109 protein-coding genes, 9 tRNA genes, 1 other RNA gene and 2 pseudogenes (1 of these 121 cut by a window edge) are annotated in these 115,343 nt (G+C 42.3%); 98 read left to right on the top strand and 23 right to left on the bottom strand.

Translation table 11 applies throughout. The annotated features are described in order from the left end of the window. Nucleotide 1: 1 nt before the first annotated feature. The 8 genes from HMPREF9186_RS07030 (at nt 2) to HMPREF9186_RS07065 (ending at nt 687) form a co-directional block, all read left to right on the top strand. Nucleotides 2-91, top strand: a tRNA-Ser gene (locus HMPREF9186_RS07030). Nucleotides 92-100: 9 nt separating this feature from the next. Then, nucleotides 101-174: transfer RNA gene (locus HMPREF9186_RS07035), tRNA-Met, on the top strand. Nucleotides 175-178: 4 nt separating this feature from the next. Next, nucleotides 179-251, top strand: a tRNA-Phe gene (locus HMPREF9186_RS07040). A gap of 15 nt (nt 252-266) precedes the next feature. Next, a tRNA-Tyr gene (locus tag HMPREF9186_RS07045) sits at nt 267-347 on the top strand. Between the two features lie 6 nt (nt 348-353). Next, nucleotides 354-424, top strand: a tRNA-Trp gene (locus HMPREF9186_RS07050). Nucleotides 425-436: 12 nt separating this feature from the next. Then, nucleotides 437-509, top strand: a tRNA-His gene (locus tag HMPREF9186_RS07055). Between the two features lie 13 nt (nt 510-522). Beyond that, nucleotides 523-594, top strand: a tRNA-Gln gene (locus HMPREF9186_RS07060). Nucleotides 595-603: 9 nt separating this feature from the next. Next, nucleotides 604-687: transfer RNA gene (locus tag HMPREF9186_RS07065), tRNA-Leu, on the top strand. Between the two features lie 85 nt (nt 688-772). On the opposite strand, the gene HMPREF9186_RS07070 is transcribed toward HMPREF9186_RS07065, so the two are convergent. From HMPREF9186_RS07070 to HMPREF9186_RS07090, 5 genes are read right to left on the bottom strand one after another with little or no spacing between them, the layout of a single operon-like run. Continuing rightward, nucleotides 773-1,906: a tyrosine-type recombinase/integrase gene (locus HMPREF9186_RS07070; RefSeq protein ID WP_009732034.1), complete on the bottom strand. Its 1,134-nt coding sequence runs from the start codon at nt 1,904-1,906 to the stop codon at nt 773-775. A gap of 3 nt (nt 1,907-1,909) precedes the next feature. After that, a complete protein-coding gene (locus HMPREF9186_RS07075) occupies nt 1,910-2,104 on the bottom strand; it encodes a DUF3173 domain-containing protein (protein WP_000598356.1) in 195 nt (64 codons plus the stop codon). A 59-nt stretch (nt 2,105-2,163) separates the two neighbouring features. Next, entirely contained in the window at nt 2,164-2,550 is a 387-nt protein-coding gene (locus HMPREF9186_RS07080) for a hypothetical protein (RefSeq protein ID WP_009732035.1), read from the bottom strand. Between the two features lie 2 nt (nt 2,551-2,552). Next, the gene (locus HMPREF9186_RS07085) at nt 2,553-3,749 is read right to left on the bottom strand and encodes a replication initiation factor domain-containing protein (RefSeq protein ID WP_009732036.1); all 1,197 of its coding nucleotides are present in this window, start codon (nt 3,747-3,749) and stop codon (nt 2,553-2,555) included. A gap of 40 nt (nt 3,750-3,789) precedes the next feature. Next, nucleotides 3,790-4,263, bottom strand: coding sequence for a hypothetical protein (locus HMPREF9186_RS07090; protein WP_009732037.1), 474 nt, complete (start codon nt 4,261-4,263; stop codon nt 3,790-3,792). 319 nt (nt 4,264-4,582) lie between these two features. Between HMPREF9186_RS07090 and HMPREF9186_RS07095 the strand changes: the two genes are divergently transcribed. Further along, nucleotides 4,583-5,029: a helix-turn-helix transcriptional regulator gene (locus tag HMPREF9186_RS07095; protein ID WP_000287814.1), complete on the top strand. Its 447-nt coding sequence runs from the start codon at nt 4,583-4,585 to the stop codon at nt 5,027-5,029. A 163-nt stretch (nt 5,030-5,192) separates the two neighbouring features. Here the strand turns inward: HMPREF9186_RS07095 and HMPREF9186_RS07100 are convergent, their stop codons facing one another. Continuing rightward, nucleotides 5,193-5,519 carry a DMT family transporter gene (locus tag HMPREF9186_RS07100; RefSeq protein ID WP_009732038.1) on the bottom strand — a complete coding sequence of 109 codons (327 nt, stop codon included), beginning with the start codon at nt 5,517-5,519 and terminating at the stop codon, nt 5,193-5,195. A 172-nt stretch (nt 5,520-5,691) separates the two neighbouring features. Between HMPREF9186_RS07100 and HMPREF9186_RS07105 the strand changes: the two genes are divergently transcribed. The 6 genes from HMPREF9186_RS07105 (at nt 5,692) to HMPREF9186_RS07130 (ending at nt 10,545) form a co-directional block, all read left to right on the top strand. Then, complete coding sequence (locus HMPREF9186_RS07105) at nt 5,692-6,090, top strand: hypothetical protein (protein WP_009732039.1); 399 nt, start codon at nt 5,692-5,694, stop codon at nt 6,088-6,090. 310 nt (nt 6,091-6,400) lie between these two features. Next, nucleotides 6,401-6,838: a zinc-dependent MarR family transcriptional regulator gene (locus HMPREF9186_RS07110; RefSeq protein WP_003004547.1), complete on the top strand. Its 438-nt coding sequence runs from the start codon at nt 6,401-6,403 to the stop codon at nt 6,836-6,838. A 1-nt stretch (nt 6,839) separates the two neighbouring features. Next, complete coding sequence (locus tag HMPREF9186_RS07115) at nt 6,840-7,544, top strand: metal ABC transporter ATP-binding protein (RefSeq protein ID WP_003009673.1); 705 nt, start codon at nt 6,840-6,842, stop codon at nt 7,542-7,544. Then, nucleotides 7,537-8,340 (top strand): metal ABC transporter permease, encoded by an 804-nt coding sequence (locus HMPREF9186_RS07120; protein ID WP_009732040.1) that lies wholly within the window; start codon nt 7,537-7,539, stop codon nt 8,338-8,340. The genes HMPREF9186_RS07115 and HMPREF9186_RS07120 overlap by 8 nt, the downstream gene beginning before the upstream one ends. Before the next feature lie 2 nt (nt 8,341-8,342). Next, the gene (locus HMPREF9186_RS07125; protein ID WP_009732041.1) at nt 8,343-9,848 is read left to right on the top strand and encodes a zinc ABC transporter substrate-binding protein AdcA; all 1,506 of its coding nucleotides are present in this window, start codon (nt 8,343-8,345) and stop codon (nt 9,846-9,848) included. Nucleotides 9,849-9,987: 139 nt separating this feature from the next. Next, nucleotides 9,988-10,545 carry a DUF6287 domain-containing protein gene (locus HMPREF9186_RS07130; RefSeq protein WP_009732042.1) on the top strand — a complete coding sequence of 186 codons (558 nt, stop codon included), beginning with the start codon at nt 9,988-9,990 and terminating at the stop codon, nt 10,543-10,545. A gap of 34 nt (nt 10,546-10,579) precedes the next feature. Here HMPREF9186_RS07130 and HMPREF9186_RS07135 read toward each other — a convergent pair whose 3' ends face one another. Further along, nucleotides 10,580-12,655 (bottom strand): GH92 family glycosyl hydrolase, encoded by a 2,076-nt coding sequence (locus tag HMPREF9186_RS07135; protein ID WP_009732043.1) that lies wholly within the window; start codon nt 12,653-12,655, stop codon nt 10,580-10,582. A gap of 215 nt (nt 12,656-12,870) precedes the next feature. On the opposite strand from HMPREF9186_RS07135, the gene HMPREF9186_RS07140 reads away from it, so the two are divergent. The 10 genes from HMPREF9186_RS07140 to HMPREF9186_RS07185 all read left to right on the top strand — a co-directional run bounded on the left by HMPREF9186_RS07140 (nt 12,871) and on the right by HMPREF9186_RS07185 (nt 27,101). After that, complete coding sequence (locus HMPREF9186_RS07140; RefSeq protein ID WP_009732044.1) at nt 12,871-14,151, top strand: glycoside hydrolase family 125 protein; 1,281 nt, start codon at nt 12,871-12,873, stop codon at nt 14,149-14,151. A gap of 70 nt (nt 14,152-14,221) precedes the next feature. Further along, a complete protein-coding gene (locus HMPREF9186_RS07145) occupies nt 14,222-16,867 on the top strand; it encodes an alpha-mannosidase (protein ID WP_009732045.1) in 2,646 nt (881 codons plus the stop codon). Between the two features lie 83 nt (nt 16,868-16,950). Continuing rightward, complete coding sequence (locus HMPREF9186_RS07150) at nt 16,951-17,820, top strand: ROK family protein (RefSeq protein WP_009732046.1); 870 nt, start codon at nt 16,951-16,953, stop codon at nt 17,818-17,820. Further along, nucleotides 17,814-19,694, top strand: coding sequence for a beta-N-acetylhexosaminidase (locus HMPREF9186_RS07155; protein WP_009732047.1), 1,881 nt, complete (start codon nt 17,814-17,816; stop codon nt 19,692-19,694). Before HMPREF9186_RS07150 ends, HMPREF9186_RS07155 begins: the two co-directional genes overlap by 7 nt. Before the next feature lie 225 nt (nt 19,695-19,919). Next, nucleotides 19,920-20,849, top strand: coding sequence for an ABC transporter permease (locus tag HMPREF9186_RS07160; protein WP_009732048.1), 930 nt, complete (start codon nt 19,920-19,922; stop codon nt 20,847-20,849). A gap of 13 nt (nt 20,850-20,862) precedes the next feature. Then, the gene (locus HMPREF9186_RS07165) at nt 20,863-21,795 is read left to right on the top strand and encodes a carbohydrate ABC transporter permease (RefSeq protein ID WP_009732049.1); all 933 of its coding nucleotides are present in this window, start codon (nt 20,863-20,865) and stop codon (nt 21,793-21,795) included. Nucleotides 21,796-21,873: 78 nt separating this feature from the next. Further along, nucleotides 21,874-23,355 carry an ABC transporter substrate-binding protein gene (locus tag HMPREF9186_RS07170; RefSeq protein WP_009732050.1) on the top strand — a complete coding sequence of 494 codons (1,482 nt, stop codon included), beginning with the start codon at nt 21,874-21,876 and terminating at the stop codon, nt 23,353-23,355. 170 nt (nt 23,356-23,525) lie between these two features. Continuing rightward, nucleotides 23,526-24,137, top strand: coding sequence for a YesL family protein (locus HMPREF9186_RS07175; protein ID WP_009732051.1), 612 nt, complete (start codon nt 23,526-23,528; stop codon nt 24,135-24,137). 2 nt (nt 24,138-24,139) lie between these two features. Continuing rightward, nucleotides 24,140-25,786, top strand: coding sequence for a sensor histidine kinase (locus HMPREF9186_RS07180; protein WP_009732052.1), 1,647 nt, complete (start codon nt 24,140-24,142; stop codon nt 25,784-25,786). A gap of 10 nt (nt 25,787-25,796) precedes the next feature. Beyond that, a complete protein-coding gene (locus HMPREF9186_RS07185; RefSeq protein WP_009732053.1) occupies nt 25,797-27,101 on the top strand; it encodes a response regulator transcription factor in 1,305 nt (434 codons plus the stop codon). Nucleotides 27,102-27,431: 330 nt separating this feature from the next. Here the strand turns inward: HMPREF9186_RS07185 and HMPREF9186_RS07190 are convergent, their stop codons facing one another. Next, entirely contained in the window at nt 27,432-28,286 is an 855-nt protein-coding gene (locus tag HMPREF9186_RS07190) for a putative RNA methyltransferase (protein ID WP_009732054.1), read from the bottom strand. A 37-nt stretch (nt 28,287-28,323) separates the two neighbouring features. On the opposite strand from HMPREF9186_RS07190, the pseudogene HMPREF9186_RS11690 reads away from it, so the two are divergent. The 5 genes and pseudogenes from HMPREF9186_RS11690 to HMPREF9186_RS07215 all read left to right on the top strand — a co-directional run. Beyond that, a pseudogene (locus HMPREF9186_RS11690) lies at nt 28,324-28,431 on the top strand (winged helix-turn-helix transcriptional regulator); the annotation flags it as partial. A gap of 125 nt (nt 28,432-28,556) precedes the next feature. Then, nucleotides 28,557-29,423: an ABC transporter ATP-binding protein gene (locus HMPREF9186_RS07200; protein WP_009732055.1), complete on the top strand. Its 867-nt coding sequence runs from the start codon at nt 28,557-28,559 to the stop codon at nt 29,421-29,423. Continuing rightward, the gene (locus HMPREF9186_RS07205) at nt 29,423-30,265 is read left to right on the top strand and encodes an ABC transporter permease (RefSeq protein WP_009732056.1); all 843 of its coding nucleotides are present in this window, start codon (nt 29,423-29,425) and stop codon (nt 30,263-30,265) included. Before HMPREF9186_RS07200 ends, HMPREF9186_RS07205 begins: the two co-directional genes overlap by 1 nt. An 18-nt stretch (nt 30,266-30,283) precedes the next feature. Beyond that, a complete protein-coding gene (locus HMPREF9186_RS07210; protein ID WP_009732057.1) occupies nt 30,284-30,739 on the top strand; it encodes a LytTR family DNA-binding domain-containing protein in 456 nt (151 codons plus the stop codon). 9 nt (nt 30,740-30,748) lie between these two features. Then, nucleotides 30,749-31,162: a DUF3021 domain-containing protein gene (locus HMPREF9186_RS07215; protein ID WP_009732058.1), complete on the top strand. Its 414-nt coding sequence runs from the start codon at nt 30,749-30,751 to the stop codon at nt 31,160-31,162. A gap of 62 nt (nt 31,163-31,224) precedes the next feature. Here the strand turns inward: HMPREF9186_RS07215 and tyrS are convergent, their stop codons facing one another. Continuing rightward, nucleotides 31,225-32,481: a tyrosine--tRNA ligase gene (gene tyrS / locus HMPREF9186_RS07220; protein WP_003004779.1), complete on the bottom strand. Its 1,257-nt coding sequence runs from the start codon at nt 32,479-32,481 to the stop codon at nt 31,225-31,227. Nucleotides 32,482-32,663: 182 nt separating this feature from the next. Here tyrS and pbp1b point away from each other — a divergent pair, with 182 nt between their 5' ends. From pbp1b to HMPREF9186_RS11560, 23 genes are all read left to right on the top strand, one after another. Further along, entirely contained in the window at nt 32,664-35,105 is a 2,442-nt protein-coding gene (pbp1b, locus tag HMPREF9186_RS07225) for a penicillin-binding protein PBP1B (RefSeq protein ID WP_009732059.1), read from the top strand. 350 nt (nt 35,106-35,455) lie between these two features. Next, the gene (gene rpoB, locus HMPREF9186_RS07230; RefSeq protein ID WP_009732060.1) at nt 35,456-39,025 is read left to right on the top strand and encodes a DNA-directed RNA polymerase subunit beta; all 3,570 of its coding nucleotides are present in this window, start codon (nt 35,456-35,458) and stop codon (nt 39,023-39,025) included. A 160-nt stretch (nt 39,026-39,185) separates the two neighbouring features. Next, nucleotides 39,186-42,839 carry a DNA-directed RNA polymerase subunit beta' gene (gene rpoC, locus HMPREF9186_RS07235; RefSeq protein WP_009732061.1) on the top strand — a complete coding sequence of 1,218 codons (3,654 nt, stop codon included), beginning with the start codon at nt 39,186-39,188 and terminating at the stop codon, nt 42,837-42,839. Between the two features lie 321 nt (nt 42,840-43,160). Beyond that, nucleotides 43,161-44,315, top strand: a complete 1,155-nt coding sequence (gene wecB, locus HMPREF9186_RS07240) for a non-hydrolyzing UDP-N-acetylglucosamine 2-epimerase (RefSeq protein ID WP_009732062.1) — start codon at nt 43,161-43,163, stop codon at nt 44,313-44,315. After that, on the top strand, nt 44,316-45,104 hold the full coding sequence (locus HMPREF9186_RS07245; protein ID WP_009732063.1) for a hypothetical protein: 789 nt from the start codon (nt 44,316-44,318) through the stop codon (nt 45,102-45,104). Between the two features lie 142 nt (nt 45,105-45,246). Further along, entirely contained in the window at nt 45,247-46,557 is a 1,311-nt protein-coding gene (locus HMPREF9186_RS07250) for a glycosyltransferase family 2 protein (RefSeq protein WP_009732065.1), read from the top strand. A gap of 8 nt (nt 46,558-46,565) precedes the next feature. Continuing rightward, nucleotides 46,566-47,669, top strand: coding sequence for a glycosyl hydrolase family 8 (locus HMPREF9186_RS07255; protein ID WP_009732066.1), 1,104 nt, complete (start codon nt 46,566-46,568; stop codon nt 47,667-47,669). Between the two features lie 225 nt (nt 47,670-47,894). After that, nucleotides 47,895-48,287, top strand: a complete 393-nt coding sequence (locus HMPREF9186_RS07260; RefSeq protein ID WP_051035314.1) for a DUF1033 family protein — start codon at nt 47,895-47,897, stop codon at nt 48,285-48,287. 87 nt (nt 48,288-48,374) lie between these two features. Continuing rightward, the gene (gene comGA / locus HMPREF9186_RS07265; RefSeq protein ID WP_009732068.1) at nt 48,375-49,316 is read left to right on the top strand and encodes a competence type IV pilus ATPase ComGA; all 942 of its coding nucleotides are present in this window, start codon (nt 48,375-48,377) and stop codon (nt 49,314-49,316) included. Continuing rightward, nucleotides 49,249-50,280 carry a competence type IV pilus assembly protein ComGB gene (comGB, locus tag HMPREF9186_RS07270; protein WP_232198443.1) on the top strand — a complete coding sequence of 344 codons (1,032 nt, stop codon included), beginning with the start codon at nt 49,249-49,251 and terminating at the stop codon, nt 50,278-50,280. The genes comGA and comGB overlap by 68 nt, the downstream gene beginning before the upstream one ends. Continuing rightward, nucleotides 50,277-50,594 carry a competence type IV pilus major pilin ComGC gene (gene comGC, locus HMPREF9186_RS07275; protein WP_009732070.1) on the top strand — a complete coding sequence of 106 codons (318 nt, stop codon included), beginning with the start codon at nt 50,277-50,279 and terminating at the stop codon, nt 50,592-50,594. Before comGB ends, comGC begins: the two co-directional genes overlap by 4 nt. Beyond that, on the top strand, nt 50,584-50,988 hold the full coding sequence (comGD, locus tag HMPREF9186_RS07280) for a competence type IV pilus minor pilin ComGD (protein ID WP_037614176.1): 405 nt from the start codon (nt 50,584-50,586) through the stop codon (nt 50,986-50,988). Before comGC ends, comGD begins: the two co-directional genes overlap by 11 nt. Beyond that, on the top strand, nt 50,954-51,241 hold the full coding sequence (gene comGE / locus HMPREF9186_RS07285) for a competence type IV pilus minor pilin ComGE (RefSeq protein ID WP_009732072.1): 288 nt from the start codon (nt 50,954-50,956) through the stop codon (nt 51,239-51,241). Before comGD ends, comGE begins: the two co-directional genes overlap by 35 nt. After that, nucleotides 51,231-51,683 (top strand): competence type IV pilus minor pilin ComGF, encoded by a 453-nt coding sequence (gene comGF, locus HMPREF9186_RS07290; protein ID WP_009732073.1) that lies wholly within the window; start codon nt 51,231-51,233, stop codon nt 51,681-51,683. The genes comGE and comGF overlap by 11 nt, the downstream gene beginning before the upstream one ends. Then, on the top strand, nt 51,649-52,107 hold the full coding sequence (gene comGG / locus HMPREF9186_RS07295; protein WP_009732074.1) for a competence type IV pilus minor pilin ComGG: 459 nt from the start codon (nt 51,649-51,651) through the stop codon (nt 52,105-52,107). Before comGF ends, comGG begins: the two co-directional genes overlap by 35 nt. A gap of 30 nt (nt 52,108-52,137) precedes the next feature. Then, nucleotides 52,138-53,091 carry a class I SAM-dependent methyltransferase gene (locus HMPREF9186_RS07300; RefSeq protein ID WP_009732075.1) on the top strand — a complete coding sequence of 318 codons (954 nt, stop codon included), beginning with the start codon at nt 52,138-52,140 and terminating at the stop codon, nt 53,089-53,091. A 51-nt stretch (nt 53,092-53,142) separates the two neighbouring features. Beyond that, entirely contained in the window at nt 53,143-54,336 is a 1,194-nt protein-coding gene (locus HMPREF9186_RS07305; RefSeq protein ID WP_009732076.1) for an acetate kinase, read from the top strand. 68 nt (nt 54,337-54,404) lie between these two features. Continuing rightward, the gene (locus tag HMPREF9186_RS07310; RefSeq protein ID WP_009732077.1) at nt 54,405-55,136 is read left to right on the top strand and encodes a CPBP family intramembrane glutamic endopeptidase; all 732 of its coding nucleotides are present in this window, start codon (nt 54,405-54,407) and stop codon (nt 55,134-55,136) included. A gap of 167 nt (nt 55,137-55,303) precedes the next feature. Continuing rightward, nucleotides 55,304-56,263: a dihydropteroate synthase gene (gene folP / locus HMPREF9186_RS07315; protein ID WP_009732078.1), complete on the top strand. Its 960-nt coding sequence runs from the start codon at nt 55,304-55,306 to the stop codon at nt 56,261-56,263. Beyond that, complete coding sequence (locus HMPREF9186_RS07320; protein WP_009732079.1) at nt 56,264-57,574, top strand: bifunctional folylpolyglutamate synthase/dihydrofolate synthase; 1,311 nt, start codon at nt 56,264-56,266, stop codon at nt 57,572-57,574. A gap of 8 nt (nt 57,575-57,582) precedes the next feature. Beyond that, nucleotides 57,583-58,137, top strand: coding sequence for a GTP cyclohydrolase I FolE (folE, locus tag HMPREF9186_RS07325; RefSeq protein ID WP_009732080.1), 555 nt, complete (start codon nt 57,583-57,585; stop codon nt 58,135-58,137). A 25-nt stretch (nt 58,138-58,162) separates the two neighbouring features. Next, the gene (gene folK, locus HMPREF9186_RS07330; protein ID WP_009732081.1) at nt 58,163-58,987 is read left to right on the top strand and encodes a 2-amino-4-hydroxy-6-hydroxymethyldihydropteridine diphosphokinase; all 825 of its coding nucleotides are present in this window, start codon (nt 58,163-58,165) and stop codon (nt 58,985-58,987) included. Between the two features lie 85 nt (nt 58,988-59,072). After that, nucleotides 59,073-59,228, top strand: coding sequence for a hypothetical protein (locus HMPREF9186_RS11560; RefSeq protein ID WP_009732082.1), 156 nt, complete (start codon nt 59,073-59,075; stop codon nt 59,226-59,228). Between the two features lie 109 nt (nt 59,229-59,337). Here HMPREF9186_RS11560 and HMPREF9186_RS07335 read toward each other — a convergent pair whose 3' ends face one another. Then, nucleotides 59,338-60,822: a DUF1846 domain-containing protein gene (locus HMPREF9186_RS07335; RefSeq protein WP_009732083.1), complete on the bottom strand. Its 1,485-nt coding sequence runs from the start codon at nt 60,820-60,822 to the stop codon at nt 59,338-59,340. Nucleotides 60,823-61,066: 244 nt separating this feature from the next. Beyond that, on the bottom strand, nt 61,067-62,131 hold the full coding sequence (pepA, locus tag HMPREF9186_RS07345; protein WP_009732084.1) for a glutamyl aminopeptidase: 1,065 nt from the start codon (nt 62,129-62,131) through the stop codon (nt 61,067-61,069). Between the two features lie 143 nt (nt 62,132-62,274). On the opposite strand from pepA, the gene HMPREF9186_RS07350 reads away from it, so the two are divergent. The 22 genes from HMPREF9186_RS07350 (at nt 62,275) to HMPREF9186_RS07455 (ending at nt 80,888) form a co-directional block, all read left to right on the top strand. Beyond that, nucleotides 62,275-62,565: a DUF4651 domain-containing protein gene (locus HMPREF9186_RS07350; protein WP_037614134.1), complete on the top strand. Its 291-nt coding sequence runs from the start codon at nt 62,275-62,277 to the stop codon at nt 62,563-62,565. Beyond that, the gene (locus HMPREF9186_RS07355; protein WP_009732086.1) at nt 62,562-62,879 is read left to right on the top strand and encodes a thioredoxin family protein; all 318 of its coding nucleotides are present in this window, start codon (nt 62,562-62,564) and stop codon (nt 62,877-62,879) included. Before HMPREF9186_RS07350 ends, HMPREF9186_RS07355 begins: the two co-directional genes overlap by 4 nt. A gap of 9 nt (nt 62,880-62,888) precedes the next feature. After that, nucleotides 62,889-63,515: a YtpR family tRNA-binding protein gene (ytpR, locus tag HMPREF9186_RS07360; protein ID WP_009732087.1), complete on the top strand. Its 627-nt coding sequence runs from the start codon at nt 62,889-62,891 to the stop codon at nt 63,513-63,515. A 102-nt stretch (nt 63,516-63,617) separates the two neighbouring features. Further along, nucleotides 63,618-64,013, top strand: coding sequence for a single-stranded DNA-binding protein (locus tag HMPREF9186_RS07365; protein WP_003004675.1), 396 nt, complete (start codon nt 63,618-63,620; stop codon nt 64,011-64,013). A 187-nt stretch (nt 64,014-64,200) separates the two neighbouring features. Further along, nucleotides 64,201-65,184, top strand: coding sequence for a substrate-binding domain-containing protein (locus HMPREF9186_RS07370; protein WP_009732088.1), 984 nt, complete (start codon nt 64,201-64,203; stop codon nt 65,182-65,184). Continuing rightward, complete coding sequence (locus HMPREF9186_RS07375) at nt 65,184-66,500, top strand: sensor histidine kinase (protein ID WP_037614137.1); 1,317 nt, start codon at nt 65,184-65,186, stop codon at nt 66,498-66,500. The genes HMPREF9186_RS07370 and HMPREF9186_RS07375 overlap by 1 nt, the downstream gene beginning before the upstream one ends. Before the next feature lie 5 nt (nt 66,501-66,505). Further along, on the top strand, nt 66,506-67,189 hold the full coding sequence (locus tag HMPREF9186_RS07380) for a response regulator transcription factor (protein WP_037614177.1): 684 nt from the start codon (nt 66,506-66,508) through the stop codon (nt 67,187-67,189). Then, nucleotides 67,186-68,484, top strand: a complete 1,299-nt coding sequence (locus tag HMPREF9186_RS07385) for an ABC transporter substrate-binding protein (RefSeq protein WP_009732090.1) — start codon at nt 67,186-67,188, stop codon at nt 68,482-68,484. The genes HMPREF9186_RS07380 and HMPREF9186_RS07385 overlap by 4 nt, the downstream gene beginning before the upstream one ends. 140 nt (nt 68,485-68,624) lie before the next feature. Further along, a complete protein-coding gene (locus HMPREF9186_RS07390; RefSeq protein ID WP_009732091.1) occupies nt 68,625-69,062 on the top strand; it encodes a PTS sugar transporter subunit IIA in 438 nt (145 codons plus the stop codon). Between the two features lie 14 nt (nt 69,063-69,076). Then, nucleotides 69,077-69,571, top strand: coding sequence for a PTS system mannose/fructose/N-acetylgalactosamine-transporter subunit IIB (locus HMPREF9186_RS07395; protein WP_000261775.1), 495 nt, complete (start codon nt 69,077-69,079; stop codon nt 69,569-69,571). A gap of 56 nt (nt 69,572-69,627) precedes the next feature. Further along, the gene (locus HMPREF9186_RS07400) at nt 69,628-70,470 is read left to right on the top strand and encodes a PTS mannose/fructose/sorbose/N-acetylgalactosamine transporter subunit IIC (RefSeq protein ID WP_009732092.1); all 843 of its coding nucleotides are present in this window, start codon (nt 69,628-69,630) and stop codon (nt 70,468-70,470) included. Then, nucleotides 70,454-71,308 carry a PTS system mannose/fructose/sorbose family transporter subunit IID gene (locus HMPREF9186_RS07405; protein ID WP_037614179.1) on the top strand — a complete coding sequence of 285 codons (855 nt, stop codon included), beginning with the start codon at nt 70,454-70,456 and terminating at the stop codon, nt 71,306-71,308. The genes HMPREF9186_RS07400 and HMPREF9186_RS07405 overlap by 17 nt, the downstream gene beginning before the upstream one ends. 101 nt (nt 71,309-71,409) lie before the next feature. Continuing rightward, on the top strand, nt 71,410-71,703 hold the full coding sequence (locus HMPREF9186_RS07410) for a hypothetical protein (protein ID WP_003004348.1): 294 nt from the start codon (nt 71,410-71,412) through the stop codon (nt 71,701-71,703). Between the two features lie 129 nt (nt 71,704-71,832). After that, on the top strand, nt 71,833-72,114 hold the full coding sequence (groES, locus tag HMPREF9186_RS07415; protein WP_009732094.1) for a co-chaperone GroES: 282 nt from the start codon (nt 71,833-71,835) through the stop codon (nt 72,112-72,114). An 18-nt stretch (nt 72,115-72,132) separates the two neighbouring features. Continuing rightward, nucleotides 72,133-73,758, top strand: coding sequence for a chaperonin GroEL (gene groL / locus HMPREF9186_RS07420; protein ID WP_009732095.1), 1,626 nt, complete (start codon nt 72,133-72,135; stop codon nt 73,756-73,758). A gap of 809 nt (nt 73,759-74,567) precedes the next feature. Beyond that, a complete protein-coding gene (locus HMPREF9186_RS07425) occupies nt 74,568-75,302 on the top strand; it encodes a response regulator transcription factor (RefSeq protein WP_009732096.1) in 735 nt (244 codons plus the stop codon). A 13-nt stretch (nt 75,303-75,315) separates the two neighbouring features. Further along, entirely contained in the window at nt 75,316-76,620 is a 1,305-nt protein-coding gene (locus tag HMPREF9186_RS07430) for a sensor histidine kinase (protein WP_009732097.1), read from the top strand. A 347-nt stretch (nt 76,621-76,967) separates the two neighbouring features. Next, on the top strand, nt 76,968-77,648 hold the full coding sequence (locus HMPREF9186_RS07435; protein ID WP_009732098.1) for an ABC transporter ATP-binding protein: 681 nt from the start codon (nt 76,968-76,970) through the stop codon (nt 77,646-77,648). Then, on the top strand, nt 77,645-78,352 hold the full coding sequence (locus HMPREF9186_RS07440) for a hypothetical protein (protein WP_009732099.1): 708 nt from the start codon (nt 77,645-77,647) through the stop codon (nt 78,350-78,352). Before HMPREF9186_RS07435 ends, HMPREF9186_RS07440 begins: the two co-directional genes overlap by 4 nt. A gap of 449 nt (nt 78,353-78,801) precedes the next feature. Next, entirely contained in the window at nt 78,802-79,287 is a 486-nt protein-coding gene (locus HMPREF9186_RS07445) for an immunity protein YezG family protein (protein ID WP_009732100.1), read from the top strand. Nucleotides 79,288-79,412: 125 nt separating this feature from the next. Continuing rightward, on the top strand, nt 79,413-79,952 hold the full coding sequence (locus tag HMPREF9186_RS07450) for a T6SS immunity protein Tdi1 domain-containing protein (protein WP_009732101.1): 540 nt from the start codon (nt 79,413-79,415) through the stop codon (nt 79,950-79,952). A gap of 591 nt (nt 79,953-80,543) precedes the next feature. Beyond that, a complete protein-coding gene (locus HMPREF9186_RS07455; RefSeq protein ID WP_004250751.1) occupies nt 80,544-80,888 on the top strand; it encodes a lipopolysaccharide assembly protein LapA domain-containing protein in 345 nt (114 codons plus the stop codon). Nucleotides 80,889-81,589: 701 nt separating this feature from the next. On the opposite strand, the gene HMPREF9186_RS07460 is transcribed toward HMPREF9186_RS07455, so the two are convergent. Beyond that, complete coding sequence (locus HMPREF9186_RS07460) at nt 81,590-82,105, bottom strand: DUF308 domain-containing protein (RefSeq protein ID WP_009732102.1); 516 nt, start codon at nt 82,103-82,105, stop codon at nt 81,590-81,592. A 218-nt stretch (nt 82,106-82,323) separates the two neighbouring features. Beyond that, nucleotides 82,324-82,836, bottom strand: coding sequence for a helix-turn-helix domain-containing protein (locus HMPREF9186_RS07465; protein ID WP_003013606.1), 513 nt, complete (start codon nt 82,834-82,836; stop codon nt 82,324-82,326). A gap of 439 nt (nt 82,837-83,275) precedes the next feature. Here HMPREF9186_RS07465 and HMPREF9186_RS07475 point away from each other — a divergent pair, with 439 nt between their 5' ends. The 3 genes from HMPREF9186_RS07475 to HMPREF9186_RS07485 are packed head-to-tail and all read left to right on the top strand — an operon-like array spanning nt 83,276 to nt 85,594. Next, nucleotides 83,276-84,253 carry a hypothetical protein gene (locus tag HMPREF9186_RS07475; protein WP_009732103.1) on the top strand — a complete coding sequence of 326 codons (978 nt, stop codon included), beginning with the start codon at nt 83,276-83,278 and terminating at the stop codon, nt 84,251-84,253. An 11-nt stretch (nt 84,254-84,264) separates the two neighbouring features. Then, a complete protein-coding gene (locus HMPREF9186_RS07480) occupies nt 84,265-84,453 on the top strand; it encodes a DUF3173 domain-containing protein (RefSeq protein WP_000369785.1) in 189 nt (62 codons plus the stop codon). A gap of 1 nt (nt 84,454) precedes the next feature. Then, a complete protein-coding gene (locus HMPREF9186_RS07485; protein ID WP_002911106.1) occupies nt 84,455-85,594 on the top strand; it encodes a site-specific integrase in 1,140 nt (379 codons plus the stop codon). An 86-nt stretch (nt 85,595-85,680) separates the two neighbouring features. Here the strand turns inward: HMPREF9186_RS07485 and HMPREF9186_RS07490 are convergent. The 3 genes from HMPREF9186_RS07490 to HMPREF9186_RS07495 form a co-directional block, all read right to left on the bottom strand. Further along, nucleotides 85,681-85,753, bottom strand: a tRNA-Lys gene (locus HMPREF9186_RS07490). A 5-nt stretch (nt 85,754-85,758) separates the two neighbouring features. After that, nucleotides 85,759-85,951, bottom strand: a non-coding RNA gene (gene ssrS / locus HMPREF9186_RS11205) — 6S RNA. Between the two features lie 66 nt (nt 85,952-86,017). Beyond that, nucleotides 86,018-87,289: a replication-associated recombination protein A gene (locus HMPREF9186_RS07495; RefSeq protein WP_009732104.1), complete on the bottom strand. Its 1,272-nt coding sequence runs from the start codon at nt 87,287-87,289 to the stop codon at nt 86,018-86,020. A 114-nt stretch (nt 87,290-87,403) separates the two neighbouring features. Between HMPREF9186_RS07495 and HMPREF9186_RS07500 the strand changes: the two genes are divergently transcribed. The 6 genes and pseudogenes from HMPREF9186_RS07500 (at nt 87,404) to HMPREF9186_RS07525 (ending at nt 91,264) form a co-directional block, all read left to right on the top strand. Next, nucleotides 87,404-87,874 (top strand): DUF3013 family protein, encoded by a 471-nt coding sequence (locus tag HMPREF9186_RS07500; protein WP_009732105.1) that lies wholly within the window; start codon nt 87,404-87,406, stop codon nt 87,872-87,874. 55 nt (nt 87,875-87,929) lie between these two features. Further along, nucleotides 87,930-88,472, top strand: a complete 543-nt coding sequence (locus tag HMPREF9186_RS07505; protein ID WP_009732106.1) for a hypothetical protein — start codon at nt 87,930-87,932, stop codon at nt 88,470-88,472. Between the two features lie 49 nt (nt 88,473-88,521). Continuing rightward, nucleotides 88,522-88,956, top strand: coding sequence for an NUDIX hydrolase (locus tag HMPREF9186_RS07510; RefSeq protein WP_009732107.1), 435 nt, complete (start codon nt 88,522-88,524; stop codon nt 88,954-88,956). Beyond that, nucleotides 88,953-89,425: pseudogene (locus HMPREF9186_RS07515) on the top strand (GNAT family N-acetyltransferase). The gene HMPREF9186_RS07510 and the pseudogene HMPREF9186_RS07515 overlap by 4 nt, the downstream one beginning before the upstream one ends. Before the next feature lie 137 nt (nt 89,426-89,562). After that, nucleotides 89,563-90,513, top strand: coding sequence for a 50S ribosomal protein L11 methyltransferase (gene prmA, locus HMPREF9186_RS07520; protein WP_156801320.1), 951 nt, complete (start codon nt 89,563-89,565; stop codon nt 90,511-90,513). Between the two features lies 1 nt (nt 90,514). Further along, a complete protein-coding gene (locus HMPREF9186_RS07525) occupies nt 90,515-91,264 on the top strand; it encodes a 16S rRNA (uracil(1498)-N(3))-methyltransferase (RefSeq protein WP_009732110.1) in 750 nt (249 codons plus the stop codon). 41 nt (nt 91,265-91,305) lie between these two features. On the opposite strand, the gene HMPREF9186_RS07530 is transcribed toward HMPREF9186_RS07525, so the two are convergent. Continuing rightward, a complete protein-coding gene (locus HMPREF9186_RS07530) occupies nt 91,306-93,768 on the bottom strand; it encodes a bifunctional 2',3'-cyclic-nucleotide 2'-phosphodiesterase/3'-nucleotidase (RefSeq protein ID WP_009732111.1) in 2,463 nt (820 codons plus the stop codon). A gap of 165 nt (nt 93,769-93,933) precedes the next feature. Between HMPREF9186_RS07530 and HMPREF9186_RS07535 the strand changes: the two genes are divergently transcribed. The 7 genes from HMPREF9186_RS07535 to dtd all read left to right on the top strand — a co-directional run bounded on the left by HMPREF9186_RS07535 (nt 93,934) and on the right by dtd (nt 100,025). Beyond that, nucleotides 93,934-94,326 (top strand): DUF1310 family protein, encoded by a 393-nt coding sequence (locus HMPREF9186_RS07535; RefSeq protein ID WP_009732112.1) that lies wholly within the window; start codon nt 93,934-93,936, stop codon nt 94,324-94,326. 196 nt (nt 94,327-94,522) lie between these two features. After that, nucleotides 94,523-94,924, top strand: a complete 402-nt coding sequence (locus HMPREF9186_RS07540) for a DUF1310 family protein (protein WP_009732113.1) — start codon at nt 94,523-94,525, stop codon at nt 94,922-94,924. Further along, a complete protein-coding gene (locus HMPREF9186_RS07545) occupies nt 94,918-96,234 on the top strand; it encodes a hypothetical protein (protein WP_009732114.1) in 1,317 nt (438 codons plus the stop codon). Before HMPREF9186_RS07540 ends, HMPREF9186_RS07545 begins: the two co-directional genes overlap by 7 nt. A 3-nt stretch (nt 96,235-96,237) precedes the next feature. Beyond that, complete coding sequence (locus tag HMPREF9186_RS07550) at nt 96,238-96,627, top strand: hypothetical protein (RefSeq protein WP_009732115.1); 390 nt, start codon at nt 96,238-96,240, stop codon at nt 96,625-96,627. Further along, complete coding sequence (locus tag HMPREF9186_RS07555; RefSeq protein ID WP_009732116.1) at nt 96,614-96,907, top strand: hypothetical protein; 294 nt, start codon at nt 96,614-96,616, stop codon at nt 96,905-96,907. The genes HMPREF9186_RS07550 and HMPREF9186_RS07555 overlap by 14 nt, the downstream gene beginning before the upstream one ends. 83 nt (nt 96,908-96,990) lie before the next feature. Beyond that, nucleotides 96,991-99,210: a RelA/SpoT family protein gene (locus HMPREF9186_RS07560; protein ID WP_009732117.1), complete on the top strand. Its 2,220-nt coding sequence runs from the start codon at nt 96,991-96,993 to the stop codon at nt 99,208-99,210. A 371-nt stretch (nt 99,211-99,581) separates the two neighbouring features. Next, nucleotides 99,582-100,025 carry a D-aminoacyl-tRNA deacylase gene (dtd, locus tag HMPREF9186_RS07565; protein ID WP_009732118.1) on the top strand — a complete coding sequence of 148 codons (444 nt, stop codon included), beginning with the start codon at nt 99,582-99,584 and terminating at the stop codon, nt 100,023-100,025. A 21-nt stretch (nt 100,026-100,046) separates the two neighbouring features. Here the strand turns inward: dtd and HMPREF9186_RS07570 are convergent, their stop codons facing one another. Further along, complete coding sequence (locus HMPREF9186_RS07570; protein ID WP_009732119.1) at nt 100,047-100,700, bottom strand: metal-dependent transcriptional regulator; 654 nt, start codon at nt 100,698-100,700, stop codon at nt 100,047-100,049. A gap of 124 nt (nt 100,701-100,824) precedes the next feature. Here HMPREF9186_RS07570 and HMPREF9186_RS07575 point away from each other — a divergent pair, with 124 nt between their 5' ends. Further along, the gene (locus HMPREF9186_RS07575) at nt 100,825-101,850 is read left to right on the top strand and encodes a DUF3114 domain-containing protein (protein ID WP_009732120.1); all 1,026 of its coding nucleotides are present in this window, start codon (nt 100,825-100,827) and stop codon (nt 101,848-101,850) included. Between the two features lie 33 nt (nt 101,851-101,883). Here the strand turns inward: HMPREF9186_RS07575 and tpx are convergent, their stop codons facing one another. From tpx to HMPREF9186_RS07595, 4 genes are all read right to left on the bottom strand, one after another. Beyond that, a complete protein-coding gene (gene tpx / locus HMPREF9186_RS07580; RefSeq protein ID WP_009732121.1) occupies nt 101,884-102,378 on the bottom strand; it encodes a thiol peroxidase in 495 nt (164 codons plus the stop codon). An 89-nt stretch (nt 102,379-102,467) separates the two neighbouring features. Next, nucleotides 102,468-103,400 carry a metal ABC transporter substrate-binding protein gene (locus tag HMPREF9186_RS07585; RefSeq protein WP_009732122.1) on the bottom strand — a complete coding sequence of 311 codons (933 nt, stop codon included), beginning with the start codon at nt 103,398-103,400 and terminating at the stop codon, nt 102,468-102,470. A 24-nt stretch (nt 103,401-103,424) separates the two neighbouring features. After that, nucleotides 103,425-104,264 carry a metal ABC transporter permease gene (locus tag HMPREF9186_RS07590; protein ID WP_009732123.1) on the bottom strand — a complete coding sequence of 280 codons (840 nt, stop codon included), beginning with the start codon at nt 104,262-104,264 and terminating at the stop codon, nt 103,425-103,427. Beyond that, nucleotides 104,261-104,983, bottom strand: coding sequence for a metal ABC transporter ATP-binding protein (locus HMPREF9186_RS07595; protein WP_009732124.1), 723 nt, complete (start codon nt 104,981-104,983; stop codon nt 104,261-104,263). The genes HMPREF9186_RS07590 and HMPREF9186_RS07595 overlap by 4 nt, the downstream gene beginning before the upstream one ends. A 148-nt stretch (nt 104,984-105,131) precedes the next feature. Between HMPREF9186_RS07595 and HMPREF9186_RS07600 the strand changes: the two genes are divergently transcribed. Beyond that, the gene (locus HMPREF9186_RS07600) at nt 105,132-107,027 is read left to right on the top strand and encodes a M13 family metallopeptidase (protein WP_009732125.1); all 1,896 of its coding nucleotides are present in this window, start codon (nt 105,132-105,134) and stop codon (nt 107,025-107,027) included. Nucleotides 107,028-107,165: 138 nt separating this feature from the next. Here the strand turns inward: HMPREF9186_RS07600 and HMPREF9186_RS07605 are convergent, their stop codons facing one another. Next, complete coding sequence (locus tag HMPREF9186_RS07605) at nt 107,166-108,488, bottom strand: DUF1958 domain-containing protein (RefSeq protein WP_037614140.1); 1,323 nt, start codon at nt 108,486-108,488, stop codon at nt 107,166-107,168. A 164-nt stretch (nt 108,489-108,652) separates the two neighbouring features. Here HMPREF9186_RS07605 and HMPREF9186_RS07610 point away from each other — a divergent pair, with 164 nt between their 5' ends. From HMPREF9186_RS07610 to HMPREF9186_RS07630, 5 genes are all read left to right on the top strand, one after another. After that, nucleotides 108,653-110,629 (top strand): peptide ABC transporter substrate-binding protein, encoded by a 1,977-nt coding sequence (locus HMPREF9186_RS07610; RefSeq protein ID WP_009732127.1) that lies wholly within the window; start codon nt 108,653-108,655, stop codon nt 110,627-110,629. A 123-nt stretch (nt 110,630-110,752) separates the two neighbouring features. Then, nucleotides 110,753-113,254 carry a leucine--tRNA ligase gene (gene leuS, locus HMPREF9186_RS07615; RefSeq protein WP_009732128.1) on the top strand — a complete coding sequence of 834 codons (2,502 nt, stop codon included), beginning with the start codon at nt 110,753-110,755 and terminating at the stop codon, nt 113,252-113,254. 194 nt (nt 113,255-113,448) lie between these two features. Then, nucleotides 113,449-114,120: a DUF4352 domain-containing protein gene (locus tag HMPREF9186_RS07620; protein ID WP_009732129.1), complete on the top strand. Its 672-nt coding sequence runs from the start codon at nt 113,449-113,451 to the stop codon at nt 114,118-114,120. A 332-nt stretch (nt 114,121-114,452) separates the two neighbouring features. Next, nucleotides 114,453-114,902, top strand: coding sequence for a MarR family winged helix-turn-helix transcriptional regulator (locus HMPREF9186_RS07625; RefSeq protein ID WP_009732130.1), 450 nt, complete (start codon nt 114,453-114,455; stop codon nt 114,900-114,902). 18 nt (nt 114,903-114,920) lie between these two features. Continuing rightward, nucleotides 114,921-115,343, top strand: the 5' portion of a protein-coding gene (locus HMPREF9186_RS07630) for an SDR family oxidoreductase (protein ID WP_009732131.1). 432 nt of this gene lie beyond the right edge of the window; 423 of the gene's 855 nt are visible here — the first part of the coding sequence; the start codon lies at nt 114,921-114,923; its stop codon lies off the right edge, out of view.

A 115,343-nucleotide genomic window follows, 5' to 3' on the forward strand; every position in this document is an offset into this window, starting at 1 on the left:
TGGAGGATTACCCAAGTCCGGCTGAAGGGAACGGTCTTGAAAACCGTCAGGCGTGTAAAAGCGTGCGTGGGTTCGAATCCCACATCCTCCTTAATATTAACGCGGGATGGAGCAGCTCGGTAGCTCGTCGGGCTCATAACCCGAAGGTCGTAGGTTCAAATCCTGCTCCCGCAATATTGGCTCGGTAGCTCAGTTGGTAGAGCAATGGATTGAAGCTCCATGTGTCGGCGGTTCGATTCCGTCTCGCGCCATTTCTTATATTACACGGAAGGGTAGCGAAGAGGCTAAACGCGGCGGACTGTAAATCCGCTCCTTCGGGTTCGGGGGTTCGAATCCCTCCCCTTCCATCCTCTACGGGCATAGTTTAAAGGTAGAACTAAGGTCTCCAAAACCTTCAGTGTGGGTTCAATTCCTACTGCCCGTGTTTAATAGTATGGCGGGTGTGGTGAAGTGGTTAACACACCAGATTGTGGCTCTGGCATGCGTGGGTTCGATCCCCATCACTCGCCTATTTTATATTATTGGGGTATAGCCAAGCGGTAAGGCAAGGGACTTTGACTCCCTCATGCGTTGGTTCGAATCCAGCTACCCCAGTTACTATTTGCCGGCGTGGCGGAATTGGCAGACGCGCTGGACTCAAAATCCAGTGTCCGCAAGGACGTGCCGGTTCGACCCCGGCCGCCGGTATAGTATTAAAGACAAGGTTTTCGGACCTTGTCTTTTTCTTTTATTTGTTGAATTTGTAACGCTGAGTTACTTAAAATTACTAGTTTTATAACAAATCATCTAATTTATCCGCTAATTTTTGTTGCTTGCTTGGATACAAATGAGAGTATGTATCTATTGTTGTAGTTATAGAAGCATGTCCTAATCTTTCTTTTACGACAAGATAATCTTCTCCTTGGTTTATTAGTAGGGAAGCATGTGAATGCCTGAAGTCATGAATTCTTATTTTTTTTAAAGAACTATCTCTTTGTAATATTTTTTTATATTGTTTTTCGATTGAATCCTTAGTTATCGTAATCGGGCTATTTTGAAATATCTGTAGATCATCTAGGTTGGTTGTAAATTCTTTTAATCTTTCATGCTGTGTTTGCCTCCATTCTTCTAGTGTCTCCACTAGTTTGGTGTTCATGATGATTCTTCGGGTTCCAGCTTTTGTCTTTGTACTACTAATGTGTTCTTCACCTTTTTTAACGTATATTGATTTACTTACATGGATTGTATTTGTAGAAAACTCTATGTCCTTCCACGTTAGAGCAAGAGCTTCTCCGAGTCTTAGACCAGTAAAAAATAGAACTGTGAATAGTAATTTTATATTGTATTCATCGTTGCTAAATAGTGTTAAGAAATGCTTAAATTCTTTTACTGTCCAGAAATTTAATTTTACTTTTTCTATGGGTAATTTTTTCAGTAATCCTACGGGATGTTCCTTGTAAAATCCCTTTCTTAATCCAACATCCAGAATTTTCTTTAGTAAAATTATAATTTTATTAATAGTGTTTGGACTTAGCTTCTTTTCTGAGTTTTGAGTATTTTTATCTCTTAGATGTTCTCTGAATTGATAGATATCTTCATAAGTTAATTTAGCTACATCATCAACTTTTTCAAAATAGTTTTTTATATGCCTGTTATAGTTGTTTTCTTGTGTATCTATATAGCTTTGTTTTCTGTTGTTTATTCTATCCTCTTCTTTTAAGAGATCATAAAGGATATCAATTGATATTTTTGAGTTGAAACTTTTTTCTTTAAGTTCGACACTTCGTAAGTATTGTTCGGCCTCCAATGCTTCTTTTTTAGTTTTGAATCCTTTTCTTACAATTCTACGTTGTTTTAGAGATATTGGATTTATACCATTGGAAACATCAACAATCCAAGTTCCGTCTCTACTTTTACGTAAAGCCATAAGCTACGCTTCTTTCTGGAGTTCAATTCCTAATAGTTCTTCTGCGACACTGGCTGGAATTGTACCAATCCTTTTGTTATCGTAGATGTTAAAACCACGATTCACTAATAGTAATTTGCCGGTATGGATAATCTTTCTTGCAGTTCCTGGAGCAAATCCAAGTTCGATAAGGTCATCTTTTGTTACAGTTTTAATCATGTGATCTCCTTTTCTAATTAGATTAAGTAAGGGGAGGATTAACTCCCCTTGTCTGATATTTATTTTTGTTTTACATCTACTAAATGGATAGCATCTGCCTTGTAATACATTGTCGAACTAATCATAGTAGCTTGTAAATTGTCAAATGTAACTGGTACTTCATCCATTGCTTGGATATAGTCATTATCAACCAAGGCATCTGGATTGTCTACTGAGACTTGGGTTGATTTCTTTTTGAATTGTCCATCCTTAATTGTTACATTGTATTTCCAACCAATGATTCTATCGGTATTAAAACGTCTTTCGCTACCATCTCGGTTTTTGATAATTTCTCCGTTTGCATCTGCTCGGACTTCCGTTTCAAATTTTGGAATAACTTCATCCAATTCAAATTTTGTTCCAATGTTATTAAAATTCCAGTCATTTTGTGAAAGCATTTTTGCCATAATTAATTTCTCCTTTTGATATTTTCTTTGATTGTGGGGATCAAATCCTCTCTTTTAAAGAGAATTGCCCTTTCTATTAATCCACTTGCTAAATCTGGTGGATATTCCATATTGTTGAGTGCGAGATAGTTAGATTTCTCATACTCATGCAGTAAGTTATTGTCGTATAGAAATTTATACGCTTTTAGAATAGCTCCAGAACCTTTATAGGTAAACCATTCTAATTTTTGTTCTAGTTCTGTTTTTGGTTTTGAAATAATGATAGAGACAGGTTTTGAGTGACCTAAAAACTTTTCCCAAGATCTCAAGGGTTTTGAGAAGTGACTATCACTATAGAACCTCACTTTTTCTTTGAGATATCCCTTGGTAAAGTTGAGAAGATCTATTTCTGAATGCAACCATTCTTGAATGAAGTAGTGAGCTTTTTCTTTCCTAAGTTCTAACTCAGTTCTTATCCAATTTTCTATATACCGCTTGCTGATACCGAGCTTCTCAGCTCGTTCTAAGCGTTTATCGTAAATTCTAAGTCTTTCATCATCATTGGGTTTTCTCAAATATAAGGTCTGGCCGATTGTTTCATCTCCGTAGGTATTGTAGTAGGTACTTTTTCCATATATAAAGCGTTTCTTCTGACAAATCTTTAGAAGCTGATTAGGAGTGAAATAGGGTGTTTCATTAAAATCATCTATTGCAATATCAATTCGTCTTACTGAAAATTGATTGTAATTGTAGTAGAGGTTGTTCAGAAACTGTCTTTCGGACAGACTATTTGGATCTAATACCATATCTCTATAGAACTCGAGTGCCTGTCCTGACATGACAAGCATGTAGGACGACTCTTTCGCTCCATAGTAGATACGGATATTTCCATAATGAAGCTGGCTATCATAGTTATAGTATTTAAGGCTCCCTATATTCTCAATAAATAGGTCATAGTCAAGAAATAGAATGTCTTCGATTATTTCTCTTGGCGAAAATTCAGTCTTGTCAAACTGAATTTGAATCCAGTCAAATACAGAACGTAAATGTTCATTTTTTGCCATAGATTTTGATTCAACTTTTTGCCTAATTTTGCCACCCTTAAAATCTGCGAAACCCTTGGCAATACTGAATTCTTTCGATGGTACACCTAACTTGCAGAGGGTGGTGTTACTACACACCCTATCGGTCAAAAATGGTCCGTCCGCATCTACGCTCATTTTCGGCTTTCTGCCTCATGGCTCAGCCGAAAACTCGCTATTAGCCGAACCTATTTTTTGACCTCTTGTTAACAAACCCTAGTAAGCCGGTTTGCATCGACTCTTCAATATCTTGGATTTTCTTTTTTAGGTTGGAATTCTCAATTTTTATCAGTCGCATTTCTCGCTTAAATTCCTTTTTTAAGGCGCTCAGTTCATCGTAGAGCTCATCTATTACTTGGTTTAGGGATTCATGTTCATTGTCTGCTAGACTCCCAAATACGGCTTGTATAGCCTCTTTTAGACCTATTTCAAGTTTTAGTTTAGCTAACTTTTGAAATTGTCTAAGGTCTTCGTCTGTAAAATCATAGGCAACTGTATAACTTAATTGATGAGTTCTGGGATTTCTACTGATAGGAACTTTAATTTTCTTAAATTCCTTGCCACTTATCTCTTTAATCAGTTGAATCCAATTTTTAAGAGTAGAGGTAGAGTTTAGGCCAGAAATTTGATTGACTAACTCTTTATTGGTCATCTTTTTGTGAAACCTCCGAAATTTTCTTGTGCAACTGAAGAGTTTTCTGTGGTATAATTGTTACATAATATGTTTTGATCTTGGAACGAACGGCACATTTGTTTCAAGATTTTTTATTTTGTCGAATCCTACCTCCTTTATTAAAATTTTTTAAATCGACTACTAGTTACATACGCTTTTACCTCCTTTTATGCTATAATATTCTCAATGGAATATTCAATCTCAAAATAAATATTCCTTATGGAATAATTCTATTTTATACCGTTTAGAATATTTTGTCAAGCTAAAATATACGAATAAGAATATCTATAGGAGAATTATGTATACAGAGGATTATAAATTTTCAGAGAGGTTAAAAACTCTCAGAAAATCAAAAAAGTTAACTCAAGTACAAATATCGGAATTAATTGGAGTTCAACAAGGGACATATTCTCGGTGGGAGAATGGAACGTTAGAACCAGGATTAGAATTCGTTGTGAAATTAGCAAATATCTTTGGGACTACTACAGATTATTTGCTGGGACAAAAACCTTATTCAATTATCAGTAGTTTACCTCTAGAACAATTAGATCTTACCAATATTGCAAACTTTTCAAAGGATGAGTTTGATATTTTGAAACATTCAATAGCAGTTTCGGTGGCAAGAAATAAAATAAAGGCAACAGAACTAAAAGATAGAGTTATAGAAAAAAATCAGTTGTCAGAAAAAGATGCAGAACTTTTGAATAAGATTTTTGAAGAAGTTAAAACTTATTGGGAAAATTAGGAGGACGCTAGTCTTCAAAATTCCCTCCCAAAATGTGTCCAAAATATTGACAGAATTCTAGCTTTTCATTATAGTTCTTATGGAACTTTTTTTCTACAACAAAATAGGCTCCATAATATCCATAGGGGATTTACCCACTACAAATAGTATAGAGCCGGTTTTATTAATGTCCTGCATTTCCTAATAAGTTAACCATGACAACACCAATGATAATCAAAATTAAACCGATAATGCTATAAACATTTAGTGTTTCTTTGAAAATCATTACTGCGATAGAGGCTGTCAAAACTAAACCGACAGCTGACCATGTTGCATAAGCTATTCCTAAAGGAATTTTTTGCATTGCTAGTGAGAGGAAATAGAAACAAACGCCATAGCTAAGTAGGGCAGAAACGGTTGGAATAGGCTTTGTAAAACCGTCTGATAATTTCAAAAGGTTAGTTCCCAATATCTCTCCTACAATGGCGATAAAAAGATAAAAGTATGACATGTCTTTAACCTCCTATATGTCATGTTTTTGCTCTAAGAGCTATTATAGCTATCCGTTTTTTATAAATCTTGGCACAAGTCATGAGAATTTGTAGTAAAACTGTGGCAGACACTTTTTCAGAACCAATAGCTGATAAGTTTAGTATATCATAAGATAAATTTTAAAAAAAGTCTTGATTTATTTCAATGTCTTGCGTGGTCTCGATTTTACTGGTAAAATTACTTTTAAGAACTTTAAAAAAGAGGTTTCTATATTTGACAAAACAATGACTTGTTGTCCCGAATGTGGGCATCCTTTGGAGAAAAAATTTTTAAAAGATGAGGGAGATATTCCTTATTGTTCACAATGTGCGAGTTTTCGTTTTCCAGTCTTTAATACAGCAATTAGTGCGATTTTATTTAATGAAAAACATGATAAGATTCTCTTGATTAAGCAATATGACATGGCTGAGCATATTTTGCTAGCTGGTTATGTGTCTAATGATATTCACAACCAATTTCTACAATCATTAAAGGCAATTAATTTAGCCTCTCTTATTACGGATATGGGTAATAAAATTGCACAAAACTAGTCCAAAACTCTTTTTAATAAGGAGTATACTTTCTAGCATTTTATAGTTACTAAAAAGTATCTAAACTTTGGAAGTGATACTAAGTTTTAAAAAATATTATGGAAAAAAAGCTTATAAAATCAATATTTCTGAGATTTAAAACTAATAATATTAGACTCAAAATCCAGTGTCCGCAAGGACGTGCCGGTTCGACCCCGGCCGCCGGTATAGATTATAAAGGAGTTTTACTCCTTTTTTTGTTTTATTTTTTTCTTTTTTGTGATATAATTAACCGGTAAAGTTTCTTTTGGTGAATTAGAAGGAGTTAATTTTGTCTGAAGTTGCAAATAAAATCGATCGATTTTTAAATTCTATTTTATTGTTATCTGAAAATCAGCATGAGATTTTAGTTGGTTCTTGTACAAGTGGTGTTTCATTAACCAACACTCAGGAACATATTTTGATGCTGGTTGCTGATGAAGCTCTAACAAATTCTGTCTTAGCTAAGAAATTGAATGTTAGTCAGGCGGCTATCACGAAGGCTGTGAAGCCATTATTAAGTCAAGGGATGCTAGAGACTTATCGAGATGAGAATGATGCTCGGGTTCTTTATTATCGCTTAACTGAGATTGGTAAGCCGATTGCATTAGAGCATCAGCACCACCATCAGCATACCCTTCACACTTATGAGGATGTTTTGTCGAAGTTTACTAAGAATGAGCAGGGGGTCATTTCGCGGTTTTTAGATTTATTGGAAGAGGAGTTATAGTTTGAGGTATATTACGGTTTCAAATTTATCGTTCTATTATGATCGAGAACCGGTTCTGGAAGGGATCAATTACTACTTAGACAGTGGAGAGTTTGTTACGCTGACTGGTGAGAATGGGGCTGCTAAGTCAACCTTGATTAAGGCTAGTCTTGGCATTCTACAGCCCAAGGTCGGGACAGTTGAGATTTCAAAGACAAATGTAAAGGGAAAGAAGTTAAGGATTGCTTATTTGCCACAACAGATTGCTAGTTTTAATGCAGGATTTCCCAGTACGGTCTATGAATTTGTGAAGTCAGGTCGGTATCCTCGTAAAGGCTGGTTTCGAAAGTTGAATGAGCACGATGAAAAGCATATTCTAAAGAGTTTAGAATCTGTTGGGATGCTGGAGTTCAAGGATAGGGCGATTGGTTCTTTGTCTGGTGGTCAGAAACAACGGGCTGTCATTGCTCGGATGTTTGCTTCAGATCCGGATATCTTTGTTTTAGATGAACCGACAACAGGGATGGATGCGACGACAAAGAGTGATTTTTATGAGTTGATGCATCACAGTGCGCATCACCATCAAAAATCTGTTTTGATGATTACGCATGATCCTGAAGAGGTTAACCAGTTTGCGGATCGGAATATTCATTTGGTTCGCGACCAGAGCTCTCCTTGGAGATGTTTTAACGTCCATGATATAGAAGGGGAGGGTGACCATGCTTGATTTATTCCAGTATGATTTTATGCAGCGAGCCTTGTTGGCTATGGTTGCCATGAGTCTTTTTTCTCCTGTATTAGGGATTTTCTTGATTTTAAGACGGCAGAGTCTTATGAGTGATACGCTAAGTCACGTCTCTCTTGCGGGTGTCGCTTTTGGGCTTTTCCTTGGGATCTCTCCAACGCTCTCGACCATGATCATTGTCATTATTGCTGCGGTTTTTCTTGAGTATTTGCGGACCTTATTTAAGGATTTTATGGAGATCGGGACGGCAATTTTAATGTCCACTGGTCTTGCCCTAGCTTTGGTACTGATGCATGGTGGTGGGAAGAGCTCCATGAGCTTGGATCAGTATTTGTTTGGTTCTACCCTAACCATTACGGATGAACAGGTGATTGCCTTGTTTGTGATTGCTTTCGTTGTATTAGTGCTGACGGCCTTATTCTTGCGGCCTATGTATATTTTGACCTTTGATGAAGATACGGCCTTTGTGGATGGGCTTCCGGTCCGGACCATGTCCATCTTATTTAATGTGGTAACGGGGGTTGCTATCGCCTTGATGATTCCTGCAGCAGGTTCTTTATTGGTTTCAACCATCATGGTCTTACCGGCTAGTATTGCGCTGAAATTAGGGAAGAACTTCCGTGGGGTCATGTTGATTGCGGTCATTATTGGCTTTATCGGGATGTTTAGTGGGTTGATTTTGTCTTATATTGCAGATACACCAGCAAGTGCCAGCATCACGCTTTTATTTGTGGCCTTGTTCTTGCTTGTGAATCTTGGATCACGTTTGAGGAAGTAAATATGAAATTTAAAAAAATAGGTTTAATGTTGTTGGTGGCTTTTGCTCTTATCTTAACTGCTTGTGGCAAAAGTCAGAGTCAAAATGGAAAATTAAAAGTGATGACCACTTTTTATCCTGTTTATGATTTTACAAAAAATATTGTCGGAGATGAAGGAACGGTAGACCTGCTCATTGGAGCGGGATCAGAGCCTCATGAATATGAATTGTCTGCTAAGGGACGGGCTATGATTCAAGATTCGGATGTTTTCGTCTATGAGAATGAAAACATGGAAACGTGGGTTCCAAATCTTTTGAAATCAATGAAGGATAAGAAAACCAAAGTGATCGATGCCACCAAGGGCATGGTCTTGCTTCCTGGATTGGAAGAGGAACATGAACACGAAGGGGGCGAAGAACACCATCATGAATATGATCCTCACCTTTGGCTCTCTCCACATCGTGCCATGAAGATGGTAGAGTCGATTCGCGATCAGTTGGTCGCAGCTTATCCAGATAAGAAAAAGACGTTTGAGAAAAATGCGCAAGCTTATTTGAAGAAGTTACAGGCTTTGGATCAAGCTTATCAGGATGGCTTGAAAGATGCTAAGCAAAAGAATTTTGTGACCCAACACGCGGCTTTCCGTTACTTGGCCTTGGATTATGGCTTAAACCAAGTGGCTATTTCAGGGATTTCACCTGATAGCGAACCTTCTGCTGCACGATTGCGTGAATTGACAGAGTATATCAAGAAAAATGAGATCAAGGTGATTTACTTTGAGGAAAATGCTTCTAAGTCCTTGGCGAAAACCTTGTCTTCTGAAGCTGGTGTTGAGTTGGCTGTCTTAAATCCTTTGGAAAGCCTGACGGATCAAGAAATGAAAGATGGCGAAGACTACGTGTCTGTTATGAAGGAGAATCTGAAGGCACTAGAGAAAACCACATCCCAAGCTGGTAAGGATATTCAACCGGAACATGAGGAAGATTCTAAGACGGTTCAAAAAGGCTATTTCGAGGATAACCAAGTGAAGGATCGTAGCTTGGCAAATTACGCGGGTGATTGGCAATCGGTTTATCCATACTTACAAGATGGAACTTTGGATCAGGTCTTTGATTATAAGGCAAAACTAAACCCAACCATGACTGCTGCTGAGTATAAGGAATATTATACCAAGGGTTACCAAACAGATATTGATCGGATTAAGATTGATAAGGATTCAATGGAGTTTTATCAAAAAGGATCTTCTAAGAAATATACCTATAAATACGTAGGTAAGCACATCTTGACTTATAAGAAGGGGAATCGTGGTGTTCGGTATCTCTTTGAAGCCAAGGAGAGCGATGCGGGAGACTTCAAATATGTTCAATTTAGTGACCATGAAATTACTCCGGTAAAGGCAGCTCACTTCCACATTTTCCATGGAGGAAAGAGTCAAGAAGCGCTTTATGATGAGTTAGAAAATTGGCCAACTTATTATCCTTCGAACTTATCTGGTTTAGAAGTGGCACAGGAAATGCTGGCTCATTAAAAGTTGTATCAAAAGAGAGACTAGGACTGATTATCCCGGTCTCTTTTTGATTAAAAATGGGGAGTGAAGCTTGTCAAATGCATGAAAATACGTTACAATGAAAGGGCTTTAAACTAAAAAAATGTATGGGGAATTTTAAATGAAAAAAGTTGGTGCAATTCTTGTGAGTCTTCTTAGCGTGGTCTTATTGGCGGCTTGTTCGCAGCAAGGTGCGAGCAAGAAATCAACCACTTCTTCTAGTCAAACGAATGCCTCTTCTGAAGTAAAAAAGACGGATGCTTCTAGTTCAGAAGTGAAAGACAAAGAAGAAAAAGAAGAGAAAAAAGAAGTGAAGAAAATGGATCTTGAGGCTATTGCCAATGGAGATTACAGTAGTATTGCTGGTGTCTGGCAAGATGATAAAGGAAACAAGTTAGTCTTTAATGACAAAGGTTTGGTCTCACAAGAGTTAGAGGGCTATGGAGCTTCTTTGACAGATTATGGAACAGCATCTGAAGGCATTTATGGTGGTCGTGATGGTGGCTTCTTGTTGGAGTATATCCCTGCGGGAGTAACCATTGGTGATCAGGTCGATGATCAAGGGCAAGTTGTTTTTAAGGATACATCCGATGCCTCTAAGAACCGCTTGTGGTCTGGTGTTGGAATCGCTAGTTTTGGGGAACAAGGATCGATCTACTATCATGTAGGAGATGAATAATAGAAAAAAGTCGTCTGCTTTCAGACGACTTTTTTTATGGATGTGGGGGGAGCCAAGAAAGATCGAACTGAAGCAGCTGGGCTTCAAGGAGATCTTGGTGGGAAATCTCTTGCTGCGCTTTGCCATCTAATCGGGCTTTTTGGATAAAATAGGCACCTGTAGTATGGGAGTTAGCGCAAATTTTGAGCTCATGGTTTGGAAGATGGAGAAGAACTTCTTTAAAGAGAGGGAGCCCTAGATCATAGATTGGTTTTCCTGGGCAGGTTGGGTAGAGTCCAAGGACCGACCAGATGTACCAAGCAGATAGGCTACCGTTGTCCTCATCACCTGGATAGGCTTGGAAATCTTGATGGAAAGCTTGGGATCGGATCTGGTGGATAAGGAGATTGGTATATTCGGGGTGAAGGCTGTGGCGGAAGAGGTAGGGAATGTGAAAACTGGGTTGATTGGAGATGGCGATCTGCCCAAATGGGGCTTGGGCCATCTCACTCATTTCGTGGATTTCATAGCCATATCCTCTTACGTCAAATTGAGGTTTTTGATTGGCTAAATCCAGTAGTCGTTGGGTGAAGGCTTTTTTACCGCCCATTAGCTCTATCAGGCCAGAGAGGTCGTGTAAGGCTCCAAAAGTAGCCTGGGTTGCAGAGCATTCTGCATAATCTCCTCCCCAGCTGGTAGGAGAGAAGGGCTCTTTAAAGTTTCCATTGGTGGATCGCGCTCTCATGAAACCCGTTTGGGCATCGTACAATGTTCGGTAGGAGAGGCTGGAAGCAGCATACTGAGCGGCTGTTTCTGCATGCCCCAATTGCTTGGCGACGGTGGCAATGCAAAAATCACTATAAGCATAATCGAGGCTGTGGCTAACACTTTCGTGAAAATCTTCAGGTAGGTAGCCAAGTCCTTTGTAGGTTTTATTGCCATGGCGACCAAAATGTTGCGTGGGATCCGTTTTTTGGGCTGTCTGGAGCATGGCTGTGAGCATGTTTTCATGTAGGTCTGGTGCGATCCCTTTTGTGACAGCATCTGCAAAGACTCCATCAATGAGAGTGCCTGGCATCATCCCTCGTTCATCTGGAGCCAACCATTTTGGTAGAAAACCGGTATCCTGGTACGTGTTTAAAAATCCTTCGAGAAAGTGACGGTAGTAATCGGGGTAGACAAGACTAAAGAGCGGAAAAGACGTTCGAAAGAGGTCCCAAAAACCGACATTCGTATAAGCTTTTCCTGATTTGATTTCATTATGGGCGATATCTAGGTGCCAGTCATTCCCCTTGGTATCTGTTTCATAAAAGGTTTGAGGAAAAAGGAGGAGTCGGTACAGGCAATGGTCGAAAAAGGCTTGATCACACCCTCCGTTATCTTTCACTTCAATTCGTTTTAGTAGCTGATTCCATTGATCGGCTGCTTCTTTTTTAGCTTCCTCTAGGGAAAGGTTGGGAAGATGGCTGTGAGCCATGTCTTGGGACAGATAAGAACTTCCTAATTGGACGGTCACTTCCTTGCTAGCAAAGGTGAGAAAAAGATCTTGATCGATGTGAGTGACGTTCTCGATCGGCTGGCTAAATTGCCACTGGAGATAGAAAGAGTAGGAAGTATCTGCTGTATGGGCCTGATCCAGAATGCGGAAGTGGCAGGTTTGGTCTGTAAGGGTCAAGTTCTCTAGTTCATTTGCTGCATGAAAGCAGAGAGTCAATTTTTCTGGTGCTTGAAAGCGCAGGACAGCCCCGTAGCGGCTTGGTACCAGCTCGCTTTGAATCTGATAACGTTCCGAAAAAATACGGAGGTAGTGGGGCTGGAAAACGGCTTCTTTCATCGAATAACTGCTTTGACGCCGGAAGAGGTCGGAACTTGTAACTTCTCCTGTGATGGGAGTGATAAGGCACCAAGCGTAGTCTCCTATCCAAGGACTAGGCTGGTGGGTGAGACGAAAACCCTGAAAAATAGGGAGATTGGGGTTGAAAAACCAAGCTCCTTGTTCGTGTGTCGTCTGGGGAAGGAAGTAATTCATTCCAAAAGGGACTCCGGTATAAGGGAGGGTGTTTCCGTGCGAATAGTGGGGATGATTATCACTTCCCCAGCGGGTATCGATGGTCTGGCAAGTTGTGTGCATCTTGTCTCCTTTTTCTTCATCAACCTTAAATGGTCTGTGTTTTTCTTTGAACACGCAGTGGTATTTTCTTCATTGTATCAAAGCGTTGTCAAATATGATAGCGTTTTTATCAAATGGAAAATTTTGTAGAAAAAGGGCTATAGTTTGCGTATGTATTTCCCATCTGAAATCTTTTATACTGAATAGGAAAGAATCGATACGTGTGAGGAAAATAAATGACCTATTCAAAAGAAATCGTTAGAGAATGGTTGGATCAAGTAGCAGAACGTGCTAAGGATTATCCTGAATGGGTGGATGTCTTTGAGCGTTGCTATACAGATACTTTAGACAATACAGTTGAAATCTTAGAAGATGGCTCAACTTTTGTGTTGACAGGGGACATCCCAGCTATGTGGCTTCGGGACTCGACTGCTCAGCTTAGACCATACCTTCATGTGGCAAAAAGAGATCCTCGTTTGCGCCAGACCATTGCTGGTTTGGTTAAACGCCAGATGACTTTGATTCTCAAGGATCCCTATGCCAATTCTTTTAATATTGAGGAAAACTGGAAGGGTCACCACAAAACAGACCATACAGATCTCAATGGCTGGATTTGGGAACGCAAGTATGAAGTGGATTCGCTTTGCTATCCCTTGCAGTTAGCTTATCTTCTGTGGAAAGAAACTGGTGAGACTAGCCAGTTTGATGAAACTTTTGTTACGGCGACCAAGGAGATCCTTCATCTCTGGACGGTGGAGCAAGATCACAATAACTCACCATACCGTTTCGTCCGTGATACCGATCGTAAGGAAGACACTTTGGTTAATGATGGTTTTGGACCTGACTTTGCCGTGACAGGAATGACCTGGTCAGCCTTTCGTCCAAGTGATGACTGCTGTCAGTATAGCTACTTGATTCCATCCAATATGTTTGCAGTCGTTGTCTTAGGTTATGTCCAAGAAATCTTTGCAGAATTAAATCCAGCTGATGGTGAGAGTATCATTGCTGATGCCAAACGATTGAAAGTGGAGATTCAAGAAGGAATCGAAAATTACGCCTACACGACTAATAGCAAGGGCGAGAAGGTTTATGCCTTTGAAGTGGATGGTCTAGGAAATGCTAGCGTCATGGATGACCCTAACGTACCAAGTTTGTTAGCTGCTCCCTATTTGGGTTACTGTGATGTCAACGATGAAGTCTACCAAGCTACTCGTCGCACCATTTTGAGCCCTGAAAATCCTTACTTCTATGAAGGGAAGTACGCAAGTGGGCTGGGAAGTTCCCATACCTTTTATCGCTATATTTGGCCGATTGCTTTATCCATCCAAGGATTGACAACGACGGATAAGGCAGAGAAGAAATTCTTGCTCGATCAGTTGGTTGCCTGCGATGGAGGAACGGGTGTCATGCACGAAAGTTTCCACGTGGACGATCCAACTAAATACTCGCGTGAATGGTTCTCATGGGCCAACATGATGTTCTGCGAGTTGGTCTTGGATTACTTGGATATTCGCTAATGAGCTATCGCTCGACAGATTCTGGGAAAGAATCACAAATATATTTTTAAGTTAGAATGAGGTTTTACTCATGGAAAATGTTGTTGTACATATTATTTCTCACAGCCACTGGGATCGTGAGTGGTATCTACCTTTTGAAAGTCACCGCATGCAATTGGTGGAACTCTTTGACAATCTGTTTGATCTTTTTGAAAATGATCCTGAGTTCAAGAGCTTCCACCTAGATGGACAAACCATTGTTCTCGATGACTATTTAGAAATTCGCCCTGAAAACCGTGACAAGGTGCAGCGTTATATCGACGAAGGCAAACTCAAGATCGGACCATTCTATATCTTGCAGGATGATTACTTGATCTCCAGTGAAGCCAACGTCCGCAATACCTTGATTGGACAGGCTGAATGCGCTAAATGGGGCAAATCTACTCAAATTGGTTACTTCCCAGATACCTTTGGAAATATGGGACAAGCTCCTCAAATCCTTCAAAAATCAGGTATTCACGTAGCAGCCTTTGGTCGTGGAGTCAAACCAATCGGATTTGACAACCAAGTCCTCGAAGATGAGCAGTTTACCTCTCAATTTTCTGAAATGTACTGGCAAGGGGCGGATGGTAGTCGTGTGCTGGGCATTCTCTTTGCCAACTGGTACAGTAATGGGAATGAAATTCCGGTGGATAAAGACGAAGCTTTGGCTTTCTGGAAACAAAAATTGGCAGATGTTCGTGACTATGCCTCAACCAACCAATGGTTGATGATGAATGGTTGTGACCACCAACCGATTCAACGAAATTTGAGTGAAGCTATTCGCGTGGCCAATGAACTTTTCCCTGATGTGACCTTTATTCATAGCTCTTTTGATGACTATGTGCAAGCAGTGGAAAGTGCCCTTCCTGAGCAATTATCAACAGTTACAGGAGAATTGACCAGTCAGGAAACCGATGGTTGGTACACACTTGCCAATACCTCTTCTTCACGCGTTTATCTTAAACAAGCCTTTCAAGAAAATAGCAACTTACTCGAGCAAGTGGTGGAACCTTTGACCATCATCACTGGTGGACATAACCACAAGGATCAATTGACCTATGCCTGGAAGACGCTCTTACAAAATGCGCCACACGATAGTATTTGTGGATGTAGCGTGGATGATGTTCACCGTGAAATGGAAGTTCGTTTCGCTAAGGTCAATCAAGTCGGAAACTTTGTCAAGACCAACCTCCTCAATGAATGGAAAGAGAAACTCGCGACTCAAAAAGCCCAGAGCGAGCATCTCTTTACGGTTATGAACACTGGCTTGCATGATAAGGTGGATACCGTCAGCACGATTGTCGATGTTGCGGTTTGTCCATTTAAGGAATTGCACCCGACAGAAGGCTTCAAGAAAATGGCCGCTTTGACCTTGCCAGACTATCATGTGGAGGAATTAGATGGGCATCTTGTAGAAGCGAAGATTGAAGATTTGGGAGCAAGTTTTGGCTATACCTTGCCTAAGGATAAATTCCGTCAACCTTATATCGCCCGTCAAGTGCGCGTGACGGTTCCAGTTCACCTAGCGCCTCTTTCTTGGACCACCTTCCAGCTTCTGGAAGGAAAAGCTTCCTATCATGATGGGATTTACCAAAATGGGGTTCTCGATACGCCGTTTGTAACCCTCAGTATTGATGATGGCTTGACCCTTTACGACAAGACGACCAATGAGGCTTATGAGAACTTCCTTGGCTTCGAAGACCGTGGTGATATTGGCAATGAATACATTTACTTCCAACCAAAAGGAACGGAACCAATCTATGCGGAGCTGAAAAACCATGAGGTCTTGGAAAATAATGCTCGCTATGCCAGAGTCTTGCTCAAACATAACTTGACCATCCCGATCAGCGCAGATGAACAATTGGATGCGGAACAAAGAGGCATTATCGAGTTTATGAACCGCAAGGCAAGTCGCTCAGAAGAGCTGACAACCATCCCGCTAGAAACGGAAATGACGGTCTTTGTGGATGACCCACAAATTCGCTTCAAGACGCGCTTTACCAATACTGCTAAGGATCACCGCATCCGTCTTTTGGTCAAAACTCACAACACACGTCCAAGCAATGACTCGGAAAGCATCTATGAAGTTGTGACAAGACCAAATAAACCAGCAGCTTCTTGGGAAAATCCTGAAAATCCACAACACCAACAAGCCTTTGTCAGCTTGTATGATGATGTTAAAGGAGTGACAGTATCCAATAAAGGATTGCACGAGTATGAAATTCTTGGAGATGACACCATGGCTGTAACCCTTCTTCGTGCTTCAGGCGAACTCGGTGACTGGGGTTACTTCCCAACGCCGGAAGCTCAGTGCTTGCGTGATATCGAAGTTGAATTTGCAGTAGAATGCCACCAAGCAGGAGAACGCTTCTCAGCTTTTCGTCGTGCCAAAGCCTTCCAGGTGCCATTTACAGCTCTTCAAGTTGAAAAACAAGAGGGTAGCGTTGCAGCAACGGGTAGCCTCTTTAACCATCCGGCACTGAACTTGCCACAAGTCTGCCCAACAGCCTTTAAGGTGGCTGAGAATGAAGAAGGTTATGTCCTTCGTTACTACAACATGAGTCAAGAAAATATCCATGTGTCTGAAAAACAACAAACTATTCTTGACTTGCTGGAACGCCCATACCCAGTCCATTCAGGACTATTAGCACCACAAGAAATTCGTACAGAATTGATTCAAAAAGAAGAAATTTAATTTCAAAAAGTAAACATAAACAGAAAGGAGGAGCGAAAAAGTAAGAACCAACTGCTGATTCGCTCCTTTTGCAGGTGAAAGCAATGACCATTGCAACGATTGATATCGGAGGGACTGGCATTAAGTTTGCTAGTCTAACTCCTGATGGAAAGATTTTAGATAAGACCAGCACCCCAACTCCAGAAACTATAGAAGATTTATTGGCTTGGTTGGACCAACGCTTGTCAGAACAGGACTATCGTGGGATTGCTATGAGTGTTCCAGGAGCGGTCAATCAAGAAACAGGTGTGATTGAGGGGATTAGTGCCATTCCTTATATCCATGGTTTTTCTTGGTATGAGGCCCTTGCTCATCACCAGCTACCTGTCCATCTAGAAAATGATGCCAACTGTGTTGGACTTAGTGAACTGCTAGTTCATCCTGAGATTGAAAATGCAGCCTGTGTTGTCATTGGCACAGGGATTGGTGGGGCCATGATTATCAATGGCAAAATTCACCGTGGTCGCCATGGCTTGGGTGGAGAGTTTGGTTACATGACAACTATCGAACCAGCAGAAAAACTCAATAACTGGTCACAACTAGCTTCTACAGGAAACATGGTTCGTTATGTGATTGAAAAATCAGGTCAGTCAGACTGGGATGGCCGTAAGGTTTATCAAGAGGCTGCAGCAGGCAATGCCCTTTGCCAAGAAGCCATTGAGCGGATGAATCGTAATCTAGCTCAAGGACTACTCAATATTCAGTACCTGATCGACCCTGATGTCATTAGCCTAGGTGGTTCTATCAGTCAGAACCCAGATTTTATCAAAGGGGTGCAAAAAGCGGTAGACGTCTTTGAGGAAAGATATGAAGAGTATACAATTGCGCCAGTGATCCAAGCTTGCACCTATCAGGCAGATGCCAATCTCTACGGTGCCCTCGTCAACTGGTTACAGGAGGAAAACCAATGGTAACTTTTACAGGACTTAGTCCCAAACAAGCCCAAGCTATCGAAGCATTAAAACATCACATCTCCCTACCAGATGTAGAAGTGGCGGTTGCTCAGTCTGACCAAGCTTCTATCTCTATCAAGGGTGAGGGTGGAGAATATCAATTGACTTATCGCAAACCTCACCAACTCTATCGCGCCTTGTCTGTTCTCGCAACAGCTTTAGAAGAAGGTGATAAGGTGGAGATTGAGGAGCAAGCAGCCTATGAAGATTTAGCCTATATGGCGGACTGTTCCCGTAATGCGGTTCTAAATGTCGCATCTGCCAAGCAGATGATTGAAGTCTTGGTTCTCATGGGTTATTCAACCTTTGAGCTCTACATGGAAGACACCTATCAAATCGAGGGGCAACCTTACTTTGGTTATTTCCGTGGAGCTTATGCTGCTGAAGAGTTACAGGAAATTGAAGCCTATGCCCAGCAGTTTGACATGACTTTTGTTCCTTGTATCCAGACATTAGCCCACTTGTCGGCCTTTGTCAAATGGGGGGTCAAAGAAGTCCAGCAACTTCGTGATGTAGAGGACATTCTCCTCATCGGCGAAGAAAAAGTTTACGACCTAATCGACGGCATGTTTGCTACTTTGTCTAAACTACAAACACGCAAGGTCAATATCGGCATGGACGAAGCTCACTTGGTTGGTTTGGGACGCTACCTCATCTTAAATGGTGTTGTGGACCGTAGCCTCCTCATGTGCCAACATTTGGAGCGCGTGCTGGATATTGCAGACAAGTATGGTTTCCACTGCCAGATGTGGAGCGATATGTTCTTCAAACTCATGTCAGCAGATGGCCAGTACGACCGTGATGTCGAAATTCCAGAAGAAACTCGTGTTTATCTTGACCGTCTCAAAGACCGTGTGACCTTGGTTTACTGGGATTATTATCAGGATAGCGAAGAAAAATACAACCGTAACTTCGGCAACCACCACAAGATTAGCCAGGATATTGCCTTTGCAGGTGGTGCTTGGAAGTGGATTGGTTTCACACCGCACAACCATTTCAGCCGTCTCATCGCAGTCGAAGCTAACAAAGCCTGCCGTGCTAATAACATTAAAGAAGTCATTGTGACGGGTTGGGGAGATAATGGTGGTGAAACAGCTCAGTTTTCGATCCTGCCAAGCTTGCAAATCTGGGCAGAACTCAGCTACTGCAATGATTTAGACCGTTTGTCTGCTCACTTCAAGACCAATACCGGTTTATCGGTTGAGGACTTTATGCAGCTGGATTTGGCCAACCTTTTACCAGATATACCAGGAAATCTAAGTGGTATCAATCCCAACCGCTATGTCTTTTATCAGGATGTTCTCTGCCCAATCCTTGACAAGCACATGACACCTGAACAGGACAAACCTCACTTTGCCCAGGCAGCTGAGACTCTTTCTGACATTAAAGAAAAAGCTGGAGTCTACGCTTATCTTTTCGAAACTCAGGCCCAGTTGAATGCTATTTTAAGTGGCAAGGTTGATGTGGGACGACGTATCCGTCAAGCCTATCAAGCAGATGATAAAGACAGCTTGAAACAAATCGCCAGAGAAGAATTGCCAAAATTCAGAAGCCAGATTGAAACCTTCCACAAGCTCTTTAGCCAGCAATGGTTGAAAGAAAACAAAGTCTTTGGTTTGGATACAGTAGATATCCGTATGGGTGGGCTCTTGCAACGAATCAAGCGAGCAGAAGGCCGTATGGAGGACTATCTAGCTGGTTCCATCTCACGGATTGATGAGTTGGAAGTAGACATCTTGCCATTCAACGATTTCTACGGAGATCAGGATTTCGCAGCCACAACGGCTAATCAATGGCATACTATTGCGACAGCTTCGACTATTTATACGACCTAAAAAATGCCAAGTTGGATGATAGAAGTCTCATCCACGGTCGATAGGAGTAGAAGAGGAGCTGTGTTTACGATCGCCCTTTTCTACTCCTTTTTTAAAGCTATGTCATAAATTTGTAGAATTTTTTCTATAATTAGGAGTTTGAAAATCGAAAGGGGCTATCTTATAATAAGTGATGTAAACGCTATCAATGCATAAACACGCTCAAGACTCAAAGGGGGGAGTTAGATGAAAAAGTTTGTGAGAACTATGAGAGAAAATTTCATTTTTCTTTTAATGGTCTTACCTGGTGCAGCGTGGTTAATCTTATTCTTCTATATCCCGGTTTTTGGGAATATCGTAGCATTTAAGGACTATCATATCACAGGAGAAGGCTTCGTAGACAGTGTCATGAAGAGTAAGTGGGTTGGTTTTGACAACTTCAAGTTCCTCTTTAGTTCCAAAGATGCCTACATTATTACAAGAAACACGGTATTGTACAACTTAGGATTTATCTTCCTAGGATTGATTGTTTCCGTTGGGATCGCCATCATCTTTAGTGAGTTGAGATCAAAAAGAGTGGTAAAGGTGCTTCAAACCTCCATGCTCTTCCCATATTTCCTATCATGGGTTATCATCAGCTTCTTCACCGATGCCTTCCTAAATGTAGACAAAGGATTGGTCAACCACATCTTAACTTCATTTGGCATGAAAGCCATCAATTTCTACTCGGAATTGTGGATCTGGCCAGCGCTTCTCCTCTTCCTAGGGATATGGAAAGGCTTTGGTTATAGCAGTGTCATGTACTATGCGACCATCATGGGAATCGATCCAACCTTCTATGAAGCAGCGACCGTGGATGGTGCCTCTAAGTGGCAACGCATTCGCAACATCACCATTCCTCAGTTGTCTTCCTTGATTACAGTCTTGACCATTCTTGCAGTCGGAAATATCTTCCGCGCAGACTTCGGTCTTTTCTACCAAATCCCACACAATGCTGGAGCACTCTATAGTGTGACCAACGTTATAGATGTCTATGTCTACAACGGTTTGACCAAGTCAGGGGATATCGGGATGACTGCGGCAGCAGGGCTTTACCAATCAGTTGTCGGTCTGGTTCTTGTGTTAATCTCAAATATCATTGCCCGTCGCATTGATAAGAATGCTGCTCTCTTCTAGAAAGGAGGATCGTATGAAAAAATCAACCATTCAAAAAGAAAAAATTGATAATGTCGGGATCCATTCTTTCAGTAAGAAGAGCAACTTTTTCTTCACTTTATTGTTGACCCTAGTCGGCTTGACCTGTGTGCTTCCCTTCATCTTTGTTGTCATGATCTCTTTTACAGATGAACAAAGTTTGGCAGTCCATGGTTTCCAATTCTGGCCAGCAAAATTTGGATTTGACGGCTACCTTTTCTTGGTACAGTTTAAAGAAAAAATCTTGCAAGCCCTCTTCATTACCTTGTTTGTGACCATTGTGGGTACAGCATGTAATGTCTTTATCACAACAACCTATGCTTATGCGATCTCACGGACGACCTTTAAATACCGCAAGTTTTTTACCGTATTTTCACTCCTTAGCATGCTCTTTAGTGCAGGGTTGGTACCAAGCTACATTGTTACCACTCAACTCTTGCAGTTAGGTGATACCATCGGGGCTTTGATTATCCCAATGTTGCTCAGCCCATTTAACATCATCTTGATGCGGACCTTCTTTAAACGGACCATTCCGGAAGCCATTCTGGAATCTGCTCGGATCGATGGGGCAAGTGAAACACGGATCTTCTTCCAAATCTGCTTACCATTGTCTCTCCCAGGGATTGCAACCATTAGTCTCTTTACCGCTTTGGGATTCTGGAACGACTGGTTCAACGCCCTTCTCTATATTAAGAGTGACAACCTTTACCCATTGCAATACCTCTTGATGCAAATCCAAAACAATATGGATTACATCGCTAAAAACGTCGGGGTATCCGGCCAATTGGCAGGAGCTGTACAATCCATCCCACGGGAAACAGGACGTATGGCCATGGTGGTTGTGGCGACTGTGCCAATCGCCATTCTCTATCCATTCTTCCAACGCTACTTTGTAAAAGGCTTAACCATCGGTGGTGTGAAAGAATAGGAAAACAATCGAAAATCAACATGATTTTCAACTCATAACTTAGTCTATAAAGAAAATAACATAAAGGAGATTTTTCTTATGAAAAATTGGAAAAAATACGCGTTAGCATCTGCTAGTGTCATTGCTCTTGGAGCTACTCTTGCTGCTTGTGGGAACCTTACAGGGAACAACAAGAAATCAGCAACAACAGAAGATGGTAAACCAATCATCAAGATGTACCAAATCGGTGACAAACCAGATAACTTGGATACCTTGTTAGAAAATGCCAACAAGATCATTGAAAAGAAAGTTGGCGCTAAATTAGATATCCAATACCTTGGTTGGGGTGACTACGCACAAAAAATGAACGTCATCATCTCATCTGGTGAAAACTATGATATTGCCTTTGCCAATAACTACGTGATCAATGCTCAAAAAGGTGCTTACGCTGACTTGACAGAGTTGTACAAGAAAGAAGGAAAAGACCTTTATAAAGCGCTTGACCCAGCTTATATCAAAGGAAACACTGTAAACGGCAAGATCTATGCTGTTCCAGTAGCAGCCAACGTTGCATCTTCTCAAAACTTTGCCTTCAACGGACCACTTGTTGAAAAATATGGTATCGACATCTCAAACGTGAAAGACTATGCTTCTCTTGAACCAGTCTTGAAAGCCATTAAAGAAAAAGATCCAAACGTTGTTCCATTTGCAATGAACAAGAGTTACGGTGGACCTTCAGATGACTTCGACTATGTGGCTGTTGATGGACTTCCATTCGTTGTTGACTTGAAAGGTGACACTACGAAGATCGTGGACCGTTACACAATCCCTCGTTATGTAGAAAACTTGAAGACTCTTCACAAATACTACGAAGCAGGATACATTCCAAAAGACGTAGCAACAAGCGATACTGGTTATGACCTTTCTCAAGATACTTGGTTGGTTCGTGAAGAAACAGTAGGGCCAGCTGACTACGGTAACAGCTTGCTTACTCGTGTAGCAAACCGTAAGATTGATATCAAACCATTTACTGAACTTTACAAGAAGAACAACACCACTCAAGTAGCTAACTTTGTTATCTCAAACAACTCTAAGAACAAAGAAAAAGCGATGGAAGTGTTGAACCTCTTGAATACAAACCCAGAACTCTTGAATGGTCTTGTGTACGGACCAGAAGGCAAGAACTGGGAAAAAGTTGACGGTAAAGAAAACCGTGTGAAAGTCTTGGATGGCTACAACGGAAACACTCACATGTCTGGATGGAACACAGGTAACAACTGGATTCTTTACATCAACGAAAATGTAACGGATGAACAAATTGCACAATCTAAGAAAGACTTGGAAACTGCAAAAGAATCTCCAGCATTAGGTTTCATCTTTAACACAGATAATGTGAAATCAGAAATCACTGCTCTTACAAATACTTTGAACCAATTCGCAGGTGCGATCAATACTGGTACTGTGGATCCTGAAGTAGAAGTTCCTAAGATGCTTGAAAAATTGAAATCAGAAGGTGCTTACCAAAAAGTGCTTGACGAAATGCAAAAACAATACGACGAATACCTTGCTTCTAAAAAATAAGAAACAGGTCGTGTAAAAAGGCTTTGGAGGGATCTCCAGAGTCTTTTTGTTTCCTTATGAAAATGAATCATGTAAATGAAAATTAAAATGTTAGAGTACCATTGTAAGTGTGTGAAAACGTTTTATAGTTATGATATAATAGAATGACGAATAGGAAAAGAGGTTGAACGATGGGGAAAATGATCGAGCTCATATTTACGAGAGTCTACGTTGCCATGCTGGTAACAGGGATTTTTTGGATCTTGACGATTTGTGGAGGAGTCCTTTTTGGAGTGGGACCAGCCGGTGCTACTGTCATGAGCCTCTATGCGGAAAATGGCATGACCTACAAAGACTACCATTGGTCACGCGCTTGGGAACTCTTCAAAGAAAATTTTGTACCAGCCAATCAAGTCTTTTACTCCTTTTTCGCTGTTGAAGGAGTGCTAATCTATGGCATGTATCTCATGATCCAGATTCCTCACTTGAATTTCTTCCAAATTTTGGTTCTCTTGTTTAATCTGGTTTTCCTTTTGGTTGCGCCTCTAGCTTACGCCGTTTATTTGAAATTGCAAGTTCATTTCGATCTCTCTTATGTCAATAGTATTAAGCTCAGTTTGATCGGAATGTTGTTAGACATTCGTCCGATTCTCAAGCTGATTCTTGGAACAGCCTTACTGGGGGTTATCAGTTACTATATGCCCGCCCTTCTCTTTTTTGTCTTGATCGGCGTCTGGCATTTCTTTGTCAATGATATCTTTGATCCTGTTTATCAAAGTATTCACGAAAAATTGGTACCCTAACGATGAAAAAAATCTGGTTAAGTACGCTTTTAAAATTCTATGCCTATGTTATGGTAGTCATTTTGACCATTATGGGTCTGGTCGTAGCAGGGATCTCTTGGAAAAACCAACAAGCGGAAGCTGATCGGATCGCCCAACGGGTCTTGACAGAAGTCGTGACGGATCTTGAGACCTCTTACCAACGGGTTACCCAAGAAGGGCGTAGTCTTGTTGAAAATCCTGCAAAATTAGAAGGACTTTATCGCTATTTTACCTTGTCACCATCGGAGTATGAGACCTGGCGGCTGAATGCCCAATTCCCTTCTTATATCCAATTGTCCCTACATAAGAATATTGATAGCCTCTATTTGAGCAATAAAAATATCGAGGGGATCGATATCACCTTGTCTGACTACAAGACAGTTTTTGTCTCTACGCGGCAATCCAAAGGTGGCAAACAGGTCTCGGCAGATCATTACCAGGCTCCTGCGACCGCCATCCCTGTTCCTTTGACAGATCCGACCACGGGTGCGGGAATTGGGATTGCTTATTTGACTTTGGACCAAGAAATATTGACAGCAGCGATTGACAATGCCAGAGGCGATCTTCCGATCGCTGTACGGATCTTCACTCCCTTTGGGAAAGAGATGTACCATGAAGGGGATAAGGAGCAATCAAAAGATGTTAAATGGCAAACCCGTAGCACGATCTATGGCTACAAGGTGGATGTAGCTGTTTCTGAAAGTTATCTGGTCAAGAAGGGTCTAGCTAACTTGACCACTTTTCTCTCCATTGCTTTCCTGATTTTCTTGATCCTTTACTTGTTATTAGGTCAGATTTTCAAAAATTACCGGCGTCAAGTCCTCGATTTGGTCGATACCATGAATCTGATCAGTCAAGGCGATAGTGAACGACGGATTGATACCTCGACCAAGGACCAAGAACTGCTGGTTATTGGTAATATGATCAATACCATGTTAGACAATATGGATAAGAATATTCGGGATATCTACCAGCTGCAGCTCAGCCAAAAAGATGCCAATATGCGGGCACTACAAGCCCAGATCAATCCCCACTTCATGTACAATACACTGGAATTTATCCGCATGTATGCCGTCATGCAAGAGCAAGAAGAGTTGGGTGATATTATTTATGAGTTTAGTAGTCTCTTGCGCAATAATATCTCAGATGAGCGAGTGACGACAGTTGACAATGAGCTCGAATTTTGTCGCAAATACAGCTACCTCTGTATGGTGCGTTATCCAAAATCGATTGCCTATGGCTTTAAGATCGATCCAGGCTTGGAAAAGATGAAGATTCCAAAATTCACCATCCAGCCTTTGGTTGAGAACTATTTTGCACATGGAGTGGACCACAAACGCAAGGACAATGTGATTAGTGTCAAAGTCTTGCAAGGAGAAGGGCAAGTCATGATCCTGGTTAGTGATAATGGGCGTGGGATGGAAGAAGAACAGCTAGAAAGCATTCAAGAGATACTAGCCAATCGCAATCCACGCTCAGAAATCGAAGAAAAGAGTGGGCGGCAGTCCATCGGAATTGTCAATGTCCATGAACGCATGCTACTCTATTTTGGAGATCGCTACCATATCCAAGTCTTCTCCCAACCTCACCATGGAGTGACCTATACGATAACCATTCAAGATGAATAAAGGAGACAGAATGTACAAAGTCTTATTAGTAGACGATGAGTATATGATTACAGAAGGGTTAAAAAAATTAATCCCCTTTGACCACTGGAATATGGAAGTGGTCGCAACTGCTGAAGATGCAGACCAGGCCCTTGATTATGTGCGAGAACATCCGGTGGATGTGGTGATCACGGATGTCAATATGCCTGGAAAGACCGGACTTCAGATGATTGCTGAGATGAAGGATTTGATCCCAGATGCTGCTTTTATCATTATGTCAGGCTATCAGGATTTTGAATACGTCAAGACAGCCCTCAATTTGCGCGTAGCAGACTACCTGCTCAAACCTGTCAATAAGGTGGAAATGGGCAATATCCTGGAAAAAATTCGGGAACAAATCCAGCAACCAAGCCAAGAGTTGGCCAACCGTTTGATTCACGATGATATCTCTGAGGAAGAGTTTTGTCAGTATATCGCAGGCCGGAACTCACTGTGGATTGGAGTCGCTAAGGAGAAAAAAGGCTTTATCAGCTCGTCTTATCAAGTTCTTGGGCAAAATCTTCAACTCTTTATCTCGGATCAAGAAGAAGAAGCCATGATTCAGAAGGTCTTTGAGCCTCCTTATAAGGAGCACTTTCATCAATTTAAGGACCTCGTAGAGCGGAGCCTCTTTTATGGGGCGACCCCTCTCAATCAAGATGAAGAAGTCTTCCATTACTACGAGCCGGCCTATCGGGTGATCATGCAAGGAAATATCCAGCAGATCTTAGAAGAACTGGACTGGTTGGAAAAAATGATTCTTGAGAAGACACCTAAGGTTTCGCTGACCAAGCAGCTCTTTATCCAATTTTTGATGGATGTCTTTCATTTGTTTGAATACCTGCAAGGAGATGATTTGGCTGATGTGGTCAAGAAAGTCCAAGAAGCTGCTACCTTTAGCGAGATGCTTAGCTTCATCCAGGAAGAGTTGTCCCGTTTCTTATCCCACTATCGGATGAACGAAAATGTAGCGAGTGTCCTCCAAGTGATTAGCCGTGATTACCAAAAAGAGCTGTCACTCAAAGACATCAGTCGTGAACTCTTTATCAATCCAGTCTATTTAGGACAATTGATTAAACGCGAAACCAACGCAACTTTCGCAGAACTCCTAAACAAACAGCGGATCAAGGCTGCCCAGCAGCTCCTCTTATCGAGCAATGACAGTATTGAGGATATCTGCTACAAGGTCGGCTACAGTAATGTTGGCTATTTCTACAAGGTTTTCCGTAAACTCTGTGGAAAATCTCCTAAAACCTATCGTTTACAAGTTATGATAGAGCATACAGAAGATGAGTAAAAGGCTGAGACGATTTGTCTCAGCCTTTTAATTGAAGACAAAGTCTTCTTAAAAACTTTCCTTAGGTGAGTACGGACGTTAGGTGAAATTGTCCAGTGGATGATTTCAGCAATCCAGGAAGTTCCATGACTAATTATTGAACCTAAGGTTTCAATAATTCCGAGTACTTGAAACAAATGTGTTTCAGGTAATTTTTCACGGCGGAAAGTTCAGTAGATGATTGGATAATTCTAACGAATGAAGTTTTTTAGGATTTGATTAGATTTATAAAGATGTATCCTCCTAGAATCTAATGATTCTGCATCAAATACCCTATTTTGACTTTATCCGCTACGTCCTTTGTGTCTTGATTTTCCCAACCAGAAGCTTAGCTTCGATGGTGATTTCTGTGAGTTGGGTCCAATCGATTTTTTCTTGGTCTACGTGAAATAGAAGGGGGGTCATGGCGAGGAGCGCTTGGCGTTCTTCAGGAGTTAAATTCTTGGTGAGGCTGATCGTTTCGGATGAGAGGATCTGGCAGTGGTCTTCAAAGTGCTCCAAAATTTCCTGGTTGGAGTAGGATTGCTTGGTCAATTGATCTTGGGCCAACTGACGAATTTCTTTCAGATGAGAAGAGGTTGGGACGACCTTAATGATCACCCCTTCATCCTTTAAGACACGCTCAAATTCAGCGTAATTAGCTGGGGAGAAGATGTCCAAAATGACCTCCATACTTTTGAATTGAATGGGTAAATGAGCCAAGTCTCCTACAAACCAATTGACCTTCCAGTTAGCGTCACTCTTGGCAGCTAGTTGCACAGATTCCTTGGAAAGATCGAATGCATAGAAAGTAGCTTCGGGATAAGCCTCTTGTAGTTTACGGGAGTAATAGCCTTCCCCACATCCGATATCTAAAATCTTAGCATCACTGGTCGGAATTTTTTGTCCGATCGCTGTTAGAATCGGCTCATAAAAACCTGCTTCTAAGATCAGCTGGCGATTCTGGAAATTTTCTTTGTCATAGTCCTTCGATTGTTTGATCTGGGGAGCTAGGTTGACATAGCCAAATTTCGCTAAATCAAAAGAATGGCCCTTGGGACATTTAAAACTGGTCCCCGCAAGTTCTAGGTCCAATTGACAGATGGGACAGGCAAAAGCAGTGGCTGTTTGAAATCGTTGTAATTTTGGTTTAATCGGTGTATTCATATTAGTAGTGTAACAAAAGAGCTTCTAGATAGCAACCGATGCTCTAATAGAGCACCATACAGAATATGAGCTGACAGAAAAAGGCAAATCACTGATGCCGATTTTAAAGGACTTGAATCAATGGGGAAAAGAATGGCTGCAATAAATTTTCTTCTTCTTTTTGTCTCTTTCATCTTGCCACTCATCTCTTCATTTTGACCACTTATCCCCAAAAGTCGTTTTTTAAGTGGCTTTTTTGCTAGACTGATACTGTCAAAAAGGAGAGAGAACATGATATTACAAGCTAAAAACATCAGTAAACGGTATGGAAATCATCTAGTGGTTGATCATATTCACCTACAGTTTGAAAAGGGAACGTTTAATGCGATTCTAGGACCAAATGGGGCGGGGAAATCAACGACGATTTCTATGTTGATCGGTTTGAAACAACCAACGCAAGGCGAAATAATCTATGAACCCGGTACTAAAATTGGTGTGGTCTTCCAAACCAGTGTTTTAGATGAGATGCTGACGGTTAGGGAAAATCTGACCATTCGTGCCAGACAGTATAAAGGACTAAAACCAAATCGTGTGTCTGATCTTATTGATCGACTAGGGCTATCAGCTTTTCAAAAGCAGAAATATGGGACACTTTCAGGTGGCCAAAAGCGTCGGGTTGACATTGCGCGTGCTCTACTGCATGGTCCAGATCTTCTGTTCTTAGATGAGCCAACGACAGGTTTAGACATTCAAACTCGGAAGTCTATTTGGGATTTGCTCTATCAATTGCAGAGAGAAGAGGGAATGACCGTTGTATTGACCACGCATTATCTTGACGAAGCAGATGAAGCTGATCAAATTTATATTGTAGATCATGGGAAAGTGATTGCTCAAGGATCGGCACTAGATATTAAGAGCCAGTATGCTACTAATATCTTAAAGATTCGTTTCAAGGAGAGACAGCAGATAGAAAGTCTCAAATCTTCGGGAATGTCAGTAGAGCAACAAAGTCAATTGGAGTATGTTCTTCAACCCGAGAGTGAAAGGGAAGCCATTGATTACTTGGCGCAAGTTAGAGATAATCTAGCCCATTTTGAGTTTCGTCCAGGGACCATGGATGATGCCTTTATTGCACTTACAGGAAGGGAGGTCCGCTAATGCTAGCCTTACTAAAACGAAATTTTTTATTGTATTTTAGGAATCGTTCAGGAGTTTTCTTCTCCCTGTTGGGAGCCTTGATTTCCTTTGTTCTCTATATTATTTTTCTTCAAAAAAATCTAACAGATGCTTGGGCTCAGCTACCTAATAGTGGTCCTGTGTTAAATAATTGGTTAATGAGTGGGACGCTGGCTGTGACAGGGATTACGACAAGTCTGGCTGCCCTGACTCAGCTAGTAAAGGATCGTGAACATCAAGTAGATCAGGATCTTTATTTATCGGATCAAGGGAAGTGGCGGTTAGCATTTTCGTATCTAACGAGCGCAATCATCATCTCTTTTTTCATGCAAGTCCTAATGTATGTACTGATGTGTGGCTATTTTAGAGAAGTTCCAACCCTTTCTCTATTACCTGAGGTGCTCCTCATCATGCTGCTTAGTAGCCTGCTTTCTAGTTTAGTGAATGCCATTTTTGTTTATTTTTTCCAATCCGTAGACAGTTTGGGGAAGTTTGCGACCATAGTGGGTACAGCTTCTGGTTTTTTGGTAGGGACTTATGTACCTTTAGGTGTTTTACCTGATTTTGCACAACTACTAATGAAATGTACTCCAGCAACTTATATTGCTGCACTTTATCGACAAGTCCTCATGAAAGAAGCAGTGAGCGAAACCTTTAAGGGGCGAGATGATCTTCTTCGAGAATTTCAAGAAAAAATGGGTGTTCAGCTCAAATGGCAAGCTTTATTGACAAAGGAACAAACATACCTTATAGTGTTAGGAGGTATTCTTCTAGCTTTGGGGATTTGGATTTCCTTGGCAAAAAGATCGAGTAAAAGAAAGTAAGTGAGAATTGGAGTAGGAATGAAGATTCGTTTTGAGGAAAAACAAGATATCCCAGAAAACGACCCCTGTGTGGTCATTCAAGCCAAGCATTTATCTGATCAAGCACGAGAGGTGATGGACTATCTCGAACAATTTTCGACAGTGAATCAAGTAGTGATCCCTATCAAAACAGATGATCATTTGATCATGGTGAAAATTGATGACATTATTCTAGCCGAGATTGATAAGAATCAGCTAACCATTTATACGACAGACAAAACGTTCACCGTCAGAGATACTTTGACAAATTTTCAACATCGGATTAATCGTCGTAATTTTTTACAGATATCCCGCCACGCGGTGATGAATATCGACCATTTGGAATCGCTATCGGATAGTTTTTCAGGCAATATGATGGCTAAACTGACACGCGGAGTAAAATCAAGTGTCAGTCGGAAATATGTCAAATCCTTGATGGATTATTTAGGGGTATAGGAGAAAGTGATGAAACGAGTTATAGCTTATTTTGTATCTGGTATGAGGACAGGATCCTTCTTTTATTTGTGTTTGGTGTTATTATCCCATGTCTACACCAACATCGTATATCCTGCCGTGAATGTACGCAACATCTTAGCGATCTTTTTAATGAGTGGAACAATGGGAGTCTTGACGTTCATTCTTGAGGAAGAAGAGTTTTTGACCTATAGTTTACGTGTGGCTTTGCATTTAGTTGTGACAGCTGCCATCTTAGCATTGACCTACTTATTTTTTGGCTGGGGGGCAGCCTTACGGAGTCCGATTCCTTGGTTGATCTTTCTAGCAATATACGGCCTGATCTGGCTGTACCAGATTTGGCAACTCCATAAAAAAACTCAACGAATCAACCAAGCTTTGTTGCATCGCAGAAAAGGGAAATAGTCTCAGAAAAAAGTGTATAAGAAAACCACGAAGTTCATATGAAACTTCGTGGTTTTACTTTCTTAATAAGTCAAAACAAAGTATTTTTTCTTACCGCGACGGATAACGGTCAATTCATTTTCTAATTTATCGCTATCGCTCAAGACATAGTCAAGGTCTTGGATGCGTTCGCCATTGACGTAGATAGCTCCATTTTGAACATCTTCGCGGGCTTGGCGTTTAGAATTTACCACACCAGCTGTGACCAAGAGTTCAACAATGTTGAGGTTGTCTTCTGCTTGGACCTGGTAGTTTGGCACACCACGAAGGCCTTGTTTGAGTTCTTTGACAGAAAGGTTTTTGATGTTTCCTGCAAAGAGTTGTTCTGTGATGTTGAGGGCTTCCTTGTAGGCTTCTTCGCCGTGGACAAGGGTAACCACTTCACGCGCCAAGATCTTTTGAGCCAAGCGTTCGTGTGGCGCCGCTTCAAACTGTTTGCGGATCTCTTCAATCTCATCAAGTGACAAGAAAGTGAAGATTTTCAAGAAGCGCACAGCATCCGCATCCATCACATTCATCCAGAATTGGTACATTTCGTATGGAGATGTTTTGTCTGCATTGAGCCAGACGGCGTTTCCTTCTGATTTTCCGAATTTCTTACCAGTTGCATCTGTGATCAAAGGCACAGTCATAACATGACCAGTTTTATCCGCTTTACGGCGCATCAACTCAGTACCGGCTGTCATGTTTCCCCATTGGTCAGATCCACCGATTTGAAGAGTTACATTGTGTTCTTGGTTGAGGACGTAGAAGTCATAGCCCTGCATGATTTGGTAGGCAAACTCTGTGTAAGAAATCCCTGTCTCAATCCGTTTTTTAACAGATTCTTTACTCATCATAGCATTGACCGTAAAGTATTTTCCGACATCACGAAGGAAGTCAATAAAGCTAATGCTTCCGAACCAATCGTAGTTGTTGACCATTTCGGCTTTGTTGTCACCATTTTCAAAATCGAGGAAACGAGACAATTGCCCTTGAATGGAGCGAACCCATTCTTGTACAGTTTCTTTTGTTTGGAGACTACGTTCAGCATCTTTGAAGGACGGATCACCAATGAGACCAGTCGCACCGCCAACGAGCGCATAAGGTTTGTGGCCTGCTAATTGAAGGCGACGGCTCGTCAAGATGGCAACCAAGTGACCAAGGTGAAGGCTGTCAGCAGTTGGATCATAACCAGTATAATAAGAAACCTGACCTTCTTCCAGTGCTTTGCGCAAGGCTTCTTCATCCGTCGTTTGAAATACCAAACCACGCTCTTTTAGCTCATCAAAAATGTGCATGTGTCTTTTCTCCTTTATAAGTTTATTCATTTCTCTATTCTACCATAAACCATGGAAATGGCAATGCTTTCCAGTATTTTCTTAGGCTTCCTCAAAAACAATTGGCGACGAATTCCACGCTCTTGTGATTGAAATCAAGGTGCCTAATCTGCTATAATATAGGGAACAAGGAGAAAGAATCAGTGAATCAATTAAAAGAGAAGCTGCAAGATTTTTGGAAGAAAGTCCAGAAATTCTTTGCAAACATGAATACAGATACTCCGAAGAAGGAAAAAGATGAAGAGAGCAGATGGTCTGTTGGAGATATTTTTGCGACCTTTTTACGGACCCTCAAACTCCTGTGGGATGTGATGATTGCCCTGTTGATTTGTCTCTTCTTATTTGGTGCAGGGATCGGGATTGGCTATGCAGCGAGTCTCTTTAGTAATGTCAAAGTTCCAAAGACAGAGGAGTTGGTCCAACAGGTCCGCAATGTAAGCAGGGTTTCAAAACTGACCTATTCTGATAAGAGCCTGATTGCTGAAGTAGATAGTGATTTGATCCGGATTCCCGTCACTGGAGATGCCATTTCAGATAATGTCAAAAAGGCTGTAATTGCAACCGAAGATGAGAATTTTGAAAGTCACAAGGGGGTTGTGCCCAAAGCAGTTCTGCGGGCAACGCTTGGATCGGTAGCCGGTGTGGGTTCCTCTAGTGGAGGATCAACCCTAACCCAACAGTTGATCAAACAGCAAGTTGTCGGAGATGCTCCAACCTTTACACGTAAGGCGACAGAAATTGTCGATGCTCTGGCCTTGGAGCGGGGGATGGATAAGAATGAAATCCTCACCACTTACCTAAATGTCTCACCTTTTGGACGGAACAATCGGGGACAAAATATTGCAGGTGTCGAAGCAGCAGCCCAAGGGATCTTTGGGGTTTCTGCAAAAGATTTGACCATTCCGCAAGCGGCCTTTATCGCTGGGTTGCCACAGAGTCCAATTGTCTATTCTCCTTACGCGGCAGATGGTAGTTTAAAGAGCAAGGAGAACCTCGAGTTAGGTTTGGCGCGTGCCAAAGACGTCTTGTTCAATATGTACCGGACAGGAGTTTTGTCGAAAAAAGACTACGAGTCCTACGTTCAGTATGATTTAACCAAAGATTTCATTGCCCCTGATGGCATCGAGAAAACACCTCATGATTATCTCTATTTCCAGGCCATGCAAGAGGCCAAAGAGGCCATGTATGATTACTTGATCAAGCGGGACAATGTGACCAAGCAAGACTTGAAAAATAATGAAACCGTCAAAGCCTATCAAGAATTGGCTGAAAACGAGTTGCGTGAAGGTGGCTATACCATTCAAACAACCATTAACAAACCGGTTCACAATGCGATGCAGGCAGCAGTAGCAAATTTTGGAAGCGTCTTGGATGATGGAACGGGTCTTGTAGAAGTCGGTAATGTCCTCATGGACAATCGCACGGGCGCGATTTTAGGCTTTATTGGTGGACGTAATTTTGATGGCAACCAAAACAACCATGCTTTTGACACAGAGCGATCACCTGGATCGACGATTAAACCATTATTGGCCTATGGGATTGCCATCGACCAAGGTTTGATGGGAAGCAATAGCATCCTATCAAACTATCCAACCAATTTCTCTAGTGGTGAGCCGATCATGCACGTGGATAGTCGAGGAACGGCTATGATGGACCTCCGTGAGGCTCTAAATACCTCTTGGAATATCCCTGCTTACTGGACCTACCAGGCCCTTCGTGAACAGGGCGTAGATGTTCCTTCCTACATGAAGAAGATGGGTTATGATATTTCGGAATACGGAATTGAGAGTCTACCGATGGGGGGAGGAATTGAGGTCACGGTTGCCCAACATACCAATGGTTTCCAAACCATTGCCAATAATGGGAACTACCTCAAGCGCTACATGGTAGAGCAAATTATCGATCGTGATGGAGATGTGGTCTACAAGCATGAAGCAGATCCTGTTCGTGTTTACTCTCCAGCAACAGCAACTATCCTGCAGGATCTCTTGCGTGGGGTGATTACGTCAGGTGCCACAACGACCTTTAAGTCACGGATTAGCCAAGTCAACCCAACGCTAGCAGGAGCTGACTGGATTGGGAAAACAGGGACCACCAACTCAAACGGGGATATGTGGTTGATGTTGTCCACTCCAAATGTTTCTTTAGGAGGTTGGATCGGCCATGACAACAATGCTTCCATGCAAACCTTGACAGGCTACAACAACAATGCCCAATACATGGCGCAGTTAGCCAATGCAATCTACCAAGCAGATCCAAGTCTCTTTGGGATTCAGGATAAATTTACTCTCGATAAGAGTGTGATCCGTTCTGAAGTGCTCAAATCGACCGGTGAAAGACCGGGCCGCGTCAATGTCAATGGCCGAGATATCGATCTGAGTGGTCAAACGGTGACCAGTCTGTGGGCCAAAAATGGAGCCCCTACCACTCAATACCGCTTTGCCATCGGGGGATCGGATAGCGATTATCAAAGCGCTTGGGCAGCGATTCTAGGCAATGCAGGTGGCAATCAAAGCAACAATAAGAACAATACGACGACCAATAGTTCCAATCGAAGCAACTCAAATCGAGGCAATCAACGGTAATCGCATCCAGTAGAAAACCTGGCCAAAGCCTTGATTTTTGAAGGGAAATACGGTATAATAGGTGTAACTAATTTGTCGTGTGCTTTATTTGAAATATTGTCCAAATAAGAGCTTACAGCAGTTAAATCTTACTTGAATAAGTCGATTTAGCTGCTCTTTTTGTGTCTATTTTTTAGAAAAAACCTAGTTTGTTACACAAACTTAATTTTTCTAAAAATTACAAAAACGGCAAATGAGGTGAAGAGACAGCTCTTCACGTGATGCAAGTCACACAAATGTAGTTAAAACCGGATAGGTGGTGAAAGTCATTTTACCTAGCTATCCTAGTATGGAAAAAGGAGCTAAAAACTTTGGCAGGACATGACGTTCAATACGGGAAACATCGGACCCGTCGTAGTTTTTCAAGAATCAAAGAGGTTCTTGATTTACCAAACTTGATTGAAATCCAGACAGACTCATTCAAAGATTTCTTGGATCATGGCTTGAAGGAAGTATTTGAAGATGTGCTTCCCATCTCAAACTTCACGGATACAATGGAATTGGAATTTGTGGGCTATGAAATCCGCGAACCGAAGTATTCGCTTGAAGAAGCCCGCATCCACGATGCCAGCTACTCAGCACCAATCTTTGTGACCTTCCGTTTGGTCAACAAAGAAACAGGTGAAATCAAGACACAAGAAGTCTTCTTTGGCGATTTCCCAATCATGACTGAAATGGGAACCTTCATCATCAATGGTGGAGAGCGGATCATCGTATCTCAGCTCGTCCGTTCACCAGGTGTCTACTTCAATGATAAGGTGGATAAGAACGGTAAGGTCGGTTATGGATCAACGGTTATCCCCAACCGTGGAGCTTGGTTAGAGTTAGAAACAGACTCAAAAGACATTGCTTACACGCGCATCGACCGTACGCGTAAAATTCCATTTACAACTCTTGTACGTGCTCTTGGATTCTCAGGAGATGATGAAATCATCGATATCTTTGGGGATAGCGAATTGGTTCGCAATACCATCGAAAAAGATATCCATAAAAATCCAATGGATTCACGAACAGACGAAGCTCTTAAAGAAATCTATGAGCGCCTTCGTCCAGGTGAACCAAAAACAGCAGAAAGCTCACGTAGCTTGTTGGTAGCCCGTTTCTTTGATCCACGTCGCTATGACTTGGCTCCTGTTGGTCGCTACAAGATCAATAAGAAACTCAATATCAAGACCCGCTTGTTGAACCAAACCATTGCTGAACCATTGGTAGATGCTGAGACAGGGGAAATCCTTGTAGAAGCTGGTACAGTCATGACACGCGATATCATCGACAGCATCTCTGAACAATTGGATAATGGTTTGAACAAAATTACCTACATTCCAAATGATGCTGCTGTTTTGACAGAACCAGTTGAATTGCAAAAATTCAAAGTTGTCGCTCCAACGGATCCAGATCGCGTTGTCACTATCATCGGAAATGCCAACCCATCTGACAAAGTTCGCATCGTAACTCCAGCCGATATCTTGGCAGAGATGAGCTATTTCTTGAACCTTGCAGAAGGTCTTGGCCGTGTGGATGATATCGACCACCTTGGAAATCGCCGGATCCGTGCCGTTGGCGAATTGCTTGCCAACCAAGTGCGTCTGGGTCTTTCACGGATGGAACGAAACGTTCGCGAACGCATGTCTGTACAAGATAATGATGTCTTGACACCACAACAAATCATCAACATCCGTCCCGTAACTGCGGCGATTAAAGAATTCTTTGGTTCTTCACAGTTGTCTCAGTTCATGGACCAACACAACCCACTTTCTGAGTTGTCCCACAAACGTCGTTTATCTGCCTTAGGGCCTGGTGGTTTGACACGTGACCGTGCCGGATATGAAGTCCGTGACGTACACTACACTCACTATGGTCGGATGTGTCCAATCGAAACACCTGAAGGACCAAACATCGGTTTGATCAACAACTTGTCATCTTATGGACACTTGAACAAATACGGCTTCATCCAAACGCCATACCGGAAAGTGGACCGTGAAAAAGGTGTGGTGACCAACGAAATCGTCTGGTTGACAGCCGATGAAGAAGATGAGTACATTGTCGCTCAGGCCAACTCTAAGTTGAACGAAAAGGGTGGCTTTGCTGAGCCAATCGTTATGGGACGTCACCGTGGTAACAACCAAGAATTCCCATCTGATCAAGTCGACTACATGGACGTTTCTCCAAAACAAGTAGTTGCCGTTGCGACAGCATGTATTCCTTTCTTGGAAAATGATGACTCCAACCGTGCCCTCATGGGTGCCAACATGCAACGTCAGGCTGTTCCATTGATTGATCCAAAAGCGCCTTATGTGGGTACTGGTATGGAATACCAAGCAGCCCATGATTCAGGAGCTGCAGTCATTGCTCAACACGATGGTAAAGTTACTTACGCAGATGCGGACAAGGTAGAAGTTCGTCGGGAAGATGGATCTCTTGATGTCTATCATATTCAAAAATTCCGTCGTTCAAACTCAGGTACGGCTTACAACCAACGTACCCTTGTAAAAGTTGGCGATGTTGTTGAAAAAGGCGACTTTATCGCAGACGGACCATCGATGGAAAAAGGGGAAATGGCCCTTGGTCAAAACCCAATCGTCGCTTACATGACTTGGGAAGGGTATAACTTCGAGGATGCCGTTATCATGAGCGAACGCTTGGTGAAAGAAGATGTCTATACATCTGTTCACTTGGAAGAATTCGAATCTGAAACACGCGATACCAAGTTAGGCCCTGAGGAAATTACCCGTGAAATTCCAAACGTTGGGGAAGATGCTCTTCGCGACTTGGATGAAACAGGTATTATCCGTATCGGTGCGGAAGTAAAAGAAGGCGATATCCTTGTCGGTAAGGTAACACCGAAGGGTGAAAAAGACCTTTCTGCTGAAGAACGTCTTCTTCACGCGATCTTTGGAGATAAATCTCGTGAAGTGCGGGATACCTCTCTTCGTGTACCTCACGGTGGAGATGGAGTCGTTCGCGATGTTAAGATCTTTACGCGTGCAAACGGAGATGAATTGCAATCGGGTGTCAACATGTTGGTTCGTGTGTACATCGCACAAAAACGCAAGATCCGCGTCGGAGATAAGATGGCCGGTCGTCACGGAAACAAAGGGGTTGTATCCCGTATTGTTCCTGTAGAAGATATGCCTTACCTTCCAGATGGTACACCAGTTGATATCATGTTGAACCCACTTGGGGTGCCATCACGTATGAATATCGGTCAGGTTATGGAACTTCACCTTGGTATGGCAGCTCGTAACTTGGGTATTCACATCGCAACACCAGTCTTTGACGGAGCAAGCTCAGAAGACCTCTGGGATACTGTGAAAGAAGCTGGTATGGATAGCGATGCTAAGACCATTCTTTATGATGGTCGTACAGGTGAGCCATTTGACAACCGTGTCTCTGTCGGTGTCATGTACATGATCAAGCTTCACCACATGGTTGATGATAAACTCCATGCCCGTTCAGTCGGACCATACTCAATGGTTACCCAACAACCACTCGGAGGTAAAGCTCAGTTTGGTGGACAACGTTTCGGGGAAATGGAAGTGTGGGCCCTTGAGGCTTATGGTGCGTCTAATGTCCTTCAAGAAATCTTGACCTACAAGTCAGATGATGTCAACGGACGTTTGAAAGCTTATGAAGCGATTACCAAAGGTAAACCAATTCCAAAACCAGGTGTGCCAGAATCCTTCCGCGTTCTTGTCAAAGAATTGCAATCTCTTGGTCTTGATATGCGTGTCTTGGACGAAGATGATCAAGAAGTGGAACTTCGTGACCTCGATGAAGGGGAAGATGATGATGTGATTCATGTGGATGACCTTGAAAAAGCACGTGAAAAAGCAGCTAAGGAAGCAAAAGCTGCCTTTGATGCGGAAGAATCAGAAAAATAATCAAGACTCAGAGTTATCCTGTGAGAAAGGAATGTCTCTAACAGGATGATTTGGAAACAAGATACAGACACTAGGAGGTGAAAAGAAGGTTAACTTTCTTTCCCCACCTAAGGCTGTATCCAAATGAAACAAGTATGAAAACAAGGAAAGGTAAGAAATAGTGGTTGATGTAAATCGTTTTAAAAGTATGCAAATCACCCTAGCTTCTCCAAGCAAGGTCCGTTCATGGTCTTATGGAGAGGTCAAGAAACCTGAAACAATCAACTACCGTACATTGAAACCAGAACGTGAAGGTCTCTTTGATGAAGTCATCTTTGGACCGACAAAAGACTGGGAATGTGCGTGTGGAAAATACAAACGGATCCGTTACAAAGGGATCGTTTGTGACCGCTGTGGTGTGGAAGTAACACGTGCCAAGGTTCGTCGTGAACGCATGGGTCACATCGAGTTGAAAGCACCTGTATCACACATCTGGTATTTCAAAGGCATCCCTTCTCGTATGGGATTGACCTTGGATATGAGTCCTCGTGCTCTTGAAGAAGTCATCTACTTCGCAGCTTACGTGGTCATCGATCCAAAAGATACACCGCTTGAGCACAAGTCCATCATGACAGAACGTGAATACCGTGAACGCTTGCATGAATACGGAGCAGGTTCCTTTGTTGCCAAGATGGGTGCAGAAGCGATCCAAGACCTCTTGAAACAAGTAGATTTGGAAGCTGAAATTGCTGTCTTGAAAGAAGAATTGAAGACTGCAACTGGTCAAAAACGTGTGAAGGCTGTTCGCCGTTTGGATGTTTTGGATGCCTTCTACAAATCTGGTAACAAGCCAGAATGGATGGTTCTCAACATCCTTCCAGTTATTCCACCAGATCTTCGTCCGATGGTTCAATTGGATGGTGGCCGTTTTGCCGCCTCTGACTTGAACGACCTTTACCGTCGTGTGATCAACCGGAACAACCGTTTGGCGCGTTTGCTTGAGTTGAATGCTCCTGGTATCATCGTGCAAAATGAAAAACGGATGCTCCAAGAAGCTGTCGATGCTTTAATCGACAACGGTCGTCGTGGTCGTCCAATCACAGGACCAGGTAGCCGTCCACTGAAATCATTGAGCCACATGCTCAAAGGAAAACAAGGACGCTTCCGTCAAAATTTGCTCGGTAAACGGGTGGACTTCTCAGGACGTTCCGTTATCGCCGTTGGTCCAACTCTTAAAATGTACCAATGTGGTGTGCCACGTGAAATGGCCATCGAGCTCTTCAAACCATTCGTGATGCGTGAAATCGTTGCGCGTGATATCGTGCAAAACGTCAAGGCTGCAAAACGCTTGGTAGAACGCGGAGATGAACGCATCTGGGATATCCTAGAAGAAGTGATTAAAGAACACCCAGTTCTCTTGAACCGCGCACCGACCCTTCACCGTTTGGGGATCCAAGCCTTTGAACCTGTCTTGATTGACGGGAAAGCTCTTCGCTTGCACCCACTTGTCTGTGAAGCCTACAATGCCGACTTTGACGGGGACCAAATGGCCATCCACGTACCGCTTTCAGAAGAAGCCCAAGCAGAAGCTCGTATCTTGATGCTGGCTGCTGAGCACATCTTGAATCCGAAAGATGGGAAGCCAGTCGTTACCCCATCTCAGGATATGGTATTGGGGAACTACTACTTGACTATGGAAGAAGCTGGTCGTGAAGGCGAAGGAATGGTCTTCAAAGACCGTGATGAAGCGGTCATGGCCCTTCGCAATGGCTATGTTCACTTGCATACTCGTGTCGGAATTGCGACCGATAGCTTGAACAAACCATGGACAGAAGCGCAACAGCACAAGATTCTATTGACAACTGTTGGTAAGATTCTCTTTAACGATATCATGCCTGCAGAACTTCCATACCTTCAAGAGCCAAATAATGCCAACTTGACAGACGGTGTCCCAGCTAAATACTTCTTGGAGCCTGGTCAAGATGTTAAAGCAGCGATTGAGAAATTGGAATTGAACGTTCCATTCAAGAAGAAAAACCTTGGAAACATCATTGCGGAAATCTTCAAACGCTTCCGTACAACTGAAACTTCTGCCTTCTTGGACCGCTTGAAAGACTTAGGGTACCACCACTCAACCCTTGCTGGTTTGACAGTGGGGATTGCCGATATTCCGGTTGTTGAAGACAAGGCTGAAATCATTGAAGAATCTCACAAACGTGTGGATCAAATCACCAAACAATTCCGTCGTGGTTTGATCACGGATGATGAACGCTATAATGCTGTTACTGCTGAATGGCGTGCAGCCCGTGAGAAATTGGAAAAACGCTTGGTAGATAACCAAGATCCGAAGAACCCAATCGTTATGATGATGGACTCTGGAGCCCGTGGTAACATCTCAAACTTCTCGCAACTTGCCGGTATGCGTGGTTTGATGGCCGCTCCAAACGGACGGATCATGGAATTGCCGATCCTTTCAAACTTCCGCGAAGGTTTGTCAGTACTGGAAATGTTCTTCTCAACTCACGGTGCCCGTAAAGGGATGACCGATACGGCCCTCAAGACAGCCGACTCAGGTTACTTGACTCGTCGTTTGGTTGACGTTGCCCAAGACGTTATTATCCGTGAAGATGACTGTGGAACAGACCGTGGACTTGTGATCCGTGCCATTACTGATGGCAAGGAAATGATCGAGCCACTCGAAGAACGCTTGACAGGTCGTTATACCAAGAAATCTGTTAAACACCCTGAAACAGGTGAAGTGATCGTTGGTCCAGATACTTTGATTTCAGAAGACTTAGCACGTGAAATTGTCAATGCTGGTGTGGAAGAAGTCACTATCCGCTCTGTCTTTACATGTAACACCCGCCATGGTGTCTGCCGTCACTGTTACGGTATCAACTTGGCGACTGGTGATGCGGTTGAAGTGGGTGAAGCAGTCGGAACTATCGCTGCCCAATCTATCGGGGAACCTGGTACACAGCTTACCATGCGTACCTTCCACACGGGTGGGGTTGCCTCAAATACCGATATCACTCAAGGTCTTCCTCGTGTCCAAGAAATCTTTGAAGCCCGCAATCCAAAAGGGGAAGCGGTCATCACTGAGGTCAAAGGGGAAGTCACAGCTATTGAAGAAGATGCTTCTACACGGACCAAGAAAGTCTTTGTTAGCGGAGCAACTGGAGAGGGTGAATACGTTGTCCCTTACACTGCCCGCATGAAAGTCGAAGTGGGAGATCAAGTCTCTCGTGGTGCGGCTCTGACAGAAGGGTCTATCCAACCAAAACGTCTCCTTGCCGTTCGTGATGTCTTGTCTGTTGAAACTTACCTTCTTGCGGAAGTACAAAAAGTTTACCGTAGCCAAGGGGTAGAAATCGGCGACAAACACATCGAGGTAATGGTGCGTCAAATGATCCGTAAAGTACGTGTCATGGATCCAGGAGATACGGACCTTCTCATGGGTACGCTCATGGACATTACAGACTTTACAGATGCCAATAAGGATGTCCTTATCTCTGGTGGGGTTCCTGCGACAGCTCGTCCAGTCCTTATGGGAATCACTAAAGCCTCTCTTGAAACCAACAGTTTCTTGTCAGCGGCTTCCTTCCAGGAAACAACTCGTGTCTTGACAGATGCGGCGATTCGCGGTAAGAAAGACCATCTCCTTGGACTGAAGGAAAATGTTATCATTGGTAAGATTATTCCTGCTGGTACAGGTATGGCTCGTTACCGTAACTTGGAACCACAAGCGATTAACGAAGTTGAAATCATCGAAGAAGTGCCAGTAACAGATGGAACTGTAGATGAAGTTCAAACAGCTGAAGTCGTAGAAGAATAAGAAAAAAAGTCGGAACTATGTGTTCCGACTTTTTTTGAGAAAATAATAAAAATTTATTATTTGAAAAATAATTGTATAATTATTGAATTGTTTTTTTACCAAAAATATTAGCCCCTTAAAAGAGATGTTGTAATTATTTACAATTAGTGATTATGTGGATATGTATTCTAAACACCAAAATAATAAAATGACTAACTATTAGTAATTTCTTTATAAAACCCAAAATCGGTTTGACATTTAAAGTCATTGGCGGTAGAATGGAAAAAGATGTACACAAATTAAAAAAATGTCGAATTACATGTATGTCGATGGGGGAAGTTTATGGAAAAATTAAAGATTATGGTTGTGTTTGGGACGCGACCGGAGGCCATTAAAATGGCCCCTTTAGTGCTGGAATTGCAAAAGCAGAAGGAGACTATTGAGACCATTACGGTGGTGACTGCTCAGCACCGTCAAATGTTGGATCAAGTCCTAGAGACTTTTAAAGTTGTACCAGATTACGACTTAGATATTATGGGGAAGAGCCAGACCCTATTAGAGATTACCTCTAAAATTTTGGATAAATTAGATCCCGTTATCAAAAAAGAAAAACCGGATATGGTCTTAGTCCATGGAGATACGACAACTACCTTTGCGGCGAGTTTGGTTGCCTTTTATAACCAAGTGAGTATTGGCCACGTCGAAGCCGGTTTACGGACTTTTGATAAATATTCTCCATATCCAGAAGAAATGAACCGCCAAATGACGGATAACCTAGCGGATCTGTATTTTGCGCCGACAAGTGAAAGTAAGGACAATCTCTTAAAAGAAAATCATCCAGAATCTTCTATTGTGGTGACGGGAAATACAGCTATTGATGCCTTAAAACTAACCGTTCAAGAGGACTACCACCACGAGGTACTGGATCAAGTAGATCCAGCTAAAAAAGTTATTCTTGTCACCATGCATCGAAGAGAAAACCAAGGAGCGCCGATGCGAGCAGTCTTTGGAGCTCTGCGAGAAATGGTGGATCAAGAGCCGAATATTGAAGTAGTCTATCCGGTTCATCTTAGTCCAGCGGTCCAAGAGGCAGCGAACGATCTATTAGGAGATCACGATCGGATCCATCTCATCGCACCCCTGGATGTGCTTGATTTCCATAACTTGGCTTCTAGAAGTTATTTTATCATGTCGGATTCAGGTGGTGTGCAAGAGGAGGCGCCATCACTAGGGAAACCGGTATTGGTATTGCGCGACACGACAGAACGCCCAGAAGGTGTTCGAGCAGGAACCTTGAAATTAGTTGGGACAGACCCTGCAGTCGTTAAAGCTACGATGACAGAGCTCTTAACCAATGAACATCTTTATCTAGAAATGGCGAATGCGCGAAATCCTTATGGGGATGGAAGAGCGTCTGAGCGAATCGTACAAGCTATTAAACATTATTTTGGCCAGGGAGAGGCTGCCGAAGAATTTCATGAGGGAGAGAAAGAATAAATGAAAAAAACGGAAAAGTTAAGTAGATGGTTGCTGATTTTGATTGTTTTCGAAGTACTTCTTTTACTTTACTGCTTGTTTTTTGCAAGAGGGATTCTTCTTGAAGAAGGATTATTCTTTGTTTTAGGATTATTTTCTGCCATTGTTTTATCTGATTTATTGTTGACCTGGACCATCCTTTTGTCCTTTGCCTTTGGGATTGTCTTTTTGGTAGCGGGAGTCGTTTATATCCCCTTCCACCAAGCCTTGCTCTTACTTTTTAGTTTTCCAGCTTTAATTGGAATCTTGCTAAATATTCGCTATCATCTCTTTAAAGAGATCGCAAAAGTAAAAGACCAAGAGCCAGAAGCCTATGTGGCTTACCGCAATCTCATTGCTTCTTATGGTGGGGAAAATAAGGGACAGATTCAAGCCTTACTTATCCACTGGTCTCACGAGGAATTGTTTTTCCAAGTGCAACCGAGGGAGTATAATCGGACCTTGAACCAAATCAACTATTTGTTAACGCATCATCTAAAACCAAATGAAGGTTTGTATTATGTATCAGACGGTAATTTTTTGATCTTATCTGCTGACAGCGAGCGGGATCTGAAAAAGGATTATGTGACGGTCTTGAAACCACAATTGGAAGGCCTTGTATTCCAAGGCGAAGATGGGGTTCAAGCCATTCAATTTCAGTCCGGCTTTCTTGTAGTGGATCAATCAAATCGAACCAAATACCATCGCTATAAAGAAATGATTCGTTACTTAAAACGTCAACTTGAAACAGATATTATTGTGGAATATTAGGAGGAAAAAATGACTCTTACAAATATATTTTTTAATATAGCTGTGGGCATTAGTGTATTTTTTGCCCTGTGCTTTATTGTATTATTTGTAGCTTATATGGTAATTTACCATCGTGTTAATAAAAACTTTAAGGCGGTGGACCATGATTAGTCAAATTATGATGATTATTGCCTTGATTTCAATTTGGCTTTCCTTAGCTTGGGGCTTGGTCATCCTCTTTTCGGCTGTTCATTTTTGGTTTAAACATAGTGATTTTCGTGTCAATACGGATCCGCTTCCTTATTATCCAAAAGTGACCATTGTCGTGCCAGCCCATAATGAAGATGTCGTTATTGCACAGACAGCCAAGGCTATTCTTGAAATGAACTACCCTCATGATCGGGTAGAATTACTGCTGTTTGCGGATAATTGTTCCGATCGGACCTACGAAGAATGTCTAGCCGTCAAAGCATTGCCAGAGTATGCAGGACGTGATTTGACCATCATCAATCGTAGTGGAACAGGTGGGAAAGCAGGTGTTCTGAATGACGCTTTGAAAATGGCAACTGGGGATTATATCTGTGTCTATGATGCGGATGCCATGCCTGAAAAGAATGCTCTTTATTTCCTTGTGAAAGAAGTCTTGAAGGATCCAGAACGACATGTGGCCTCTTTCGGTCGGAACAAAACGCGGAATGCAGGTCAAAATTTCTTGACCCGTTGTATCAACCAAGAAATTGTTGTGACCCAACGGGTGCATCATGTGGGGATGTGGCACCTCTTTAAGATTGGACGGATTCCAGGAACCAACTTTATCATCCAAACAGACTTTGTAAAAAGTATTGGAGGCTGGAAAAATGGTGCCTTGCCAGAGGATACGGATATTTCCTTCAAGATTATGCAAAGTGGGAAATTGATTGCGCTAGCCTATAATTCAGAAGCCTTCCAACAAGAGCCGGAAACTCTGAAGAGTTATTATATGCAACGGAAACGTTGGGCCAAAGGGAATTATGAAGTGGTTCTTTCTAATTTCAAGCATTTATTTGGTAAGGGAAATTGGCGCGTGAAGTTGGAAGTGACCAACTATTCTTGTATCTTCTTCTGGTTTAATGCGGCGATCGTGTTATCTGATTTGATCTTTTTTGCCAACATTCTCGCCATGTGTCTCCATACAGTAGTACCAGGTATTCAAATTCCGTTTGCTTTTGATGCTGATAATATCTATATTGCACAATTGATGTTGTTCAATTGGATCTTGATGATTGGGCTCTACTTGCTTCAGATTAACGTAGCTCTCGCTTCACAGTTTGGTCAAGCAACTACCAAGCAAATTTGGTTGGCCTTGGCTGCCTATTTCACCTATTCTCAACTGTTTATCATTGTGTCAATTGATGCCATCTCCTCTATTGTGATGGATAAACTATTGCACCGTAAAGAAACCAAATGGGTTAAAACAAAACGATTCGCAGGATAGGAGAAAATATGAAAACGAAAAAGATGAGATATGTATGGTTTCTAGTCATCCTTTGCATTTTCTGTTTGACCTTGTTTTTAGCTAGAACGAGAAGTAAGGTGGAAATGAGAAATCGAATTTATCGTCAGTGGAGTGAGCATTTTGTTGTTTCGAAAGGAAAAGAGTCCTTTGTTCGGACAAGCAATGATACCGATCAATCAGTAGTCTTATCTGAGGGGCAAAGTTATGGGATGCTCATTACAGTTGCGGCTGCCAGAAAAGGGCAAGCCCAACAAGAAGACTTTGACCGACTCTACCAATATTATCTAAAGCACCGCTTAGAAGGCACCCAGTTGATGTCTTGGAAACAAACCATCAACAATGGAAAAACAAAGGCTGAGGATCATAACGCTACAGATGGGGATCTATACATTGCCTATGCCTTGTTAGAAGCTGCTCAGCAATGGCCAAAGCAAGCTAAAGAATACCAAGCTCAAGCCAAAGCGATTCTAGAAGATATCCTCACTTACAACTACAATGAAGAAACTGGTGTGTTGACAGTGGGAAATTGGGCTAATCAGAATTCAGAATTTTACCATTTGATGCGAACGTCTGATACACTACCAGCGCAATTCCAGATCTTTTATGAAGTGACAAAAGATTCGAAGTGGTTGGATATCAAAGAGAAGATGTTGCAACAATTAGAAACAATTAGTTCCCAAACAAAAACGGGCCTATTGCCTGATTTCATCTGGGTTGATGAGCAAGGCACTCGCGTAGCGGATCCTAAGACGATTGAATCCAAGTATGATGGTGCCTACTCTTATAACGCTTGTCGTCTTCCATACAACCTTGTTCAAAGCAAGGACGCAACTAGTCAAAAACTGGTGAAAAAAATGTTAAACTTTTTCAAGAGTCAAAGAAACCTGTATGCGGGTTATGATTTGAAAGGGAAGGCCTTGAACAATCATCAGGCAGCAAGTTTTTTGGCACCGATTGTTTATGCGTCTGAGCATGAAAAAGGCTATTTGAAGTTGGTTCAACAGAATAAGTATATCTTCACACAAGATTTACCTCTGAACAACTATTACGATGCAACCATGACAACCATGATTGCGCTTGAATTGTTCTAAGGAGTTAAAAAGAGTGAGAGTCCCGCAAGATGGCTTGACCATTTTGGTGGGATTCTCTTTTTGTTATTTTCGAAAAAAGGAACCTAAAGGAAAGGGATAGTCTATTTTTAGAAAAATATAGAGAAAAACATCTGAAAATTATCTGAAAAATTATGTTATGAGCAGAAAACTTTTATTCTCAAATGATTTTCTATATAATAGAGAATACAAAGGATGGAAGAGTTTATGTATCGAGTGATTGAAATGTACGGGGACTGTGAACCCTGGTGGTTCTTAGATGGTTGGGAAGAAGATGTCGTCGGTAGTCAAACTTTTGACGACTATTACCTAGCGCTTAAATTCTACAAGCAAAAGTGGTTGGAGTTGAATGATCACTTTCCTAGTTACAAGAGTAGGAGTGATTTGATGACGATCTTTTGGGATTCCAAAGAACAAGAATGGTGTGAGGACTGCAATGAAGATGTGCAGTTATTCCATTCGATCGTTCTCTTGGAGGATGAACAAAAAATTCCTAAAAGCAAACTCCGTCCTGGTTACGAAAAGGAAAAAGGAAGTCGGAAACACCGTTCTTGCCAATATAGTCCTGATCCCCAAAAAGGTGCAAAAACCCTGTTATAAGTAAAAATTAGAAGATTTTTTAGAGCGATCTAGAAAGTCTTCTTTTTTTCTTTTCTTTTTCGAATAGTATAAGTGAGAGGAGGAATTATGGTTCAAGAAATTGCTAAACAATTGATCCGTATGGGTAGAAATGAAGAGGCCCAGGATCTCTACTTCATCCCTCGGAGGGAAGAGTACCAAGTCTTTATGAGGGTAGGAGATGAACGGCGCTTTGTGCAGGCTTTCCCTTTTGAGGAGATGACGGCTATGATTAGCCATTTTAAGTTCGTGGCAGGGATGAACGTGGGAGAAAAAAGGCGTAGCCAGTTAGGATCGTGCGATTACCCTTTGGAGGATGGGCTGGTTTCGATGCGTTTGTCGACGGTGGGGGATTATCGTGGCTATGAAAGCTTAGTCATTCGACTCCTGCATGATGAGGAACGCGAATTGCGTTTTTGGTTTGATCAGTTGCCGGAATTGCAGAAAAAATTAGCTGGCCGTGGGCTCTATCTCTTTGCGGGCCCTGTTGGTTCGGGGAAAACTACCCTCATGCATGCTTTAGCCCAAGAGCGCTTTGCGGGCCAGCAAGTTATGTCCATTGAAGATCCGGTCGAAATCAAGCAGGACAATATGCTGCAGCTTCAGCTGAATGACCAGATTGGTATGACCTATGACAACTTGATCAAACTCTCTTTACGTCATCGGCCGGATCTTCTCATTATTGGAGAAATCCGAGATAAGGAAACAGCTCGTGCAGTTGTTCGAGCTAGTTTGACAGGTGTGACAGTCTTCTCTACTATCCATGCCAAGAGCGTTCGAGGTGTTTATGAACGTCTCTTGGAACTAGGGGTCAGTGAGGAAGAGCTCAAGATTGTTTTACAAGGTATTTGTTACCAACGATTAATTGCAGGAGGAGGGGTTGTTGATTTTGCAACAGAAAACTACCAAGAGCATTCAGCCAGCCGCTGGAACCAACAAATGGATCTCTTGGCTCAATCGGGATATATCCAGCTGGCTCAGGCACAAGCCGAAAAAATTATCTACCGCTAAACAAAAGCAAATCATTGAATTGTTTTTGAATCTTTACTCGAGTGGTTTTCACCTATCTGAAATTGTCGATTTTTTGGACCGTTCCCACCTAGTGGAGAGTCGCTTGGTTTCCCAGATGCGAGAGGATCTCTCTCGAGGGCGGAGTTTTTCAGAGATGATGGCGGGGATCGGTTTTTCAGATGCGGTCACGACACAGCTCTCTCTTTCTGAGCTCCATGGAAATCTTGCCTTGAGCTTGGAGAAAATTAGTGCTTATCTGGAGAATATGCGAAAGGTCAAGAAAAAGCTGATCGAGGTGAGTACCTATCCTCTCATCTTACTTGGGTTTTTAGTTCTGATTATGCTAGGCTTGCGCAATTACTTGCTTCCGCAAATGGATGCTCAAAATATCGGTACCCAACTGATCAGCTCTTTTCCCCAGCTCTTTTTTGCGCTAGGAGCGGGACTGGTAGCTTTCGTCTTACTCGGCTTTCTCTATTATAGACAGTCTAGTAAGATCAAAGTTTTTAGAAGCTTGTCCCATCTGCCTTTCGGGAAAGGCATGATTCAAGCTTATTTGACAGCCTATTATGCCAGAGAATGGGGCAATCTGATTGGACAGGGATTGGAGCTGTCTCAGATTTTTACCATGATGCAGGAGCAAAAATCCCAACTTTTTCAAGAGATTGGGAGGGATTTAGCTCTTTCTTTAGATCGTGGCCAGTCTTTCTCAGATACAGTTGGACGCTATTCTTTTTTCAAAAAAGAATTGCCCCTTATGATTGAATATGGTGAGGTTAAATCAAAGCTCGGAAGTGAGCTAGAAATCTACGCTGAAAAAACCTGGGAAGATTTCTTTCGTCGGGTTCACAAGGCTATGAATGTGATACAACCTTTGGTGTTTATTTTTGTAGCTCTTGTGATTGTCTTACTCTATGCAGCTATGTTGCTGCCGATTTATCAAAATATGGAGGTTCATTTATGAAAAAATTAAAAACCTATAAGGTAAAGGCTTTTACGCTCATTGAAATGTTGGTGGTCTTATTGATCATTAGTGTACTCTTATTGCTCTTTGTGCCAAATTTGACCAAACAAAAAGATTCTGTGAAAGAGGCAGGAAATGCAGCGGTTGTCAAGGTGGTCGAAAGCCAGGCAGAATTGTATGAACTTAATCATGCCAATGATCAAGCCACTTTAGGAAAACTGATTGCTGATGGAAATATTACCAACAAACAAGCAGAATCCTACCGTGCCTATTATGCAAAAAATAGTGGAGAAACTCGTGCGGTTGCAGATTAAGGCCTTCACCTTGGTGGAGACCCTTCTGACCTTGATGATCGTCAGCTTCATCTATTTGGGCTTGTCGGGATCGATCAAGACGAGTTTTCAACAAGTGGAAGAAAAAGTATTTTTTGCAGAGTTTGAACACCTCTATCAAGAAAGCCAGAAGATAGCACTGGCAAGGCAAAAGGAATTGGATGTTGAAGTGACTGCAAGGAAGATTCAAACGCCTTACCAGACGGTGGAAATTCCTGATTCTGTCACGTTGCAAGATCCTAAAACTATTCGCTTGGACCGAGCAGGTGGCAATTCATCCCTGGCCAATGTTCACTTTCAGACACAGAGAGGAGTGGTGACCTATCAACTGTCGCTTGGAAATGGGAAAATTAAAAAGAGCATTCGTTCCCGCTAGTATTCTCTTAGAATCCTTAGTTGCCTTGAGTTTATTTGCCATGATTACAACCTTATTACTAGGGGAGATCCGGCGTTCGCGCAAGGAGCGACTAGCAGATTTCAAGGAAGTAGAAGTCTTGTCTGTCGCCCAAATGGCTCTTCAGGCAGGACAAAATGATCTTGAGGCTAATGGTATTCAGGTTCATGTCGAAAAAGATGCCAATCAAATCACGGTCTATCATCAGGGGAAGGTGGTGCTGCATGTGGAATAAAAGGAGGGTCAAAGCCTTTACCTTGCTCGAAGCCTTGGTTGCTCTCTTAGTGCTAAGTGGGGGTGTATTGGTCTTTCAAGGCTTGACCAAGCTCCTACATACTGAGTTGGATTACCAAGCACAGCAAAAGCAGGAAGAATGGATCTTATTTCAGCAACAATTGCAGGTGGAATTGGATCGGAGTCATTTTGAAAAAGTGGAGAACGACCATATCTACTTGGTTCAGGATCAAAAACCGATTGCCATTGGCCAATCTAAAGGAGATGATATCCGAAAAACAGATGATAAGGGCAGGGGCTATCAGCCTATGATTTCAGGTATTCACTCCAGTCAGATTTGGCAGGAGGGGGAGTTGATTCATCTGCGTTTGAATTTTGAAGAAGGTCTAGAAAGGGAGTACGTCTACCATGTGGTACCAGCGATACAAAATGAAAAAAGTTAAGGCTGGTGTCTTGCTCTACGCCCTCTTGATGGCAGCAATTTTCAGTCTCTTGCTTCAGTTTTACCTTCACCGTCAGGTTGCGGAGAGACGGATCTTAAAGGCGAGTCAAGATCGCCTTCGAGCCTACGCTTTGGTACAGTTGGCTCTTGAAAAAGGAAAGAGTGATGAGAAGGCATCAGAGATTCACTTAAAGTCTGGCACCGTTCAGCTACAGCAGGACACTGGTTTTCTTCATGCTCAGGCCGAGATGGATGGAGAAAACTATGAGTTTGTCCTTCCGGTAAATGAAGAAAGAGAACGTAAGCAAGTCGAAAAAGCAAAGAAGAAGACACAGAAAGATAAAGAGAAGAACAAAACAGAAAAGCCTTTGGAAGAGACGCCCGAAGAGACGAAGGAGCCATCAGAAAATAGCGAAAAAGACTAATTTTTGGTATGATAGGGTGCGGAGGAAATCATGAATTTCGAAAAAATTGAACAAGCCTATACCTATCTATTGGAAAACACTCAAAGTATTCAAAATGAATTGTCGACCAACTTTTATGACGCCTTGATTGAACAAAATGCCATGTATTTAGAGGGCAAGACAGATCTAGACATTGTCAAAAACAATAGCCAAAAATTAAAAGAGCTAGGTTTAAGTAAGGAAGAATGGCGCAGAGCCTACCAATTCCTTTTTATGAAAGCTGCTCAAACAGAGCCTTTGCAAGCGAATCACCAGTTCACCCCAGATGCGATTGGTTTTATCATTACCTTTTTGATCGATCAGCTGTCCTCAAAAGAAGAACTGGATATTTTAGAAGTGGGAAGTGGAACAGGGAATCTCGCTGAGACCATTGTCAACAATAGTCGCCTCAAGATCAATTACTTAGGATTGGAGTTGGATGACCTCTTGATTGATCTATCTGCTAGTATCGCTGATGTAATGGAGTCTAGTGTGGTTTTTGCGCAAGGAGATGCCGTTCGTCCACAAGTTTTGAAAGAAAGTGACTTGATTGTCAGCGATCTTCCAATTGGATATTATCCAGATGATGCCATTGCCCAGCGCTATCAGGTAGCCAGTGCAGAAGAACATACCTATGCCCATCATCTCATGATGGAACAAGCATTGAAATACTTGAAACCTCAAGGGGTAGCCATCTTTTTAGCTCCCAACAACCTCTTGACGAGTCCTCAGAGCGATCTTTTAAAAGCTTGGTTGAAAGACAAGGCTCAGATCCTTGCCATGCTCACCTTGCCGGAATCCCTCTTTTCAAACCCAGCCTATGCGAAGACGGTTTTCGTCCTACGAAAACAAGAAGAAGAGTCTGTTCAACCTTTTGTTTATCCTTTCACGAATCTACAGGATCAAGATCAAGTGCTCCACTTTATGGAAAGTTTCCAAAACTGGTTAATGGATAGTGAAATTTGATCAAAGATCTGATATAATAGAAAAAGTGAAAACGCTTAATGAGGTGAATATATGTCGAAAACAATTTCTATTAATGCAGGAAGCTCTAGTTTGAAATGGCAATTGTACCAAATGCCAGAAGAAACAGTTCTTGCAAAAGGATTGATTGAACGGATTGGTTTGAAAGATTCTATTTCAACTGTTAAATTTGATGGACGTTCAGAAAAACAAGTATTAGATATCCACGACCATACACAAGCTGTAAAAATTTTGTTGGATGATTTGATTCGCTTTGATATTATCAAATCCTACGATGAGATTACAGGGGTGGGTCACCGCGTCGTTGCTGGTGGAGAATATTTCAAGGATTCTGCCTTGGTAGATGATGAAGTTCTTCAAAAAGTGGAAGAGTTATCTTTGCTAGCTCCACTTCATAATCCTGCAAATGCGGCTGGCATTCGTGCCTTCAGAGAGATCTGTCCAGATATTACCAGTGTTGTGGTATTTGATACTTCTTTCCATACAACCATGCCAGAAAAAGCTTATCGTTACCCTCTTCCAACTAAATATTACACAGAAAACAAGGTTCGGAAATACGGTGCCCATGGAACAAGCCATCAGTACGTAGCTGGTGAGGCGGCTAAAGTTCTTGGGAAACCATTGGAAGAGTTGAAATTGATCACCTGCCATGTCGGAAATGGTGTATCTGTCACTGCAGTTGATAAAGGAATCTCTGTCGATACCTCAATGGGCTTCACCCCTCTAGGTGGAGTGATGATGGGAACTCGAACAGGAGATATTGATCCAGCAATCATTGCCTACTTAATGGAACACACAGAGGATTTCAATACGCCTGAAGATATCAGTCGGATCCTCAACCGTGAGTCAGGTCTTCTTGGTGTTTCAGAAACTTCTAGCGATATGCGCGATATCCATACAGCGATGCACAATGGCGATGAAAAGGCTCAGTTAGCTTTTGACATTTTTGTAGATCGTTTGAAAAAATACATTGGTCAGTACTTTGCTGTCTTGAATGGTGCAGACGCTATTATCTTCACAGCTGGAATTGGTGAAAATGCAGCGAATGTTCGCTCTGCGATCATCAATGGTCTCAGCTGGTTTGGTTGCAAGGTCGATCCTGAAAAGAACGTCTTTGGAGCTGTAGGAGATATTTCCACAGCTGATTCGAGTGTGAAAGTCTTGGTAGTACCAACAGATGAAGAGTTGGTCATTGCACGTGATGTTGAACGTTTCAAAAATAAGTAGACTGAAATGAGATAGGTTGGAGGCGAAAGTCCCAACCTTCTTATTTTATGCTAGAAAGAGGTTCTTGATTGAAAAAAATACAGTCTTTTGTTCGAGAGCACCAATTATGGAGGAATGCCCTCTGGCTCCTTCTTTTTGTACCCCTGTTTTTCCTTTCGCAATTGCCACTTGTTTCCATGCTCTTTTCCATACGGAATGGGCTTGATGCAAGGATAGTCACCATTCTCACTGTGTTGGCTACAGTTGTAATACTCTTTGTTTTTTATGTGGTCATTAAAAAGAGTCCTCTAGAGAACCTAGATGTTCGTGTGATTACCTGGCCAGCTTTGGGAAGAAATTTCCTTTTTTTCCTCTTGTTGATAGCCAATAACATGCTAGCCTATCCCCTATTGCAACAAGAGGGGAGTGATACGACGAAAAATCAAATGGCTCTGATGGAACTTCAAGCCCATGCTCCTTTTCTTGCCATGGGGATGGTCGTGATCCTTGTTGCCCCGATTCTAGAAGAGTTGCTCTGTCGAGCCATCATCCCCCGCTTGATTTTTCGAGGGGCAGAACCGATCGGTTACTTAGCTGGAGCCCTCTTTTTCACCTTCTTGCATGGGCCTAGCACCTTAGGAGAATGGGTAGCTTATGGAGGAATGTCCTTGATCATAACTTGGGTGGCTTATCGCTACAAGCGGATCGAGTACAGCATCTGTCTCCATATGACCTTGAATGCGTTGGCTTATTATTCTCCGGCTGTCTTACTCCTCTGTTTATTGCCGGTATCGAGAGTTTTCTTCCCGGATAAATTATGATAAAATGGTAGGTACCAATGAGTTTTAATGCACACCCAAAGTCGATAGGCTAAGGGCAACTAGAAAGCTGATACAGTCCATCAGGAGAGCTAACTCGGAGGTTTGAACTCTTGTTCTAGCCTCTTTCTCATCTCGTTGCTCTCTAGTTCAAGGAAAAGGAGTTGAAAATGGGGAGAAGAGTAGATAGGAAATGGCTGAGTGCCCAAGGGACGCTTCTTTGTGGCATCTTAAATGTCACTCCTGATTCATTTTCTGATGGCGGCAAGTATACAAGTATAGATACAGCCTTGCAGCAGGCTAGAAAACTGATCCAAGAAGGGGCTCAGATCTTGGATATCGGAGGGGAATCAACCAGACCAGGTAGTCATTATGTGGAGATTCAAGAAGAGATTGACCGTGTGGTTCCGGTGATTGAAGCCATTCGGAAAGAAAGTGATGTCTTGATCTCAGTGGATACCTGGAAGTCCCAAGTGGCAGCCGCAGCGCTGGAAGCTGGAGCCGATATTGTCAATGATATTACTGGTCTTCTTGGAGATCCTAAGATGGCCACTGTGGTTGCTCAGCATGAAGCTAGCGCGATTCTCATGTTTAATCCCGTCATGGCTAGACCGAGTCATCCAAGTTCCACTATTTTTCCAAGTTTTGGATTTGAACCGGCTTTTTCAGAGCAAGAGCTTCAAGAGATGGCTCAAGAACCTATTCAAGACTTGATGTGGACCTTCTTAGAACGTTCGCTTGCGGTAGCAAAAGAAGCTGGTATCCAGAAGGATCATATCCTGCTGGATCCTGGGATTGGTTTTGGTTTGACCAAGCGCGAGAACTTACTCTTATTGCAAGAGCTAGAGACGATTCACCAAAAGGGCTATCCAATCTTTCTTGGAGTCTCTCGGAAACGCTTTGTGGTCAATATTATTGAGGAAGCTGGATTTGAGACAGATCCTACTACTGAGACTGGTTTTTGGAACCGGGACTTGGCTTCGAGCCATTTGACGAGCATTGCAGCTAGCCAAGGGGTTGAAGTGGTGCGGGTGCATGATATTCCCCTTCACAAGATGGCAGCTAGTCTGGGCCAAGCTATTTTCCAAGCCCAAGAGGCAGCAGATACGAATTTAAAACAATACAAGTAAATGAAGACAAAAGAACATCAGTTGGATCTTCGTTGGCTAGAAGCCTATCGGTCCCAAGATCCACATTTCGGTTTGGAGCGCATGGAAGCTCTCTTGGCTTTGAGAGGGAATCCTCACCTAGACTGTCGGGTCATTCATGTTGCGGGGACCAATGGCAAAGGGTCTACCATTGCCATTTTATCCCAACTCTTGAGACAGGCAGGTTTACGTGTTGGAGTCTTTACCTCTCCTTATCTGATCCATTACAATGACCAAATGACCATTAATAGCGAAGCCATCTCCGATCAAGACCTGCAAACCTACCTGGATAGCTACCAACAGCTCTTGGAAGCTGAAGAATCAAGAGACATCTTTCAAGGTTTGACGGAATTTGAAGTGATGACGGCGATCGCCTATGATTATTTTGCTCATGAGGAGCTGGATTATGTGATTATGGAAGTCGGTATGGGGGGACGACTAGACAGTACCAACGTCTGCCAGCCGGTGCTGACCGCGATCACGTCGATAGGCTTGGACCATGTTGCTCTTCTTGGGCCAGATTTGGCTTCCATTGCCCGTGAAAAGGCTGGTATCATTAAGCCAAAAATCCCTCTGGTTCTAGGGAAATTAGAAGCAGAAGCTAGCCAAGTCATAGAAGACATTGCGAATAGTCAGCAGGCTCCAATGTTTACCTATGACAGAGATTATCAGGTTGAGCTAGAAGCCTCTTGTCTATCGGGCCAATCCTTTTCTTATCACAGTTTCAAAAGAGAAAAGGCCTCCTATCAAGTGGCGCTCTTAGGTTATCACCAAGCTAGAAATGCAGCTCTTGCTATCAGTATCTGTGATGTACTTTTTGAAAGAGAAGGGCGTGAACTCTTGTCAAAAGAGTTGGTAGATAAGGCTTTGCGTCAGGTTGTTTGGCCTGGTCGGATGGAAGTTATCTCTCAAAAACCCATGATCTTGCTGGACGGGGCCCATAACCCCCATGCCGTTGCGCCTTTGATCGCAAGTCTTCAGGAACTCTTTCCAAGACAAAAAAAGACCATCCTTTTTACCTGCATTCGCACCAAAGCCTTAGAAGAGATGTTGCTTCAATGGCAGGACCTTGAAAATAGTCGCTTGATCCTCACGACTTTTGAAGATCCAAGAGCTTATTCTCAGGAAGAGATGGCAACTGTTGCTAGAAAACACCAGCTGAAAAAGGTTAACTGGCAAGAGTTTCTACAAAATTGGCAAGCTGAAGGAGATGAGCTCCTTGTTGTAACAGGATCGCTTTACTTTCTCAGCCAAGTTCGACCTTATTTATTAAAAAAAGAAAAATCCAATTAGGAGATGATATGGATACAAAGAAAATTGAAGAAGCAGTAAAAATGATCATCGAGGCAGTCGGTGAAGATGAGAACCGTGAAGGGCTTCAAGAAACCCCGTCCCGCATTGCAAAGATGTACCAAGAAATCTTTTCAGGACTAGGACAGACGGCAGAAGAGCACCTGTCTAAATCATTTGAAATCATTGATAACAATATGGTGGTTGAGAAGGATATTTTCTTCCATTCCATGTGTGAGCATCACTTTTTGCCGTTTTATGGAAAAGTGCACATTGCCTACATCCCAAATGGCCGTGTTGCTGGGCTTTCAAAACTGGCTCGTACGGTTGAAGTTTATGCTAAAAAACCACAGATTCAGGAACGTTTGACGGTAGAAATCGCAGATGCCTTGATTGAATATCTTGGAGCACAAGGAGCACTTGTCTGGGTAGAAGCAGAGCATATGTGTATGAACATGCGTGGTGTCCGTAAACCCGGGACTGCTACAGTGACAACTGCTGCGCGTGGACTGCTTGCGACAGATAAAGACTTGAAAAATGAAGCCTATAAACTCATGGGCCACTAATGGCCGGCTATAAGAGGTGAAGAGAGTGGATCAATTACGGATCAAGGACTTAGAGATATACGCCTATCATGGTGTTTTTCCGGCAGAAAAAGAATTGGGACAACGCTTTGTCCTAGACCTATGGGTGGATTATGAGATGACTCGTGCTGCCCGTACAGGTGATTTGGAAGCTTCGATCCATTATGGGATCTTGGCGGAACAGTTGACCGAGTGGATGCAGGCAGAAAAGATCGATCTGATTGAAACGGTTGCCTTCCAATTGGTGCAAAAGATTTTCGAAAGCTATGCCTTTGTAGAAAAAGTTCGTCTGGAGTTGAAAAAACCTTGGGCTCCTGTTCCCTTGCCCCTCGAGACTTGTTCGGTGACAATCGAACGAGAGAAAAAACGAGCCTTTATTGGCCTTGGTACCAATATGGGAGATAAACAACTGCAGCTAGAGACGGCGCTAGAAAAAATCAAGGATCGAGGCATTCACCTTCTTCAAACGTCCACAAGGATTGAAACGGAACCTTGGGGAGGAGTGGAGCAAGACGCCTTTTTGAATCAGGTGGCAGAGGTTGAAACCTGGATGACCCCAGAGGATTTACTAGAGACCTTACTTGCCATCGAGCAGGAAATGGGGCGTGTCCGTGAGATCAAGTGGGGACCGCGTGTAATTGATTTAGATCTGCTTTATATGAAGGACACGATTTGTTACAGCCCTAGCTTGATCTTGCCACATCCCTATGTGGCAGAACGAGCCTTTGTATTAGAATCTTTAAATGAAATTGCCCCTCATTTTGTGGATCCTGTTCAAAGAAAACAGATCCGACAACTGTGGGAGGCTGTAAAAGAAACAAAAGGTAGTTGATCCAAGGGTCAACTATTTTTTACCTTGACAGGTTAATTGAGCAGGAGTATATTAAGCTTAATTAGACGAAGAGAAGGAGGGCGTCATGAAATCTTATCTTGTAAAATGGTTGATCGCGATTATTTTGGCTATTCTTTTCCTTTGGTTGAGTTTGGAAACGAACTTACTTCCAAAAGAAGTGTATCCCATTCTCCTTATCCCGATGCTGGTTGTGGGTCTCTATCTTTTTAAGGAGAGGTAATTCTCCATCCAGCTAAACTATGAAAAATCCCCTGAGTGCTAACTGTTTCAAGAACTCAGGGGATTTTCTGTATATGGAGCTAGAACCAACAGTCTAGCCTTGCTTTTCTTTATTTCCGATACAAGCGATCGTATTGGTAGATGGGGTCCATGGTGACGTTGATGCCGAGTTTGCGAAGGACATTTTTATCTTCGTCTGTCAGCATAACCGTTGAGTGGGCTTCGCTACCTTTCAATTTGCCTAATTCTTGCATAGCAAGGTTGGCATCTTCGTTGCTCATGGCCGTAATGGCAAGGGCAATGAGGATCTCGTTCGAGTGAAGGCGAGGATTTCGACTACCCAAATGATTGATCTTCAAGCCTTGGATCGGTTGAACATACTCAGGCTCGATTAATTTGGTTTCTTTGTCAATATGAGCCAATTTCTTGATGGCATTGATCAAGAGGGCTGCCGTTGGGCCAAAAAGGTCAGAAGTTTTCCCTGTTACCATTTCTCCGTTTGGTAATTCAAGCGCCATTGCTGGTTCGCCTGTTTCTTCTTCTTTTTGACGGGCCAGGACGGTTACTTTTCGGTCATTTGGTGTAATGCCAAGATCATTCATCAAGAGTTTTATCTTCTTAACTGCCCCTTCACCGACGCGTTCAGCTTTGACGTCCAAAATAGTTTGGTAATAACGACGGATGATTTCTTGTTGAGAGGCTTCGATCGCAGCATCATTGTCCACAATGGCAAAACCGACCATATTGACACCCATATCTGTTGGGGAAGCGTAAGGAGATTCTCCGAGGATGCGTTCCAACATCCGCTTCAGTACAGGGAAGATTTCGATGTCGCGGTTGTAGTTGACCGTTGTTTTCCCGTAAGTTTGGAGGTGGAAGGGATCGATCATATTGACATCGTCTAGATCTGCAGTCGCTGCCTCATAAGCCAAGTTGACTGGGTGATGCAAAGGAAGATTCCACACAGGGAAGGTTTCAAACTTAGCATAACCAGATTTGATTCCATTCAATTGGTCATGGTACATATTGGACATACAAGTTGCCAGTTTACCAGAACCAGGTCCAGGAGCTGTTACCACAACCAAATTGCGACTGGTCTTGATGTAGTCATTTTTCCCCATCCCCTCAGGAGAGATGATATGGTCCATATCCGTTGGGTAGCCCTTGATCGGATAGTGGAGGTAAGAGGCGATACCACTCTTCTCTAGTTGCTTGCGAAAGGCATCTGCTGCAGCTTGTCCAGCATATTGAGTGATGACGACGGACCCAACGTAGATCCCTAATTCATTGAATTTGTCGATCAAACGTAGCACTTCTTGGTCATAAGAAATTCCTAGGTCTCCACGGGCTTTTGAGTGCTCAATGTTGTTAGCGTTGATGGCAATGACAATCTCCACTTGGTCGCGCAATTCTTGGAGCAGCTTGATCTTATTGTCTGGTTCGTATCCAGGGAGGACACGAGCGGCATGGAAGTCCTCTAACATCTTTCCACCAAATTCAAGGTAGAGCTTGCCATCAAATTGGTTAATTCGCTCAATAATGTGGTCACGTTGCAAGTTCAAATACTGTTCAGAACTAAAAGCTTGTTTTTTCATGTAAAACTCCTGTATATAAGGGAAGGGTCTGCCACACAGAACCAAGGATGAGTGTTCAGTTCCCTACCATTTCATTCCTTCATATTATATCAGAAAACAGATGGAAGATAAAATATTCTAAGATACTTTCCATAGGGGAGTGTGGATGCCAAGGGGTTCAATGGTTACTCATGGTAGAAGGTTTCCAAGAGGACTTTGTTTCCCTCCTAAAAAAGCCTCTTACGAGGCTTCTGATTGGATTTTCTTAATACTGTTTGATCAGATCAACTGTAGAGCGATCCAATTTCTTAACCAATGCTTGCAAGAAGGCTTGCGCTTGCAAGAAATCATCCATGGCATAGAGGGTTTGGTGAGAGTGGATGTAACGTGCGCAGACACCAATGGTTGTTGATGGGACTCCACCATTCTTCAAGTGTGCTGCACCTGCATCGGTACCACCTTTGGCACAATAGTATTGGAATTTAATGCCCGCTTCCTCAGCAGTTGTGAGCAAGAAGTCTTTCATATTTGGTAGCATGATGTGACCTGGATCGTAGAAGCGAAGCAGTGTTCCTTCCCCGATCGCGCCCTGATCCCCAAAGACATCAGCCGCTGGTGAACAGTCTACCGCAAGGAAGATTTCAGGATCGAATTTAGTAGTTGAGGTGTGGGCTCCACGAAGTCCTACTTCTTCTTGAACGTTAGCACCTACATAGAGTTCGTTGTTTAAAGCTTGACCAGAAAGACTCTTGGCTAATTCACTGACCATCAAGACGCCGTAGCGGTTATCCCATGCTTTAGAAATGACGTTTTTACCATTAGCAGTGAGAATTGCAGAGCTATCTGGGACCAAGGTATCTCCAGGACGGATGCCATAGCTCTCAGCTTCAGCTTTAGAACTGAAGCCTGCATCAAAAACGATGTCGCTAATGGCAGGTACGGTTGGCCCACCTGTACCACGTGTCAAATGTGGAGGAACAGATCCGGAAATAGCAGGGTATTCACGTCCATCACGTGTAAAGAGTTTGAAGCGTTGGCTGCTGACGACCATCGGATTCCAACCTCCGATTGGGACAACACGGAAAGTTCCGTCAGCTTTGATTTCGCTGATCATAAAACCAACTTCGTCCATGTGTGCAGCTACTAAGATACGAGGAGCATCGGTTGCTGTTGAGTGTTTGACCCCAAAGATCCCGCCGAGACCATCTGTCACGATTTCGTCCACATGAGGGGTCAATTGTTGGCGCAAATAATCCCGTACAGGAGCTTCATGACCTGAGATGGCAGGAATTTCAGTTACTTCTTTGATTTTAGAAAATAAATCAGTCATAGGTTACCTTCTTTCTGATGCTATTTTATCACTTTTTCTATAAGGATGGTAGCGTTATTATAGAAATCGGTCCCAAAAAACTGAAGGAGGAGATCCATCCTAGACCATTGTCCCTCTGCTTATTTTGTGTTACAATAGGCACTATGAAAGCTAAAAAAATTATTTTGTCTAGTCTGGCTCTAGCAAGTGCAGGAGCTCTTGCGGCCGGTGTTTATAAAATTGCCAAAGATCAAAAGCGTCTCCGTACTCAAGAAGAGTTGGTAGCAGAAGTACGGGAGCAAATGGAAGCCATGGGGACGATTGCGACTCTGTATGTGGAACTCTATGAGTCTAGTGAAGAGCGCTTAGTAGGAGGCGTTATTTTTGAAGATGAGCGCCATTACCGCTTTGTTTATGAGGATAGCCTCTTGCGCTATGAAGAGGAAAAACTATGATCACACCGAGTTCTCTAGAAGAAATTGCTTCTTATGTAGAGCAAGAGGGCAAGAAAGTCTTTGTCTTTTCAGCTGACTGGTGTGGGGATTGCCGTTATCTCAAGCCTTTTTTGCCGGAGATTGAGGCTGAAAATCCCGAATTTATCTTTATCTTAATTGACCGAGATGCCTATATGGATCTGGCGAAAGTCTGGGATGTTTATGGGATCCCTAGTTTGGTGGTTCTGGAAAAGGATAAGGAAATCGGACGGTTTGTCAATCGGGATCGGAAAACTAAAGCCCAGATTACAGCATTCTTAGCAGGATTAAAATAGGAGAAGAACATGATTGTAACATACAACAAAGAACAAGTCGGCGATGTATTGATGCTGACCTTGAAAAATAGTGGAGAAGCCAAGCTAGCGGTGGAGAGAAAAGGAAAGGTGGCTCGCGTTTACCGTGAGGACAACCAAGAAACGGTTGCCTGGAATATTTTTGATGCCTCATCTTTCTTCGCCATCGAAGGCAAGGGCCAAGTTTTTTTGACAGATGAGCAAGTAGCTCGTTTGAATCAAGAATTGGAAGCAGAAGGCTTCACAGAACGATTGGTCAACGATCAAGAACCAAAATTTGTGGTCGGAGAAATCCTTGAAATGGTGGCCCATCCAGATAGTGACCACTTGAATATCTGCCAAGTAGCAGTTGGGGCAGATAAGACAGTTCAGATCGTAGCAGGGGCTCCAAATGCGCGGGTGGGTCTAAAAACCATTGTTGCTCTTCCAGGTGCCATGATGCCGGATGGCAGCTTGATTTTCCCAGGGGCACTTCGTGGTGAAAAAAGTTATGGCATGATGTGCAGTCCTCGCGAATTGCACTTGCCAAATGCTCCTCAAAAACGAGGCATTATTGAATTGAACGACGCAGAAGTAGCAGGGACACCATTTGATCCAGCTCGTCACTGGTATGAATAAGGAAAGAATCTAGGATGTTTTGAATCCTGGATTTTTTGATGATTTTGAGTTACAACCTCCATTTTTTGAAATTTTTTCGAATAAATAGATAGGAGGTAAATGATGTATAATAAAGTTATTTTAATCGGTCGCCTAGTAGCGGCTCCAGAATTGCATAAAACCAGCACAGATAAATCCGTTGCCCGAGTGACCGTTGCGGTCAATCGTCGCTACAAGGACCAAAACGGGGAGCGAGAGACTGATTTTGTCAATGTCGTTGTCTGGGGGAAATTGGCTGAAACCATGGCTAGTTATGCCAGTAAAGGTAGCTTGATCTCTTTGGATGGAGAGATTCGGACGCGCCGCTACGAGAAAAATGGCGTCATGCAGTATGTGACAGAGGTCCTCTGCCAAAGTTTTCAATTGCTAGAGAGCCGGGCTCAGCGGGCTATGCGTGAAAATGGTGGAACAGGAGATTTGGCCGATATCATCTTAGAAGAGGAAGATCTTCCCTTTTAGAAGCAAAAAGGAAGCTGGTTCGTTTATAGACCAGCTTTTTTGATACTTGCTAGGGATTTCATTCGGGAACGACTCTTTTAAAAATGAATCAAATAAATGCATCTGTACAATAAAAACCAGCACTTTTCTTGAAAAAGTAGTAAAATAAAGTAATATATATTCAAAATTTTCAGAAAAGGAACGGAGTTTGAAGGGGAAAGAAGAAAGAAAAGAATTATTGAAATGGCTGATAAAACGGGTTCTACTGCTGATTCCAGTTGCCTGCATCCTCTTGTGGATCTATGCTGCTTGTCAAACCAGTAGCATCAAGGATCAGACCAAGATCGGTGTCACCTATATGACCATGAACAATGAGTTCTATAAAAGTATTCATTCGGAAATAAGTCGAATTGCCGATGAGAAAGGGGCTCTTGTTTATGTCCGAGATCCAGAATTGGACGAAAAAAGGCAGAGCCAGCAGATCGATGATTTTTGTGCCCAAAAAGTAAATGTGATTGTGATTAATCCGGTCAAAGGGGATAGTCAGCCGATTCTAAGGGCTCTTAAAAAAGCTAGAAAACAAGGAATTAAGATCATTGCAGTTGATACCCAGCTGAAGTATTTTAAACCGGACGCCAGTATTGTATCTGATAATTATCAAGCAGGGGTCTTGATTGCAAAAGAGTTGATGAAACGCTCTTCTAGTGCTCGGATCCTTCTCTTGGAACATAAGGGGACTGTTTCAGCAGATACACGGATTCAGGGATTTAAGGATACCATTAAAGGGCATGGAGCTTATCAGATCGTATCGGAACTAGAAACCAAGGGGCAGACGGAGATCGCCATGCCAGCTGTTCGAGACTTCTTGCGATCTGAGACTGACATAGATTCCTTGGTTGCCTTAAACGACCGCTCGGCTATAGGAGCTTTAGCGGCGATCAAGGAGCAAGGAATCACCCATCCTATTGCGATCTATGGGATTGATGGCTCACCAGATATGAAAGCCTTGCTGCACTCGACAGATGATGTCGTGGGAACCGTTGCCCAGTCTCCGTTGAAGATGGGAGATCGCGTGATGGAGGTCATCCAAGATATGACGGCTGGGAAGAGCTACCAAAAAGAAATAACCATTCCGGTTCAAATGATGACAAAGGAAAACATCGATCAATTTGATGTGAATGGGTGGCAGTAATGAGAAAATTTAGAGGTGTGAGGTACAGTTTGGCCATTCTGATGGTCGTGAATTTTATCGCTGTTATGCTCAACAGTATCATCTATCTTCAAGCAACCAACTATATCATTGCCCAACGGCAAGCCTCCTTATTATTGGAGCGTTTGGAGCGTATTCCTTTTGCGCCCTCTACGACTTTTTGGTTGTCTGCGGTCTTATTTGCTGGGATTGCCTTGATTTCAATGAGTCGTTATCGGTCTCAAACGAGTCGATGGTCTATGTTTGATCAGTGGAACATTCTGGAGATCCTCCTGATGTTGCTTTTGATGTGGGTCCAAAATGTAGCTTATAACGGGCTAATTCTCTTGGTTTTTGCGGATATCTTCTATGGTTCCAAAGAGTTGAATACCAAGCGAGACCGCAAGTATTGGTTTGCTTTTATCCTAGTAAGTTTCTTGATGCTCCTTGTGACCAATTCAGACGTCTTTTCGCTTTTCTTTCCGATTCCTTCTCTTGATGTCTATATTCATTTTTACCCTGCCTCCATCCGGATTCTGGCCTTTTTCTTGAAGAATTCCCTCTATGCCTTGAATATGGTGCTCTTTATTATTTCGCTTTTGTTCTATATTATGAATGTTCTTGCGGAAAACCACGAAGTAGAAGAAGAGTTGGCTATGGTTTCGAAGGTCAATACGGAGTTGAACAACTATCTGGCCTTGTCTGAGAAGATTGCAGAAGATCGGGAGCGTAAGCGGATTGCTCGGGAAATTCACGATACCTTGGGGCACGCGCTAACAGGGATCTCAGCAGGTTTAGATGCTGTTGGGGTCTTGATTGATATCGATCCCAATCGGGCAAAAGAGCAGGTGAAAAGTGTATCAGAAGTGGTTCGTGAAGGGATCCAGGATGTGAGGGGCTCTCTCAACCGCCTCCGTCCAGGTGCCCTTGAGGGACGAACCCTCAAAGATGCTTTAGAAAAGATGATCCGCGAGTACCAGACGCTTTCCAACTTGCAGGTTGATTTACACTATGAATGGGTCGATGTCGATATGGACGTCATGATTGAAGATACGATTTTTCGTGTGATCCAGGAGTCTATGACCAATGCGGTTCGCCATGGTCATGCCAGCCGGATGACCCTTCATTTTTTTGAGGATGAAGAAGATTACCTGATCGAGTTGCAGGACAATGGGGTTGGGTTTGAAACCTTAACCTATGGCTATGGGCTCAAGCAGATGATGGAGCGTATTTCCATCCTAGGAGGACAGCTTCAATTTGAAAGTCGCGATGGATTTTTCACGCGCGTTAGTTTACCGAAATATAAAGAAGGGAGATAGAAATGGTGATAAAAGTAATGGTGGCAGATGACCAGGCCTTGATTCGAGAATCTCTAAAAATTATTTTGTCGGCCCACCCTGATATCGAAGTGGTGGCCACAGTGGAAGATGGGAATCACGTCTTGTCTAGCATTCCACAGACACATCCTGACCTGATCTTGATGGATATTCGGATGCCAGGCATGGATGGGGTTTTGGCGACAAAAGAAGTAAAAGAACACTATCCGGATATCAAAATTATTATTTTAACGACCTTTGACGATGATGAATTTATCTATAGTGCACTCAAGTATGGTGCTTCAGGTTATCTTTTAAAAGGAGCCTCGACAGAGGAGCTCTATGAAGCGATTAAGGTGGTATACCAGGGAGGAGCCATGATCAACCCGAATATCGCTAGCAAGGTCTTTCAAATTTTCTCTCAAATGGCCAAATCCAACTTCTCTATTGCTGTGGATGAAGACAATGTCAAGGATTTGAGCACGACGGAATGGCGCATTATCCAAGAGGTCGGCTATGGGGAGTCCAATAAAGAAATTGCGGCCAAACTTTTCTTATCAGAAGGAACCGTGCGCAATTACTTATCAACGATTTTGGCGAAATTAAACCTAAGAGATCGAACGCAATTAGCGATCTGGTCTGTCCAAACAGGAGTGACCAGACGTGATTTTTCTAAAGGAAATACAGAATGAAATTGAAGCGAAAGCATCTTTGTTGGGGGCTTGGTCTCCTTTTAGCGCTCTGTGCGAGCGCTGGTTTTTATTGGTGGAAACAGCAACCGACCGTGCTTCATATTGGCGTGTATGCAGGTTCTAGTTGGGACGTGCCGACCAGTCAACGTTCCCATGCCTTGGATCGTGCGATTGAAAAATTTGAAAAATCCCACCCCCATGTCCGTGTAGAGTATGAAAACGGGATTCCGCAGTCAGATTATTCAGACTGGCTCTCTGAAAAGATTGTCTCAGGAAAAACGCCAGATGTGTTTATGGTCTCTGAGCAAGATCTTTCCTTATTAGCGGCGCGGGGGGTACTAGAAAAGTTAAACGGCTATATGGATCGAAAAGACCAAGCTGCCTTTTATCCCGTTGCCTTTGAATCGGGTGTCTATCAGGGCCAAACCTATGCCTTGCCTTATGAAAGCAATCCTATTTTGATGTGTGTCAATAAAGATCTCTTGGATAAAGAAGGCATCGCGGTTCCCAAAGAAGGTTGGACCCTTGAAGAGTTCTATACGATTTGCAAGAAACTAACCAAAGATACCAATGGAGATGGCCAATTGGACCAATTTGGAAGTACAGAATACACCTGGAAAGAAGCCTTAGCAGCAAATGGTGGTCAACTCTTTCAAGGAGGGATGCTTAAGCTGACAGCTCCAGAAGTCAAAGAGTCCTTGACTTTCCTACAAAAATTGGAAGATCTAAATAAAAATTACAAGGTGAGTTCCAAAGATTTTGACCAGGGGAAAGTCGCCTTCTATCCCATGACTTTGGCCCAATATCGGACCTATAAACCTTATCCCTACCACGTTTCTAAATATTCAAACTTTACCTGGACCTGTATCCCGATGCCGGCTAAGTCAAAAACGACCAAGGCGACCTTAGTCACAACGACTTCTTTTGCTATGTCCGCTCGGACTTCTCATTCTAAGTTGGCTTGGGAGTTGATGCAGGTTTTGACAGAGGATCCAGACATTCAACAAACCCTTTTTGCCCAATCTCAAGGGATCTCTGTCATGCCACAGGTCGTCAAGAGTCGCTCCAGTAAAGACCTTCTGCAGGTGGATGATTTTGGGACGGACTCCTTGACCAATCAGACCTTGAACCGCATCATGGAACAAGCTGTTGAAAGCAGCCCTAAAAATGTCTCAAAAGAGGTGCTAGAAAAGCTAGACTATTTGATCGGCAATGCCTTGCGCGATCAGGATGTCGAGAACCGCTTGCCTCAAATTCAGAGGGAGATGGAAAGCAGTCTACAGGTAGGAGCTTAGAGTGAAATAAGATGGCATTTTGTCAAGTGACAGATGTCATTTTTTTATTGCTAAATGTCATATTTGAAATGTGACATTTGACAATGTAAAAGCGCTTTCAAATGATCTACAATAGAGACAAATAAAGGAGGCGTAACAAAATGAAATACCTCGTTTTAGTCAGTCATGGTGGACTGGCAGAAGGTCTAAAAACATCACTGGCCATGTTTGCTGGTGACAAGATGGATCAGGTCATCGCAGTTGGACTCAAAGAAGGAAAATCGGTTGATGACTTCGCAGTTGATTTTAGAGAGAGCATTTCAGGATTGACAGCAGAAGATTGCGTGTTGGTCTTGGCAGATATTGTAGGGGGGAGTCCATTAACCACTGCAGCTACTGTTCTAGAAGAAGCTGGAAAGCTTGATGGGGCCTTGATCCTTGGTGGGATGAACCTCACCATGGCCTTGACAGCAGTTGTGATGAAGGATGTGCTCGATGGAGACGATTTGTCAGCTACCATCTTATCCGAAGCACGATCTGCACTACAGCCTTTTGAAGTTTCAGCTACTAGTGCTGAAGAAGATGATGACGATATTTAATAGGGAGGTACCTTATGGTAGTAACATTTGTACGGATTGATGACCGCATGATTCACGGTCAGACAGTCACACGCTGGGCAAAAGAAAAACCATGTGATGGTTTGATTGCCGTAAACGATGCAGCAGCATCAAACAAGGTTTTGATCCAAGCTTACAAAGGAGCATCCGACAAGAAAACCTTTGTATGGACAAAAGAAGCCTTTAAGGAAAAATCAGCAAAAGTAACGGAATCAGATAGTCGTTACTTCTTGATCACTAAGAATCCAATCGATATGAAGGAAATTTTGGTCGACCAAGGGTTTGTCCCAGGTGATGTCAAAGAAATCATCGTAGGCCCTGCAAATGATCGTCCAGGTGCTGTGAAATTGGGGAATAACCAATCCATCACTCAGGAAGAAGCAGAAGCCTTCCAAGCCATTCAAGCAGCAGGCTACAAGGTGAAATTCCAATTGTTGCCAGATGTTTCCATCGGGTATTGGGATGATTTTAAATCAAAATTTGGTTTTTAAACCCAACAGTCTGATCTGTTAGGTAAATAAATTTACAAACAAAAGGAGCGTTTGTTATGACAATTTCATGGATTCAAGCAATCTTGCTTGGTATTTTCGCCAGCTTGTCTTCAATGCCTGGTATGGGAGGTACCAGTATCGGGAACTATACACTCGGTCGTCCCTTGATCGGTGGGTTGATTTCAGGTTTAATTCTTGGAGATGTGACAACTGGTATTATGGTTGGGGTTGCCCTTCAAGTCGTTTATATCGCCTTGGTAACACCTGGTGGTACCGTATCTGCCGATGTGCGGGCTATCTCTTATATCGGAATTCCTCTTGCTATCTTATTTGTGCATGCCAATCACATCACAGATGAAGCTGGAATCGCCGCAGCTGCAGCACCAATCGGTGCAGCCGTTGGGACCATCGGTACCGTTCTTTTCTACGGTACCGCTACTATGAACTTGGTATGGCAACATATTGGTTGGAAAGCCGTTGCAGAAGGAAACTTCAAAAAACTCTACGCAGTTGACTGGGTTTACCCTTGGATCTCTCACTTCCTCTTCTCTTTCCTTCCAACAATGATTATCACCAAATATGGTGAAAACATGGTTGATTTGATGAAACAATACCTTCCTATGGATGGTTACTGGATGAAAGCCCTCTTTACAGTCGGTGCTCTTCTCCCATGTGTCGGTATTGCCATCTTGTTGAAACAAATTGTTACAGAAGCAACTGACTTCATTCCATTCTTTGTTGGATTTACCTTGGCGAAATCTCTCGGTTTGAACTTGGTAGCTAGTGCCGTTGTTTCATTAATCTTTGCAGTAATCTACTATGAACTTGAAGTGATCAAATCGATGAAAGCTGCTCCAGCCGGAGTGGTGGACCTAGACGATGATGAGGAGGATATTTAAAATGGCTGATAGAAAGAAAATTTCAAAGAAAACATTAGCAAAAGCATTCCATCATTGGTATTATGGTCATTTGACTTGTTTCTCTCAAGAACATATGCAAACCTTCGGGTATTTGACTTCTATGCTTCCAATCGTAGAAGAAATGTATGACACCAAAGAAGAACAAAAAGATGCGATGCAAACCTATACGGCCTTCTTCAACACTGAACCACAACTTGGATCTCTTGTTGTAGGGATCACAGCTGGTTTGGAAGAAGCGCGTGCAAACGGAGATGCAGTAGATGGCGAGACCATCAACGGGATGCGTGCCGGTTTGATGGGACCAATCGCTGGTATTGGTGACTCATTGGTCGTTGGTACCTTGATTCCCGTTCTTTTAGGGATTGCCCTTGGACTTTCTAAAGGTGGTAACGTCGCTGGTGCTCTCTTCTACATCGTCGTATGGAACCTCTTGGTTTACTTTGGTATGCGCTTTGCCTTCTTCAAAGGTTACCAATTAGGGGATAAAGCCGTTGAATTCCTTGTAGGACCAAAAGGACAAGCTCTTCGTAAAGCGATCAGCGTTGTCGGTGGTATGGTTATCGGTGCCGTAGCAGCTACTTGGGTATCTGTTACAACAGCCCTTCAATTCAAGAATTCTGAAGGAAAAGTCTTCTTGAACATCCAAGAAAAGATCGATGGTGTTTATCCAGGTCTCTTGACAGCGGCCGTCATCACTCTTTGCTGGTGGTTGATGTCTAAGAAAAAAATTTCACCAAACAAAGTCATGTTACTTCTCGTTGTAGTTGCTTTGATCGGTGTTGCTCTTGGTATCTTTGACCCACATCTTAAATACTAAGGTAAAGAAAAAACGAATTTGCTAGTAGGAGTTTTTGAGAATGAAGTGAATGGACCTCCTTTACTTGCACTTCATTCTCAATTTTTATCAGGAGGAATCCCATGGTTACAAAACAAGAACTTGTCAATGGATATGAAACAGAAATCAAGTACCAACGTCACATGCTTGAAAACCTTGGTCGTTGGTTTAGCTTACTCTTTATCATTGCCAGTATTGGTGTGGTCTTGATCTATCTCTTTCACAAAAGTTTCCTCCCACTCTTGATCCTAGGGATTTTACTAGCCTTGGTTGGAATTTTAGGCATGATTGTTTTTGGATATGGCATCTACCGCGGGCGGATCAATCTTCAAAAAGTGATCGATGATTTCAATCAAAAATTGACAATTTTAAATTGAAATTTTAGAAACATCTCATCTATTTTTGAGGTGTTTTTTTCTTGACTATTTCTGACCAAGTGATACAATAGAAACATAAGTTAGCACTTGCGCATAGAGAGTGCTAAAAACGCGTATGGAGGAATGAACATGTTAAAACCATTAGGAGACCGTGTGGTCTTAAAAGTAGAAGAAAAAGAACAGACTGTTGGAGGTTTTGTTCTCGCTGGTGCGAGCAAGGCCGATACAAAAACAGCTGAAGTAGTAGCAGTTGGTGAAGGTGTGCGTACCCTTAGTGGTGAACTCATCACCCCAGCTGTAAAAGCAGGAGATCAGGTCTTGGTGGAAAGCCATGCAGGGATTGAAGTTAAAGATGGGGACGAAAACTACATCATCGTCGGAACTTCAAGTATTCTAGCAATTGTAGACTAAGAGAAGAGAGGTAAAAAAATGGCAAAAGATATTAAATTTTCATCAGATGCACGTTCTGCAATGGTCCGTGGTGTCGATGTCTTAGCAGATACAGTGAAAGTTACTTTGGGCCCTAAAGGACGCAATGTGGTTCTTGAAAAATCATTTGGTTCTCCATTGATCACAAATGACGGTGTGACCATCGCCAAAGAAATCGAATTGGAAGACCATTTCGAAAATATGGGTGCCAAATTGGTATCAGAAGTTGCTTCTAAGACCAATGATATCGCAGGTGACGGTACAACAACTGCAACAGTCTTGACCCAAGCTATCGTCCGTGAAGGGATCAAGAACGTTACAGCAGGGGCGAATCCAATCGGTATCCGTCGTGGGATTGAGACTGCTGTTGCAACAGCAGTAGAAGCTTTGAAAAATACTGCGATTCCAGTATCGAGCAAGGAAGCCATTGCTCAAGTAGCTGCCGTGTCTTCGCGTTCTGAAAAAGTCGGTGAGTACATCTCTGAAGCCATGGAAAAGGTTGGCAAAGATGGGGTTATCACCATTGAAGAGTCTCGTGGAATGGAAACAGAACTGGAAGTGGTTGAAGGAATGCAGTTTGACCGTGGTTACCTCTCACAATACATGGTTACTGACAATGAAAAAATGGTAGCCGACCTTGAAAATCCATACATTTTGATTACGGACAAGAAGATCTCAAATATCCAAGAAATCTTGCCATTGTTGGAAAGCATTCTTCAAAGCAACCGTCCGCTCTTGATCATTGCAGATGACGTAGATGGGGAAGCACTTCCAACACTCGTCTTGAACAAGATCCGCGGTACCTTTAATGTTGTAGCTGTTAAAGCTCCTGGATTTGGAGATCGTCGTAAAGCTATGCTAGAAGATATCGCCATCTTGACAGGTGGTACAGTCATTACAGATGATCTTGGTTTGGAATTGAAAGATGCAACCATTGAAGCCCTTGGTCAAGCAGCGAAGGTAACAGTAGACAAGGACACTACCGTTATTGTAGAAGGGGCTGGTAACCCAGAAACAATTGCCAACCGTATTGCTATCATCAAGTCACAAATTGAGACATCTACGTCTGAGTTTGACCGTGAAAAAATGCAAGAACGCTTGGCTAAATTATCAGGCGGGGTAGCAGTTATCAAGGTCGGTGCTGCAACAGAAACAGAATTGAAAGAAATGAAACTCCGTATCGAAGATGCCCTCAATGCGACTCGTGCAGCTGTTGAAGAAGGGATCGTTGCCGGAGGTGGTACAGCTCTTGTCAATGTTATCTCTGCAGTCGCAGGCCTTGAATTGGAAGGAGATGAAGCGACAGGACGCAATATCGTTCTTCGTGCCTTGGAAGAGCCAGTACGCCAAATTGCTCACAATGCTGGTTATGAAGGATCTATTGTGATTGATCGCTTGAAACATGCAGAAGTCGGAACAGGTTTCAATGCTGCGACAGGTGAATGGGTAAATATGATTGATGCAGGAATCATCGACCCTGTTAAAGTCAGTCGTTCAGCCCTTCAAAATGCAGCTTCTGTTGCCAGCCTCATTTTGACAACCGAAGCAGTCGTAGCGAACAAACCAGAAACAGCAGTCCCAGCAGGACCAGGAATGGATCCAGGCATGATGGGGGGAATGATGTAACCTGATACCAATGATTGGTGCTAAAGCACCGAATCATTGGACGGTAGCCGCTATATTGCGGTCTACCTAATCATCTTACTAGCTCAAAGGGAGGAAAGTATCGTTCCTCCCTTTTCACGTCGTAACCTATGTAAAATAAAGAAGGCAAGATCGGCCTTCTTTATTTTCTGTCGTAACCGGTACATGATTGAGGCTTTGCCTCTCATCATTTGACGCCAGCCGCTATGTTGCGGTCTACCTAATCATCTTACTAGCTCAAAGGGAGGAAAGTATCGTTCCTCCCTTTTTATCGTACTTTGGGAATTTCATTTGTCATGGAATAATATTTTTATTTTAAATTTTGTAACAGAAATGATAAATACTAGTTAAAGAGGATTTGTGTAAACACTTGGGAATTAAGCGTTTTCGGTATTTTTTGGTGGAGAAGTATTTGCCAACAAATTGCAATACAAATTAACTGATTTTGTAATAATTCTAGTGTATACTATTAAGAGTAGATCACAGGTCTACATTGTTGCAAGGGGAGAACTTCCCACATACATGTCTATTGACAATAAAACTTGATCGTAATATCGCTGTTAGTAAAATGAGAGTTTGAACATAGTGTAGATTTTATCGACCTTTTTCATATTAAAAAAATATTTTTCAAATTCCCCTTGCGCAAGCTCTTCCGGATTCCTCCGGGAGAGTTTTTTCTTGTTAAGGAGAAAAAGATAGAATGCCTTTTGAGTCTCCTTTGAAAGAGTGGCTCAGCAGCTATTATTTATGGTAAAATAGAACATATTCGTCGAGGGGAAGGAGTGAAGACTTTGTTGAAGATTTTTGTGTTAGAAGATGAGTGGATCCAGCAATCACGAATCGAAGCGGTCTTGCAGGAACTGATTACTCAGAAATCCTTGCAATGCAAAGCGCCAGAAGTGTTTGGAAAATCAAGCCAGTTGTTAGATGCTATCACAGAGAGAGGCGCTCATCACCTATTCTTTTTAGATATCGAGATTAAAGGTGAGGAGAAAAAGGGTCTAGAGATCGCAAAAGAGATTCGTAAGAAAGACCCCCATGCGACCATTGTCTTTGTCACCACTCACTCTGAATTCATGCCCATTACCTTTCAGTACAAAGTAGCCGCCTTGGATTTTATTGATAAAACGCTGAGCGAAGAAGAGTTCAGAAAAAGAATCGACTCGGCCATCGACTATACCTTGGAGCAAGCTGGGACCACGATTGCGCAAGATGCTTTTACATTTGAGAGTGCGATGGCGCGTGTACAAGTTCCCTTTAATAAGATTTTGTATGTTGAAACGTCTCCAACCATTCACAAGGTTATTTTACACACCAAGGATGAGCGATTAGAATTTTACGCCAGTATTACCGATATCGAAAAAGCAGATCCCCGCTTGTATCGGTGCCACCGCTCCTTTGTGGTGAATCCACAAAATATTACGAAGATTGATAAAGAAGACAAGAAAGCTTTTTTTGAAAATGGGGACAATTGCTTGATCTCACGGACCAAGTATAGAGGCTTACTAGAAGCTTTGAAAAAATAGAAGGGAGAAGAAATTGCTGTTAGATATTCTCATGTCTTACTTAAAGTTCTTCGTCAGCATGCTGATCTATCGTCATATCAGTAGACAAGAGTTCGCCTTACGTTGGCTCTTTTTGTGCCCCTTCTTCTTTGCAATCGTCTTTACCCTTGTGCCACCGGTAGGCTTTTTTGGCTATTTCTTAGTATTTATTGCCTATAGTTTCTATCGAAATCGTAACATACGACACCTTTTAAACATTTTTTACGGGCTCTACCCGGTTGTCATGGAGAGTCTCATTGGGCGTCTCTTAGCCTTTTATGTCTTTCCAATGCTAGGGATTGTACTTGTTCATGAGGCATCTGTCAGCTGGTATGATGCTCTACTTGAATTGCTGGTCTTTCCTGTCTATTTAGGGCTCACTAAATTGTTAAAACTAGATTTTACAGATTTAAAAGTAGGGTTTCAACGGCAGTATTTTAATCGTTTCTTACTCCCAATGGATCTTTCCATGTTTGTGTATTTGGTCAGTGTTGTAGGTCTGGTGGTTTTTGCGGATGCTATTCCGCATGCAGATGCTCTACGGGAACAGTTAAATAGTATTTATCTGATTTTGTTTTTTGTGATGCTCTTGTATTTCAATGCAGTGTCCAAAGAACGATTGAAACAAGAGATTCTAGAGAAAAAAGATAGGCAACTGCAGGAGTTAGCCACCTATAGTCAACACGTCGAAATGCTCTATGGGGAGATTCGTGCCTTTCGTCATGATTACCTGAATATTTTAACCAGTCTCAAGTTAAGTATTGAGCATGAAGATCTCAAGGGGATCAGGGAAGTCTATGAGAACGTTCTTCGAGAGAGTGGCCAACAATTTTACGATAGCAAGTTTGATATTGCCAAACTCAGTCACATCGAAAATCCAGCTGTAAAAAGTGTTCTGTCCGCAAAATTATTGGAGGCTCAAAACAAAGGGATTGGGATCTCTGTCGAGATCGATGAACCTGTTCGTGATTTATTCATCGAGGTTTTAGATTTCATCACCTTCTTATCCATCCTTTGTGACAATGCTATTGAAGCGAGTCTTGAATCAGATGACCCACAGCTGACTCTTGCCATGCTTCAGGAGGAAAACTCCCTCATCTTAATAGTTGAAAATAGTACAAAAGCTGAAAAAATAGATCTGGCGAGAATTTTTGAAAAGGACTACTCAAGTAAAGGAGATGGCCGCGGTCTTGGTTTGTACAAGATCCAACAATTACTGGAAAAGTATCCCAAAACGACAGTGTCTACCAAGAGTTCAAACTACCGATTTACCCAGAGCCTGACCTTTTGGAAGGAATAATGGAAGAGAGAGTGGGACAGCTTCAACAGTCTGGGAGACTGTTGAAGGTTTGCAGATAAAGGAAACATAGTTTCCGTCAACATAGGGCATCTTTGAAGCTTAAAAAGCGAACAAAGACTTAGGATACTTGCTTCGCAAGATCTATCCGCCACCTCAAAGCAGTGCTTTGAGCACTCAACCACTGCGTCTTGCTCGACAATCCAAAAATAATTGAGAGGCTAGGACTTTTGTCCCAGCCTCTTTTTTGACCATTCACGACGATTTTTTGACCGATTCTGACAGAGAGCCTCCAAGGTTTTCTCCTTGAAGTATAATGGACACAAGATCAATAAGAAAAGAGAGATCATATGTTTCAGTTAGCATCTATTACAAAATCATTTAAGGAGAAAGCTGTATTAAAGGGGGTATCTTTTTCGATAGAAGAAGGAGACAAAATTGCCTTGCTGGGAAACAATGGAGCAGGTAAAAGCACCCTGTTCAACATTATTGCTGGGCAGCTCCAGGCCGATTCGGGGACGATAAAGACTTCGCTTGATTTTCAAAGGGAAATTGGGATGATGCCACAGGGGGATCTGCTCATCGAGGATCTAACCGTTGCTGAATTCGTCGAATTAAAAAGCCGGATGAATCAGTTGAAGCAGGCTGATATCAATGGACTCTTAGAAATGGTCGAATTAAGAGAATCAAGAGAGCAGATGGTGGGAAGTCTTTCCGGTGGTCAAAAGAGACGCTTGTCCTTGCTGTTAACTATTTTGAATCATCCAAAGTTGATTTTTTTAGATGAGCCGACGACAGGCATGGACTTGGAAGCAGTGGATAATTTTTGGAAATTGCTGGAGCAGCAAGAGTTTACATCTGTTGTGGTGACCCATGATTTTAACCAAATTGATGCCTTTTTTACAAAAGTCCTGATTTTAAAAGAGGGTCGAATTGCTGCAACAAAGGCTGTTGAGGACATTCACCAGGCTGGTCAAACCATTGAGCAGTATTTCCGAGAAGAGATGAATAAAGGAAGGGAACAAGCATGAAAAAGATTCAATTAAAACAAGTTTTACGAAATAAGCGCTTCGTATTATTCACCATTATTTTACCCATAGGCTGGTATATCTTCTTTTATCAGCTTCAAAAAGGGATTTCACCAAGTATTTTATTAGGCATTGCCGTATTTATCGGGGTCATTGGCAATAGCCTTGCAACTTTTAGTAAGCGAATCGCCTCAGATATCGGGTTTTATTCTTTTGAATCCCGCTTTACAAGCTATAGTGTCAAGAACTATTTATGGGATCAAAGCATCGTACAACTGATTCTGAACAGCTTGATCTTTTTAGCGGTGCTAGTAGTTGCTGTCCTAGGTTTTCACTTTCCAGTGACGACTAGCCTGTTGGTACAATTTTTCCTCTTATCCTTGATGGGGATCTACTTTAGTGCGATTGGTTTTGTACTTGGGGTGAGGGTAGATGCTAAGACGATTGATACCATTGGCTTTCCAGTTATTATTTTAGCAGCCATGACCATTATTCCCTTTGATACGCTTGGCGCAAGTGGAGGATTTATGGACTTGGTTGGCAAGCTACAACGGGTATTCCCAGGCTATTATTATACAAAGTTGATTCAAGATTTGACTGAGAAACAAACGATTGATGTCACCCAATTAACGCTCTTTGTTGCTGTATTTGGAGTGAATTTGCTGTTTTTCTATCTATTGGTACCCAAAGGAAAAATGGGGAACTAAGAACAGTTAAAAAGAGAGTGGACAGAAATCGGTCATTCGTAAGAATTCGATTTCGTCGTCCCACCTCCGCACAGTTGAGTAGGGCTGTAAAAGCTGATGAAATCAGCGTAGTAGAGCCCACTCAACCACTGCGTCTTGCTCGACAATCCAAAGACAATTAAGAGGCTAGAACTTTTGTCCCAGCCTCTTTTTGTGCATAAAAAATGCCCCCTACATGAATTTGTAAGAACTTTTCATATTGAAAATAAACAAAAATATTGAAATATAGCTGATTTTAGGAAATACTTTTAGGTATTTTCAATGTCAGGATTTAAAAATGGGGCAAAAGTGGGGAAAAACGAATGACTCGCATTTGGTTTGAAAATCTATAATACCTAATGATTATGCTATACTAGATATATAGTGTTGTTATAAATAAATGTCGGCGTGAGAACAAATCGGAGGATAAAATGGAAAAACAAATTAATGAAAAAATTCGTGAGATTGCACAGAGTGTTAATGAGACAATACCAGTAGCATGGGATAATCTTTTTATTAACATAAGTTTAGCTTTTGATGGAGGAGAGGTATATTATTTCTTTAATGAAGAGGGGAAAAATGAGTATATCTACAATCTATATATTCCAAAGCGGTATGGTATTCCTAATTTAGAATTTCGGAATCAAGAAAGACGCACCTTTAGATTAGCTTGGGAGTTGAGAGAAATTTTTGAGAAAGAAGGCCAACCTTTGTGGACTTCTTGTACTATAAAAGTAATTGGCACGAAATTATCTGCTGAATTTGACTATGCACCTTGGAATGAAAGTGATTATAGTTCAGGTCAACAAATGGACTTTTTTGAATATAAATATCTCGGAAAGCAACCAGCTAATGAAAAAGAACTAGAACAGTTCAAGGCTATGAAAGCCTTCCAAAGAGAGCATAATGGCAAATAGTTATATCTAAAGAATAAACCACCTACGCGGTGGTTTTCTTGTTGTTTAACAAATGTTGGTACATATGGTTTATGGTATACTATGGTTGTAGAGAAATGATGCTAAAAATCAAATCGGAGGAAAACATGCTAGAAAACTTTATCAAAGTGGCAGATATGCCCCAAGAAGTTATTGAAAAATACAAGGACCAAGTCCCTGCTGAGTTGTTACAGATTTGGCAGGAAGATGGCTTGGGAACCTTTTTAGATGGTTATCTAAAAGTCATCAATCCAGATGATTATCTTGAGCTTCTCCAAGATAGTTATTTCAGAGGAGATGTCGCTTTTCCTATGTTCGTAACAGCGTTTGGAGATATTGTTACTTGGGAAAAGAACGCCTATGTGGGAATTGTCCAATATAATATTCAGGATTTGGATATTATTTGTAAGGGGATGGATTTATTCGTTCAATATTTAGATAACGAATATATTACAAAAAAATTTGAACTTGATTTATACAGACAAGCTGTGTCAAAACATGGTGCTCTGTCTTATAACCAATGTTTCGGTTTTGTCCCGCTCCTAGCATTAGGAGGCTTTAAAGATGTGGATCATATGGATAAAGTTAAAGTCCTGGAGCACATTTACCTCATGTACCAACTCACAGGCGGAGTGTTTGACGATTGATAAAAAAGAACCACCCTCGCGGTGGTTTTTTCGATGAAAACGAGTGTTAGATAAATAGTGAGTCTTTGGATGAGACTCGCTTATTTTGTTAATGTAAAATTTTTTGGTACAAATTTTGGTACAAAAAACAAAATGACAAACAAAAAAGCCTGATATATCAGGCTTCCTGTTGATTTATTGGATGCCCCCTGCATGAATTTGTAAGAACTTTTCATATTGAAAATAAACAAAAATGTTGAAATATAGCTGATTTTAGGGAAATACTTTTAGGTATTTTCAATGTCAGGATTTAAAAATGGGGCAAAAGTGGGGCAAAAATAACGAATGACTCATATAGGTTTCCTATTTGGTTTGAAAACCTATAATACCTAATGATTATGCTATACTAGATATATAGTGTTGTTATAAATAAATGTCAGTGCGAGATCAAATCGGGATACTGTCAATAATTATGTGTAAATACTCAAGTAGAGTTACGGAGTGTTAATCAAATAATTATTGACAGTATCGAATTTTTCTGGTAGAATGGCTTCGGTTAATATCTAAATGTTGTGTAGTTTTCTATCAACATAGTCAGGAGAAAAGGAACTTATGCTAAAAAAATTTAATGAATTGTCACTGAAAGATAAGGCTTATCTAATTGGCGGTTTGATCTTATTAGTCATTGTGATCTGCTTTGGTCTGCTCAATCGTCAAACAGTAACTGTCAGTCTTGTCTTTACACAACTATCTGCTTCCTTGATTTTGGTGATTTTTACTTGTCTAGTAATCGGAATCATTGCTGGTAGTGTTATTGGTATTAGCTATCACCATAGCAAGACTCAAGATCTGAGAAGCCGCATTGCTGAAGCAGAAGCGACTATCAATATAAAAGACAAGGAGCTTGTCCAGTACGAGGAACAGGTGCAACAATTAAAACAGGAAGCCAAACAATAAGTGTAGAAATCAAAAAGTTCCAGAGTCAGGTGAGACTTTGGAACTTTTTTGGGATAAGAGTGTCCCGTCTTAACAGAGCAGGTGTTTATTAGCAAGGATGAAGTCGATAAACCGTTGGCTGGCTAAGGGAAGAATACTCCTATCTGTAAAAGCAATAGAAAAAGGTCGGCAAATAGGTGGTTTGGTACTGCGTTGGACAATATTATAATTGACTTTCCGACTCAGAAAGATGCAAAAGATTTTCAGTTATTTTTCATTACACAAGTTAATGAAAAATAAACATATGTGGCTTTCGTGTTAGATAAAGACCTTATTTTAATTTATTCTAACTATTCTCAGGATAACGACATGAATTTGTAAGAACTTTTCATATTGAAAATAAACAAAAATGTTGAAATATAGCTGATTTTAGGGAAATACTTTTAGGTATTTTCAATGTCAGGATTTAAAAATGGGGCAAAAGTGGGGCAAAAACGAATGACTCGTATTTTGTTTGAAAACCTATAATACCTAATGATTATGCTATTCTAGATATATAGTTTTGTTATAAATAAATGTCAGTGCGAGATCAAATTGGAGAATAAAATGGAAAAACAAATTTCTACGCAGAATGGAATGCGAAAAAGTGATAATTAAAGAGACAAAAAAGCTGAGAATATGATTTCCCAGCTTTTTTGAATGCGATAGAAATAGCAACTAGACTATTTACGAAAGGCCTCAATAATGTAGGTGAAGCCAGTAACTAAAACTGAAAAGGCAATGACATAAACGACAAAGACACCTGTAGCCACTGGATTGAACAGAATCACTAGACCTAGTAAAAATTCAAGCAAGGCTACCCACGTGATATTGCTACCAATAATAGGGAAAATCAATCCTAGACGATTGCCTTTAAAGAAAGCAATAATGGCTTCTACAATTAACCAAATTCCTACAATGGTCGGAATGACGACCGGCAGGGTCACAAAGCCATAAGCAACGAGGTAAAGAGCTAAGAGAAGACTAACAAATCCTTGGAAAAGATAAACAGGTGAGCGAAGCTCTTTTGGTGCAGAGAAATAGCCTAAAATAGCTGCTATAGAAGAAACCAGTAAACCAAATGAAATCCACCAGCTGTAAGCAACAAGATTAGCTACTGGGTTTGTAAATAGGAAAAGTCCTAAAAGGACAAAAACAACTCCTGCAAGGAATAGCAGTAAACGATTAGAAAATTTCATTTCAATACCCCCTATATAGTATAGTTTTCTAATAAAACTATTGTACTTATTTTTATAGAAAATGTCAATAAAATAAATAAACAATTTGGAAGTTTCAGTCTGACTTACAAAAAGAAAAGGAGTTTTCACTCCTTTTCACAGATTGAAGACAAAGTCCTTATAAAAGTGTCTTCTAAAGATTTTAACTTCAATCTGAAGCGAGGTTATCCTCGCTTTTTCTATTTATCAAACAATTCCTTATTTTCAATTAAGAGTTCTAGTGGAGATTTATCCCTTGCTTCAATAAAACCAGGTTCATATTGGTTATGAAGTGTTCTTTTCTGAGAAGTTGGATCAATATACAACTCATCTCCATCTTCTGTGTATAGTTGGTTGCCTCTTGTTAAGTAAAGTAAATCCTCTAAGTACTGTCCATCAGTTTCTAGAAAATCTTCGATGTATTTGACAGCTTTTAAAATCTCACTTACTTTATCAGAGTATTCATTAGATTCAAGAACACTCTTTTCTAACTCAATCTCTTTACTAGTTCCAAATAGTTGGGTTGGAGTTGCATTAAAATATTCTGCTATCTTATCCAAATTTGCAAAGGTAGGATAGCTTTTTTGTTTTTCGTAATCAGAGATGGACTGTTTACCAATTCCTAAATCTTCAGCTAGTTGAGTTTGACTTACTCCTTTTTCTATGCGTAGGCGTGCCAAATTGGGTCCAAAATTTTGAATAATAAAGGTCATGGAAAACTCCTATTCTTTTATTTTTAACTTATTTTATCACCTATAAACTTACAAATCAAGTTTTTAGTTGACTATTTAAAATATTTTTTATAAAATATATTTATAACTTATAAATAAGTTATAAATAATACAAAAAAATAGCTCGTAAGTTTAGGGACAGTGAGTGAGGAGGAAGTTGAGGATGAGACGATGACTTATGACTATTCGAAGCCTTAGAGCTAGAAATTGTGTGGACAAGGACAAGGGCGAGCCTGACGGGAAGTCAGGCGAAGTCCCGAAGACTGCCGTCCAGACAATTTCTAGCCAAGCAAAAGTTGGCTATTCTAACAGCCAGCAAAAAGGTACACTTAGGACAACGTCCAAAGAACGACGGAACGAGCAAACGTTGATTTGACGGTGTTTCTGAGACCTAAAAAATCTAAAAGAAGGGGGGACAATTTTGTTGGTTTCTTTACAAGATTTAAGAAGCATTCAAGAACGATGTGATGTAGGAGAATTAGTACAGCGACTAGATGTCAGTATTGATAGATTAACGGTTATCTGGGATACAGACACTGGTTCCCTAAGACGAATTTTCAAAAATCTGAAACAGGCAATAAGTACAAGAGTTGACGCATTTGAAATACATGATAACGTGCGAGATGATGTCTTTGCTTTAGCTAAGGATCTTAATGAGTATGATTCAATCAATATTATATTTTTTCAATTATCCACTTATGGAGGTGAACAATTGATTCGGATTGATTTCAATCCTAACACTTTAAAAGAATTTGATGGAATGAAAGTATGGAGGCAATTAATGTACTTTGCCAGATTGAATTCATTGACGGTACGTTTGTCTCGTTTTGATTTGGCATTTGACATTTTCAACAGGCCTGAAATCGTTAATTTGCAACATATTAAAGGTGGTGTTACACATAAGGTCTTCTATGGTCGAGGGGGCGAATTAGAGACGAAATATTGGGGTTCTAGCGGTAGTAATGTACAAGTTAGGTTATATGATAAGAATAAAGAAATCATTGCTCACAAGCGAGAAGAGAAGCTAGATTTGGATGTGAATCCGTTTTGGTGGAGACTAGAGTTCCAACTCAGAACCAAAGCGATTGGTGAGGAGATGGTCCAAGATATTATGAGTAGACTTGATAATTTCGGGTTTTATAAGCTAGATCATATTCGAGTGGATCAAAGAGCCTTTACAATTATCTTTCTCAACAATCCTGAACTGTTATCATTAGCTTTTCCAAATTTAAAATCAGACAGCATCAAAAAGAAAAAAACAAGAGTCCGCAAACTATTGAGAGAAGAAACGAACCAATTTGCGGAAGAATTAAAAGAAGTATTAATACAGAATCTCCCTAAATTAAATGCAGAATTACAACTACTTGTAGGCGAGTTTCTGACTTTAGAAAATAAATAAGGAGGATAACTATGGACAATAATTTAATTAGTAACAAAGAATTAATTGAAATGGGCTATCGCCCTCATACAGCGAATGATATCATTCATCAGGCAAGAGAATTACTTGTCTCACGAGGCTATACATTTTATAATCGCAAACGTTTGATGGTTGTTCCAAAAAGTGTTGTAAATGAGATTCTAGGAACTGAGGTGGCGTAATATGGCAAGTGTTCGTTATCGAAAGCGAGGAGATAGTAATTTATGGACCTATGAAATTCGTAGCGAAGGGAAAACTGTTGTTCATAATAGCGGTTTTAAAACAAAAAAACTTGCAGAGTCAGAAGCTGAACCGATTCTGCAAGAACTTCGTTTAGGAAAAAGAATTTCTAGAGATATTTCTCTTGTAGATCTGTATCAAGAATGGCTTGAACTAAAAATTCTACCGAGTAGTAGGTCGGAAGAGACAAAGAAAAAATATCTTCTCCGTAAAAACACAATTGAAAGATTATTTGGAAATAAAAAAGTCACTCAAATTCGTGCGAGTGAATACCAAAGAATTATGAATAAGTATGGACAAACAGTTGGTAGAAATTTTCTTGGTAGATTGAATACTGGGATTCATCAGAGCATCCAAATGGCAATTGCAGACAAAGTTCTAATAGATGATTTTACACAACATGTCGAGTTATTTTCATCCAAAGAACAACAGATGACAGAAGAGAAATATTTACATACAGAAAAGGACTATCTGGATTTACTTTTAGCAGTAAAGAGAAAATTTGATTACCAACGTTCAATTGTTCCTTATATTGTCTATTTTCTATTAAAAACAGGCATGAGGTTTGGAGAGTTAATAGCGTTAACTTGGAATGAAGTTGACTTTGACAGAGGACTGCTAAAAACATATAGGAGGTTTAATACCCTTTCTCATAAATTTGTCCCTCCAAAAAATAAAACGTCTATTCGGATGGTACCGATAGACGAAGAATGTATTAAGATATTACAAGTCCTAAAAATTGAACAGGAGAAGGCTAATAAAGAGCTAGGAATCAAGAATAGGTATAAAATGATTTTTCAGCATTATGGATATATTCACTTGGTACCAGATATTGCAAGTGTCAATAAAGCTTTGAGTGTTCTTTTAAATGAATTAGATATTTATCCAATTATCACGACAAAAGGAGCACGTCATACCTATGGAAGCTACCTCTGGCACAAAGGATTTGACCTTGGAGTTATTGCAAAAATTCTAGGGCATAGAGATATTTCAATGTTAGTAGAAGTATATGGACACACTTTAGAAGAGAAAATTTTTGAAGAATTTAATCAAATTAGAGATGTTTGGAAAGATTGCTCATAAAAAAATGTGGGGCAAATGATGGGGCAAATCAGTTATAGACAAGCAAAAAAGCCTTATAAATCAAGGCTTTTTCCTGTTGATTTAGATGCCCCCTACAGGGCTCGAACCTGTGACCCATAGATTAAGAGTCTACTGCTCTACCAACTGAGCTAAGGAGGCAAATATAAAAAGCTGTATTGGTGCCGAAACTTCACGATTTGTATTGAACCCGCGCAATTAAGCAGGTGGGCAACTCGCTCTGACTTAGCTGCTTCCGCGTGAAACGGCCTGCATACTGCCAGAAGTCTTTTGTTTCCCTAATAATACAAAAAATAGTCGGTCAACACTTAAGTGTGAGTTCGTACACCACAGCGTTTCTATATGTATATGATACCACATTTTGGAAATATTTCAAGAAAAAATCTCATTTTTTTGAAACCGATGTCACTTTTTCTTGAATTGATCAATCTTATCCTTGGTAGCTCCGAGAGCACGCTCGTACTTGCCGTTTTCATTGGGAATAAAGTAGGACGCGTGTTTGAGCTTGTCTGGCAGGTAGTCCTGCTTGACCCAGTTGCCGGGGTAGTTGTGGGGATATTTATAGTTTTGTGCATTTCCCAGTTCCTTGCTTCCAGCATAATGACCATCGCGGAGGTGGCGAGGAATGGGAAGGTTGCCAGATGTCCTCAGATCAGACAGGGCCTTGTCTATGGCAACATAGGCTGAGTTGGACTTAGGCGAAAGGGCTAGATCGATGACGATGTTGGCGATGAGAATGCGAGCCTCAGGGAAGCCGATGCGCTCAGCGGCTTGAAGGGCTGTTACGGTATGAATCTGCGCATCTGGATTGGCCAGACCGATATCCTCATAAGCGATGACAGTCAAGCGACGAGCGAGGCTGGGTAGATCTCCGGCTTCGATCAAACGAGCGGCGTAGTGGAGACTAGCATCGACATCCGAACCACGGATAGACTTTTGTAGGGCAGAGAGCACATCGTAGTGGCCGTCTCCATCTTTGTCCATGGTGATGTAGCTACGCTGGAGGCTGTTTTCCATGATCTCTAGCGTAATATGGCGAATCCCTTCTGCATTTTCAGAAGTTGACAACACCGCCAGATCGAGAGAATTAAAGGCAGAGCGAAGATCTCCATTGGTCGAGGTAGCGATGAAATCCAAAGCGTCCTCATCAAGCACGACAGGAAAGTCAAAGCCACGCTCGTGATCATCTAGAGCCGTTTTCAGAGCTTGCTTGACCTCCTCCGTCGTCAACGGTTCCAGCTCAAAGATTTGTACGCGGCTACGAATAGCGGGTGTGACAGAGAAAAAGGGATTTTCAGTCGTTGCACCGATCATGATGACCAGACCACTTTCGAGCAAAGGCAGGAGAAAATCTTGCTTAGTTTTATCGAGGCGATGGATTTCATCCAAAAGCAGGACCAAACCACCAGAAAATTTAGCTTCCTCTGCGATTTCTTGGAGGCGCTTTTTACTGTCAACCGTTGCATTAAAGGTCCGAAAGGCATACTTGGTCGTTCCTGCGATGGCAGAAGCAATACTGGTCTTTCCGATCCCCGGAGGTCCATAGAGAATCATGGAAGACAGACGATTGGCTTCGACCATGCGGCGGATGATTTTGCCTTCTCCGACCAGGTGTTCTTGACCGATGACCTGATCGATCGTCCGTGGGCGCATACGGAGTGCGAGATTGTCGGGCATTTCCTTCTCCTTTCTAGCTTTGTCTCCTTTCAAAGAGGCGGTTTTTATGGTAAGATTGTAGTAACTATTGTATCATATTCCGCTCTAAGAGTGGGAAATTAGAAAGAGGACGCTATGTCTAAATATGGGTTTTTGGATGTTTTAGAAGAGGAAATGGAAAAGGTCTTTCCCTTTGACTTTGAGATCAATTGGGATAAGAAGAATCATGCGGTAGAAGTGGCTTTCCTCTTGGAAGCACAGAATACGGGAGGGGTTGCACTGGTTGATGAAGCTGGCGAAGAATCTGATGAGGATATTTTCTTTGAAGAAGCTGTGCTCTTCTACAATCCAGCCAAGTCGCATGTGGAAGAAGATGCCTATTTAACAGCGATTCCTTATGAGCCTAAAAAAGGCTTGTCTCGTGAGTTTCTAGCCTATTTTGCGACTTTTCTTCGGGATACAGCTGAGTTGGCCTTGGATGACCTCATGGATTTCTTAGCAGACGAAGAAGCAGAGAGCTTTGAGATCATCTGGAACCAAGAAGTATTTGAAGAAGGCAAGGTTGGCCTAGAAGAAAGCACCTTTTATCCCTATCCGAGATATTAGAAAAGATTCTAAGTGGACATTTTTAAATAATAAATTCAAGGAGAAGGGGGAGACTATGCTAGAAAAAGTCAAACAGTTTTTCAGGAGAAGGTCAGCTAAAACTGAGCCGTCAGTTGATATTCTTCCCCGCAATCGCTTTGCGGATCTAGATTTCGAGCGAGTATTGAAGTCAGGAACTCGTCGCCTTGTTAATGAGGAAGGACGCTATGCTGAGGATGGGAAAATCACAGAACTTGAATTTCCTGAAGATTTTGCGGAATTTGAATTTCTAGTTGGTTTTAATACGGAAGAGGAAGAGCAGTTTCAGCAACTATTAGCTCGTTTAAATAGTATTGATAATGCCATTCAGTCCCATTTGGAAAGCGAGTTGCAACAACCCATCCCTCAGTATGCTAAGGATCTAGGCTATACTCAGAAGAGGTGGGAGAAAACCTTTTACTTCCATCCTTGGATATTAAGTTTTGAGGAAAACCCGCCTAATCTTCGCTATGTTGCCGATTATGTAAATGATGAGTTTACGGTTTATTTTGCTAAAAAACATGGCAGATGGCAAGCATACTGGGATGCAGAGTGCCAAAAAGTAATCGAAGAAAGCTAGCTCGTATTTTCCTAGAGAGTAATTGTTATCATAGAAAAGAGTAAATATCATGGAATTATTGGATAGCAGAATGGATTTCCAAGGTTGCAAGATTGCCTTGATTTGTGGGGATAAGGTCTTGACTATCTTACGTGATGACAAGGACGATATCCCTTGTCCCAACATGTGGGAGTTGCCAGGTGGTGGTCGTGAAGGAAACGAAAGCCCTTTCGAGTGCGCAGCGCGTGAAGTTTATGAGGAATTGGGAATTCATTTAGATGAAGACTGTCTGCTTTGGAGCAAGATTTATCCTAGCGTAATCTTTAAAGACAAGCAATCGGTCTTTATGGTTGGTCAGCTAAGACAAGAACAATTTGACAATATTACCTTTGGTGATGAAGGACAGGCCTATAAACTGATGCCTATTGAGGAGTTTTTGAAGTCTAAACAGGCAGTTCCTCAGCTACAGGGGAGATTGAGGGATTATTTGGAGGAAGGTTTATGATAACACTTGTTCGAGCGGGAGCAGAGGATTTAGAAACTATTATTGCCATTCAAAGAGCTAGCTTTAAGGCTGTTTATGACAAATACCAAGATGAATATGACCCTTATCTCGAGGACCGCGAACGAATCAAATGGAAACTAGTCGAACGTCCCAATAGCTATTACTACTTTGTAAAAGAAGATGAAGAAAACATCGGATTTTTACGAGTTCAGACTAATGCCGAGTTAACGAAAGCTTGGTTGGGGACCGCAGCGATTCTACCTCCGTATCAGGGAAAAGGTATGGATCTGAAGGATTACGCTTGCTAGAAGAGGAATTTTCAACCGTTAGACAATGGGATTTGTGTACGGTGTTACAGGATGCAGGCATGGTCGCGTTCTACGAGAAGAATGGCTACCATCAAACCCATATCGAGCCTGAAAAAGAAGGCATGGATATGGTCTACATGAAAAAATTGATAGAGAAATAGAAAGGATGGTTCGGTTAAATTTCTAAACTGAACCCGCCCTAAACACTATGCCAAAAAGATAAACTTCTCTTAGATACAAGTGTCTTCAGAGAGTTTCCTATTTTGGCTTTGTGTTTTACGGGCTTGGTATCTTAATGATGGAAACATGGCAAGAGTTAAAGGTTACAGTCAAGCGTGAGGGTGAGGAGCTGGTCTCTAATCTCTTGATCGAGTTAGGTGCCCAGGGTGTTGCAATTGAAGATAGCATGGACTATGTTGGAAATGTGGACCGCTTCGGTGAGATTTTCCCTGAAATCGAGCAACAAGAAGAAATTGTGGTGACGGCCTACTATCCGGATACGGTGGATGTAGCAGCGGTTGAAGTGGATTTGCAGGCGCGTCTTGCTGAATTGACCGACTTTATGGATCTGGGTGAGGTTAAGATTGGCACGACTGCCTTGGCTGAGGAAGACTGGGCTGATAATTGGAAGAAATACTATGAACCAGCTCGCATCACTCATGACTTGACCATCGTGCCGTCATGGACAGATTATGAGGCGACGGCGGGAGAAAAGATTATCAAGCTGGATCCTGGTATGGCCTTTGGGACAGGAACCCACCCAACAACCAAGATGAGCCTCTTTGCCTTGGAGCAGGTTCTTCGTGGTGGAGAAACGGTATTAGATGTAGGGACAGGTTCAGGTGTCCTTTCCATTGCTAGCTCGCTTCTTGGAGCCAAGGAAATCTTTGCCTATGACTTAGATGATGTAGCGGTTCGAGTCGCTCAGGAAAATATTGAGCTCAATCCTGGCATGGAAAATATCCATGTAGCCCCAGGTGATTTGCTCAAAGGTGTGGAGATTGAGGCAGACGTCATCGTGGCCAACATCTTGGCGGATATCCTTATCCATCTGACGGACGATGCTTATCGTTTGGTCAAGGATGAAGGTTATCTCATCATGAGTGGGATTATCAAGGAAAAGTGGGACATGGTCCGTGAGTCAGCAGAAGCGGCTGGATTTTTCCTTGAAACTCATATGATCCAAGGGGAATGGAATGCCTGCGTCTTCAAGAAGACCAAGGATGTCTCCGGTGTGATTGGAGGCTAGCATGCAGCAGTATTTTGTAAAAGGCAGTGCAATCTCTCCTGTCACTATCGAGGACAAGGAAACCAGCAAGCACATGTTTCAGGTCATGCGCTTGGAAGAAGATGATGAAGTGACTTTGGTTTTTGATGATGGGATTAAGCGCTTGGCGCGCGTGGTCAATGTAGAGGCGCGTCAGTTGGAGCTGATTGAAGAATTGGCTGACAATGTAGAATTGCCAATTCAAGTGACCATCGCATCAGGCTTTCCCAAAGGAGACAAGCTGGAGTTCATCACTCAGAAAGTAACAGAACTCGGAGCTAGCCAGATCTGGGCCTTCCCTGCAGACTGGTCCGTTGCAAAATGGGATGGCAAGAAATTGGTCAAAAAGGTCGAAAAACTAGAAAAAATCGCCCTTGGAGCAGCCAAGCAAAGCAAGCGAAATTTGGTCCCGAGCATTACTCTTTTTGAGAAAAAGTCTGACTTTCTTGTACAACTGGACCAGTTTGACCGCATCGTGGTGGCTTATGAAGAGTCTGCCAAAGAAGGTGAAAGCGCTGCTCTTGTACAAGCTGTAAGTGGTCTTGAAAAAGGGAGCAAGGTTCTCTTTATCTTTGGACCGGAGGGTGGTCTTTCACCTTCTGAAATTGAAAGTTTTGAAGCCAAGGGAGCTGTTTTGGCAGGACTTGGTCCTCGGATTCTCCGTGCAGAAACCGCCCCACTCTATGCCCTTAGCGCAGTGAGTGTTGTCACAGAATTAATGAAAAACGCGTGAAGGTAGATCTTCACGCGTTTCTTTATGAGAACAAGAAAGAATTAGTTTTCTTCTTTCTTACGAGATGGGAGAAGGAAGCCAAGTCCGGTCATCACTAAACCGACAAGGGCTAAGATGGAAGCACGTTCTCCTGTTTCAGGCAAGGTTTTTTCGCTGATAGAAGAAGCAACTACTGGCTTAGCAGTTTCTTGGCGAGCTCCTGCAGGGCGAGCTCCTTCTTGACTTGGAGCAGGAAGTGTAATGGTTTGTTGGCTATGAGACAGGGTGATGGTTTCATCTTGTGCCGGTTTCTGATGGTTCGGTACAAAGATAAATGAAGGGTTTCCTGTTTCTGGTTTTGTTGGTTCTTCTGGTTTTGTTTCAGGTTCTACTTTTGGTTCCACATAAACAAAGCGGAATTCTCCAAATCCTTCTTGTTTAGATGGTTCAAGGTAGACAACATCTCCGTCTTTACCAACCAGATCCTTAGCTTTGTCAGCGGTTAAGAAGCGGACATCTACCCCCTTGATGCTGTCGGTAAAGCGCCAGTTGCCGTCTGCACTTGGGTTGATATTCTTTTCTTCCAAGATGTAGTTAATGATAGCTTGGCGGTTTTCCAATCCAAGGAGTTGGTTCAGGCTAGCATCGCGAACGCCTGGGAATTTTCCGTTTGCCCGGTAGTTGTTGGTCACAACGATAAATTCTTGATCCGCAGTGACTTCCTTGCCTTGGTATTTCAAGTTGCGGACACGGCTAGCATCTGAGTTAACTGTTTTTCCTTCGCGGTCGTATTTATTTGGCTGGGTCACGTCAAACTCGTAAGTCACCCCGTCGATGACATCAAAGTTGTAGGTCCGGTAGTTAGGGTTGACAAGCTGTTGAGGCTCTTTGCTAGTCGGGTCGATCGTGTTGAATTGACCAGCAGACATTTCCAACCATTCCTTGAGTTGCGCACCGGTCACCTTGAGGATGGCAGTGACATTATCATAGAGATAAAGGTCAGCGACGTTCTTGATGGCGATTGGTCCAGCAGGGATATCCGTATAGGCAGTAGCATCCCCACGGGTACCCGCCTTAAATGGCGCCGCAGCAGAAAGGATTGGAAGGTTGGCTTCAGGAGTTCCTGCCAACTCTTTCTTAGCATACCAAATTTGTGCATTGTTCACGATTTGGACAGATGGATCGTCTTTCACAAGGGCAAAGTAGCTAGTAATCGGAGCAGACGTCGTTCCGACTTGTTGACGGACATATTTGACCGTACCTTCGTGCGCTTCTTTCGCAATCGCTGTAATGCGCTCGTCGGCTGCTTGTGATTTGGTATCAATCTTGCGGATGGCAGCCTTGCTTCCGACTACAGACCATTTGCCGTCTGTGTAGCGCAGGTTGAGGTCGATCACCCCGAGGTGGTCGCCGTATTTTCCAGCCATGGTCACGGGTGTTCCGTTGATTTTACCGTTTACGCCGTCGACACCAGCATATTTTTCGTAGAAGCCTGTTCCATTTCCACTTGGGAATTCTGCGTGTGAGTGACCTGTTACGACAGCGTCAACACCTGGGAGGCTAGCGATTTGGTAGCCTTCGTTTTCTTCACCTTTTTCGTACTTGTCGTCTCCGATACCAGAGTGAGAAAGGACGAGGACAACGTCCGCTCCGGCTTTGCGCATTTCTGGGATGATAGCTTGGATAGCTTCGACAGAGTCATTGACCTTGACCTTGCCTTCGAGGTTGGCCTTATCCCAGCTGAGGATCTGTGGAGGAACGATTCCTGTTACCCCGATATTGACATCGACTGAACGACCGTTTTTGTCGGTATAGGTCTTTTTGATGATCTTGTAGGGATCATAGACAAAAGCGCCAGTATTTGCATCTACGACGTTGGCATTGACGATTGGCATCCCAGCGGTTGCGATGACCTTTTTGAGGTAGTCTAGTCCATAGTTGAATTCGTGGTTCCCAAGGGTTCCTGCATCAAAGCCCAATTTTTGAAGAGCTGTATACATCGGGTGTTGCTCACCATCTTTGATGGGATTGACGATGGCCTTGTAGGTACCAAGAGGAGTTCCTTGGATAGTATCTCCGTTATCAACGAGGAGGACGTTGCTATTTTCTTTCTTCGCATCTTCGATCAAGACAGCTGTTTTTGCTAGACCAACGTTTTGCGCTGGTTTGTCTTGGTAGTAGTCATAGTTGACCAAGTTGGTATGAAGGTCCGTTGTTGCAAGAATGCGGACGTCGACTTCTTGCCCCTCAACTGGAGCGGTCGCTTTGGCGTCACTGGCGCTATTTTGAGGAGCTGCTGGAGTCGCTTCGGTTGCTGTAGCAGTGGCTTCTCCGCTAGCAGTCGGAGTGTTATTGCTAGTGGATGCTTCAGAGCTAGTCGCGGGAGACGCAGGAGTTGCGGCCTCTGTGACAGCAGTTGCTGACGAATCAGTTGAGCTCGTCGCTTCATCTGCTTGAGCAGTTGTCGTTGCCAAGAAAGCAGCAGCAAGGCTGAATAGGGCAGCCTGTTTACGGAATGATGACATGGTTGTCCTCCTAAATAAAATGATGTCTTTCTATTATATCTTATTTTGTTCGGAATGGATTCGTTTTCGTATCCTTTCTATATGATAAATTGATAAAAATTTTTCCAAAATAAAGGCTCAGTTTTCAAAAAAATTACGAATGATAAAAGTGAGGAGGCGATACAGATGAACAAAAAAAGAAAAGGATGCCGTTTGATATTTTCTTTGATGATTCTTGGACTCGTAGTATGGATTGGCTTGAAAATCAAGGACTATCTGGAATTCCAACAAGAAATGGTTCGAATTGTACATAGTCAAGAAGTGAAAAAGTTAATTGTAGATGATTTGAAACAGGAAGATCCGGAGGCGTTTACAGAAAAAGGAAAAATTCAATCGTATGAAATCGATGACGAAACGATCGAACACAATCCGATGGGAGGAATTATGTTTGAGGTGATACTAAATGGAAATAAAGAGATAACTGGAAGTATGGGATTAAGGAAATATAGTGAGGATGGGCCGATTGAATCTGTTGGAATGAATGCATCTGAAGGTCTTCAAGAACTGATGGAAGAGTAAATTTACGGTTTGCTGGTAAACAATCATCAATCTGAGAAAGCAACTCATTCGCTTTGAGATCTGTTCCAAAAATTAAAAAAATTTAGAAATTGATGTTACGTTTTCGAAAATTTTTACGAATTATTAAAGTGAGAGTAATAAATTTGAAAACTTAATAGTGTAAAGTGATACTACTAGCACTTTATGGAGGATGAAAATGAAACAAAAAAGAAAAATTGGTCGTTATATATTTGGAGTGTTGCTACTAGGAGTCTTGATATGGGGAGGCATGCTTGTAAAAAACCATCTTGATTTTCAAAATGAAATGGTTCGGATTGTGCATAGTAAGGAAGTGGAAAAGCTGATAGAAGAGGAGCTCAAGGCATCGGATCCAAATGCCTTAACACCAAAAGGCAAGATCCAATCGTATGAGATTGATGATAAGACGATCGAACACAATCCAATGGGGGGGATTATGTTTGAAGTGATTATAAATGGAAATAAAGAGATAACTGGAAGTATGGGATTGAGGAAGCGTAGTGAAGATGGCCCGATTAGATCTGTAGGGATGTCTGAGTCTAAAGCACTTAGGAATCTAATAGGGGAGCAACAATGGTAATTAATGATGAACAAAAGAATGATATTGCATGGAAGGAATATACGAAATACAATGTTGGGGATGGTGTAAGAATTGATATAAATAATCGGAAAAAAACAATAGGCTATGTTTCTGAAATTTTTGGACAGGCACCAGAAAAAGATATGGTCTCCTCTCTCGAAGACTTAGAAGCACGGTTGCAAGGAGCCCTAACTGGTTTAAATGGCTACATTGTGACGGATAAAGAAATCACTCAGGAAACCAGACCAGAGGATGTGCAAAAAGTAACCATTTTGTTTGAGGGCTCGGAAGCAAAATTTGATCAAAATTTCAGGGGAGCTGTAGAAGATTGGGTGCTCACCGATGCTCCAACTGCAATACAAATATCAATGGCCAAGAGACTTGGGATCAAAACGGGAAAAATTTCCCAGCTTGACGCGGCTTCGAAAGAAGTAAAAGCAGCAATGGATAGATATCCGAATGCGCGTTTCAAATTTTATGCTCATTCTTTAGGAGGCTTAAATCTCCAAGCTTCACTTGGATCTTTGGAAGATAAGTATTTAAATAGAGTGGATGGGGCTTATATATATGAAGCACCCAATCTTTATCCACTTTTAAGCGATGAGGAAAAGAAACAGGTCGATAAGATTAAATATAAAATTTATAATTATATAGACAAGCGAGACATTGTTACATGGGAACATTCTAAAGAAGGGAACGAGGGTGTTGTTGGGACACTTGTTCGAATTGACAGTAAGGATGTAGGCGATTTAGGAAAACAACATATGTGGGGAGGTTACGACTACAAGGCTGGCTACTTGAACGTCAAAGAAGAAAGTTTAGATGACTATCGATTAGCTCGAGTAAAGCAGGCGAAAGAACAACTGCAGTTAAAGAAACAAGCATTGGAATCTTGGAAAAAGAGAGGGCTTTCCGGACGTGATCTCATTTCCATGGACACAATTCAGGCCATAAGAATAGTGGAATCGTTGAAGGAGTTTGCTCTCATTGCCTCAGACTATATTTTAGCTGTCTGTGATTTCGGTATTGCGGATGTGAAAGGGACTTGGGAGACATTATTAGCCTCTTGCCGTTCAACTGTATCCGGAAGCCGATGTAGAGAGAGTGATATCGTCAATGCACTTGCTCAAGTTGGTGCAACAAAAGAAACGATTGAGATCAATCGCATCACAGAATTAGAGAAAATTAAAAAAGATACTCTAAAAATAAAGGATAGTATTTTTAGTCTATCAACAGACATAGCGAAAGGGATTGCAACTGTTGCAGCTACAGATATTGCTCTAGCAAGCCAACTTCAATTGCAATGGTAAAGAATGGGAAACAACGAGTTTAAATGTATTAATGCGATTAGAAAAGTGGAAGAAGAATGGAATAGGACTGAAGAAGAATTGAAAATGGAGATGAAAAAACTGGAAAACAGAATGCATCAGATCCATGACCAGTTCTGCTTTACAAAACAGAACATCGAAATGATGGAAGAGGAAGTTACATATTTCTCTAAAACGATGGAAAGTACGGACAGTCTATCGGATTATTTTCAGGAATTATCAGATGTTTATGAGGAATTGAATTCGGACTACTATGGAGAACTAGCTCATATTGAGGAAATATATCAGCTGAAACAAAAGGAACTACAGCTGGTTTCTGAAAAATATGCCAAGGATATTGCAAGATTGAGAAAGGAACTGTATGTCGAAAATTGATGTTTTAAATGATCTTACTTATGAAGATAAGCGTTACATGGCGGCTATCATTAGTGTTAGATTTATGGGGAAATTTGCATTAACCAAGGGAGCAATTGATCAACAAGGTATAAAAAGTAGAATTTCATCGAGTTTAACAGAACTTGAAAGTTCTCTAGATCAGGTCATTGGAAGTATTGATAAGGATTTGGCTGGAAAATTTTCAAACTCTGTTAAAGAAGGCGTTGGAAGAAAGAAAGCTGAGTTACATTCTTTGAAAGAGTTTTGCCAGGCTAAGTAAGATCCGTATATTAAAGTAACTTCATTGGTTTCCATCTGCTTCTAAAAGTGTTAAAATAGTATCCAAGAAACTGGAGAAAACGAATGCCAAAAGAAGAGAATTTAACTGGGGACCAAGTCGTTGCCCTTACAAAAAAATATTTATCACCTGAGGATGTTGCTTTTGTGCAAAAGGCTTTGGTCTATGCAGTTGATTGCCATAGTGGTCAATTCCGTCAGTCTGGTGAACCTTACATCATTCATCCCATTCAAGTGGCAGGAATTCTCGCCAAGCTGAAACTGGATGCTGTAACGGTGGCCTGTGGTTTTTTGCATGATGTCGTGGAAGATACGAATGCAAGCTTAGATGATTTAGAACGCGAATTTGGTCATGATGTGCGCGTGATTGTCGATGGGGTGACCAAACTCGGGAAGGTCAAGTACAAGTCCCACGAAGAGCAATTGGCGGAAAACCATCGCAAGATGCTCATGGCCATGTCTCAGGATATCCGTGTAATCTTGGTTAAACTAGCAGACCGCTTGCATAATATGCGCACCTTGAAGCATTTGCGTAAGGACAAGCAAGAACGCATTTCTCGCGAAACCATGGAGATCTATGCGCCACTAGCCCATCGTCTCGGGATTTCCAGTGTTAAGTGGGAGCTTGAGGATCTGTCTTTCCGTTATTTGAATGAGACAGAATTCTACAAGATTTCTCATATGATGAAGGAAAAACGTCGTGAGCGAGAAGAGTTAGTGGAAGAAGTTGTCCACAAGATTGAGACCTATGCAGGGGAACGCCATTTGCATGGAAAAATTTATGGCCGGCCAAAGCATATCTACTCCATCTACCGCAAGATGCAGGATAAGAAGAAACGCTTTGATGAAATCTATGACTTGATTGCCATCCGCTGTATTCTGGATACTCCAAGTGATGTCTATGCCATGCTGGGTTATATCCATGAACTGTGGAAACCGATGCCGGGGCGTTTTAAGGACTATATTGCCAATCGGAAGGCCAATGGCTACCAGTCCATCCATACGACGGTCTATGGCCCTAAAGGACCGATTGAATTCCAGATCCGTACCAAGGAGATGCACGAGGTTGCCGAATACGGGGTTGCCGCTCACTGGGCATACAAAAAAGGGATCAAGGGTCAGGTTAACAGCAAGGAATCTGCCATTGGGATGAACTGGATCAAAGAGATGATGGAGCTCCAGGACCAGTCAGGTGATGCCAAAGAATTTGTTGAAAATGTAAAAGAAGATATTCTAGCAGAAGAAATTTATGTCTTCACACCAGACGGAACCGTGCGCTCGCTTCCTAAAGATTCTGGACCGATCGATTTTGCTTATGAGATCCATACCAAGGTTGGAGAAAAAGCCATTGGTGCCAAGGTCAATGGCCGGATGGTGCCCCTTAATACTAAACTTCGGACTGGGGATCAGGTGGAGATTATCACTAATGCCAATTCCTTTGGTCCGAGTCGTGACTGGCTAACTATTGTCAAGACCAGCAAGGCGCGTAACAAGATCCGCCAGTTCTTTAAAAATCAAGACAAGGAATTGTCTATTAACCGTGGACGGGAGTTGCTCATGGCCCAATTCCACGAGCATGACTTGGTAGCCAATAAGTTCATGGACAAAAAGCACATGGACAAAGTTTTGCAAAAAACCAGCTACAAGACCGAAGAGGCCTTGTTTGCGGCCATCGGTTTTGGAGAAGTAGGAGCCATTTCTATCTTTAACCGTTTGACGGAAGAAGAACGTCGCGAAGAGGAAAAGGCCAAGGCGCGTGCAGAAGCCGAAGAGCTGGTCAAAGGTGGCGAAGTCAAGGTTGAAAATAAAAAAGACACCCTAAAGGTCCGCCATGAAGGTGGCGTGGTCATCCAAGGAGCTTCCGGTCTCTTGATCCGGATTGCCAAGTGTTGTAATCCCGTGCCAGGAGATACAATTGTCGGCTACATTACCAAAGGGCGTGGGGTTGCCATCCACCGTCAAGACTGTATGAACCTGCGGGCTCAAGACAACTACGAGCAACGCTTGATCGATGTCGAGTGGGAAGACAACAATACGACCAAGGACTACATCGCCCATATCGATATCTACGGCCTCAACCGTGCAGGCCTTCTCAACGATGTCCTTCAAGTCCTCTCCAATACGGCGAAGATGATCTCAACCGTCAATGCCCAACCAACCAAAGATATGAAATTTGCCAATATCCACATTTCCTTCGGGATTCCAAACCTATCTATGTTGACAACGGTTGTGGATAAGATTAAGAGTGTGCCGGAGGTATACTCTGTTAAGCGTACCAACGGCTAGTCGGCTGCTCAGTTATCTTTTATTGCTTCGTTAGCTCGCCTCGCCGTACTTCAGTACTGTCTTCGTCTCGCTGCCTTGCTCTAAAAGTAACTGAATAGCCTCTGTTTTTCAAGATAGTTGCCTGCTTTTCACTGCCTTGTTTGAAGTCGATGTTCTTTGAAGATTGAGGAGCGTGGTCAGAACTCTTTTATTGCTTGGTAGCTCTCCTTGCCGTACTTCAGTGCTGTCTTCGTCTCGCTGCCTTGCCCTAAAAGCAACGGAACAGCCCCTGTTTTTCAAAATAGTTGCCTGCTTTTCATCGCCTTATTTGAAGTCGATGTTCTTTGAAGCTTAGTGGTGAGCCCAATAGATTGTATAAATAGGATAATAAGATGAAATTAGTAATTCAACGGGTCAAAAGGGCCTCGGTTTCTATTGACGGTCAAGTTTATAGTCAGATTCAAGAAGGACTTCTTCTCTTGGTGGGAGTGGGTCCTGAGGATGACCAAAAGGACCTGGAATACGCAGTACGAAAGGTCACGCAAATGCGGATTTTCTCGGATGAAGAAGGGAAGATGAATTTGTCTGTTAAGGATATTCAAGGAGAAATCCTTTCTGTTTCCCAGTTTACCCTCTTTGCCCAGACAAAAAAAGGCAATCGTCCGGCCTTTATTGGGGCAGCCAATCCAGAGATGGCTAGCCAGCTCTATGATGATTTTAATGATTTGTTGGAAAAGGAAGTCCCTGTCAAACGAGGTGTCTTCGCTGCAGATATGGCAATCGAACTCATCAATGATGGCCCGGTGACCATCATCCTCGATACGAAAAATCCATAGAAAGAAAAAACATGCCCTTGATTAAAGGGCATGTTTTTCTATGTAAAGTTGTTGGGCAATCACTTGATTGATAGAAATCTCTTGCCCGTGGATAGCTAAATGATAGAGGCCAGTGTAATCGTCATAGCCTTTGAAGAGAATGTCATCTCCAATGGTCAGCTGGATTTGATCTAAAAAATTAAGCAATTCAAAGTTATCTTGGACTCTTTGCAAACGATAGGTTCCCGGTTCGCTGACATCACTCAAACGGTCCTGGTAAGCCTCGATGAGAAGTTGTCCTTTGGGTGGAATGGTCCCCCCGTGAGGACAGGTCTTAGGACTTCCAAGCATGTGATCAAGCTTGTCAATGAAATGTTCAGAAACGGTATGCTCAAGAACTTCTGCCTCTTCATGGACTTCTTCAGTTGTATAGTCAAGATTTTCCAGCAGAAATACTTCGATCAAGCGGTGCTTGCGGTAGAGATCAGAGACCAATTGCGAGCCTAGATCTGTTAGCAAATACCCACGAGACTTGTCCTTCACCAAGAGCCCCTCTGAGATCATGCGCTTGATCATCTCGGTCACAGCGGGTGGAGAGACCTGCATGCGACTGGAAATTTCTTTATTACTGATTTTTTCTACTTCTGTGCCAATTTCGTAAATGCACTTGAGGTAATCTTCTTTGTTTGGTGTCATGCTTTCCTCTTTTCTTCGCTCACTTCTAGTATATCAAAAAAATCCTCAAAAACGCTAGTGGAGTAATGAGAATTGTCTCAAGCCCCAAAAGATGGTAGTATAGTAGCATAGAAAGGACGGCATTATGAACAGACAGGACTTGGCGAGACTAGGGTGGAGGGAGAATAGTTTAGCCTATTTAGAGAAATACTTGCAGGAATACAAAGATGTACAAGCCTACCAAGAACAATACCAGTCTGTCTTTTTCTTTGCCAGTCCTCTGTTTCAAAAAATGTGGTTTCAAGAACTCCAGAATCTGGATGAAGCTGTTGCTCAAGACTTGTTGAGGGGAGTTATGAAAATTCTTCTCATGCCAAGTGACTTGTCTGGAGCTTGTGAAGAGACAGCTTTTCTTCTAAGTAGAATGGCTCCAGCTTGCCCACCTCATTCACCTTTTTGGTCTTCTTTCTCAAGAGTGGTCCAAGTAGCATTTGCTCAGGATCCATTAGCTAGCAAAGAGGGAGACCAGCTCTTAAAACGCCAGATCCACCAGTTCCGCTATTTGCTCTCTGCCTACCAGGCCCAGTGGATTCGGGAGCATTATGCCAGAGCGGGGCAGACGGATGAAGAAGCGCTACAAGCTTACTTGCAGGAGACAAAAGGGATCAAAATCGATGCTTATGCAGCGGCTCGTCTCCACAATAAGGTTTATGTGGATCAAGACGGCCAACTCGCCTTCCCTTCTCGTGCCCAGGCCCAGTTGAATTTTAAGGTCTTGCTCAACTTTCATACAGAGTATATCCTGGATCAGGGTGGCCAGTTTCTCAATGAAGTGGATCCATATCAGATTTCTGAAAATGGCATTGTCAATGGAGCCAGTTTCAACTATGGCTTAGCTAGAGGCCATACCCATAAGGACTTGGATATCGATCCCGTAAAACCGTGGGATCCACCTTTTCGCAAGAAGGTCCTCTATCAGCAAGGTGTTCGCTATCTAGCTCCGAAGAATGACCGCGGAGAGCAGGGCTATTGGAGTCGGAAGGGAACCTTTGCACAAGGAGGCAAGAGCTACAAGCAACAGGTAGCAAAACGCGTGCGGAGTTTCCTCAGAGGCATCCCACGCTTACGCTGGCGGGTTCTCTTACAGAATGGACTCCATCGGATTTTATAGCAATGAAAAAGAGGTCGTAGACCTCTTTTTCGTTTATCCAAGTGCTTTGACGGCTTCGATTGCAGCCTCGTAATTGGGCTCACTGTTGATATTGTCTAGGTATTCAACATAAGTGACCTTGTTATCCGCATCTAAGACCAAGACAGCGCGTGCGAGCAAGTGCCATTCATTGATCAAGAGGCCATAAGCCTTCCCAAAGGAATGGTCGAAGTAGTCTGAGAGCATGATGGCATTTTCGATCCCTTCAGCAGCACACCATTTGCCTTGAGCGAAAGGAAGGTCGACGGAAACCGTCAAGACCACAGTGTCCTCCATGTCAGAGAGGGCCTGGTTGAAGTGACGTGTTTGAGTAGAACAGATACCTGTGTCAATGGATGGGATCACACTGAGGACTTTTTTCTTGCCAGCAAAATCAGCCAAAGATTTTTTCTCCAAGTTAGGAGTGGTCAGTGAAAAATCATGAGCAGTATCGCCAACTTGAAGTTGAGATCCGGTAAAGGTAACAGGGTTTCCTAAAAATGTTGTCATAGAAAAGACTCCTTTTTTCTTTTCATTGTACATCAATGAAGGGGGAAGAGCCACTCATTTGACTGGAAAATCATTTCGAGCTAGGAACCTTATTTGTTCAAACCTTCTGCGATTTTCTCTAAATTCCATTTCATCATGCTGTAGTAGCTGTCGCCTTCTTCCCCTTCTTTGGCAATCGAGTCAGTAAAGATCTTTGCAAAGATAGGAATATTGGTATCTTTAGCTACAGTTTTCATAGGTCGTTCATCGACACTGGATTCGACAAAGAGGGACGGTACCTTGGTTTGACGCAATTTCTCCACCAGCGTTTTGATTTGTTCTGGTGTGCCTTCTTCTTCGGTGTTAATTTCCCAGATATAGGCAGATGGGACGCCGTAGGCTTTTGAAAAATACTTGAAGCAGCCTTCACTGGTTACGATCATCTTTTTCTCTTCTGGGATGTTCTTGAATGCTTGCTTGGCTTCTTGGTCTAGCTTACTGAGTTTTTCAGTATAGGCTGCTAGATTTTTTTCGTAGAAGTCCTTGTTTTTTGGATCTTTTGCGATCAATTGTTTGGCAATATTTTTAGCGTAGATAATTCCATTTTCGAGATTGAGCCAAGCATGAGGGTCTTCTTTTCCAGCTTGGCTTTGGCCTTCTAGGTAGATGACGTCGACTCCCTCGCTAACTGCGAAATAGTCCTTGTTTTCTACTTTATTGGCATTTTTGACCAATTTAGTAAACCAAGCATTGCCACCGGTTTCTAGATTGATCCCGTTGTAAAAGATCAGGTCTGCTTGCGAAGTTTTTTTGACATCTTCTGGCAACGGTTCGTACTCGTGGGGATCTTGGCCGACAGGGACAATACTGTGGAGCTCGATTTTATCCCCAGCGATATTTTTGGTCATATCTGCGAGGATGGAGTTAGTGGTGACCACTTTCAATTTATCGGATGAGGACTTGGAAGAAGAGTCTTTGCTACAAGCCAGTAAACCAAATAAGAGAGCCACAAAGAGGGCTAAGACGGAAGTTAGTTTTTTCATTTTTTCTCCTTTATGAGATTAATCTTAGTACGAAGGGGAATGTCTGTTCTTTCTCTGCTTGGGAGCGATAAAGAAGCTAATGAGAAAGAAGACGGCAGAAGTGATGACAATACAAGATCCGACAGCGATGTTGAAGCTATAACCAATAAAAAGTCCTAGGATGGATGCAAGAGCACCTAATCCGGATGAAAGGAGCATCATGGACCAGAGGCTATTGGCATAGAGATAGGCCGTCGCAGCAGGTGTGATGAGCATGGCGACGATGAGAATGGTCCCGACACTCTGCATAGCAGTGACAGAAACCAAGGTCAAGAGCACCATGAGAAGGTAGTGATAGACCTTGACCCGAACGCCCATGGATTGAGCGAGGACAGGATCGAAGGAAGTAAGTAGCAAGGGTCGAAAGAGCAGGCAAATCGCCAGTAAGACAGCCACACCAATACCAATGGTCATCCACATATCCTGGTCTTGAACAGCCAAGATATTCCCAAAGAGGATGTGGAAAAGGTCGGTGGAACTTTTAGCGACTCCAATCAAGATGACCCCTAAGGCGAGGAAAGAAGAAAAGGTAATCCCAATCGCAGTGTCGCTCTTGATGATGGAGTTGCTCTTGATATAGGTGATCAGGATGGAAGCTAAGAGGCCAAAGATGATGGCGCCAATAAAAAAGTTGATACCTAAGATAAAGGACAAAGCCACCCCTGGAAGGACCGCGTGCGAAATAGCGTCCCCCATGAGAGACAAGCCTCGCAGAATGATGAAACATCCGACCGCACCGGCGACGATCCCGATGGCAATAGCTGTAATGAGAGCGTTTTGGAGGAAATGAAATTGTTGTAATCCATCGATAAATTCTGCAATCATCTGATTTCACCTCCTATAAAGAGTTCATGCCCGTAGGCTGCATGCAGATTCTCTTTGGTAAAGGTTTCCTCTGTTTTCCCAAAAGCAATCAGTTTGCGATGAAGGAGGAGGACTTGGTCAAAGTAAGCTGGAACCTTGCTGAGATCGTGATGGACGATCAGGATGGTCTTGCCTTCCTTTTTCAGGGTTTGGAGTGTCTGCATGATGATGTCTTCGCTGACAGAGTCAATCCCTGCGAAGGGCTCATCCAAAAAGATGACCTCTGCTTCTTGGACCAAGCAGCGGGCGATTAGGACCCGTTGGAATTGCCCTCCCGAGAGTTGACCAATCTGGCGATCCGCGAGATCAAGGAGATTGACAAGTTTTAGGGCATCTTCCACCTTTTGGAGATCCTCTTTGCTTTTTCGCTTGAAAATAGAAAGATGGGGGTAGAGGCCCAGTGAGACACACTCTCGCACCGTGATGGGGAAGTGGAAATCAATAGCTGTCTTTTGTTCGACGTAGGCCACTCGTTGAAGAACTTGGCCGAGATCTTTTTGATCGAGCAGGACTTTTCCCGAATGAGGGAGAAGTCCTAGCATAGCCTTGATCAGGGTTGATTTTCCAGCTCCGTTGGGGCCAAGAATTCCTAGGATGGTTGGCCCCTGGATGGTGAGGGAAAGATCCTCCAAGGCCAGTGTTTGCTGGTAAGCAACACTTAGATGTTCAATTTGAATCATGATTTTGCTCCTTTATCATTAATATACATGAATGAAAAAATTAAGTCAAGTTAATTTTAAAAATAATTTAGATTAACTCGCTTGTAATCATTGAAAAATAGACCTATTTTTGATAAGGTTAATAGAAAAGAATGAAAGTGAGAAGATCATGGTACGTTTACAAGATGATTTTTATGATTACGTCAATGGAAAATGGGCTGAGACAGCAGTGATTCCTGATGACAAACCGTCAACTGGTGGTTTTATGGACTTGATTCAAGATATCGAAAACTTGATGTTGGATATTACCGGAAAATGGCAACGGGGAGAAGAGCTACCTGAAGACAGCATTCTCCAAAACTTCGTCAAATACCATAAGATGGTGGCAGATTTTGATGCGCGGGAAGCAGCTGGTGTCGCTCCAGCTATGCCTTTGATTAATGAAATTAAGGCCTTGTCTTCTTTTGAAGACTATACTAGCAAACTGGCATCTTTTGAATTAGCTGGCAAACCAAATCTCTTGCCATTTAGCGTATCACCAGACTTTATGAATGCCCAAATGAATGTCTTATGGGGAGAAGCACTCGGTTTGATCTTGCCTGATACGACCTACTATGAAGAAGGCAATGAAAAAGGCCCAGAGTTATTGACTGTTTGGCGTCAAATGGTTGAAAAGCTCTTGGCAAAATTTGATTTCTCAGAGGAAGAAATCAAAGATATCCTGGATAAGGTGATTGCGGCCGATGCAGAATTGGCCAAATATGTCTTGTCAAACGAAGAAAAATCCGAGTACAACAAACTCTACCATCCTTATGAGTGGGATGATTTCAAGGCCTTGGTTCCAGAATTGCCGTTAGATAGCTTCTTTACAGAAGTGATCGGACAAACACCAGATAAAATCATCGTGCCAGAAGAGCGTTTCTGGAAGGAATTTGCACCAAAATACTATTCAGCAGCCAACTGGGAAGCTCTTCATGCCAAGTTGAAACTCGGTGCAGCTCTTTCTTGGACATCTTTCTTGACTGAAGAAATCCGTGTCTTATCTGGTGAGTATAGCCGTACGATTACAGGGACACCAGAAGCACGTCCGAAAGAAAAAGCCGCTTTGGCTTTGGCAGAAGGCCCTTATAGCCAAGCGCTTGGACTCTGGTATGCAGGTGAAAAATTCTCACCAGAAGCAAAAGCAGACGTAGAGCATAAAGTAGCGACTATGATTGAGGTCTACAAGGATCGTCTTGAAAAAGCAGACTGGCTCGCTCCTGAAACCCGCGAAAAAGCCATTGTCAAACTCAATGTCATCACACCGCATATCGGCTACCCTGAAAAATTACCAGAAACGTATGCCAAAAAGATCATCGACGAGAGCAAGGCCTTGGTGGAAAATGCTCAAAAATTGGCTCAAATTTCCATTGCCCATACTTGGAGCAAGTGGAACCAACCAGTCGATCGGAGCGAATGGCATATGCCAGCTAATATGGTCAATGCCTACTATGATCCGCAACAAAACCAAATCGTCTTCCCAGCAGCGATTCTGCAGGCACCTTTCTATGACCTTCACCAATCGTCATCAGCTAACTACGGCGGAATCGGTGCAGTCATTGCCCATGAAATCTCCCATGCCTTTGACACCAATGGAGCATCCTTTGATGAGCACGGTAGCTTGAAAGACTGGTGGAAACCAGAAGATTACGAAGCCTTTACCGCTCGCACGCAAAAGGTTATCGATCAGTTCGAAGGCCAAGACTCTTACGGTGCCAAGATCAACGGGAAATTGACCGTTTCTGAAAACGTAGCAGACCTCGGAGGAATCGCTGCAGCCCTTGAAGCCGCTAAGAAAGAAGCAGACTTCTCCGCAGAAGAATTCTTCACCAACTTTGCCCGCATCTGGCGCATGAAAGCTCGGACAGAGTACATGCAACTCCTCGCAAGTGTCGATGTCCACGCACCAGGAAAACTCCGCACCAATGTCCAATTGCCAAACTTTGACGAATTCTTTGAAACCTTTGATGTCAAAGAAGGAGATGGCATGTGGCGCGCACCAGAGGATCGTGTAATTATTTGGTAGTCTAGACTTCAGTTAAGCAATTGATTGATTTTCTTGATCGCTCGTGAAAAAAACTAAAAATCCCCGAAGTCAAGTTTCTAAGATGACTTTGTCAATAAACTAAGAACTCCCCTACCTTATGGTAATGGGAGTTCTTTTCTATTTTCTTCTTTTTGGATCGGTTTGTTTAAAGATCAGGTATAAAATTCCGGCAGGCAGGAAGCAGAAGAGCCACATGGCATCTAGTCCCTTGCTTTTACTGCTAGAGTTCGTTGCTTTAGACTCGCTCACGGCCATCCCTGCTTTAATGCTTGGAGATACCTGTTGCAAGCCGTTTTGGACGACCAGGCGGTTGTTCTCCAGCTTAATTGCTGGATTCGTGCCTTTTTTAACGGTTGCATAGAAGTCTTGCTTCAGTTGAATGGTCTTCCCGTCGATGGTGTGTTCCCCTGCAGAAAGGACTTTTTTATACTGGTAGTCTGCGAACATTTTCTCAGCCAAGGTATTTCCGATTTGATTGCGGTAGCTTTCGGCGATCTCGACATCGTAGTTTCCAACGCCTAGGATGACTTCGATAATCCGCTGTTTACCCCGTTTGGTTGTTGCGGTGTAGTTGTAGTCGGCAGTTGGGCTAGATCCTGTCTTGAGGCCATCTGTCCCCTTGAGGGAGAATTTTCCACCTTCGAGGGAAGTGTTGTAATTATCATAGCTTTGCTCGTAGGGGGTTCCTTCCATGATGGTGGTGTGGGCTTGCTTGGTGTATTCCAACATCTCTGGCAGATCGTTTACGATGTGATAAGCCAGAATAGACATGTCCCGCGCCGTAATTTCGTTGTTGGCATGGACATCATAGCGCTGTGGATTGTAGTGGCCCTGGAGCACCGAAATCATCGCCCCATTTGGATTGTGCCATTTGGTATTTGTCATTCCCATTTCTTGCGCGTACTGATTCATTAGATCCAAAAATTTATCGGGATCATTGTCAGTGACAGCGTTGGCGAGCATAATTACAGCTGCGCTGGAAGAGGGAACAAAGAGCATCTTGATCAATTCCGATACTTTGTAGTCTACGCCAGCCACAATCGGTGAGTTGCTTAACAGATTGTTTTCCGAAATGGCTTGGTCTGACGCAGTTGCTGTAACCACGGTATCGTACTTGATCTTGCCTTCTTTGAGGGCTCGAAAGACTACATAGGCACTCATGAGCTTGGCCATGCTGCCTGAGTCACGGACCGTGTCGATATTGTCCCCGTATAGAATAGCTCCAGTATTGGCGTCGATGACGATGTCTGCCTTTGGTTTGAAAAAATCATCCAATTCTAATCCAGCATCGGCTGCGATTTTCATGACATCTTCTTGCTGATAGATATCGTCCGCAAAAGCAGTAGAGATAGGGCCTAATGTCAAGACTCCCACAAGGAGGGACAAGAGGCAGTGTTTTAGTCGTTTGTGTAAATGTCTCTCGTTATTCATAAATTCCATTATATCATACAGGTCAGGGATTAAAACGGAAAAAATTCTAGAAAAAGAAGAAAGTGAAAAAATAAAGAAGAAAGAGAATAATTTCGCAGTAAAAGCGTTTACATTTTCTTAGAAAGTGCTATAATTTAAATTGAGTATAACATTTTTACAATGAGGTGAATCATATGAACAAAGGGAAGGTACTCTTAGCGACCAGCGCTCTGCTTTTATCAGCTGGTGTCCTAGTGGCTTGCTCAGGTGGAAAATCTGGAAGTTCTGGCGAACAGACGTTTAGCTATGTCTATACCACGGATCCAGATACTCTTGACTATTCGATTTCCAATAAAAAATCGACTTCCGAGTTTACAGGAAATGCGGTAGATGGCTTATTGGAAGTGGACAAGTATGGGAATTTGATCCCATCGCTTGCTAAAGACTGGACTGTTTCTAAGGACGGTTTGACCTATACCTATAAACTTCGCGAAGGGGTCAAATGGATGACTTCTGAAGGGGAAGAATATGGGGAAGTCAAGGCGCAAGACTTTGTGACAGGTCTTCAGCACGCGGCGGATAAGAAATCTTCGGCCCTCTATCTCGTCCAAAAATCTGTCAAAGGCTTGGATGATTATGTCTCAGGAAAAACCAAAGACTTCTCAACGGTTGGTATCAAAGCCATTGATGATTATACCGTTCAATATACCTTGAGCCAGCCTGAAAGCTTCTGGAATTCTAAGACCACGATGGGGATCCTGATGCCGGTCAACGAAGAATTCTTGAAATCCAAGGGAGATGATTACGGTCAAGGAACCTCTCCGTCTAGTATCCTCTACTGCGGACCTTATTTGATCAAATCCATCACTTCGAAATCTTCTGCGACATTAGAAAAGAATCCAACCTACTGGGATGCGGATAATGTTAAAATCAGTAAAGTGAAGCTGACCTATTATGATGGACAAGACTCCGAGTCTCTGATCCGTGGATTTGATAACGGCGACTATACAATTGCCCGTGTTTTCCCAAATGGTTCCAACTATAAGAGTGTAGAGAAGAAGCATAAGGACGACATCGTCTATACTGACCAAGGTTCCTCAACCTATAATCTTTCATTCAACATTGACCGTCAGGCCTATGAAATCACAAAGAAGACCACGGATGCTCAAAAGGCCTCTACCAAGAAAGCAATCTTGAATAAGGACTTCCGTCAAGCCATTATGTTTGCCTTTAACCGCAAGGCTTATGTAGCGCAAGCTAACGGGGAAGCGGGTGCCAATAAGGTGATCCGTAATACCTTTACGCCACCAAACTTTGTCCAAATCGATGGCAAACAATTTGGTGATGCAGTAGAAAAAGACTTGGAAGCTTATGGGGATGAATGGAAAGGGGTCTCTGTTGCAGATGGAAAAGACACCCTCTACAATCCAACCAAGGCCAAAGAAGAGTTTGCCAAAGCTAAGGCAGACTTGCAGGCTCAAGGAGTTGAATTCCCAATTCATTTGGATCTTCCAACTTCTTCGACTTTTACGGAAGGAATCAAACAAGCCCAATCATTCAAACAGTCGATTGAATCTACATTGGGAGCAGAAAATATTGTCATCGATCTGAATATGGTTTCTGAGGATGATCTTCAACGAGTGACTTACTTTGCTGAAAATGCTTCCCAACAAGACTGGGATCTAAACAATAACTTGGGCTGGGGACCAGACTATACGGACCCATCTTCTTACATCGACATCACCAGTGGTAAATCTGGTGAAAATGCCAATGCTTACTTTGGATTCGATGCTGGTACGGATAATGCGGCCGCAAAAGCAGCTGGCTTTGATGAGTACGATCAATTAATTGAAGACGCTCAAAAAGAAAACACAGATGTCAACAAGCGTTATGAAAAATATGCTGCGGCTCAAGCTTGGTTGACCGATAGCGCCCTCTTGATTCCGATTCATTCAGATGGAGCTTCTCCAGTCGTTCGTAAGACTGTACCATACTCTGCCGCCTTTGCTTGGACCGGCCATAAGGGTCAAACCTTCAACTATAAGTATTTAGAAGTTCAAGACAAGGTCGTAGCGGCGAAAGACTACGACAAAGCGCGTGAACAATGGAAGAAAGAAAAAGAAAAATCCAATAAAAAAGCGCAAAAAGAACTTGAAAAGCATGTGAAATAGACTTTTCTTAGCGAAAACAGGATGGACAGGTCCCGTATGGGACCTGTCTTTTTCTTTATCTGATCCTTTAAAAATCCCCTAAAAATGGTATAATAGGAGCATCACGAAAATTGGAGAGACGCTATGAGTTTTTACAATCATAAAGAAATCGAGCCTAAGTGGCAAAAATACTGGGCTGACCATCATACTTTTAAGACAGGAACTGACGCCTCAAAACCGAAGTTTTATGCATTGGATATGTTCCCTTACCCATCTGGAGCGGGTCTACACGTAGGACACCCAGAAGGCTACACAGCGACCGATATCCTCAGCCGTTTCAAACGTGCACAAGGCTACAACGTCCTTCACCCAATGGGATGGGATGCTTTTGGTTTGCCTGCAGAGCAATATGCGATGGATACAGGGAATGACCCAGCGGAATTTACAGCGGAAAACATTGCTAACTTCAAACGTCAAATCAATGCGCTTGGATTCTCTTACGACTGGGACCGTGAAGTCAATACGACAGATCCGAACTACTACAAGTGGACGCAATGGATTTTCACCAAGCTTTACGAAAAAGGCTTGGCCTATGAAGCGGAAGTGCCAGTAAACTGGGTGGAAGAATTGGGAACAGCCATCGCCAACGAAGAAGTCCTTCCTGACGGAACTTCTGAGCGTGGAGGCTATCCAGTTGTCCGCAAACCAATGCGCCAATGGATGCTTAAAATCACGGCCTATGCAGAGCGCTTGCTCAACGATTTGGATGACCTAGATTGGCCAGAGTCTATCAAAGACATGCAACGCAACTGGATTGGGAAATCAACTGGTGCCAATGTCACTTTTAAGGTGAAAGGGACTGATAAGGAATTCACCGTCTTTACCACTCGTCCGGATACCCTTTTTGGGGCGACCTTCACTGTTTTGGCGCCTGAGCATGACTTGGTAGATGCTATCACAAGTCCTGAACAAGCTGAGGCTGTAGCTGATTACAAACACCAAGCTAGCCTCAAATCAGACTTGGCTCGTACTGACCTTGCCAAGGAAAAAACAGGGGTTTGGACGGGTGCTTATGCGATCAACCCTGTCAATGGCAAAGAAATTCCAATCTGGATTGCGGACTATGTTCTTTCTAGCTATGGAACAGGTGCTGTTATGGCCGTCCCTGCCCATGATGAGCGTGACTGGGAATTTGCTAAACAATTCAGCCTTCCAATCGTAGAAGTGCTGGAAGGTGGAAATGTAGAAGAAGCTGCCTACACAGAAGATGGCCTTCACGTCAACTCTGACTTCTTGAACGGGCTTAACAAAGAAGAAGCGATTGCTAAAATTGTGGCTTGGTTGGAAGAAAAAGGTTGTGGTCAAGAGAAGGTGACTTACCGCCTTCGCGACTGGCTCTTTAGCCGTCAACGTTACTGGGGTGAGCCAATCCCAATCATTCATTGGGAAGATGGAACTTCGACAGCCGTTCCAGAAAGTGAATTGCCACTTGTCTTACCAGTCACCAAGGATATCCGCCCTTCAGGTACTGGTGAAAGCCCATTGGCTAACTTGACAGACTGGCTGGAAGTGACTCGTGAAGATGGCGTCAAAGGTCGTCGTGAGACGAATACCATGCCACAATGGGCAGGTTCAAGCTGGTATTACCTCCGCTATATCGACCCACACAACACAGAAAAATTGTCTGATGAGGACCTCCTCAAACAATGGTTGCCAGTCGATATTTATGTGGGTGGGGCAGAACACGCCGTGCTCCACTTGCTCTACGCTCGTTTCTGGCACAAATTCCTATATGATATCGGTGTTGTTCCAACCAAAGAACCATTCCAAAAACTCTTTAACCAAGGAATGATCTTGGGAACCAGCTACCGTGACCACCGTGGTGCTCTTGTGGCGACTGACAAGGTTGAAAAACGTGACGGTTCCTTCTTCCATGTGGAAACAGGAGAAGAATTGGAGCAAGCACCAGCTAAGATGTCTAAATCCCTCAAGAACGTGGTCAACCCAGACGATGTGGTGGAACAATACGGTGCCGATACCCTTCGTGTCTATGAAATGTTCATGGGCCCACTTGACGCTTCTATCGCTTGGTCTGAAGAAGGTCTGGAAGGAAGCCGTAAATTCCTTGACCGTGTTTACCGTTTGATTACAAGTAAAGAAATCGTTGCGGACAACAATGGTGCTCTTGACAAGGTTTATAACGAAACCGTTAAGGCTGTCACAGAGCAAATCGAGTCCATGAAATTCAACACAGCCATTGCCCAGCTCATGGTCTTTGTCAACGCAGCTAACAAGGAAGACAAACTCTATGTGGACTACGCTAAAGGCTTTATTCAATTGATCGCCCCTTTTGCCCCTCACTTGGCAGAAGAACTCTGGCAAACAGTGGCAGCAACAGGTGAGTCAATCTCTTACGTAGCTTGGCCAACATGGGACGAAAGCAAATTGGTTGAAGACGAAATCGAAATCGTCGTCCAAATCAAAGGTAAAGTCCGTGCTAAACTCATGGTCGCTAAAGACCTTTCACGTGAAGAATTGCAAGAAGTCGCTCTGGCTGACGAAAAAGTCAAAGCAGAAATTGATGGCAAGGACATCGTGAAAGTGATTAGTGTACCGAACAAGCTTGTAAATATCGTAACGAAATAAAGTTAAAAGTCCTTCAGAGCTAAGTTCTGGAGGATTTTTGAATTCATTTAGAGAATTAACAAAAAAATTTACATAATTTCATAGAGATAAATCACTATTTAAAGAATTTTTTAGTTTTATCCCTCAAAATGCTTTTATTTTTTGAGTGAATACATTATAATTATATCAAAGAAAAAGTTTAAAGGAGATTTCTTATGTCTAAGAAAATCAAAGATGAAAACGGGAATGTTTATGTGAAAAAAACACCCTTCTACAAGAAATGGTGGTTTATTTTGCTTGTGGTGTTAATTGCTTATGGTGCTGTAACGAAGGGTGGAGGTTCAATAACTTCAGATAATTCAACAAGTGACTCAACGGCAAAACAAACGACCAGTTCCACTGAGCAAGCAACTAATGATAAAAATGGGAAAACTGCAGTATCTGAAGAGAGTAAGTCTGACGAGAAGAAATCTGTAGCACAAGCTATTCCAAAAATTGGTGAAGTTACTAAAGTGGGGGATGTTGAATATATTGTAAATTCTAAGTCTATTTCTCAAAATGTTGGAGGAGAGTACGGAAAGACAGCAAATGGTAGCTACTTAATTTTAAATGTAACAGTAAAAAATTCAGGAAAAAAATCAATTACTGTTACGAACGATTTCTTTAAACTGCTAAAAGGTGATACGGAGTATGAAACTGATAGTGTAGCTGGTATGTATGCTAATGAGGAAGGAAAATTCTTTCTTTCGGAGTTAAATCCTGAAAACAGCATCACTGGTAATGTGGTTTTCGACCTTAATGCAGAAACTGCTAATGCATCAGGACTTGTATTACAAGTACAAACTGGTGTTTGGGGAACACAAAAAGGAAAAATAAACTTGGATTGATAAGTCGTTTATGTATAGACATTACGCTTGTCTCTTTCATCAAAAAAGCTTCGGTAGGAAGAACCCTACCGAGGCTTTTTTAACAAATTTCATTCTGCATGATAGTGAAGAGATGTAAAACTCAGTGTCGTTCGAAAAGGAGTATAAATGTTGCTTTTCTTCCAAGGAAGATGGTGTAAAAGGATTAAAAAATCTGGTATTTTGAAGTTCCTCAAGGATCCTGTGGACATATTCTTAGATTTTTATTTCGATATCGAAATAGTTGACAGATGTAATCGAAAGTATTACAATAAAAGATAGAAAGTTCGATATAGAAGAAAAAAGGAGACAAAATGGACAAGATGCAAGGGGGCTACCAAGCTTTACAGATACGCTTGTTGAACGGGCGACTTTTTCAAAAACTCTTGAGCAAGGAACCAGATGCTCAATACAGAAGTGAACAAGGGAAAATTTTAACGATTTTGTGGAAGCAAGAGTTGGGGTGCGCTACCGCAACTGATATCGCTCTTGCGACGGGTCTAGCCAATAATACATTGACCAGTATGGTTAAGAAATTGGAAGCACAAGGTTTGGTTACGATTCAACCTTGCACGCAGGATAAAAGGAAAAAATATATTTCTTTGACAGACCTCGGTTGGGCGCAAAAAGAAATTGGAGACCGTGTCAGTAAAGAACTGGGAGAGATTTTCTATCAAGGATTTTCGGATCAAGAAATCCGAGAATTTGAGGAGTATCAAGAGCGTATAATCTCAAATCTAAAAGCTAAAGAGAATGACATCTAGGGAAAGGAAGTAGCAGTTATGATTGGCATTACAGGGGTAACAGGGAAATTAGGTTCTTATGTGGCTAATCTTATAGATCAGAAAGGAATCGCTTCAGTCCATCTGGCAAGAAGTCCAGAGCGTGCAAAACTCTACGCGTCTGCGGAAATCCGTAAAATGGTGTATGCCAATACTCCAGAGGTGGTTGAGGCCTTGAAGGGGATCGATATCTTGTTGATGGTTTCTGCTCGGGAAAATCCAGAGCGTGTCAAGGAACACAAGGGCTTTTTAGATGCTGCAAAGCTAGCAGGAGTAGAGCATATCGTCTATACCTCCTTTTATGGGGCAGATGAGAAGGCAACTTTCACCTTGTCTCGAGATCATGCCCAGACGGAAGCCTATATCAAGGAGTTAGGATTCACCTACACTTTTTTGAGAGATAATTTTTACTTGGACTTCCTG

The organism is Streptococcus sp. F0442 (genome assembly GCF_000314795.2).
GTDB lineage: Bacteria > Bacillota > Bacilli > Lactobacillales > Streptococcaceae > Streptococcus.

What these genes read in the sequence shown, in the direction of transcription:
- HMPREF9186_RS07610 (WP_009732127.1), top strand. Translation starts at nt 108,653, where the DNA reads ATGAACAAAGGGAAGGTACTCTTAGCGACCAGCGCTCTGCTTTTATCA.
- HMPREF9186_RS07485 (WP_002911106.1), top strand. Translation starts at nt 84,455, where the DNA reads ATGGCAAGTGTTCGTTATCGAAAGCGAGGAGATAGTAATTTATGGACC.
- comGC (WP_009732070.1), top strand. Translation starts at nt 50,277, where the DNA reads ATGAAAAAATTAAAAACCTATAAGGTAAAGGCTTTTACGCTCATTGAA.
- HMPREF9186_RS07150 (WP_009732046.1), top strand. Translation starts at nt 16,951, where the DNA reads ATGACCATTGCAACGATTGATATCGGAGGGACTGGCATTAAGTTTGCT.
- HMPREF9186_RS07180 (WP_009732052.1), top strand. Translation starts at nt 24,140, where the DNA reads ATGAAAAAAATCTGGTTAAGTACGCTTTTAAAATTCTATGCCTATGTT.
- HMPREF9186_RS07085 (WP_009732036.1), bottom strand. Translation starts at nt 3,749, where the DNA reads ATGAGCGTAGATGCGGACGGACCATTTTTGACCGATAGGGTGTGTAGT.
- HMPREF9186_RS07575 (WP_009732120.1), top strand. Translation starts at nt 100,825, where the DNA reads ATGAACAGACAGGACTTGGCGAGACTAGGGTGGAGGGAGAATAGTTTA.
- HMPREF9186_RS07190 (WP_009732054.1), bottom strand. Translation starts at nt 28,286, where the DNA reads ATGAATACACCGATTAAACCAAAATTACAACGATTTCAAACAGCCACT.
- folE (WP_009732080.1), top strand. Translation starts at nt 57,583, where the DNA reads ATGGATACAAAGAAAATTGAAGAAGCAGTAAAAATGATCATCGAGGCA.
- HMPREF9186_RS07460 (WP_009732102.1), bottom strand. Translation starts at nt 82,105, where the DNA reads ATGAAATTTTCTAATCGTTTACTGCTATTCCTTGCAGGAGTTGTTTTT.
- HMPREF9186_RS07540 (WP_009732113.1), top strand. Translation starts at nt 94,523, where the DNA reads ATGAAACAAAAAAGAAAAATTGGTCGTTATATATTTGGAGTGTTGCTA.
- HMPREF9186_RS07120 (WP_009732040.1), top strand. Translation starts at nt 7,537, where the DNA reads ATGCTTGATTTATTCCAGTATGATTTTATGCAGCGAGCCTTGTTGGCT.
- HMPREF9186_RS07600 (WP_009732125.1), top strand. Translation starts at nt 105,132, where the DNA reads ATGGTACGTTTACAAGATGATTTTTATGATTACGTCAATGGAAAATGG.
- HMPREF9186_RS07550 (WP_009732115.1), top strand. Translation starts at nt 96,238, where the DNA reads ATGGGAAACAACGAGTTTAAATGTATTAATGCGATTAGAAAAGTGGAA.
- HMPREF9186_RS07535 (WP_009732112.1), top strand. Translation starts at nt 93,934, where the DNA reads ATGAACAAAAAAAGAAAAGGATGCCGTTTGATATTTTCTTTGATGATT.
- comGA (WP_009732068.1), top strand. Translation starts at nt 48,375, where the DNA reads ATGGTTCAAGAAATTGCTAAACAATTGATCCGTATGGGTAGAAATGAA.
- HMPREF9186_RS07560 (WP_009732117.1), top strand. Translation starts at nt 96,991, where the DNA reads ATGCCAAAAGAAGAGAATTTAACTGGGGACCAAGTCGTTGCCCTTACA.
- HMPREF9186_RS07375 (WP_037614137.1), top strand. Translation starts at nt 65,184, where the DNA reads ATGAGAAAATTTAGAGGTGTGAGGTACAGTTTGGCCATTCTGATGGTC.
- HMPREF9186_RS07605 (WP_037614140.1), bottom strand. Translation starts at nt 108,488, where the DNA reads ATGGAATTTATGAATAACGAGAGACATTTACACAAACGACTAAAACAC.
- HMPREF9186_RS07135 (WP_009732043.1), bottom strand. Translation starts at nt 12,655, where the DNA reads ATGCACACAACTTGCCAGACCATCGATACCCGCTGGGGAAGTGATAAT.
- dtd (WP_009732118.1), top strand. Translation starts at nt 99,582, where the DNA reads ATGAAATTAGTAATTCAACGGGTCAAAAGGGCCTCGGTTTCTATTGAC.
- HMPREF9186_RS07185 (WP_009732053.1), top strand. Translation starts at nt 25,797, where the DNA reads ATGTACAAAGTCTTATTAGTAGACGATGAGTATATGATTACAGAAGGG.
- HMPREF9186_RS07350 (WP_037614134.1), top strand. Translation starts at nt 62,275, where the DNA reads ATGAAAGCTAAAAAAATTATTTTGTCTAGTCTGGCTCTAGCAAGTGCA.
- folP (WP_009732078.1), top strand. Translation starts at nt 55,304, where the DNA reads ATGGGGAGAAGAGTAGATAGGAAATGGCTGAGTGCCCAAGGGACGCTT.
- HMPREF9186_RS07395 (WP_000261775.1), top strand. Translation starts at nt 69,077, where the DNA reads ATGGTAGTAACATTTGTACGGATTGATGACCGCATGATTCACGGTCAG.
- HMPREF9186_RS07100 (WP_009732038.1), bottom strand. Translation starts at nt 5,519, where the DNA reads ATGTCATACTTTTATCTTTTTATCGCCATTGTAGGAGAGATATTGGGA.
- HMPREF9186_RS07145 (WP_009732045.1), top strand. Translation starts at nt 14,222, where the DNA reads ATGGAAAATGTTGTTGTACATATTATTTCTCACAGCCACTGGGATCGT.
- HMPREF9186_RS07160 (WP_009732048.1), top strand. Translation starts at nt 19,920, where the DNA reads ATGAAAAAGTTTGTGAGAACTATGAGAGAAAATTTCATTTTTCTTTTA.
- comGE (WP_009732072.1), top strand. Translation starts at nt 50,954, where the DNA reads ATGGGAAAATTAAAAAGAGCATTCGTTCCCGCTAGTATTCTCTTAGAA.
- HMPREF9186_RS07125 (WP_009732041.1), top strand. Translation starts at nt 8,343, where the DNA reads ATGAAATTTAAAAAAATAGGTTTAATGTTGTTGGTGGCTTTTGCTCTT.
- wecB (WP_009732062.1), top strand. Translation starts at nt 43,161, where the DNA reads ATGGAAAAATTAAAGATTATGGTTGTGTTTGGGACGCGACCGGAGGCC.
- HMPREF9186_RS07215 (WP_009732058.1), top strand. Translation starts at nt 30,749, where the DNA reads ATGAAACGAGTTATAGCTTATTTTGTATCTGGTATGAGGACAGGATCC.
- tpx (WP_009732121.1), bottom strand. Translation starts at nt 102,378, where the DNA reads ATGACAACATTTTTAGGAAACCCTGTTACCTTTACCGGATCTCAACTT.
- HMPREF9186_RS07495 (WP_009732104.1), bottom strand. Translation starts at nt 87,289, where the DNA reads ATGCCCGACAATCTCGCACTCCGTATGCGCCCACGGACGATCGATCAG.
- HMPREF9186_RS07440 (WP_009732099.1), top strand. Translation starts at nt 77,645, where the DNA reads ATGAAAAAGATTCAATTAAAACAAGTTTTACGAAATAAGCGCTTCGTA.
- prmA (WP_156801320.1), top strand. Translation starts at nt 89,563, where the DNA reads ATGGAAACATGGCAAGAGTTAAAGGTTACAGTCAAGCGTGAGGGTGAG.
- pepA (WP_009732084.1), bottom strand. Translation starts at nt 62,131, where the DNA reads ATGACTGATTTATTTTCTAAAATCAAAGAAGTAACTGAAATTCCTGCC.
- HMPREF9186_RS07620 (WP_009732129.1), top strand. Translation starts at nt 113,449, where the DNA reads ATGTCTAAGAAAATCAAAGATGAAAACGGGAATGTTTATGTGAAAAAA.
- HMPREF9186_RS07480 (WP_000369785.1), top strand. Translation starts at nt 84,265, where the DNA reads ATGGACAATAATTTAATTAGTAACAAAGAATTAATTGAAATGGGCTAT.
- HMPREF9186_RS07500 (WP_009732105.1), top strand. Translation starts at nt 87,404, where the DNA reads ATGTCTAAATATGGGTTTTTGGATGTTTTAGAAGAGGAAATGGAAAAG.
- groL (WP_009732095.1), top strand. Translation starts at nt 72,133, where the DNA reads ATGGCAAAAGATATTAAATTTTCATCAGATGCACGTTCTGCAATGGTC.
- HMPREF9186_RS07170 (WP_009732050.1), top strand. Translation starts at nt 21,874, where the DNA reads ATGAAAAATTGGAAAAAATACGCGTTAGCATCTGCTAGTGTCATTGCT.
- ytpR (WP_009732087.1), top strand. Translation starts at nt 62,889, where the DNA reads ATGATTGTAACATACAACAAAGAACAAGTCGGCGATGTATTGATGCTG.
- HMPREF9186_RS07255 (WP_009732066.1), top strand. Translation starts at nt 46,566, where the DNA reads ATGAAAACGAAAAAGATGAGATATGTATGGTTTCTAGTCATCCTTTGC.
- HMPREF9186_RS07090 (WP_009732037.1), bottom strand. Translation starts at nt 4,263, where the DNA reads ATGACCAATAAAGAGTTAGTCAATCAAATTTCTGGCCTAAACTCTACC.
- HMPREF9186_RS07200 (WP_009732055.1), top strand. Translation starts at nt 28,557, where the DNA reads ATGATATTACAAGCTAAAAACATCAGTAAACGGTATGGAAATCATCTA.
- HMPREF9186_RS07165 (WP_009732049.1), top strand. Translation starts at nt 20,863, where the DNA reads ATGAAAAAATCAACCATTCAAAAAGAAAAAATTGATAATGTCGGGATC.
- HMPREF9186_RS07555 (WP_009732116.1), top strand. Translation starts at nt 96,614, where the DNA reads ATGTCGAAAATTGATGTTTTAAATGATCTTACTTATGAAGATAAGCGT.
- HMPREF9186_RS07305 (WP_009732076.1), top strand. Translation starts at nt 53,143, where the DNA reads ATGTCGAAAACAATTTCTATTAATGCAGGAAGCTCTAGTTTGAAATGG.
- HMPREF9186_RS07455 (WP_004250751.1), top strand. Translation starts at nt 80,544, where the DNA reads ATGCTAAAAAAATTTAATGAATTGTCACTGAAAGATAAGGCTTATCTA.
- HMPREF9186_RS07530 (WP_009732111.1), bottom strand. Translation starts at nt 93,768, where the DNA reads ATGTCATCATTCCGTAAACAGGCTGCCCTATTCAGCCTTGCTGCTGCT.
- HMPREF9186_RS07545 (WP_009732114.1), top strand. Translation starts at nt 94,918, where the DNA reads ATGGTAATTAATGATGAACAAAAGAATGATATTGCATGGAAGGAATAT.
- HMPREF9186_RS07095 (WP_000287814.1), top strand. Translation starts at nt 4,583, where the DNA reads ATGTATACAGAGGATTATAAATTTTCAGAGAGGTTAAAAACTCTCAGA.
- HMPREF9186_RS07355 (WP_009732086.1), top strand. Translation starts at nt 62,562, where the DNA reads ATGATCACACCGAGTTCTCTAGAAGAAATTGCTTCTTATGTAGAGCAA.
- HMPREF9186_RS07080 (WP_009732035.1), bottom strand. Translation starts at nt 2,550, where the DNA reads ATGGCAAAAATGCTTTCACAAAATGACTGGAATTTTAATAACATTGGA.
- HMPREF9186_RS07075 (WP_000598356.1), bottom strand. Translation starts at nt 2,104, where the DNA reads ATGATTAAAACTGTAACAAAAGATGACCTTATCGAACTTGGATTTGCT.
- HMPREF9186_RS07400 (WP_009732092.1), top strand. Translation starts at nt 69,628, where the DNA reads ATGACAATTTCATGGATTCAAGCAATCTTGCTTGGTATTTTCGCCAGC.
- HMPREF9186_RS07625 (WP_009732130.1), top strand. Translation starts at nt 114,453, where the DNA reads ATGGACAAGATGCAAGGGGGCTACCAAGCTTTACAGATACGCTTGTTG.
- HMPREF9186_RS07385 (WP_009732090.1), top strand. Translation starts at nt 67,186, where the DNA reads ATGAAATTGAAGCGAAAGCATCTTTGTTGGGGGCTTGGTCTCCTTTTA.
- HMPREF9186_RS07405 (WP_037614179.1), top strand. Translation starts at nt 70,454, where the DNA reads ATGAGGAGGATATTTAAAATGGCTGATAGAAAGAAAATTTCAAAGAAA.
- HMPREF9186_RS07365 (WP_003004675.1), top strand. Translation starts at nt 63,618, where the DNA reads ATGTATAATAAAGTTATTTTAATCGGTCGCCTAGTAGCGGCTCCAGAA.
- groES (WP_009732094.1), top strand. Translation starts at nt 71,833, where the DNA reads ATGTTAAAACCATTAGGAGACCGTGTGGTCTTAAAAGTAGAAGAAAAA.
- HMPREF9186_RS07505 (WP_009732106.1), top strand. Translation starts at nt 87,930, where the DNA reads ATGCTAGAAAAAGTCAAACAGTTTTTCAGGAGAAGGTCAGCTAAAACT.
- HMPREF9186_RS07590 (WP_009732123.1), bottom strand. Translation starts at nt 104,264, where the DNA reads ATGATTGCAGAATTTATCGATGGATTACAACAATTTCATTTCCTCCAA.
- HMPREF9186_RS07570 (WP_009732119.1), bottom strand. Translation starts at nt 100,700, where the DNA reads ATGACACCAAACAAAGAAGATTACCTCAAGTGCATTTACGAAATTGGC.
- HMPREF9186_RS11560 (WP_009732082.1), top strand. Translation starts at nt 59,073, where the DNA reads ATGAAATCTTATCTTGTAAAATGGTTGATCGCGATTATTTTGGCTATT.
- HMPREF9186_RS07445 (WP_009732100.1), top strand. Translation starts at nt 78,802, where the DNA reads ATGGAAAAACAAATTAATGAAAAAATTCGTGAGATTGCACAGAGTGTT.
- HMPREF9186_RS07205 (WP_009732056.1), top strand. Translation starts at nt 29,423, where the DNA reads ATGCTAGCCTTACTAAAACGAAATTTTTTATTGTATTTTAGGAATCGT.
- HMPREF9186_RS07155 (WP_009732047.1), top strand. Translation starts at nt 17,814, where the DNA reads ATGGTAACTTTTACAGGACTTAGTCCCAAACAAGCCCAAGCTATCGAA.
- HMPREF9186_RS07510 (WP_009732107.1), top strand. Translation starts at nt 88,522, where the DNA reads ATGGAATTATTGGATAGCAGAATGGATTTCCAAGGTTGCAAGATTGCC.
- HMPREF9186_RS07585 (WP_009732122.1), bottom strand. Translation starts at nt 103,400, where the DNA reads ATGAAAAAACTAACTTCCGTCTTAGCCCTCTTTGTGGCTCTCTTATTT.
- HMPREF9186_RS07250 (WP_009732065.1), top strand. Translation starts at nt 45,247, where the DNA reads ATGATTAGTCAAATTATGATGATTATTGCCTTGATTTCAATTTGGCTT.
- HMPREF9186_RS07300 (WP_009732075.1), top strand. Translation starts at nt 52,138, where the DNA reads ATGAATTTCGAAAAAATTGAACAAGCCTATACCTATCTATTGGAAAAC.
- HMPREF9186_RS07175 (WP_009732051.1), top strand. Translation starts at nt 23,526, where the DNA reads ATGGGGAAAATGATCGAGCTCATATTTACGAGAGTCTACGTTGCCATG.
- HMPREF9186_RS07595 (WP_009732124.1), bottom strand. Translation starts at nt 104,983, where the DNA reads ATGATTCAAATTGAACATCTAAGTGTTGCTTACCAGCAAACACTGGCC.
- HMPREF9186_RS07320 (WP_009732079.1), top strand. Translation starts at nt 56,264, where the DNA reads ATGAAGACAAAAGAACATCAGTTGGATCTTCGTTGGCTAGAAGCCTAT.
- leuS (WP_009732128.1), top strand. Translation starts at nt 110,753, where the DNA reads ATGAGTTTTTACAATCATAAAGAAATCGAGCCTAAGTGGCAAAAATAC.
- HMPREF9186_RS07525 (WP_009732110.1), top strand. Translation starts at nt 90,515, where the DNA reads ATGCAGCAGTATTTTGTAAAAGGCAGTGCAATCTCTCCTGTCACTATC.
- HMPREF9186_RS07210 (WP_009732057.1), top strand. Translation starts at nt 30,284, where the DNA reads ATGAAGATTCGTTTTGAGGAAAAACAAGATATCCCAGAAAACGACCCC.
- HMPREF9186_RS07435 (WP_009732098.1), top strand. Translation starts at nt 76,968, where the DNA reads ATGTTTCAGTTAGCATCTATTACAAAATCATTTAAGGAGAAAGCTGTA.
- HMPREF9186_RS07260 (WP_051035314.1), top strand. Translation starts at nt 47,895, where the DNA reads ATGTATCGAGTGATTGAAATGTACGGGGACTGTGAACCCTGGTGGTTC.
- HMPREF9186_RS07070 (WP_009732034.1), bottom strand. Translation starts at nt 1,906, where the DNA reads ATGGCTTTACGTAAAAGTAGAGACGGAACTTGGATTGTTGATGTTTCC.
- HMPREF9186_RS07245 (WP_009732063.1), top strand. Translation starts at nt 44,316, where the DNA reads ATGAAAAAAACGGAAAAGTTAAGTAGATGGTTGCTGATTTTGATTGTT.
- tyrS (WP_003004779.1), bottom strand. Translation starts at nt 32,481, where the DNA reads ATGCACATTTTTGATGAGCTAAAAGAGCGTGGTTTGGTATTTCAAACG.
- HMPREF9186_RS07130 (WP_009732042.1), top strand. Translation starts at nt 9,988, where the DNA reads ATGAAAAAAGTTGGTGCAATTCTTGTGAGTCTTCTTAGCGTGGTCTTA.
- HMPREF9186_RS07335 (WP_009732083.1), bottom strand. Translation starts at nt 60,822, where the DNA reads ATGAAAAAACAAGCTTTTAGTTCTGAACAGTATTTGAACTTGCAACGT.
- HMPREF9186_RS07390 (WP_009732091.1), top strand. Translation starts at nt 68,625, where the DNA reads ATGAAATACCTCGTTTTAGTCAGTCATGGTGGACTGGCAGAAGGTCTA.
- HMPREF9186_RS07465 (WP_003013606.1), bottom strand. Translation starts at nt 82,836, where the DNA reads ATGACCTTTATTATTCAAAATTTTGGACCCAATTTGGCACGCCTACGC.
- HMPREF9186_RS07410 (WP_003004348.1), top strand. Translation starts at nt 71,410, where the DNA reads ATGGTTACAAAACAAGAACTTGTCAATGGATATGAAACAGAAATCAAG.
- comGF (WP_009732073.1), top strand. Translation starts at nt 51,231, where the DNA reads ATGTGGAATAAAAGGAGGGTCAAAGCCTTTACCTTGCTCGAAGCCTTG.
- HMPREF9186_RS07450 (WP_009732101.1), top strand. Translation starts at nt 79,413, where the DNA reads ATGCTAGAAAACTTTATCAAAGTGGCAGATATGCCCCAAGAAGTTATT.
- HMPREF9186_RS07140 (WP_009732044.1), top strand. Translation starts at nt 12,871, where the DNA reads ATGACCTATTCAAAAGAAATCGTTAGAGAATGGTTGGATCAAGTAGCA.
- comGG (WP_009732074.1), top strand. Translation starts at nt 51,649, where the DNA reads ATGTGGTACCAGCGATACAAAATGAAAAAAGTTAAGGCTGGTGTCTTG.